This window comes from Billgrantia ethanolica, from assembly GCF_021404305.1.
GTDB classification, from domain to species: domain Bacteria; phylum Pseudomonadota; class Gammaproteobacteria; order Pseudomonadales; family Halomonadaceae; genus Halomonas; species Halomonas ethanolica.
In genome coordinates this window covers 110,763-222,818 of sequence record NZ_JABFTX010000002.1, presented here as the reverse complement: position 1 = coordinate 222,818, position 112,056 = coordinate 110,763, and the positions used below count along the sequence as shown (strand labels likewise).

Here is a 112,056-nt window from a genome sequence, read left to right as displayed (position 1 = left end):
TGCGCCTGGGCCGGGCGCTGCCGGAAATGCTCGAACGTCTGCTGGCCGAGCATGAACTGGAGCCTCTGGCCCGAGGTCATGCCGAACGGCTGCTCGACCTCTCCCGTCGTCAGCGCGAGTTCGGCCGCGCCGTGCGTCTGATGCTCGACGACTCGGTCATCGACGACATCGTCTCGCGCCCCGACGTGCCAGAGCTGATCCGCACCTCGCCCCTGACCCGCCGAGAGTGGCAGATTCTCGGCCTGATCCATGCCGGGCTCTCCAACGAACAGATCGCCGAGCAGCTCTCGGTCGCCCCCACCACGGTCAAGACCCACATCCGCAGCCTCTACCAGAAACAGAACATCCGCCGCCGCGAAGAGGCCATCGCCCTGGCCGGCGAGCTGCTGTCGCGTATCCAGGGGGAGTAGGCCGAGCGAGCGGACTCCGCCCCCCGCCTACGCCTCCCCTCTACCGGGGCGTAGAGGATTCCCTGCACTGCCCATGGCGTCACCATCGACCCTACGTTTCTCCGTATGGCAAGACGACAAGGACAAGGCATGAACACACAGCACATCTTCGGCAGACAGGGACAGGACTGGTGGCGCGGTGCGGTGATCTACCAGATCTACCCGCGCAGCTTCATGGACAGCAACGGCGACGGCATCGGCGACCTGCCGGGCATCATCGACAAGCTAGACTACATCGCATCGCTCAACGTCGATGCGATCTGGATCTCGCCCTTCTTCACCTCGCCGATGAAGGACTTCGGCTACGACGTGGCCGACTACCGTGGCGTCGACCCCATCTTCGGCACGTTGGATGATTTCGACCGCCTGGTGGAGGCGGCTCACGCCCGCGGGCTCAAGGTCACCATCGACCAGGTGCTGTCGCACACCTCCGACCTTCACCCCTGGTTCGCCGAGAGCCGCACCAACCGCGACAACCCCAAGGCCGACTGGTACGTGTGGGCCGATGCCAAGGCCGACGGCTCGCCGCCCACCAACTGGCAGTCGGTGTTCGGCGGCAGCGCCTGGCAGTGGGACACCCGGCGCTGCCAGTACTATCTGCACAACTTCCTGGTCAGCCAGCCGGACCTCAACTTCCGCAACCCGCAGGTCGTCGATGCCATTCTCGACGAGGTGCGCTTCTGGCTCGACCGCGGCGTCGACGGCTTCCGCCTCGATGCGATCAACTTCTGCACCCATGGCGAACTCGTCGACAATCCGCCCCGCAGCAGCTCGGCGGAAGGCTTTCTGGGCGTGCGCCCCGACAACCCCTACGGCTACCAACTGCACCTGCACGACAAGACCCAGCCGGAGAACCTGGCCTTCCTCGAGAAGCTGCGTGCCCTGCTCGACGAGTATCCCGGCTCCACCAGCGTCGGCGAGGTCGGCGACGACGATTCGCTCAACGTGATGGCCGCCTACACCCAAGGTGGCAAGCGCCTGCACATGGCTTACTCCTTCGATCTACTGGGCGAGCGCCACGATCCTGAATTCCTGCATCACACGCTGACCGCGATGGAAGCGAAGATCGGCGACGGCTGGCCGTGCTGGGCACTGGGTAACCACGACGTACCGCGCCTGGCGACGCGTTGGAAGGCCCAGGACGACCCGACCAGACTGCGTCTCTACCTCGCCTTCCTGCTGACCCAGCGCGGCAGCGTCTGCCTCTACCAGGGCGAGGAGCTGGGCCTGCCCGAGGCCGAGCTGACCCTGGAGCAGCTCGTCGACCCGGCCGGCATCACCTTCTGGCCGGCCTACAAGGGGCGCGATGGCTGCCGTACGCCCCACCCTTGGTGCGCCGATACCCGCCACGGCGATTTCTCCCAGGGCGAGCCCTGGCTGCCGGTGCCCGAGACCCATCTGGGGCTGGCCATGGGGCACCAGGACTTAGCCCCCGATTCGCTGCTCAATGCCTACCGCGCCTTCCTTGCCTTCCGCCGTGAGCATGTGGCATTGAAGAAGGGCGAGGTGCGCTACCACCCGGTGCGCGACGAGGTGCTGTGTCTGGAGCGCCACCACCCTGCACGCGAGCCCAACGAGCGCCTGTTGGTCGCGCTGAACTTCAGCGACGCGCCGCGCACCCTGCCCGCCCCGCGGCAAGCGCGCCCGCTCGACGACGCCCCGGCGCTGGTCAACGGCGTCTGGGCCGATGGCAAGGTCCGGCTGCCGCCCTGCGGCATCGCCATCGCCTGCTGCCCGGCACAGGAGGAGATCACATGGGACGTCTGACGCTTGCCGGCATCGGCAAGGATTACGCGGGGATCGAGGTCTCCCGCGATATCGACCTGACCATCGAGGATGGTGAGTTCATCGTCTTCGTCGGCCCCTCCGGCTGCGGCAAGTCCACCCTGCTGCGCATGATCGCCGGGCTCGAGGACATCAGCCACGGCGAGATGCGCCTCGATGGCGAGCGCATCAACGAGGTCCCGCCCCAGGAGCGCGACATCGGCATGGTGTTCCAGTCCTACGCGCTCTACCCGCACATGACGGTGGCCGAGAACATGGCCTTCGGCCTCAAGCTCGCCCGCACCGACAAGACCGAGATCCGCCGTCGGGTGGAACATGCCGCCGAGATGCTGCACCTGGGCGAGCTGCTCGAACGCAAGCCCAAGGAGCTCTCCGGCGGCCAGCGCCAGCGGGTGGCCATCGGCCGCACCCTGGTCAAGGAGCCGGCGGTGTTCCTGTTCGACGAGCCGCTTTCCAACCTCGACGCCGCCCTGAGGGTCGACATGCGGGTGCAGATCGCCGAGCTGCACCGACGCCTGGGCGCCACCATGATCTACGTTACCCACGATCAGGTGGAAGCGATGACCCTGGCCGACCGCATCGTGCTGCTGGCCGGGGGTCGCATCGCCCAGGTCGGCGCTCCGCTGTCGCTCTACCACTACCCAGCCACTCTGGAGGTGGCGCGCTTCATCGGCTCGCCGCGCATCAACGTGGTGCCGGTCGAAGTGCTCGATCCGGGCCGCCAGCACACCTCGGTGCGCCTGCCCGGCGGCGAGACGCTGGCCGTGGCGGTCGACGGCGCCCGACTGCATGCCGGCGACAAGGCCACCCTCGCCGTGCGCGCCGAGGACTTCATCGCCCCGAGCGATGCCGACGCCCGCCTCTCGGCCAGGCTCATGGTGGCCGAAAGGCTCGGCTACGAAACGCTGGCTCATCTGCGGGTAGAGGGCGTCAGCGAGACCCTGACCCAGCGACTCGACGGCTTGACCCACCTGGAGGACGGCCAGCCGCTCGAACTGGGGCTCTCCGGCGAGCGCTGTCACCTGTTCGCCGCCGACGGCAAAGCCTGCTCCAGGCAGGTACGGATACCCGGCGTCACTCATTGAGCACGGGCAAGAAGTTGCCCAGCGGGCAACTTCTTGCCCGCCTCAGGCAATGGATTGCCTGAGTCCACTTAGCCTTTTGGACCTGCTCTCTGCTATTTCCTTGTTTTTACTTTAATTAGCCAAAACCTGGCACACCATCTGCTGCAACTCGGCCATGTACGCCTCCAGGAGGAAGCATGGCCTCTGAAAACGGACTTCACTTCACCCTTCAGCTCGCCGATGCCAGCTCGCCCGATACCGAAGGCCTGGCGGTCATCGAGTTCACTCACCGGGAACGGCTCTCCGCCCCCTTCGAGCTCACGGTGCGCTTCGCCAGCCGTAACGGTAGCCTCTCCGCTCGCGACATCCTCGACCGCGAGGCCACCCTGACGATCTGGCAGGACGACGAGAGGCTGCGCCAGGTGAACGGCATCGTCAGCGATTTCGCCCGTGGCGACCGCGGCCACCGCCACACCTTCTACCGGGTCGAGATCCGGCCCGCCCTGTGGCGCCTTGGCCTGCGCCAGAACTCGCGCATTTTCCAGGAGGTTTCGCCGCTCACGGTGCTCAACACCCTGTGCGACGAGCACGGGCTGACCGATCTCGCCTTCGCCGCCACCCGCGAACCCGAGCCTCGGGAGTACCTCACGCAGTATCGGGAAGATGATCTTGCCTTCGTCGAGCGCCTGGCCGCCGAAGAGGGGCTGTTCTACTTTCACGAATTCTTCGAGACCGGTGGCGAGACACCCTGCGCCGCCCACCGCCTGGTGTTCGCCGACGCGCCTCAGGTGCTGAGCCACCTGGGCGAGCGTACCTACCACGGCTGCGCCGGGGGCACGCCACCGGCGCGTCACGTGCGCAAGCTGCAGCAGCATGCCCGGGTCGCGCCGGCCTCGGCCACGCTCAAGGACTACTCGTTCAAGAAACCTGGCTATTCGCAGCTACATCAGGCCCAACTGCACGGCCACGCCGCACGCGATCTTGAGGCGCACGGCCAGCGTGGCGTCGTTGATACAGGGTACGAGCACTACGACTACCCCGGGCGCTACAAGGCCGACGCCTCCGGCCAGGCCTTCACTCGCATTCGTCTCGAAGCGCTACGCCGTGGCGCCAACACCGCCGATGCCGAGAGCGACCTGCCCGAACTCGCCCCGGGCACCCGCTTCACGCTCACCGACCACGACCTCGACGAGCTCAACCGCGACTGGCAGGTGCTCGGCGTGGTGCACCACGGCAAGCAGCCCCAGGCGCTGGAAGAGGACGGCTTCGTTCAGGGCAGCGAGCAAACCGATCAAAGTGATGGCCTGCGGGGTCGGGCAGGCTCGGAAGCCATGACCAAGTACCACAACGAACTGGTGCTGATGCCCGCCGACCAGGCCTGGCGCCCCGAGCCCAATCCCCGCCCTCGGGTCGACGGCCCCCAGATCGCCTTCGTCGTCGGGCCCGAAGGCGAAGAGATCTATTGCGACGAGTACGGCCGGGTCAAAGTGCAGTTCCCCTGGGATCGCTATGCCGAGCCCAATACCGCCGGGGCTGAAGGCGAAGCCGCGGAAAGAGCGCCGAGCGCCTGGATTCGTGTCAGCCAGGATTGGGCCGGTGGCGGCTACGGCAGCATGGCGATTCCGAGGATCGGCCATGAGGTCCTCATCAGCTACCTGGAGGGCGACCCAGATCAACCGCTGATCACCGGACGGATCTACAACGCCGTCAGCACACCGCCCTACGAACTGCCGGCGCACAAGACCCGCACCGTCATCCGCACCCAGAGTCACCAAGGCGAAGGCTTCAACGAACTGCGCCTGGAGGACGAAGCCGGTCAGGAGCAGATCTGGCTCCACGCCCAGAAAGACCTGGAGCTGCTGACCCACAACGACCGCACCGAAGAGATCGGCCACGACAGCCACCTCACCGTGCACCGCCAACGCATCAGCGAGATCCACGCCGACGACCACCTCACCGTGCGTGGCCAGCGCCACCTCAAGGTCGACGGCGACGACCACCTCATCGTTGGCGCCACGCGCCACGAAAAGACCACCCGCGCCCAGCTCGTCGAAGCCGGCCAGGAGATCCACCACCAGGCCGGCAGCAAGACAGTGATCGACGCCGGTGCCGAGATCACCCTCAAGGCCGGCGGCAGCTTCCTCAAGCTCGACCCCAGCGGCATCACCATCGTCGGCGCCCAGGTCAAGATCAACTCCGGAGGCAGCCCCGGCTCGGGGAGTGGGCAGGGGGCGGCGGCGGCGCTGCTGCCGGGTGCCGCCACGCCGGAAGCGAGCGAGGACATGACGCTCAAATCCGGCGCTATGCCGCTCATGGGTGGCTTCATGGCGGCGGCCATGGCCGTCGCCGCTGCGGGACAAGGCGAGGTCGAGCTTGAAGATAGCGACGATACGGCAGACTCGAGCCTAGACGACCTGGAGGAGGCCAGACGCCAGAAGGCGGCACGCTGGCAGTGTCGTCAAGGCCAGATCACCGCCGCCCGGACCCGGCTCGACACCATGCCTCCGGGCGGCCCCCGCGACACCCTGGCCGCCACTACCGAACGCTTCGCGCGCAACAACGTCGCCGTGGAACACGCCCGGCTGGCCCAGCATGTCTACGACCCCAGCCAGCCCGTGCCGGTGGGCTGGGGGGATAGCAGCCTGGATGCTGACTACCTAGCGGCAATGGATTTAAAGCCAAGCCAATTGAAGCCCTCAAATAGTGGTTTTAGAGCAGGTTTTTATGTCCCGGACCAAGAAGTTTTTGGTGATAAACTTGGTCCAACGCTCGCATTTAAAGGCACCCAAAATAGAGAAGATTGGCTGAACAACCTTGCGCAAGGTTTTAATCAACCTTCAGATTATTATCAAAGAGCCGTTCATATTGGCAACAGCCTTAAAGACTCCGGTGCTCACGTGCACTTGGTGGGACATTCGCTAGGTGGAGGATTAGTTTCTGCCGCCTCACGGGCAAGCGGGCTGCCTGCGACCACACTTAACTCCGCAGGCCTGCATCCCAATACTGTGGAACGCTATGGCGGCACGCTGCATCAGCCCAGGCCCGAGAATATCCAGGCGTTTCGCGTCGTGGGGGAAATACTCACGCTGCTGCAGGAGCGGCGGCTGAGTTCCACGCTCGCCGCGGCCGGGGTGGGCGCGGCACTGGGCGGTGGCACCGGCGCTCTTGCCGGAGCCGCCGGCAGCGCCCTGCTGGCCACGCTGATGCCGGATGCGGTGGGCACACCCTATCGGCTGCCCGGCCGGGGCATCAATCCGATCGAGCGTCACAGCATGGTGCAAGTCATCGAGGGGCTGGAGGCCCAGAAGTCGATGGATCAGGGTATCCTGGCCAAAGCCACGGGACATCACTGCACGTAGGGAGACATCATGCAGACCAAGCCACAGCGCCCTTTTCACTCGCGCTATCACTCACTGCTGTTGCTGGTACTGTTCTTCCTAGCCAGCGGCTGCCAGCCAACTCAGGGATTGACCATGTCACGTACTCACACTGCCGACGAGTTCTTCAGCGGCCCGCATCTCGAATTGGCCCGAGCCATCGAACGCAACGATATGGCAGCGCTGCGCCGTGGGGCCGAGGGCATCGACCTTACCGCCCGGGGCGAGCAGCAGATGACCCTGATGTGGTTCGCCCTGCTTCAGCAGAATCCGGATGCCGTACGCACCTTGGTCGAGCTGGGCGTACATCCCGGTGATAGTGCTATCGAAGCAGCCGAAGCACGTACGCCCCTCGGTGCAGCGTTAATGAGCAGGGACACAAAAATTCTAGAAGCAATGCTGGATGGTGGCCTATCGCCTAATGATGGAAGCGATACACCACTACTGGAGCAAGCTGTTATTAGCAGTACTCTCGAGCATGTAAGGCTGCTAGTAGAGCGAGGCGCAGACATAAATGCAGCCCCTGGCCCTGTGGGAAGAACTGCATTGGATATAAGCACTTCCGGTACAAAACCTGAAATTTCGATTTATTTGTTGGAGCAAGGTGCTGAGGCAGACATTCGCACCTCAACGGGCGTCACAACTGCTTGGCGCGTTCATAATCGCATCGAAGATACCCCACCAAGCCCTCTGCGAGACGACTTCATTCGCTTGCGCGATATGATGATCGAGCGCGGCGTCGAATTTCCCCCGCCCTCGCCCGTCGAGGTGCGCGAGCAGATGCGCGCCGAGGGGCTGACACCCCGCGTGCCGCCCGGTCACGACCGCTAGGAATCGGCGGCGAAGCATCGCCCGCCGGCAGAGCCGAGCGGGCGTTCGAGCCCTGGCGCAATGCCGCGGCTAGCCCTTCACTCCCCCCGCCGTCAGCCCGCCGATGATCCAGCGCTGGCAGATCAGGAAGGCCACGGTGATGGGCAGGCCTGAGAGCACCGCCGCCGCGGCGAAGTTGCCCCAGCGCTGGTTGTGGTCGGCCAGGTACTGCTGGGCGCCTACCGCCAACGTCAGCTTGTGCTCGTCGACGAGCAAAACGGATGCCATGGGGTACTCCATGATGCTCATGACGAAGGCGAGGATGAACACCACCATCAGGATCGGCAGCGACAGCGGTAGCAGGATGTAGCGAAACGCCTGCCAGGTGCTGGCGCCGTCGACCATGGCGGCCTCCTCCAGCGAGCCGTCGATCGACTCGAAGTAGCCCTTGATGGTCCAGATGTGCAGCGCCACCGCCCCCAGCGAGGCGACGATCAGTGCGCCGTGGGTGTTGATGCCGAGCCAGCCGACGAACTGCCCCAGGCGGTCGAACAGGGCGTACAGCGCCACCAGCGAGAGCACCGCCGGGAACATCTGGAAGATCAGCATGCTCTTGAGGATCGGTCCCTTGCCGGCGAAACGCATGCGGGCGAAGGCGTAGGCGCTGGTAGTGGAGAGCAGCACGATCAGCAGCGACGACACCAGCGCCACCTTGACCGAGTTCCACAGCCACAGCAGCACCGGAAACGGTGGCTGCACCACCGTGCCGTCGGCACGCTCCCAGGGAATACCCAGGGCCAACGACCAGTGCTCCAGGGAGAAGCGCTCCGGAATCAGGCTGCCGGTGGCGAAGTTGCCCTCGCGAAAGGAGATCGAGATCACCAGCAGCAGCGGGAACAGGATCAGCACCAGAAAGCCGATCAGGGCGAGATGGGCCGCCAGCTTGCGCCAGCGAAGGGAACGCGGTTGTACCATGGCCATGAGAGTTCTCCTGTGACCTTGCGAATCAGACCCTGACCTTGGCCAGGCGCAGGTTGAGCAGCGCCAGCCCCGCCACCAGCAGGAAGATCAGCGTGGCGATGGCGGCGGCCAGACCGAAGTTCTGCCCGGCGTCCTGGAAGGCGATGCGGTAGGTGTAGCTCACCAGCAGATCGGTGGTGCCCGCCGGGGTACTGGCGCCAAGGATGTCGGGGTTGCCGCCGGTAAGCAGCGCGATCAGCACGAAATTGTTGAAGTTGAAGGCGAAGCAGGCGATCAGCAGCGGTGTGAGGGGCTTGATGATCAGCGGCAGAGTGATCTGGAACAGGTTGGTGAGCGGGCCGCCGCCATCCACCGCCGAGGCCTCGTAGAGGTCCCTGGGGATCGACTGGATCAGCCCCATGCACAGCAGCAACATGTAGGGGTAGCCGAGCCAGGTGTTGACGATCAGCAGCATGCTGCGGGCGAGCCAGGGATCGGTGAACCAGTTGGGACGCACGCCGAACAGGGCGTCGAGGATCAGGTTTATCTCGCCGAAGTGCTGGTTGAACATGCCCTTGAAGATCAGGATCGAGATGAACGCCGGCACCGCGTAGGGCAGGATCAGCAGGGTGCGGTAGAGCGCCTTGCCACGCAGTTGGTCCCACTGCAGCAGCGAGGCGAGCACGAAGCCGACGATCAGGGTGAACAGCACGGTGAGCCCGGCGAAGGCGAAGGTCCAGACGAAGATCTGGATGAAGGGGCCGCGGATATCGGGGTCGAGGAAGATCCGTGCGTAGTTGTCCAGGCCCACCGCCACCGGCCAGCCCGGGGTGATGCGCTCCCCAACCTCGGTGACGAAGAAGCCCGTCTCTCCATCGGCGGTCAACAGGAGATCGTCGCGCCGGTCGTACAGGCTGCCGTCGTCGCGGGCTTCATAGCGGTCGAGCATGGGCGCATAGTGGCGCAGCCCGGCCATGCGCAGTTCCAACCCTTCCGGCGTCGCCAGTACCAGATTCTGCAACGCCGTGCGATAGGCGATCACCTCGCGCATGGCCAACGGCACGCCCACCGGCTCTCCCTCGGCGGGCTGAATGGCGACATGGCGACGCTCGCTGTCCTGCAGCGACATCGGCCCGGTGACGAAGCGCGAGACGCCCTCGAGCGCCTCTTCGAGCTCGGCTTCCGCTTCACCAGTCGTGGACGGAGCCCCCTCCCGCTCCAGATAGAGCCGCACGCCTTCGTCACTCGAGTAGAGCTGGAAGCCGAAGGTGGCGCTCTCCTCCTGATAGGTACGCGACAGCAGTTGAGCGCGCACCCGCTCCTCGCTGAGCAGGTTGCTGGAGCTGTAGTTGCTGAAGCTGATGCCGACGGTGTAGAGCAGCGGAAAGATGACGAACAGCGCCATGCTGGCCACGGCGGGAAAGATGTAGCGGTGACTCATCAGCGTGCGGCGGGTGAAGACCACCCCCAGCGCGGCGCCGAGCACCAGGAACAGCAGGGCAAAGATCGGCTGGCCGTTGAGATGGAAGGCCAGCACCAGCCACAGCAAGGCCAAGACCAGCGCTGCCACCAGGCCGCGCAGTGCCCAGCGAGTGTAGCGCTCGGCGGGATAGCGGGAGCGATGACGCGGCAGCCCCCGGGAAGCATTGGTGGTGTACATGGGTAGCGTCCTGGGCCGGGCCGGCGGCGCCTGCCGCCGGCCGAGGCATCGAGCGGGTTCGTTACTGGCGCATGCGGCGGGCCGCGGCATCCAGGGCTTCGCGAGGCGACTGGCGACCGCTGCCGATGTTCTGCAGCGCCGGCTCCATGGCGGCCCAGAAGGCACCCATCTCGGGAATGTTGGGCATCGGCATGCCGAGCTCGGCGTTCTCGAGAGTGGCGGCGATGTTGGGGTCGCGCTCCAGCTCCTGTTGATAGGCAATGTGCGCCACCGCCCCCAGCGTGCCGTCGCTGTTGAAGGTGCGCATGCCCTCCTCACTGAGCAGGTAGTTCTCGAGGAATTCCACGGCCAGGAAGTCGTTGGGCGAGGCGGTGTTGATCATCGCCGCCATCACGCCGAACATCGGCTTGGCGCGCTCCTCGCCCACCTTGGGCAGCAGCGCCACGCCATAGTCGATGCCGCTCTGCTCCAGGTTGCTCCAGGCCCAGGGGCCGCTGATCATGGCGGCCACCTCGCCGCGATTGAAGCGTGTGTCCATGATGCTGTAGTCGGTGCCGCGCGGCAGTACGCCGCTCTCGATCAGCTCCACCAGCAGCTCGGCGCCCTGCAGGGCTCCTTCGTTGTTGACGCCGATGTCGTCGACGTCGAAGCCCTCCTCGGTCTGGCGGAAGGGGTAGCCGCCGTTGGCGGCGAGCAGGGTCCAGCCGTAGTAGGGCTCGCCGTAGTCGAACAGGATCGCCTTCCTGCCCTGCTCGGCCAGCTCGGCATCGAGTTGCGCAAGCTCGGCGAAGCTCTCTGGCGGCGTTTCGACCAGCGCCTTGTTGTAGATCAGCCCCAGCGCCTCCACCGAGATCGGGTAGCCATAGTGCTCGCCGCTCCACAGGGTGGCGTCCCAGGTGAAGTCGAAGTAGCGCTCGCGGAAGTCGCTGGAGGGCGAAACGGGTGCCAGCAGGCCGCTCTGCGCCCATTCGCCGATGCGGTCGTGGGCCCAGATCACGATGTCCGGACCCTGGCCGCTGCCGGCGGCCTGCTGGAAGCGGTCGGTGAGGTTGTCGGGGTTGACGATTCGCACCTCGATGCCGGTGTCGTCGGCGAACTGGCGCGCCACCTCGCGGATGCCGTCGTAGCCCTTGTTGTCGCCCATCCAGATCGTCAGCCGATCGCCGTCGAAGGCATGGGTGGAGAAAGCCAGGCCGCTGCCGAGCGCGACCAGCACGGGAAGAAGCACTCCATGGCGTGTCCGATGCATGAGTTGAAACCTCCGGGTTGTTGTTATCGGCGCCGGTGCCCTTGCGGCACGGCGATAGCGAACACATGCAGCCTCGCCAATCGCGGCGGCGGCGTCCTCCTCCCCGGGGGGCGTAGCGGTGGCGTATGGGTGGGGCGTAGCGGGAAGCGCAGCGGGCGTATCGCGAAGGTCAGCGCGGGCGGCATGGGGAATGCCGCCCGCTGAAAGGCATTCGATGTTGCCTATTCGGCCTCGAAGCCGTGCTGGGCCAGCCAGTCGCGCAGGAAGGCGATCTCCTCTTCCTGGGCCTCGATGATCTCGCGAGCGAGGTCGCGAATCGCCTCGTCCTCGCCGTGCATCAGCACGACATTGGCCATGTCGATGGCCCCCTGGTGATGCGGGATCATGCCGCGGGCGAAATCGGCATCGGGGTTGCCGGTGAACTCGACTGCCATGTCCTCGTGCATGCGCCGATTGACCTCGCGGTAGGCCTGCACGGCCTCGTTGTCGGCGTGCTCGTCGGGCTCATGAACGTGGGCGTGGTCCTCCTCGGTTGCCTCCTCCTCGTCGCCATTGGCCTCGTCGCCATTGGCCTCGTCACCGTTGGCCTCGTCGTCATCGGTGGCCTCGTTCTCGTCGTCGATCTCAGCGTCCTGCTGCGGCTCGGCCTGCTCGATCTGCTCCTGGGCCTGAGCCTCCTCTTCCGCCGCCAGGGCCGGTGCGGCCAGCAGGGCACTGCCGGCCAGAACGACGGCCAGCGCCGACCAGGTACGTATCGTGAGGATGTGCGACATGCTGCTCTCCTTTACCATGTGAGTCGTACGACTACGATAGAACCAAGCGCCGCGCAGTGCGTTGCAGCGGCGCATCGGGAAACAATTCATTACCGAGACTACCATGGACTGGAACCCCGCCCTGATCTGGCTGGCCATTGCCCTGCTGCTGGGCCTGGCCGAACTCTCCTCCGGCGGCCTGGTGCTGCTGTCGCTGGGGGTGGCCGCCGCCCTGACCTCGGCGCTGGCGGCACTCGGCCTTACGCTGCCCTGGCAATTGCTTGCCATGGGCGTGTTCTCGGGCATTCTCATCCCGCTCGCGGTCAAGGTGATCCGCCCGTGGTTCTCGCCCGCCGGGGTGGCCTACGGCACCACCGGCACGGGCGTGGAGAAAGGCCACACCTATACCACCCTGAAACGCGACTTCGACGGCGCCAGCGGCGTCAAGATCAACGGCGACTTCTATCGCCTGCGCGTGGCCGAAACCGGCGAAACCGTGCTGCCAGAAGGCTCGCTGGTGATCTTCCATCACTTTGACGGTACTACGGCCGTCGTCAGCCACGTTCAGACATAGCGCCATCGTATTACCTTTGCGGAGCCCCTTTCGGCCCCGTCTCTACGCAACTGCAAGGAGTGAAAGTGAATATGGATCTTCCCATCAACCCGGGGCTGTTGATCGCCCTCATCGTCGTCATCATCGGCATCCTGATCATCGCCAAGGGGTTGGTGATCGTGCGCCAGTCGGAAGTCATGGTGATCGAGCGCCTCGGCTCGTTCAATCGCCTGCTGGAGAGCGGTATCAACATCATCATTCCGTTCATCGAGCAGCCTCGTGCCATCACCATGATCCGCTACCAGAAGCGTGGCGAGGAGTACTTTCCCATCACCACCAACGAGGCAAGGATCGACCGCCGGGAGACGGTGATGGACTTCCCCGGCCAGCCGGTGGTGACCACCGACAACGTCACGGTGCGCATCAATGGGGCGCTCTATTATCAGATCATCGACCCACGCCGTGCCGTCTATGAGATAGAGAACATGAGCCAGGCGGTGGAAGTGCTGGCCAAGACCACCCTGCGCTCGGTGGTGGGCAAGATGGAGCTCGACAAGCTGTTCGAGTCCCGCGCAGAGGTCAACAACGAAATCCAGGCCGCCATGGAGGAGCCCGCGTCAAAGTGGGGGGTGAAGATCTCACGGGTCGAGGTGCAGGACATCGCCATGCCTGAAGAGGTCGAAACCGCCATGCGCCTGCAGATGGCCGCCGAACGCAAGCGCCGCGCCACCGTGACCGAAGCCGAGGGCGAGAAGGCCGCCGCCATCGCCAAGGCCCAGGGTCAGCGCGAATCGGCGATCCTCAATGCCCAGGGCGACAAGGAGTCGGCCATTCTGCGCGCCCAGGGCGAGCAGGAGTCGATCAAGCTGGTGCTGAGCGCCATCGGCGACAGCGACGAGCACAAGCGCACCGTGGTGGGCTATCTGCTCGGCCAGAGCTACATCAAGGCGCTGCCGACCATGGCCCAGGACGGCGAGCGGGTGTTCGTGCCCTACGAATCCTCCGCCCTGCTCGGTTCCATGGGCATGTTCCGTGAAATGGCCGGCTCGCCGGAAGACACCGTGGCGAAGCACCTGCGTGACAGCGAGCGCCAGAGCGGCTTTCGTAGCGGCATCGTCGGCGGAGCGGCCAGTAGCTAGAGGCCAAGCCGGGACATCGGCTGTCAGGCCGATGTCCCGGCACCTTTCCACGACAGTGACGGTCCACGACAGCGACTGGCGATCGGGCAGGAAGCATCGTGGACCGATATGCGTTAAAATACGGACATCGGCAAATTCGAGGCAGCCCCCATGACCAAGGTATCCCTCAAGACCAAGCAGGACTATTTTGCCAAGGTCAAGCAGCATAACTATGCGGCTAGCCTGCGCCTGGAAGGGTTCAGCGCTCCCGATGTGCCGTATGCGCTGCCCAGCAAGTCCGCCACGCTGGAAAAATATCGCCAGCGTTGAGCATGGCCACCAGCCGCTGTCATGGACAAGTACGGCGTCGGCCAGGATCCCTACTGTTACGACGGTACCAACGTTTTCAGGAATCTCCTCGAGATTCGTGACGATGCAATCCTGCAGGAAGCCGAACGCGAGCTGACGACCATCGCTGCCGACGGGATTCCTTTCTCTCTCCCGCCCTACGATTTTGACTATCTCAAGTCGCTGCACAGGCAACTCTTCCGTGACCTTTATCCTTGGGCCGGCGAGATCCGTGCCATCGACATTTCCAAAGGCGATACGCGCTTTTGTCCTTGCGACCGCATCGAGCCGGAAGCCAAAAAACTGTTCGCCCAGTTAGTACGCGCCGACTGGTACACAGGCCTTGAACGTGACGAATTGATAGTGGCCGCCGCCGAGTTCTACGGCGATCTCAATGTCCTGCACCCCTTTCGAGATGGCAACGGCAGGGCGCAGCGTATTCTCTTCGAGCACCTGATCATCAATTGCGGCTATGAGATTTCATGGGCCGGGCTGGATCGGGACGAGTGGATTCGAGCCAACATCGCGGCTTACTACTGCGATTACGACCTCATGGTCGCGGTTTTCAGGCAGTGTATCGGGGCACCGCTTGCCGAATGAAGAAGCCGGTTCATTCGTTTGCAGGTAGCGCACCAAACCTCGCCAGCTGCATTTCCTGCAGCCGGCTGAGGGTGCGCCGGAAGGCGAAGGCCAGGTAGCCATCGGCATAGAGTTCGTCCATGGCGACCTCGGCTTCGATGTGGAGCGGCACGCGGCGGTCGTAGCACTCGTCGACCAGGGCGATGAAGCGGCGCACGCCATCGTCGCGTCGCGACAGCGGCGGCAACTCCCGCTCCCCGGTTTCGATGCGCTCGGCGCCATCCTCGGTGCCACGGGCGATACGCCCCGCTGCGGCGACGTCGCTCAGCCGCGGCACTTCGCTAAGCAGGACGTGATCGAACTCGTCGGCCAGGGCGATGAAGTCGAGCGCGGCCAGCGGCTGCTCGCACAGCTCGGCGTAGCGACACCACACCACTCGCTGACTGCGCCGTTCCACTGCGATGCGGCGGCGGCCCAGCTCGATGGGCTCGCGGCTCGTCGGCTGCCCCTCGCTCAGGCGCGCGAAAACGCTGGTAAGGGCGCTCGGCCGGCCGGGCTCCGCCACCCAATAGCGCTGGCACGCCCGACCGGGGTGCGAGCGGTGATCGAAGCCGCCGTCCAGCTCCACCACCTCTAGGCAACGTTCGATGGCGGCAATGGCCGGCAACAAGCGCTCGCGGTTGAAGCCTTCTGCGTAGAGCTGGCTCGGCGCCTGATTCGAGGTACACACCAGCACCACACCGTGCTCGAAGATCGCCTGCAACAGGCGACCGAGCAGCATGGCGTCGGCGATGTCGCTGACGAACAGTTCGTCGAGGCAGAGCACGCGCACTTCGGACGCCAGCTCCCGCGCCAGCGCGGAGAGAGGGTCGGCGGTGCCGCTGAGCTGGAACTGGCGCTGATGCACCCAGCGCATGAAGTGGTGAAAATGCTGGCGCCGGGAAGGCACCCGCAGGTGGCGGTGGAAGCCGTCCATCAGCCAGGTCTTGCCGCGCCCCACCGGCCCCCATAGATAGACGCCGGGCACGCTCTTTGGCTGCCCTCCTTCCTCACCATGCAACGCCTGGAAGCAGGCATCGAGCCGTGCCGCCGCACTCTGCTGGGCCGTATCCGGGGCGAAGCCGTGGCGCTCCACCGCCTCGCGATAGAGCGCCAGCGGCGAGGCGGCGGTCATGCCTCGAGATGGCGCAGCATGATGGTGACCGCCTCGCCCCGGTAGCTCAGCTCCTCGAGGTCCTGCCAGCCGAGGCGGCGATAGAGCCCCTGCTGATCAGGAGTATAGAGGTAGAACAGGCTGAAACCGCTGTCCACGGCTTCCTCTTCTACACGGCGAATCAGGCGGGCGGCGATGCCCTGACCGCGCCACTCCGGCAGCACGAACACCGAGGCCAGCCAAGGCGAGAGTTCGCGGCGGCTGTCCATGTCCTCGGCCATTAGCGCCGCCGTGCCCACCGGCCGATTGCCATGCATGGCGACGAACACCGAGGGCACGCCACCCTCTCCGCACTCCCGACGAAAGGCCTCGCGCCAGGTCTCGGCGGTACTGCCCGGGTGAAGGTGGCCCCACTCGGCGAAGGTCCAGCTCGCTACCGTATCAACGTGGTCCGAGTCGGGGATCAAACGGACGAGGGTGATGTCGCGCATGACGATTTCCTTATCCATTGCAAAAGCGCAGGCCTTGGCTAACCCAGTTGAAAGGGCTAACCCAACTGAAAGGGATAGACAGATCCAATTTGCAGGATGCGGGTCAACTCGTCCAGCGCAGTGAGGGTCTCGTCGGCCAGCTGCGGGTCGGCCAGGTCATCCGGCGCCAGGCGGTCGCGGTAGTGACGCTCGACCCAAGCGGTGAGTTCGCCGTACAGCGCCTCGCTGAGCAGCACGCGGCCGGTCAGCGCGGCGCGCTCTTCGGCGGAGAGCACCACCCGCAGGCGCAGGCAGGCAGGGCCGCCGCCGTTGCGCATGCTCTGCTTGACGTCCTTGACGATCACCTCGCCGATGGGGTTGTGGCCGGCCAGCAGCAGGTCCTGGATGGTGCGCCACACCGCCTCGCGCTCCTGACACTCGCCGGGCACCACCAGGGTCATGCTGCCGTCGGGGTTGCTCAGCAGCTGCGAATTGAACAGATACGACGCCACGGCATCCTCCATGCTCACCGCCTCGCTGGGCACGCGCACCGGTATCAGCGGTGTGGCCATCTTGGCGCGCAGCTCGTCGAGCGTGGCCTGCTCGTCGAGGAACGCCATCTCGTGGTAGAGCAGTACCGGCCCGTTGCCCACCGCGATCACGTCGTTGTGGAACACGCCGGCATCGATGGCCTCGGGGTGCTGCTGGGCGAATACCGTCTGCGCCGCAGCCAGACCATGCTGACGCGCCACCGCCTGGCTCGCTTCCAGGGTCTGGCGCGCGGGGAAGCGCTTGGGCTCGCGACTTTCACTAGACCCGCCGGCAAAGGACTGGCGACCGTAGACGTAGAGATGCACACCGGCCTCGCCATGTTCGCCGCACAACCGCGTATGGTTGGCCGCCCCCTCGTCGGAGAAGGCCGGTGTGGCTGGCAGCGCCGGGTGATGGGCGAAGTGCGCCTCGTGGCGGAAGATCGCCGCCAGCACGCGACCGGTGGTCTCCGGCTCCAGATAGCGATGGAAACTCGACTGCAGGTTGGCCGGGGTGAAGTGCACACGGCCGTCCGCGGCGTCGCGGCTCGGGGTGACCGTGGCGGCGTTGGCCGTCCACATGCTCGAGGCCGAACACACCGCGCGCAGCACTTGGGGCGCTTCTTCGGCCGCCCGCGATAGCACCTCGCGATTGCTGCCGGTGAAGCCGAGCGAGCGCAGCGCGCCAAGGTCGGGGCGCTGCTGGGGCGGCAGCACGCCCTGAGCGTAGCCGGCGTCCATCAGCGCCTTCATCTTTGCCAGACCCTGCAGTGCCGCCTCGCGGGGGTTGGAGACCAGCCCGCCGTGGCGCATCGAAGCCACGTTACCGTGGGCCAGCCCCGAGTAGTTGTGGGTGGGGCCCACCAGGCCGTCGAAGTTGACTTCCCGGTAGTCGGCGTTCGTCGTTTGGCTCATAACACCACTCCGGGCGGCAGGTTGTCGGGCAGGGTCAGGGTTTCGGCTTCCATGGAGGCCACCGGATAGGCGCAGTAGTCGGCGGCGTAATAGGCACTGGGGCGATGGTTGCCGCTGATGCCCACGCCGCCGAAGGGTGCGTCGCCGGAGGCACCGGTGGTCTGGCGGTTCCAGTTGACGATGCCGGCGCGGATACGCAACAGGAAGTCGTCCCAGTCGGCGCGCTCGCCGCCGATCAGGCCGGCGGCCAGGCCGTAGCGGGTATCGTTGGCCAGTCGCAGGGCCTCGTCCCAGTCGCGATAGCGGTAGACCTTGAGCAGCGGACCGAAGTGCTCCTCGTCGGGCACCTCGAGCCCGGTGACGTCGATCAGCGCCGGCGACAGCAAGCTGGTGCCCTCCTCCAGGCACTCCATGCGCGCCAGCACCACGCCACCCAGTGTTTCCAAGTCGTCCTGGGCCTTGAGCAGCCCCTGTGCCGCCTCCTGGCTGACCAGGCCACCGTAGAACGGCGCCGGCTCATCGAACTGTCCCGCCACCCGCAGGCGGGCGATGGCGTCGACCAGGGCGTCGAGCAGGTGATCGCCGACCTGACCCTCGGGCACGATCAGGCGCCGCGCACAGGTGCAGCGCTGGCCGCCGGAGAGGAACGCCGACTGCAGGATGGTCAGCACCGTGGCGTCCTGGTCGTGGACGTCCTTGACCACCAGCGGGTTGTTGCCGCCGAGCTCCAGCGCCAGGATCTTCTCCATCTGGTCGGCGAACTGGCGGTTGAGCAGGCCGCCGACCCGGGCGCTGCCGGTGAACAGCAGGCCGTCGATGCCCGGGTGCGAGGAGAGCGCCTGCCCCACCGGTGCGGCCCCCTGCACCAGGTTGATCACCCCGGCGGGCAGGCCCGCCTCCTGCCAGCACTGCAGGGTGAGATCGGCAGTCAGCGGGGTCTGCTCGCTGGGCTTGAACACCACGGTATTGCCGGCCAGCAGCGCCGGCACCATGTGCCCGTTGGGCAGATGGCCGGGGAAGTTGTAGGGGCCGAACACGGCCATCACGCCATGCGGCCGATGGCGCAGCACGGCGGTGGTGTCACCGACGTCGCGGCTGCGCTCGCCGGTGCGCTCCTGATAGGCACGCGCGGAGATCGCCACCTTGCCGATCATGGCGCCTACCTCGGTACGCGCCTCCCACAGCGGCTTGCCGGTCTCGCCGGCAATGGCCCGAGCCAGATCCTCGCGGTGGCTTTCCAGGGTCTCGCGGAAGCGCTCCACCACGCTCAGGCGCTCGGCGAAGCCGAGCCGCGCCCAGCCCGGAAAGGCGCCGCGTGCGGCTTCCACCGCTGCCGCCACCTGGCTGTCGCTGGCCGCCGCGCCCTGCCACAGGGGCTCGCCGGAGACCGGATCGCGCTTGGTGAAGCTCATGGCATCGCCCGGCTGCCAGCGCCCGCCGATCATCAGCTGTTGCATTGCGTTCATGATGTCTCCTCGGTATCCAAAACGCGCAGGGAGTCGCCAGCCGCCACGCCCAGCCGCTGCGCCTCCGTCTCGCTAAGGGTGAGGGTGCCCTCCTCGTCGGGGCCGCAGGCCACCCAGGCGGCGCGGAAGTCGGCCATGGTCGTGCTGGCCGCCAGCCAGCGTGGCCGGGCGGAGGGCGTGTCGCTGCCGCCGCGGATCTCCACCCGGCAGCAGTGCGACTTGCGCACCGCGCGTACGTCGTCGATGTAGGCCTCCACCGTCGGCCCACCGTCGAAGATGTCGATGTAGCCTTCCCAGCGCAGCCCCTCCTTCTTGAGCATGGCCAGCGCCGGACGCGTGTCGCGGTGCACCTGGCCGATGCAGGCCCGCGCCTCGTCGGAGAGAAACGGCGTGTAGATCGGGAACTTGGGCATCAGCTCGCCGATGAAGCTCTTCTGCCCCAGCCCGGTGAGGCGGTCGGCTTCGTCGAAATCGAGGGGGAAGAAATGGCTGCCCAGGCACTCCCAGAACGGGCTCTTGCCGCGCTCGTCGAATACCCCGCGCATCTCGGCCAGCACCTTGTCGGGGAACTGGTCGCGGAACTCGGCCATGAACAGCCAGCGCATCATCGACAGCAGCGCGCCGTTGCGCTGGTGCGCGCGCTCCTTGCCGCGAAAGCCCGGGCGCAGGAATAGCGAAGCCACCTCGGCGTCGCCGGTGTGGTCGGAGCTGAGGAACAGGGTGTCGATGGTACGGTGCAGGTCGAGCTGCACTGAAGAGTGGGCCAGCGTGCCCAGACGGTAGTGATAAAACGGCACCTCGCGGCCCACCTGGCCCTCGATGGCACAGCAGCCCGCCAGCTCGCCGCTCTCCTCGTCTTCCAGCACGAAGAAGTAGTTGCGCCGGTCGGCCGGGGTGCGCTGCTCGAAGGCGGCCACTGCGGCGGCGATCTTGGCCGCCAGAAACTCGCGGTTGTCGGGCAGCGAAGTGAAGCCGATCCCGGTCTCGCGGGCAATCTTCTGCAGTTCGTCCAGGTCGCCCTCGGCAATCGGTCGAATACGCATCAAAGCTCTCCCTCGTCGAAGCCCGCATCCTCTTCGCCGTTGGACGGCAGCGTCAGCGGCGCGGCCAGCACCGCCCGCCCCTCCTCCACACCGAGCAGCTCGGCGTGCTCCGGCGAGAGCATCAGCTGACCGGTGGGCGACAGCGCATAGCGCGCCACCACGCAGCGGAAGTCGGCCAGGCGCTGGTTGGCGACCATCGCCGGCTCGGCGTCCGGAAGAGCGTGGGCCGGGCGCACCCGCACCGGGTGCCAGGCGGCGCGGCGGAAGGTGTGCAGGCGGTCGCGCTCTCCCTTGATCACCGGGCCGGCGTCGAACAGATCGACGTGGCGCGAGCGCATGAAGCCCTCGGCCAGCATCTCTGCCATGGCCGCCTCGTGGGCAGGGTGCTCACGCCCGATGGCAGCCCGCGCCTGGGGCGTGAGCAGCGCCAGGTAGAGCGGGAACTGCGGCATCACCTCAGCGATGAAGCTCTTCGAGCGCACGCCGGCGAGATAATTGATGTCGTGGTAGTCGCGCACGAAGAAGTGGCGCCCCACGCTGTTCCAGAACGGCGATTCGCCCTGTTCGTCGAGATAGCCCGGAAAGGCCATCGCCAGCACCTCGGCGAAACGCTCCGGATACTGGGCGATAAACATCAGCCGCGCGCGGCGCAACAGGCTCTCGGCGCTGGTGGCGCGATAGCGCGGATCCAGCGACAGCGCGCACAGCTGAGTGGTCTCGGACACCTCGTGGGAAAGCGACAGGGTCTGCACCTCGCGGCGCACGTTGAGCTGCTGCGAGGCGTGGATCAAGGTTTCCTGGCGATAGGTGTAGTAGGCCTCCCGCGCGCCGGCCTCGGCACGCAGGGTGGCGGTACCTACGACCTCATCGCGTTCGAGATCCTCGAGCACGAAGGTGTAGTGTTCGTCGCCGGGAAAATCCACCTCGCGCCCGAACGACTGCCGCGAGCGGGCGATGCGCTCCTCGAGGCGGTCGCGATGGGCTGGCAGGTTGGTCAGGCTCGGCGTGGCCAAGCCCGCCAGCCGCTCCAGGGCCGGCAGGTCGGCCGGCCGAACGGGGCGTACGACCATCATGGCGGGATCTCCTGGTCGATTGGCGGTGTCGCGCATGGCTCGGCCAGCCTTCACCCGGCCGTCACCAGCCGCTCGATGGCACGCTCCAACCGCGCCATGCCCTCGGCGATGTCGGCCTCGGGAATCACCAACGACGGCGCCATGCGCAGCACGTTGGGCCCGGCGATCAGCGCCATCAGCCCCTCTTCGATGGCCAGCGGCAGGATGTCCTTGGCCCGGTCCTTGTACTCGGGTGTCATCTCCGCGCCGATCAACAGCCCCATGCCGCGGATCTCCTTGAATACCCTATGCTTGCGGTTGATCGCCTCGAGATGCTCACGGAACAGGTCATGACGCTGCTTGACGCCGCCGAGCACTTCCGGCGTGTCGATGTGCTCCACCGCGGCCAGGGCCACGGCCGAGGCCAGGGCGTTGCCGCCGTAGGTGGAACCGTGGGTGCCGATGGCCAGCGCCGGGGCGACCCGGTCGGTGGTGAGCATGGCGCCGATGGGGAAGCCGCCGCCCAGGGCCTTGGCACTGGTGAGGATGTCCGGCTCGATGCCGTACTCCATGTAGGCGTAGAGCGAGCCGGTACGGCCCACGCCGGTCTGCACTTCGTCGAAGATCAACAGCGCATCGTGGGCGTCGCACAGGTCGCGCAGGCCCTGCAGGAACTCCTGAGTGGCCGGCATGATGCCGCCCTCGCCCTGCATCGGCTCGACCATCACTGCGCAGGTGTCGTCGTTGATCAGATCGCGCACGCTGTCGAGATTGTTGAACTCGCCGTGGACGATGCCGCCCGGCACCGGACCGAAGCCCTGGGAGTACTTGGGCTGACCGCCGACGCTGACGGTGAAGAAGGTGCGTCCGTGGAACGACTGGTAGAACGAGACGATGCGATGCTTGTGCTCGCCGAAGTTGTCATGCGCCCAGCGCCGCGCCAGCTTCAGCGCCGCCTCGTTGGCCTCGCCGCCGGAGGAGCAGAAGTAGGCCTTGTCGGCGAAGGTACGCTCCACCAGGGTCTTGGCCAGCTTGAGCGAGGGCTCGTTGGTGTAGACGTTGGAGAGGTGCCAAAGCTTGTTACCCTGCTCGGTGAGGGCCTTGACCAGCACCGGATGGCAGTGACCCAGGGAGTTCACGGCGATGCCGCCGGCAAAATCGATGTACTCGCGCCCTTCCTGGTCCCACAGGCGGCTGCCCTCGCCGCGCACCGGGATGACCTTCTGGGGGGAGTAGTTGGGTACCATGTACTGGTCGAAGTCGGCGCGGGTCGGGGTATGGCTCATCTCGGTCTCCATTCCTGCAAAAAGAGTGATAGCAACGCAGCGATGTCATCCGAGTATAAGGAGCGACGCGCCGGCCGGCTTTCAGCAATGGGACCCCGACTTGTAGATAAAGACTTAAAGACGCTCCTCACGGGGCGTCACACCGAAATGGTTGCGATAGGCGGTGGAGAAATGAGCGGGCGAGGAGAAGCCCGTCTTCATGGCGATCTCGCCGGCGGGAAGGTCGCTCTCGCGCAGCAGGCGCCGCGCCTCCTTCAGGCGCAGATCGAGGTAGTAGCGGCCGGGCACCGCTTGCAGGTACTTCTTGAACAGCCGCTCGAGCTGACGCCGCGAAATGCCCAGGTGCTCGGCCAGCTCGTGGGTGGTGAGCGGCTCTTCGATGTTGGCCTCCATCAGCATCACGGCATCCACCAGCGGCGCCGGCGCGTGCCCCAGCCGGGCACGCAGCGGCACCTGCTGCGGCTCGTCGGCCATGCGTACGCGCTCAAGCACGAAGTACTCGGAGACTCGCTCGGCCAGCTCGCTGCCGTGGTGGGTGGCGATCAAGGTCATCATCATGTCCATCGCCGCCGTGCCGCCGCCGCAGGTGAGGCGATCGCGGTCGATCTCGAACAGCTGCTGGGTCAGCCGCACGCGGGGATAGTCGCGGGTGAAGGCGGCGAAGCGCTGCCAGGGCAGCGTGGCGCGGTAACCGTCCAGCACGCCGGCGCGAGCCAGCAGTTCGGTGCCGCCGCCTACCCCCACCAGCACCACCCCGCTGCGCCCCAACAAACGCAGCCGACCCGGCAACGCACTGTCATGCATGGCCGGCAATGGGCTTGGCGCGCAGACGATCAGCATATCCAGCTCGGTCGAAGCGAGTTCAAAAGGAGTACAGGCCGCCTGACTGAGGTCGGCCATGCTGGCGACCTCGCCACCGCCCGGGGAGAATGCCTGCAGGCGATAGAGGCGCTGGCCGGCCAGCTGGTTGACCACCACCAGCGGCTCCAGCGCGCAGGCTTGCGCGAGCAGCGAGAACCCCGGCAGCGTCAGCACGCCGACCCAGCGGGCGGCGTTCATGCCGAAGGTAGAGGTGGGGGTGTCGGGCATTGCGCAGCGCCGTGTGCCGAAACGAAGGAGAAATGGTACTCCATCGGCGGCGTTGGCAATACCGAACGGTTAACGCACGTTGACGAAGGCCACCGCGGCAGCGCCGCGGGGCCTTCGGTTCACATCGGCAACCGGGTCAGAGCCAGAACGCCGACAACAGCCGATAGATCAGGAACAGCGCCGTGGCCACGGCCACGCCCAGCAACAGCCAGTGCCAGCCCTTGGCCGGCTGCTTGGCTTCGGGCTGTTCTTCATCAGGCTCGAGATGCTCGAAGTCCTCGGGCATCCTCACTTCCTTGAGATGCTCGTACTCTTCCTGCGCTGTCTTGCTCTCCCGAGTGTCCATGGGCACCTCCTTTTACGCTGGGTTCACCCGCAGGTTTGCGCTCCTTTGCAGCGGGCCTATAAGGAAACGACATCGAACTGAACGTCCGGGTTCACGTCGGCGTCGTAATCGACATCATCGCGCTCGAACCCGAACAGCTTCAGGAAGTCGTGCTTGTAACCAGCATAGTCGGTGATCTGGAACAAGTTCTCGGTAGTCACCTGAGGCCACAGGTCCTTGCACGCCTGCTGCACGTCGTCGCGCAGCTCCCAGTCGTCCAGTCGCAGGCGACCGGCCTCGTCGGTGGCGAGCTCACCACCCTGCCCTTGAGATGAATAGAGTCGCTCGCCGAACAGGCGGTTGAGCTGCTCGATGGTGCCCTCGTGCAGGCCCTTCTCCTTCATCACCTTGTAGACCATGGCGATGTAGAGCGGCATGACCGGAATCGCGGCGCTGGCCTGGGTCACTACCGACTTGAGTACCGCCACGTTGGCGCCACCGCCGGTGGCCTTGAGCCTGGCGTCGATCTCACCGGCGGCGCGGTCGAGATCCTCCTTGGCCTTGCCCAGGGCGCCGTGCCAGTAGATCGGCCAGGTGATCTCGGTGCCGATGTAGCTGAACGCCACACTGCGGGCACCGGGGGCCAACACGCCGGCCTTGTCCAGGGCATCGATCCACAGCTCCCAGTCTTCACCGCCCATCACCGCCTTGGTGTCCTCGATCTCCTGCTCGGTGGCAGGCTCGACCTCGGCCTCGATGATGGTGTCCTTGTTGGTATCGATGGCGGTGGCGCGGTAGGTCTCACCGATCGGCTTGAGGCTGGAGCGCTTCAGCTCGCCCGAGTCGGGCAGCTTGCGCACCGGCGAGGCCAGCGAATAGACCACCAGATCGATCTGGCCCAGGTCCTGCTTGATCAGCTCGATGGCCTTCTCGCGCGCCTCATGGGAGAAGGCATCGCCGTTGATCGACTTGCTGTAGAGCCCTTCAGCCTTGGCGAACTTGTCGAAGGCCGCGGCGTTGTACCAGCCGGCGGTACCGGGTTTCTTCTCGCTGCCGGGCTTCTCGAAGAACACGCCCAGGGTGTCGGCGCCGTAGCCGAATGCCGCGGTGATGCGCGCCGCCAGGCCATAGCCGCTGGAGGCCCCCACCACCAGCACCTTCTTCGGCCCGTTGGCCTTGTCGAACTGGCGCGAGCGGGTGGCCTCGATCTGCTCGAGCACGTTCTTCTCGCAGCCGACCGGATGGGTGGTGGTACAGATGAAACCGCGAACCTTGGGTTTGATGATCACGACAGACCTCGTTATTGGTGTTACGACGCCACTCGGGACGCCGATTCGATACGAATGGACAGTGGCGACATTCTAGCGGCCACGCATGCGTCTGTCCGCACTTGAGCGCCGAGGAGTCCTGGGGCACGATGCAACCCGGTGCCATGACATGGCAGGAGGTAGAGATGAACGCACAAGCACTGGTGGATGAGCGCGGGGAGCTATGGCTGGCGCTGGCTCCGCTGTGGCTGGATCGCGAGCCCAGCGAACGCGAGTTCGCCCGTATGGTGGCGGTGATAGAGCGCCACGAGCTGACGCTGCACGAGCTGGAATGGATCTTTCGCCTGGAGCTGGCACCGGTGATGTCGCGCAACCAGATGTCGATTGCCGGGCGCTGGCGCGATTTCGACGACTATCAGCTGATGCAGCAGCTGGTTGCCCACAACCTCAAGCTCAAGGGGTGGCGACGCAAGAGCTGGGCGCTGTTCTCGGGGCTGACCACCATGATGACTCGCCACCGCTGGAACGAGCTGATTGCCCGGGTGATGATGGAACGCGGCGAAGCACCGCACTCCTGAAGTAGAGGCACATGAGTTAGAGGCGGAAGTCCTCATCCAGCGCCTGCTCCAGCGCGCGTTCGAGCTCCGGCCCGCTGTCGCGGGGCGAAAAACGCCGCAACACCCTGCCGTCCCGCGCCACCAGGAACTTGGTGAAGTTCCACTTGACCATGCCGGTCCCCATCACGCCGGGCGCCTGACGCTTGAGCTCGACGAACAGTGGATGCGCGTCGCGCCCGTTGACCTTAACCTTCTCCATCACCGGAAAGGTCACCCCATACTGGCTGGAACTGAAGGCGCAGAAGTCCAGCGCCGTTTCCGGCGACTGGCGCGCGAACTGATTGCAGGGAAAGGCCAGAACGGTAAAGCCACGCTCGCGGTGACTGCGATAGAGGCGCTCCAGCTCGCCGAGCTGGGGCGTGTAACCGCAGCGGCTGGCCACGTTCACGATCAGCAGCACCTGCCCTTGCAGGGCACGCAGGTTGAAGGGCTCGCCGCGGAAGGTACGGCACTCGTGTTCGTGGATGGCCATGTCTGCCTGCCTCGCTGTCACCTTTCCCACGCCACGTTTTACACGTAGCACCTCTCAGCGTATCGCGGCAACCTTTCGATGGGGTTTGCCCAGCGAGGCTTCGTTCGCGCGCCGGCCACAAGCCTACCGGGAAGCGGCAGTCAGGTCACGCCTGCGGCGCGTTGACCGACCCGGAGCGACTGACCATGCTGCAAGGACGAGGAACGACGGCGCCGAAGGAGAACCTGCATGCGCGACAACGCCCCTCGCAGCCGACTGGCTACCCATGAGGTGGTCAACCAACCCGACACGCCCGGCGACAGCGACCTGCTGGCCAGCGATCTGCCGCTGCGTGAGGCGCTGGAGCGCGAAGCCCCCGCCTGGGTCAGCGAGCGTCTGGCAGCGCTGGGACGCGAAGCGGGCAGCCTGCGCGTACAAATACTGGGTGAGCAGGCCAACCGCCACCCACCGGAGCTGGTTCTGTTCGACCGCCACGGCCGGCGGCTGGACGAAGTGCGCTATCACCCCGCCTACCACGAGCTGATGCACCTGGCCATCGACAACGGCTGGCACGCCGTGGCCTGGCAGGAAGAGAGCCGCGGCGGGCATCAGGCCCATATCGCCGCGCTCTACCTGCTGACCCAGGCCGAGCCCGGCTTCTGCTGTCCGGTGACCATGACCCACGCCGCCATGCCGGTGCTGCGCCGCAGCCCCGACATCGAAGCGGCATGGGCGCCGGGGCTGCTGGCCAACGCCTACGACCCGCGTCCGCTTCCCGCTGGCCAAAAGCGCGGGCTCACCTTCGGCATGGCCATGACCGAGAAACAGGGCGGCAGCGACGTGCGCCGCAATACCACCCGCGCCGAGCGCGACGGCGAGGGCTGGCGGCTCACCGGCCACAAGTGGTTCTGCAGCGCGCCGATGTCCGATGCCTTCCTCACCCTGGCCCAGACCGACGCAGGACTGACCTGCTTCCTGGTGCCGCGCTTCACGCCGGACGGCGAGCGCAACGCCATCGAGCTCCAGCGCCTCAAGGAGAAGTGCGGCAACCGCGCCAACGCCTCCGCCGAGATCGAGTATCGCAGCGCCTGGGCAAGCCTGGTCGGCGAACCCGGACGTGGGGTGGCCACCATCATCGACATGGTGCAGCAGACCCGGCTCGATGCCGCCACCGCCCCGGTCGGCATGATGCGCCAGGCCTTGGCCGAGGCGTGGCGCCACGTGCGCGATCGCCACGCCTTCGGCCGCCTGCTGGCCGAACAGCCGCTGATGCAGGTAGTGATTGCCGACCTGGCATTGGAGGTGGAAGCCGGCGTGGCGCTGGTCATGCGCGCCGCTCGCGCCTTCGACGGTAACGCTCGCGGCGACGCACACGAAACGGCCCTGGCCCGAGTGCTGCCCACCCTGGCCAAGTACTGGCACAACAAGCGCGGGCCCGGCTTCATGGCCGAGGCCATGGAGTGCCTGGGCGGCATCGGCTATGTCGAGGAGGCGCCGCTGGCCAGGCTCTATCGCGAGGCGCCGGTGAATTCGATCTGGGAAGGCTCGGGCAACGTGATCTGCCTGGATCTGCTGCGGGTGCTGGCGCGCCACCCCGAATCGGTCGCCGCCCTGCGGGTGGAGCTGCGCGCCGCCCAGGGCCTGCAACAGGACCTCGATCTGGCTCTGGCAGCGCTCGAGCACGACCTGACGCTACCCGGCGAGACGCTGGAGCCTCGCGCCCGCTGGCTGACTCAGCGTCTGGCGCAGAGCCTGCAAGCTGCGTTACTTCTGCGTCATGCACCGGCCGAGGTGGCCAAAACCTTCTGTCGCTCGCGCCTCGGCGTGGAAGCCAGCCCCGCCTATGGCGTACTGCCGCCCGATTCGCCGCTGGCGGCGATTCTGGCGCGAATCGGCGACTGATCGGACGCCAGCCGCGGAATTTCCTCGGCCGGTACCGGCCGAGCCAGGCCGAAACCCTGCACGTGGGTGCAGCCGAAGCGGGCCAGAGTTGGCAGGCAGTCGAGCTCCTCGACCCCTTCCGCCACCACGCGGATACCGAGGCGCCGCCCGAGCAGGGCGATGGCCTCGACGATGGCCGCATCCTGACTGTCCTGCTGCACGTGCCGGACGAAACTGCGGTCGATCTTCAGCTCGCTGATGGGCAACATCTGTAAGCGAGAGAGCGAGGAGAAACCGACGCCGAAGTCGTCCACCGCCACCTCCATACCGCTGAGGTGCAGCCGCGCGGCGACCTCCGAGCCCAGCAGCTCATCGTCCATAGCCGCCGTCTCGGTGATCTCGAGTACCACCAACGGCGAATCTTCCGGAGTCAACTGACGCGTCAGCGCCGGCAGTTGGGCCTCCATCAGATCGTCGGCGGTGACGTTGACCGAAATCGACAGCAGCACGCCCTGCTCACGCCAGCGCCGAGCGTCGAGCAAGGCCCGCTCGAGTACGTGACAGGTGAGCCGGCGGCTCTGGCCGGCCGTGAGCATGGGCAGAAAGCTGGCTGGGCCGATCAGCCCGATCTCGGGATGCGCCCAGCGCACCAGCGCCTCGACCCCGCTGAGGCGACCGGTCGCCAGCTCGAACTGCGGCTGATAGTGCACGGTGAGCTCGTGGCGCTGCAGCGCCGACTCCAGCTCATCGGCGGAAAAGAAGGGACTGTCGTCGGGCACGATGGTCGGCTTGCAGCCGGGGCGCAGCCGATCCAGGCGCTGCCGGAGTTCGGCCAGGCGCATCGGCTTGTCCAGCGAGCCGAGCATCTGCAGCCCCAGGGTCTGGCCGACCCGCTCGGCAATGCGCGAGATCTTGCGTTCGACACCGCCCAGCAGCAGCACCCAGCCGGCGAATTGCTGCCGCGCCAGCAGGCGCAGCAGCTCGATGCCGTCCGGATCGCCGAACTCGAGCCCCATGATCACCAACTGTGGGGCACACTCGTCGAGCTCGGCCAGCAGCGCATCGGCGCGCCGATAGCAACGACTCTCGAGGCCCAGGACATGCAACTGGAGGGAGAGGACCGCGACCACATCCGGGTCCTCGTCGAGCACCATGGCCAGCGCCCGCTCTTCTTCCACCTCGGAGAAAACGTTCATCAGGGGGAACTCGTTCTCGAATTATTCTGAGACTACCATCATCCCTGATGAACAGCCGGTTCACTTCTCAACGCAATCCAGCCAACCGAGCGCACCCGCTCAGCCGAGGGGGCCCGCCACCACTCGCAGCGCGAGCGCCAGCAGCATGACGCCGGTGATGCGATGGATCCAGTGCGCCCGAGCCTGCAGCCAGGGCAGCACGCGTGAATGGGTCAACGACACCGCCACCAGCACGTACCAACCGCCATCGATGATCATCGCCGTGAGCACGATGACCGCCTTGGCGGTCACGGACATGTCCGGCGTGACGAACTGGCTGAGCAGGGCAACGAAGAACAGGATCAACTTGGGATTGCCCAGCGCGACCAGCATGCCTTCGCGCGCCGCCTGCCGGCGGGTGGTCGCCACGCCGGCGGCTTCAAGCGCCGCCGCCCTGCCGGCGCGCAGCGCCTTGATGCCGAGCCAGGCCAGATAGGCCGCGCCGGCCCAGGTGATGGCCTGGAACAGGGTGGGAAAGCGCACGATCAGCGCACCCAGCCCCAGCACCGTGAGCAGGGCATAGAAGCCCACGCCCATGGCATGGGACAGCGCCGCCACGATACCTGGCGCCCGCCCGCCACCGAGGGTGTGGCGCAGCACCAACGCCAGGCTCGGACCCGGCGACATCGCCCCCATGGCGCACACGGCTACCAGCGACATCCATAAGGAAAGCGGCACTCCCCTGCTCCTCTGCGACTATACGTTAGCGACGCTGATGCCACCTCAACGGTGGAACTGCCCCTCGCGCTCGGGTTGCCACAGAATCGCGTCGATGCGCAGCTGCGCCTTGCCGCCACCGGGCAGCGGCCAATCGATCTCGTCGCCGATACGCAAACCGATGAGCCCGGCACCAATGGGCGCCATCACCGAGATGCCGTCTTCTGTGGTGGCCAGCGCATGAGGATAGACCAGCGTGCGTATCATCTGACGGTTACGTGTCAGATCGGTGAACTGCACCTGGCTGTTCATACTGACCACATCTTCCGGAATGTCTTCCGGGTCGATCACCTCGCCGCGCTCGAGCTCCTCTTCGAGGCAGTCGGCCACGAAGCGGTCCTTGTCGTCGGCCTGATCGATCAGGCGCTGCAGCCGCTCTGCGTCCAGGCGGTTGATGATGATGGGGGGACGAGATGACATACAACCTCCTTGGCACCGGCAGCGCCGTTCATGACGATAGTGGCTGCCGGCCATGCAACGAAAACAGCCCTTCGCCCGATGGGAGAAGGACTGTGACTCTAACTATGGTAAGCCTAAGCCCGATGAAAGTCAGGCCCGGACGAGACCTACGCGAGGGCTCAACCGCCCGGTCGGCGCCCCGACGTGGCCAGGACCGCGACACCCACCGCGGCCAGCGCAATGCCCACGAACGCCGCCGGGTTCCGCACCTGCCAACCGTACAGCGCCATTGCCAGCCCGAGTGCCAACAGCACCCAGGCAAAAGTCTTCACACCCATTCCGCAGTCCTCAGCTCCGAGTATAGGCCTCAGCATGCAGCGGATAGGGAGGTACATCAAGGAAAGTGCAAATATCGGGATTTAGCTGCTGGCCTGCTGCTCGCTGGCTCAGATGACTCTTCTCCAAACTCAAATCGAAAGGCCCAAAACGCAAAACAGCCGCCCATAAGCGACTGTTTCAATGACCATTCTTTCGATGGTACCGGCGGTCGGACTCGAACCGACAAGGGCTTGCACCCGGCGGATTTTGAATCCGCTGCGTCTACCAATTCCGCCACGCCGGCAGCGCCGAGCATTATACGTGGCCGGTGCGGCAGGTCAATCGCCAGGCCTGACGTGAGGGCCATTTTTCGGTATCCTTGCCGGCTATTTGCGGCTGCCCGGCAGCCGCTCGTTTCGATCATTTGCGGACCTACCTGCATGCAGCGCGCCGACTTCCATTACGAACTCCCCGAGGAGCTGATCGCCCGCTACCCCTCCGAGCGGCGCAGCGACTGTCGCCTGCTGTGCGTGGACGGCCAGAGCGGCGGGCTGGCCCACCGCCGCTTCACCGACCTGCTGGAGCTGCTCGAGCCCGGCGACCTGCTGGTGTTCAACGACACCCGCGTGATCCCGGCGCGGCTGCACGGCCACAAGGCCAGCGGCGGCAAGGTGGAGATGCTGCTCGAGCGACCGCTCGACGCCCACCGCGGGCTGGCCCACATCCGCTCCAGCAAGTCGCCCAAGCCCGGCACCGAGCTGATCTTTGAGGGCGACGTGCGCGCCGTGGTCGAGGGCCGCCGCGAGGCGCTGTTCGAACTGCGCTTTCTCGGTGAGACGCCGCTGATCGAACTGCTGGAGCGCCACGGCCACATGCCGCTGCCGCCCTACATCGACCGCGCCGACGAGCTCGCCGACCGCGACCGCTACCAGACCGTCTACGCCCGTCGCGACGGCGCCGTGGCCGCCCCCACCGCCGGGCTGCACTTCGACGAACCGCTGCTGGAACGCCTGGCGGCAAAGGGAGTCGAAAGTGCCTTCGTCACCCTGCACGTAGGCGCCGGCACCTTTCAGCCGGTGCGCGCCGATGACATCCGCGAGCACAAGATGCACAGCGAGTGGATCGAGGTGAACGAAGCGGCCTGCGCCAAGGTACGCGCCGCCCAGGCCGCCGGACGCCGGGTGATCGCGGTGGGCACCACCAGCGTGCGCTGCCTGGAGAGCGCCTGCGCCAAGAGCGCCGATGGCGTCATCGCACCCTACAGCGGCGAGACCGACATCTATATCTATCCCGGCTACGAGTGGCGCTGCGTGGACAACCTGATCACCAACTTCCACCTGCCCGAGTCGACCCTGCTGATGCTGGTCTCCTCGTTCGCCGGCTACGAGACGATCATGGCGGCCTATCGCGAAGCCGTGGCCGAGCGCTATGCCTTCTTCAGCTATGGCGACGCCATGCTGTTGAGCCGCAAGCGCTCCTGAGCCGAATCGTTCCGAACCCAAAGAATGGCTGATCCGCAGGGCGTCCACGGTTTCAGCGCCTTGCAGTAGAGAAGAGAACTCCATGCGCAACGAATGCTTCATGTCCTTCGAGCGGCTGGCCAGCGACGGCCGGGCGCGTCGCGGGCGCCTCACCTTCCCCCGCGGTACCGTGGAGACGCCGGCCTTCATGCCGGTGGGCACCTACGGCACGGTCAAGGGCATGACGCCCAAATCGGTCGAAGAGATCGGCGCCGAGATCATCCTCGGCAACACCTTCCACCTGTGGCTGCGCCCGGGCACCGAGGTGATCGAGGCCCACGGCGACCTGCACGACTTCGCCCAGTGGCACAAGCCGATTCTCACCGACTCCGGCGGCTTTCAGGTCTTCTCGCTGGGCGAGATGCGCAAGATAACCGAGGAGGGCGTGCACTTCCGCTCGCCGGTGGATGGCGCCAAGGTCTTCATGGGCCCCGAGGAGTCGATGGCGGTGCAGCGCTCGCTGGGCTCCGACGTGGTGATGATCTTCGACGAGTGCACCCCCTACCCGGCCACCGAGAAGGAAGCCGAGGTTTCCATGGAGCGCTCGCTGCGCTGGGCCAAGCGCTCACGCGATGCCCATGGCAGCTCGCCCTCGGCGCTGTTCGGCATCATCCAGGGCGGCATGTACCCGGAGCTGCGCCGGCGTTCGTTGGAGGGGTTGATGGAGATCGGCTTCGACGGTCTGGCCATCGGTGGTCTCTCCGTGGGCGAGCCCAAGGAAGAGATGATCGGGGTGCTGAACTATTTGCCCGAGTGGATGCCTGAGGATTACCCGCGCTACCTGATGGGCGTGGGTAAGCCAGAGGACCTGGTGGAGGGCGTACGCCGAGGGGTCGACATGTTCGACTGCGTGATGCCCACTCGCAACGCGCGCAACGGCCACCTGTTCACCGCAGAGGGCACGATCAAGATCCGCAACGCCAAGCACCGCCATGACACTCGTCCGTTGGAAGACGACTGCGACTGCTATACCTGCCAGAACTTCTCCCGCAGCTACCTGCATCACCTGGACCGCTGCGGCGAAATGCTCGGCTCGATGCTCAATACCATCCACAACTTGCGCTATTATCAGCGCCTGATGGCCGGTTTGCGCGGTGCCATCGAAGCGGGTACATTGGCTGACTTCGTGGCAGGCTACTATGCGCAGCGGGGGCTGCCGGTACCTGACGCACCGGATTGAACGATCGGTCGCTGGCACCAGCTCGACGACGCCAGCGGCCGGCAGCAATACTTTCTCACTCGCGACTTAACTTACCTCAGGAGATACGCTTCTCATGCTGGATTTCTTCATCTCTCCGGCCATGGCTCAGGATGCCGGCGGCGCAGGCGGCGGCATGGCCCAGATCATCATGCTGGTCGGTTTCGTGCTGATCTTCTACTTCCTGCTGTGGCGCCCCCAGGCCAAGCGGGCCAAGCAGCATCGCGAGCTGGTCGGTGGCCTGTCCAAGGGCGACGAGGTGGTGATCGGTGGCGGTCTGGTAGGACGCATCACCAAGGTGAGCGACGAGTTCATCACCCTGGAAGTGGCCGAGAACACCGAAGTCAACGTACAGAAAAATGCCGTGGCCAACGTGCTGCCCAAGGGCACCATCAAGTCCATCTGACGTCGACGCTCCTCGCCCTTGCCGTCGGCTCTTCCCGAGCCGGGTAACGGCGGGGGTCGCCTGGCGGCCGGGTGTTCCCTTCTCGACCGGAAGCGGACATGCGGCCGCGCTGCCGTCCCGTAGCCTTCTATACGCAACCTAGGCAGGGCTCCCATGCTCAACCGTTATCCCTTGTGGAAGTATCTGCTGATACTCATCGTGCTCATTGGCGGCGTCGTCTACTCGCTGCCTAATCTGTACCCCGAAGATCCGGCCGTGCAGATCAGCAGCGTTCAGGGCGACACCACCCTGGATGAGGCACAGCTCGAGCGCGTCCAGCAGACCCTTCGCGATGCCGGCATCGGCATCAAGGCCGTGGAGCGCGACGACACCAGCGTGCTGATCCGCCTCGACGATGCCGACCACCAGCTGCGCACCCGCGACCTGTTGACCGATCAGCTCGGCGACGACTTCGTGGTGGCGTTGAATCTGGCCGAATCCACCCCCGGCTGGCTGCAGAACCTTGCCGCTTCGCCCATGACCCTCGGCCTCGACCTGCGCGGCGGCGTGCACTTCCTGCTCGAGGTCGACATGGACGCCGCCGTGACCCAACGCCTCGAGGTCAACGCCAGCGCCATGCGCGAGCAGCTGCGCAGCGAACGTATCCGCTACCGCGGCACCGACATCGACGGCCGCACGCTGACCATCACCTTCACCAACGACGAAGATCGCGATACGGCACGCCGGCTGATCAGCCGCGAGTTCCGCGATTTCGACTTCGCCAGCGAGCAGGACGGCCGCGCTTCGCTGCTGGTGATGACGCTGACCGATCAGGCGGTGAACGAGATCCAGGACTATGCCATCAACCAGAACCTCACCACCCTGCGCAACCGGGTGGACGAGCTGGGTGTGGCGGAGCCGCTGGTACAGCGCCAGGGCCCGGACCGGATCGTGGTCGAGCTGCCCGGCGTGCAGGACACCGTGGCCGCCAAGCGCGTGGTGGGCGCCACCGCCAACCTGGAGTTCCGCCTCGAGGCGCGCCCGGACACGCCGGACGCCGAGACCGAGACCTTCGCCTTCCGCAACAACCCGAACCGCACCGCCGACCTGATGCGTGACGTGATCATCACCGGCGACAGCGTCTCCAGTGCCAACCGTAGTTTCGACGAGAACGGTCGCCCCCAGGTCAACATCAACCTCGACGGCACCGGCGGCACGCTGATGAATCGCGCCACCCGTACCAACATCGGGCGCAACATGGCGGTGCTGTTCATCGAGCACAAGACGCGTGACCGGGTGGTGATGGAGGATGGCGAAGAGGTCACCGTGCGCGAGCCCTATACCGAGCGCGGCCTGATCAGCCTGGCCACCATCCAGAGCGCGCTGGGCAACAGCTTCCGCATCACCGGGCTCGACTCGCCCACCGAGGCGGCCGAGCTGGCCCTGCTGCTGCGCTCCGGCTCGCTGGCGGCACCGATCTACTTCGTTCAGGAACGGACCATTGGTCCGAGCCTGGGTGCGGAGAACATCGCCCGCGGCGTGATGTCGGTGCAGATCGGCCTGCTACTGGTCGTGCTGTTCATGCTGATCCGCTACAAGGTGTTCGGCATCTTCGCCAACGTGGCACTGGCACTGAACCTGACCCTGCTGATCGCCGCCATGTCGTTGCTCGGGGCCACCCTGACCCTGCCGGGCATCGCCGGTATCGTGCTGACGCTGGGCATGGCGGTGGATGCCAACGTGCTGATTTTCGAGCGAATACGCGAAGAGCTGCGCAACGGGCTGTCGATACAGCAGGCGATCCATGCCGGCTACGAGCGCGCCTTCAGCTCGATCGTCGACGCCAACATCACCACCCTGCTGGTGGCGGTCATTCTGTTCTCGATCGGCACCGGCCCGGTCAAGGGCTTCGCCGTGACCCTGTCGCTGGGGATCATCACCTCGCTGTTCACCGCTCTGCTGGTGACCCGTGCGATGGTGAACCTCACTTACGGCGGTAAACCGGTCAAGAAGCTCTGGATCTAAGGCTCACCAACTTGAGGTGGTTATGAAAACCCTCGTCAATCGACAGTTCGACTTCATGGGCAAGCGCCGGATCGCCTTTGCGATCTCCGGTCTGCTGATACTGGCGTCGATCGTCTCGCTGCTGTTCCAGCAGCTCAACCTGGGGCTGGACTTCACCGGCGGCACGCTGATAGAGGTGCGCTACGCGGTGGCACCCTCGCTGGACGCTATCCGTCAAGTGCTCGAACAGGCCGGCTTCCGCGATGTTTCGGTGCAGACCTTCGGCGCCTCCACCGAGGTGCTGATCCGTCTGCAGCAGGCCTTCGAGCCCGATGTCGGCGAGCAGGTCGTCGCCCTGCTGCGCGCCGATGGCGACACCGTCGAGCTGGTACGCGCCGAGTTCGTCGGCGCTCAGGTGGGCGAGCAGCTACGCGACCAGAGCGGCCTGGGGCTGCTATTGGCCATGGCCGTAGTAATGGTCTACGTGGCCTTCCGCTTCCAGTACAAGTTCGCCATCGGCGCCGTGCTGGCCCTGTTCCACGACGTCATCATCGTGGTCGGCATCTTCTCACTGTTCCAGTTCGACTTCGACCTCACGGTGATGGCAGCCCTGCTGGCGGTGATCGGCTACTCGCTCAACGACACCATCGTCGTCTACGACCGTATCCGCGAGACGATCCGCACCTCGCGCATCGACGACATGCCGGCGATCTTCAACGAAGCGATCAACCTCACCCTGTCACGTACGCTGGCGACGTCTGGCACCACCTTGCTGGTGCTGATGGCGCTGCTGCTGCTGGGCGGCGACATGATCCACCACTTCTCCATCGCCCTGATCCTCGGCGTGGTCGTGGGTACCTTCTCCTCCATCTACGTGGCGGCCGCCCTGCTGCTCGCCGTGAAGCTGGAGCGCAAGGACCTGATTCCGCCGAAGAAGGAGGAGCATGAGACGGAGGAGGAACTGCCCTAGCCACAAAGGATAACGACCCGGACGACCCTACCCCCACAGCCTGGCTGCGGGGGCATTTTTCATCCGGTTTGAAGCTACTGCGAGAGGAGTGCAGTGATCTTCTCTGCCGCTCTCGATCAATAAAACCTTATGCCAACGCTTTTAATTTTATCGCCCTCTACCTCCCTGACGACCCAGTGCATGCCGTGCCAGCTAACGTCATCACCCACCACGGGATGGCCTCCCACCCGCTGGGAGATGAAGTCCCCCAGGGTCATCTCTCCTTCACCGGGCGTGATCGCAAGGCCATAGGCTTTGGCAATTTCCTCCATCCGAGCGTCGGCTTCGACCGTGAAGGGGCCGAAGAACTCCTGAGTTTTCTTGAGACGCTCCTCCCCGCTGAAGAGCTTGTTGAGGGCGGGAAGGTCATGTTCCCTGCCGATCACACAGACCACGTCTCCCAGCTGCAGCCGCGTGCTGCCCTTGGGGTGCAGCATGCTGCTGTCACGAAACAGAGCCGAAATGAGCGCTCCCGAGGGGAAGCGCAGCATGCGAATGGGCACGTCGTCCAGTGTCTCGTTCTCGACCCGATAGACGAACATCTCGTAGTCGTTCTCGGGCAGCACACCCAGCAGACCTCGCTGGTCAGGTTCCACGCTCGGCGGCACCTCCACCTTCATCCAGCGCGCCATCAGGGGAATGGTGCCCCCCTGGATGAGCAGCGACATCAGCACCACGGCAAAGGCAGCGTTGAAGTAGAGCGAGGCGTTCTCGACCCCGCCGATCACGGGGAAGATCGCTAGCACGATGGGCACTGCCCCGCGCAGCCCTACCCAGGAGATGAAGCCGATCTCGTGCCAGCGGAACTTGAAGAACGGCTTGACGGTGAGCACCACGGCCAGGGGCCGGGCCACGAAGATCAGTACCAGCCCCAGCAGCGCAGCCGGCAGCGCGAGCTCCAACAGCTCGCTGGGGTTGACCAGCAGCCCCAGCATCAGGAAAAGGCCGATCTGGCTCAGCCAGGCCAGGCCGTCGTTGACGGGTAGGATATAGGTCAGGTGCTTGCCCGGCTGGTTGCCGATCATCAGGCCTGCCAGGTAGATCGCCAGAAAGCCGCTGCCACCCAGCACGCTGGTGACGCCAAACACGCAAAGGCCCAGCGCCAGGGCGAGCAGGGCGTAGAGCCCCGGCTCGATGTCGACCCAGCGCATCAGGCGGGCAATCAGCCAGCCACCCCCGGCGCCGATGATGATCCCCAGCCCAAACTGCTGGACAAAGAAAAGCGCGGTCTCGACAATGCCGCCGATATCCCCGACCAGCAGCTCGATCAGCATAATGGTCAGGAAGATCGCCATGGGATCATTGGTCCCCGACTCGATCTCCAGGGTCGCCCCTACCCGCTCGTTGAGATTGACCCCCTTGCCGCTGAGCATCGAGAATACCGCCGCCGCATCCGTAGAGCCCACGATGGCGCCGATCAGCAGCCCTTCGATCAGGCTAAGATCGAAGATCCACATGGCGATCAGCCCGGTGATGCCGCTGGTCAGGAAGACCCCGACGGTGGCCAGGGCCATCGCCGGCTTGAAGGCGGCACGGAAAGTAGTCAACCGCGTGCGTAGGCCGCCGTCGAGCAGAATCATCGCCAGCGCCAGGTGAGCGATCATGAACGCCAGGGGATAGTCGTCGAAGCGAATGCCCAGGACGCCCTGCTCGCCGGCCAGCATGCCGAGCCCCAGGAAGAGCACCAGCAGCGGCAGGCCGAACTGGCGGGAAAGCCGGCTGGCGAGAATGCTGAGGGCGAGAAGAAACCCGGAGAGAAGAAACAGGGTATTGATAGCGTCCATCTCTCAGCCTTAGGAAGTTGTGTGGATCGTGCTAGCTTTTTCCAGCGACTCGGCCCGGCTGTGCCGTTGGGCCCCCCGCGGCCAGGCATAGACCAGCGCCTTGAGCAGACTCGCCAGCGGAATGGCGAAGAAGATCCCCCAGAAGCCCCAGATCCCGCCGAAGAAGAGCACCGAGACGATAATCGAGACCGGATGGATATTATTGGTTTCCGAGAAGAGGATCGGAGCCAGCACATTGCCGTCCAGCGCCTGGATGATGCCATAGGCGATCAGCACGTAGAGGAACTCATTGCTTATGCCGAAGTGGAAGCCCGCCACCGCCGCCACTGGCAGGGTCGCCACCGCCGCGCCGATGTAGGGCACCAATACCGAAAAGCCGACCAGCACCGCCAGCAGCGCCGAATAGGGCAGCCCGAAGTAGGCGAAGGTGAGAAAGGAAACGGTGCCGACGATGATGATCTCGATGAACTTGCCGCGCACGTAGTTGGCGATCTGGTCGTCCATCTCGTTCCAGATGCGGGTCATCAGGGCACGTTTCTGGGGCAGCAGCGAGAGGGTGAAGTGAACTAGCCGCTCGCGGTCCTTGAGCAGAAAGAAGACCAGGATCGGCACCAGCACCAGATAGATGATCAACGACAGCACGTTGCCGAGGGACGCCAGCGACAGGGTCAGGGCGCGCTGGCCTAACTGGGTCATCTCCCGCCCGGCCACACCGATCCAGCTCTGGATTTGATCGGGCGTGACCAGGTGCGGATAGCGCCCCTGGAGATCGTCGAGCAGCTGCTGGCCGCTGGCGAACATGCGCGGTGTCTCCTGCACCAGCCCCACCAGCTGGTTCCAGATCAGCGGCATCAGGATGAAAGCCAGGGCCAGCAGCATGCCGATGAACCCCAGGAACACCAGGCTCACCGCCAACAGATGGGGCATGTGGCGCCGCTCCAGCCAGCCCACCGCGCCCTGCAGCAGGAAGGCGATCACCAGAGCGGTGAGGAAGGGGGCAAGCATGCGCCCGAGGAGGATCACCACGGCGAAGCCGAGCACCAGCAGCACCAGCAGGATCACCGCTTCCTCGTCGGAGAAGTAGTGGTCGATCCAGCTCTTGAAGACGGAACGCAGCGTCATGTCGTACCCCAAGGCATACCTTTAACGCAGTTATGGCAGTCAGCCCCTGTCGGCCTACTGGCGTTTAAAGAACGAGCGAGCCCACTCCATGGCCTATGAACAGGCGCAAACAGCGCCGTACCAGTCTGCCACCTGGTATCAAAGGTAGAGCCAGCTTGCCCTTGTAGCTTGTAGCTTGTAGTGAGTGGCCACCGGATTTCACACACGCAATATCAAAACACTTATTATTCAACAAGATCAATAACTCTAGCATGTCGACTCCACGGAGACCCGCGCAATAAAAAACCCCGAAGGTCGGATTTAGTGTCCAACCTTCGGGGTGCCGTTCAGAGCTCCCTGAGGGGGAGTGGGGGGCCGTGCCGTTACTCTTTCTACCGAGACCTAGAAATGCGGCTTGAGCTGCTGCACCAGGGCCTTGTACAGGCGCGGACCGGCGGCCATCAGCTGGCCTTCCGCCTCGACGCTGGGCTGGCCGTCGGGAGTGCCCATCAGCGCACCGGCCTCCTTGAGCAGCAGGGTGCCGACCAGGCGGTCCTGCTCCTCCAGGCCGAGCACGAAGGCGGCATCGACGCGGCCTGCGGCCAGCTCGGCCATGTCGAGCAGGCCGCTGCCAGTGGCCAAGTGCGCCTCGACCTGGGGGCCGAGCTGCTGAATCAGGGTCAGGTAAGCGGGTAAATGGCGTGAGCGCTGCCAGCTCTCGGGCAGACTCATGGCCACCCGAGTGCCGAGAATGGCGCTGGACTTGGGCACACGTATGCGCTTGCCGTTGTGCTGGGCACCACGACCACGACTGGCCAGGTACTCGTCGTCACTATAGGGGCAGATCACCACCGCATGCTCCGGGCGGCCCTTCACCAGGCACACCACCGACAGGGCAAAGCCGCTGCCGGCCACGCCCAGGCTGGAGTAGCCATGGAAGGGCTCGATGCGCCATTCGATGTCCCGTCCTTCGCCTTCGCCGGCGCGGTGGGGGGTGAAACGACCGCTGACCCCGTGCTGGGGATAGCCGCGGTTGAGCTGACGAACGATCAGCGTCTCGGCGTTGCGGGCCGTGTCCTCGAGCAGGCGCTCGAGATTGTGTTCCTCGTGAGCGTTCTCGATGCGCTCACGAATGCGCAAGAACTGTTCAGCGGCGCTGCGCGTGGCGCGCAGGGCGAATTGGACCATCGGATGCATGATCGGGCCTTGGAGCGTCGGTGATGTTAAAGAACAGGCTAGTTCGAACGTTGATCCCGAGTCGAACGGGGAGCTCGGTCGAACGCGTGGCGCGCATCCTAGCAGAATCGCCCGGCATGCGCCATTGCCACCGGCAGGCGTGGTAGACTCGGCGGTTCGCAGTTTCTCTCGTACGGCAAAGGCAGCCCCGCATGCTAGAGCGCATTCGTATCGTGCTGATCGGCACCAGTCATCCCGGTAATATCGGTGCCACCGCCCGCGCCATGCACAACATGGGGCTTGGCGACCTGGCCCTTGTCTCACCGCGCTGCGAGCCGCTGACCAGCGAGAGCATCTCGCGCGCCTCGGGAGCCGACCATATCGTGCATGCTGCCAGGGTGGTCGAGACCCTGGAGGAAGCCGTCGCCGACTGCACCCTGGCGGTGGGCGCCAGCGCCCGCTCGCGCACCCTGCCGTGGCCGATGATCACCCCGCGCGCGCTGGGCGAGCGGCTGCCGACCGAACTCGCCGGCCCCGAGTCGCGGGTGGCGCTGGTCTTCGGCCGCGAGGACAGCGGGCTCTCCAACGCCGAGCTGCAGCGCTGCCATGCCCACGTACACATCCCCACCAACCCGGACTTCAGCTCGCTCAACCTGGCTGCCGCCGTGCAGGTGCTGGCCTACGAGTGCCGCCTGGCCTGGCTCGCCGCCGCTGGAGCCGAGGCGGAGCAGGAAGAGGAGCCGCACCAGCCGCTGGCCAGCCACCAGGAACTGGAGCACTACTTCGCTCACTTGGAGCGTACCCTGATCGCCATCGGCTTTCACGACCCGGCACTGCCACGCCAGCTGATGGCTCGACTGAGGCGCTTCACCCTGCGCGCGCGCCCCGAGCGCATGGAGCTGAACATCCTGCGCGGTATGCTCACGGCCACCGAGAAGTGTGCCGCCGGGCGCCCGAGTGCCGACGAGGGGGCCGCGTCACCCCCGGATGAGAAAGGCAACGACGACAAAGCGTAGCCTGGCGCCTGCACCGCCACTGAAAATCCTTGAACGCTGCCCGGCGCGCCCCCATATGATGAGTCTGTTACCGATTCCCGCCGCCAGGCCGCTTCACCGCCACCAAGGACCGCTGCATGTTTCAACGACTGCGCGAGGACATCAACAGCGTTTTTGACCGCGATCCGGCGGCACGCAACTTCCTGGAAGTGCTCACCAACTATCCGGGACTGCATGCGCTGCTGCTTCACCGCCTGGCCCATTGGCTGTGGCACAAGCGCCTCAAGTGGCTGGCCCGCACCCTGTCGACCTTCTCGCGCTGGCTCACCGGCATCGAGATCCACCCCGGCGCGAAGATCGGCCGGCGCTTCTTCATCGACCACGGCATGGGCGTGGTTATCGGCGAGACCGCCGAGGTGGGCGACGACGTCACCCTCTATCAGGGCGTCACTCTGGGCGGCACCAGCTGGCACAAGGGCAAGCGTCATCCAACCCTTGAAGACGGCGTCATCGTCGGTGCCGGCGCCAAGATTCTCGGCCCCTTCAGCGTCGGTACCGGTGCCAAGATCGGCTCCAACGCGGTGGTGACCAAGGAGGTACCGGCCGGCGCCACGGTGGTGGGCATCCCCGGCAAGATCGTCAAGCGTGCCGATCCGGATGCCGCCGAGGTGCTGGAGGTCGACCCGGAGCGCCGCGAAGCGATGCGCCGTAAGTTCGGCTTCGACGCCTACGGCGTGAGCGAAGACATGCCCGACCCGGTGGCGCGCTCGATCCAGGCCATGCTCGACCACATGCATGCCGTGGACGAACGCATCGAGCGCATGTGCAGCACGCTGCGCAAGCTCGACGCCAGCTACCGCGAGGGCAAGCTGCCGGAGCTGCGCGACGAGGACTTCGCCGACATCCTTTCCGATGTCGACGCCTGCTGCGGCCCCACCGCCGGTTCCAGAGCCGAGCATGATGGAGATCAAGGCAGCGGCGAGCCCCCCCGCGGCAATGGTTGACCTTGGTAGTCGGGCTTTACCATAATGGCCTTTCATCCTTGCTCGCCGCTGGCGGCGGGCCGTTTCGCCCCGCCCGACCCAAGGGCCGAGGTACGCTATCCGATGCGTCTGAAGAGCCTGCCATGCGTTTGACTACCAAGGGACGCTACGCCGTCACCGCCATGCTCGACCTGGCCCTGAACGCAGACAAGGGCGCCGCCATCTCGCTGGCCGATATCGCACGGCGCCAGGAGATCTCCCTGCCCTATCTGGAGCAGCTCTTCGCGCGCCTGCGACGTGCCGGGCTGGTCAACAGCGTGCGCGGCCCCGGCGGCGGCTACCTGCTGGCGATTCCCGCCGCCCAGATCTCGGTGGCACGGGTCATCGACGCCGTCGACGAGTCGGTCGACGCCACTCGCTGCCAGGGGCTGTCGGACTGCCAGCAGGGCGACACCTGCCTGACCCACCATCTATGGTGCGAACTCTCCGGCCAGATCCGCGGCTTTCTCGACGGCATCAACCTCGGTCAACTGGTCGAGCACGGTGACGTGCGCCGCATCGCGGCTCGCCAGAGCGCCCGTCACGACGCCAACACCATCCTGACCTCCTCGCCCTGATCGCCCTGATCACCCGGCCAGAGGAACAGACCGGAGAATACCGCCAGACAATGAGCGCACTCGTGTATCTCGACTATGCCGCCACCACCCCGGTCGACCCTCGCGTCGCCGAGGTCATGCAGCGCCACCTGACCCTGGACGGCATCTTCGCCAACCCCGCTTCGCGCAGCCATATGCTGGGCTGGCAGGCGGAACAGGCGGTGGAGAATGCCCGCCGTCAGGTCGCCGACCTGATCGCTGCCGACCCGCGCGAGATCGTCTGGACCAGCGGCGCCACCGAGGCCGACAACCTGGCGCTGATCGGCTTCATGCGTGCCAATCGCGAACGCGGCCGTCATCTGGTGACATCGGTCATCGAGCACAAGGCAGTGGTGGACACCGCCGCGGCGCTGGAACGGGAGGGCTTCGAGGTCACCTGGCTGACGCCGGGGCACGATGGCCGCATCCAACCCGAGCAGCTGCGCGCGGCAATGCGCCCCGACACCGTGCTGGTCTCGCTGATGGCGGTCAACAACGAACTGGGCTGCATTCATGACCTCGCAGCGCTGGCCGAAGTGGCCCATGCCGGCGGCGCGACGTTTCATGTCGATGCCGCTCAGGGCGTGGGCCGCATCGACCTCGATGTCGGCCGGCTGGGCATCGATCTGATGTCCCTCTCCGGCCACAAGGCCTACGGCCCCAAGGGCATCGGCGCGCTCTACGTGCGGCGCAGCCCCGATCTCCGCATCGAACCGCTGATCCATGGCGGCGGCCACGAGCGCGGCATGCGCTCCGGCACCCTGGCCACCCATCAGATCGTCGGCATGGGCGAAGCCTTCCAACTGGCCGCCGCCGAGGGCGAAGCCGACCAGGCGCGCATCCTGGCCCTGCGGAACCGACTGCTCGCAGGACTGTCCGAGCTGGACGGCATCCATTGCAACACCGCCATCGACGTGGCTGTGCCCAACATTCTCAACTTGGCGTTCGAGGGCGTGGACGGTGAGTCGCTGCTGATGGCCCTGCGCAGCATTGCGCTGTCGACCGGTTCGGCATGCAACTCCGCCAGCGTCGAGCCATCCTATGTATTGAAGGGCATCGGCGTGCCACGCGCGCTGGCACTGGCCTCGCTGCGTTTCAGCTTCGGCCGCTTCACCGACGAGGCCGACATCGAGGCCGCGCTCGAGGCCCTGCGTCACGCCCTACCGGGCCTGAGACGCTGATCGCCACTCAGCCACTTTGTTGCAGGAGTACCAACATGGCGCATCTTTCGATCACCTCCTCTGCCGCCGAACAGATCCAGCGGGCACTGGCGGAGCGTGGGCACGGCCTGGGCCTGCGGGTCTCGGTCAAGCCCAGCGGCTGCTCCGGCTACAGCTACGTGCTCGACTTCGCCGACCAGGCGGCCAATGACGATGCAGTGTTCGAGGAGCACGGCGTGACCGTCTTCGTCACCCCCGAGGCATTGCCGATGCTCGACGGCAGCGAGGTAGACTATGTCTCGGAGGGGCTCAACCGCTTCTTCCGCTTCAACAACCCGAACGTGAAGGATCAGTGTGGGTGCGGTGAGAGCTTCACCGTCTGACCCCTTGGTGGGTCGACGATTGTTCAACGCCTGCCGGCAGCGGTATACTCTGCGCCCATCGATGGCGCCGCCTGGGCGATGACCGGGCGACACCGAACGCATTGGATCTCTATTGGCGCCGCGCCGTACCGACACCACTCCGGTGGGCGGGTACGGCGTGGCGCCGCACCATTGGATCTTCAACTCCATCACTCAGCAACGAAGAGGCCACCATGGCAACCGAACGTACCCTGTCCATCATCAAGCCCGACGCCGTCGCCAAGAATGCCATCGGCGACATCATCTCCCGCTTCGAGAAGGCCGGTCTCAAGGTCGTTGCCGCCAAGATGCTGCAGCTGTCCGAAGAGAAGGCCGGCGGCTTCTACGCCGAGCACAAGGAGCGTCCCTTCTTCAAGGATCTGGTGGGCTTCATGACCTCCGGTCCGGTGGTAGTGCAGGTGCTGGAAGGTGAAGATGCCATCGCCAAGAACCGCGAGCTGATGGGCGCCACCAATCCCAAGGAAGCCGCACCGGGCACCATCCGCGCCGACTTCGCCGAGACCATCGACGCCAATGCCGTACACGGCTCCGACTCACCGGCCTCCGCCGAGCGTGAAGTGGCCTACTTCTTCAGCGCCGACGAGATCTGCCCCCGCTAAGCCACCCAGGCCAGGCACTATTCGCGGGGGCACTCACGCCCCCGCTCTCGCCCTGCCCCGATCTACGTGATGCCATGACCGCCACCACCGCCCAACGTACCAATCTGCTCGGCCTGACTCGCGAGGAAATGGAAGCCTTCTTCCTCTCCATCGGCGAGAAGAAGTTCCGCGCCGCCCAGGTGATGAAGTGGATTCATCACGACGGCTGCGACGACTTCGAGGCCATGACCAATCTGTCCAAGGCGCTGCGTCAGCGGCTCGCCGAGGTGGCCGAGATTCGCGGCCCCGGCGTGGTCTATGAAGGTACTTCCAGCGACGGAACCCGCAAGTGGGTGCTGGAGGTGGAGGACGGCAGCTACGTGGAAACGGTGCTGATCCCGGCCGACAACGGCAAGCGCCGCACCCTGTGCGTGTCGTCCCAGGTGGGCTGCTCGCTCGACTGTAGCTTCTGCTCCACCGGCAAGCAGGGCTTCCAGCGCAACCTCACCGCCGCCGAGATCATCGGTCAGGTGTGGGTCGCCCAGCGCAGCGTGGGGCCGCGCAAGGATACCGCCAATCGCCCGGTCACCAACGTGGTGATGATGGGCATGGGCGAGCCGCTGATGAATTACGACAACGTCGTGCCGGCCATGAAGCTGATGCTCGACGACAACGGTTACGGACTCTCCAAGCGCCGCGTGACGCTGTCGACCTCGGGCGTGGTACCGATGCTCGACCGGCTCGGCGACGAACTCGACGTGAGCCTGGCCATCTCGCTGCATGCCGCCACCGACGAGCTGCGCAACGAGCTGGTGCCGCTCAACCGCAAGTACAACATTCGCACGCTGCTCGACGCTTGCCACCGCTACCTGGCCAAGTGCGACGACACCCGCATGGTCACCATCGAATACACCGTGATCAAGGACGTCAACGACCAGCAGGAGCACGCCCAGCAGCTGGCCGAACTGCTGCGCGAGCTGCCGTGCAAGATCAACTTGATTCCGTTCAACCCGTTTCCCCATTCGGGCTACGAAAAACCGTCGCGAAATCAGGTGATGCGCTTCCAGCAGTGGCTCTACGAGCTGGGCTACACGGCACCGATCCGCACCACCCGCGGCGACGACATCGATGCCGCCTGTGGACAGCTGGTGGGACGCGTCAAGGATCGCACCCGGCGTCATGAGCGCTACATCCGCTCGATCCAGATCGACGCCGATTGAAGCAATGGGCCGCCTTGACTTCAACTCGTCACGGCGCTTTGATGAACAGGCTTTTTCGTCCCTGGCCAGCGCCGCTCGGGTGCCAGGCAAGCGAAACACCCACAGCCCGACAGGCCCGACCATGAGGATGCCATGACGCGCTTCCCCAACCTGCCAAGCCGATGCCTCCCGCTGGTTGCGATGGCGGTCGTCTCGTTGTGGCTAACCGGCTGCGCCAGCCAACCCGAGCAGCAGACCGAAGCGGATCCGACAGCGGCTTTCACACAGCTGGGCATGGCCTATCTCGAGCGCGACAACCTGCCGCGCGCCATGTCCGCGCTCAACCGCGCATTGGAACGCTCGCCCAACGACCCCGAGGCACTGCAGGCCATGGCCATCGTCTATCAGCGCCAGGGCGAGCGGGCGCAAGCCGACGAAACGTTCCAGCGGGCCATCGCCGCGGCACCGAGCAACAGCCGCGCCCGCAACAACTATGCTGTCTTTCTTTATGAACAGGGTCAGGTGCGGCGCGCCTGCGAGCAGCTCGAGGCGGCTTCGCGGGATACCCGCTATGCCAACCGAGCCCAGTTGTTCACCAACCTGGGCCAGTGCCAGTGGGAGCTGGGCGAAATCGACCAGGCACGCCACAGCCTGGAGCGCGCCCGCAGCCTCGAACCGCGCAATCCCTGGAGTTACTTCACCCTGGCTGAACTGGAGCTGGATCAGGGCAACCCCGACCGCGCCAGGCAACAGCTGGAGATTTTCGTGGGGCTTGCCGGCATGACGCCGGAGGCCCAGGCGCTGGCCCGGCAGATCGCCGCCAATGCACCGGACATGACCGTCACCCCCGGCTCTGACAACCAGCGTGACGCACATTGATCAACGATTCCAAGACGAAGGATGCTCAGCCATGAGCGATAACCAAGATATCGATGCCGTCGGCCTCGGAACCCAGGCCTCTCCCGGGGAGATGCTGCGCCGAGAGCGCGAAACGCAAGGCCTGTCGCGGGAAGAGGTCGCCACGGCACTCAACCTTCGCCCTGCCGTGGTGAGCGGCATGGAAGAGGACAACTACGAGCAGGTGCCGGTGGCCGCCTATCGCCGCGGCTATTTGCGCGCCTATGCCCGCTTGCTGGGCATCGACGACCGCCCCGTGCTGCAGGCCTATACGGACCGCTTCGGCTCCCAGGAGAGCGAGCAGCGGGTCACCCCAGTACAGGTCACCAAGCCGCCATCGCGCATCGGCGCCTGGCTGTTCAAGCTCGTTACGCTGTTGGTGATTGCCGGTCTGATCGGTCTGACCCTGGTGTGGTGGCAGAGCCGCGACGGCAACCAACCGCCCGCCGTCGACGATGGCGAACCGGTATCGGTCGAGACCCTCGACGGCACCACCACCATCGAGGAAGAGCCGCGCCCCGAGGTCGAGGAAGCGCTGCCGCCGGTGCCGCTCGAAGGCGTCGACCCGATGAACGAAGAGGTCGCACGACCCTTCGGCGAAGTCGACCCCAGCGGCGCCCAGGCCCTGCTGGCCCAGACCGGCGAAGCGACGGCCGACGAGGAAGAGGCCATCGTCGAGGAGGCTACCGCCCAGGATATCGTCGTCGAGGAGGAGCCCGAAGCGACCGACGTGGCGGCGCCTGCCGACCGCACCGTGCTGCAGCTGACCTTCAACGAGCAGTCCTGGACCGAGATCTTCGACGCCACCAACAGCCGTGTTTTCGTCGGCCTTCAGGAACCCGGCACCACCGCGACCGTCGAAGGAGAGCCACCGTTCCGCCTGACCATCGGCAATGCCACCGGCGTCGAACTGAGCTGGGCCGGCGAGCGCATCGACCTGCGCGCTCGCGCCGGCGCCAACAACGTCGCCCGTTTCACCTTGGGAGAGTGACATGCATTCCCCATCGCCCATCGTGCGTCGCAAGTCGCGCCAGATCCATGTCGGCAAGGTGCCGGTCGGGGGCGACGCCCCCATCTCGGTGCAGAGCATGACCAACACCGACACCCTGGACGTGGCCGCCACCGTGGCCCAGATTCAACGCCTCGAGGATGCCGGCGCCGATATCGTACGCGTCTCGGTACCGTGCATGGACGCGGCCGAAGCCTTCGGCCGCATCAAGCAACAAGTCAACGTGCCGCTGGTCGCCGACATCCACTTCGACTACAAGATCGCCCTGCGCGTGGCCGAGCTTGGCGTCGACTGCCTGCGCATCAATCCCGGCAACATCGGCAAGGAAGAGCGCGTGCGTGCCGTGGTGGCCGCCGCCCGCGACAACGGCATCCCGATTCGCATCGGGGTCAACGCCGGCTCGCTGGAGAAGGAGCTGCAGCGCAAGTACGGCGAGCCCACGCCGGAGGCGCTGGTGGAATCGGCCATGCGCCACATCGACCACCTCGACCGCCTCGACTTCCAGGAGTACAAGGTCAGCGTCAAGGCCAGCGACGTGTTCATGGCCGTGGCCGCCTATCGCCAACTGGCCAAGCTGATCGAACAGCCGCTGCACCTGGGCATCACCGAGGCCGGCGGCCTGCGCTCGGGCACGGTCAAGTCGTCGATCGGCCTCGGCATGCTGCTGATGGACGGCATCGGCGATACCATTCGCGTCTCCCTGGCCGCCGACCCGGTGGAGGAGATCAAGGTCGGTTACGACATGCTCAAGAGCCTGCGCCTGCGCAGCAAGGGCATCAACTTCATCGCCTGCCCCAGCTGCTCGCGCCAGAACTTCGATGTCATCGGCACCATGAACGCCCTCGAAGAGCGCCTGGAAGACATCATGACGCCGCTCGACGTCTCGGTGATCGGCTGTGTGGTGAACGGCCCCGGCGAAGCCAAGGAGAGCGACATCGGGCTGACCGGCGGCACGCCCAACAATCTGATCTACATCGACGGCAAGCCCGCCACCAAACTGACCAACGACCATCTGGTCGACGACCTGGAGCGCCTGATTCGCGAGAAGGTGCGCGAGAAGGAACAGGCCGAAAAGGATCTGATCGCCCGCGGGGCCTGATCCGCCGTTGACCATCAAGGAGCCATCGTTGAGCAAGTCCGACAGCAGCAAGAAGAAGATCCAGGCCATCCGCGGCATGAACGACCTATTGCCGGACCGGTCCGCCCTGTGGCAGTACTTCGAAGGCAAGGTACAGGCGCTGACGCAGCGCTACGGCTACGCCGAGATCCGCACTCCCATCGTCGAGCAGACAGCACTGTTCGCCCGCTCCATCGGCGAGGACACCGATATCGTCGAGAAGGAGATGTACACCTTCGAAGATCGTAACGGCGACAGCCTGACCCTGCGTCCCGAAGGCACGGCCAGCTGCGTGCGCGCCGCCATGGAGCACGGTCTGCTGCACAACCAGACCCAGCGGCTGTGGTACCAGGGCCCGATGTTCCGTCACGAGCGCCCGCAGAAGGGCCGCTATCGCCAGTTCCATCAGGTCGGCGTGGAAGCCTTCGGCCTGGAAGGGCCGGACATCGATGCCGAGGTGATCCTGCTCTCCGCCCGCCTGTGGCGGGAGCTGGGCCTCATCGATCACGTCACCCTGGAGCTCAACTCACTGGGCTCCAGCGAGGCGCGCGCCGCCTATCGCGACAAGCTGGTGGCCTATTTCGAGCAGCACCGCGACCAGCTCGACGAGGATTCCCTGCGCCGCCTGACCAGCAACCCGCTGCGCATCCTCGACTCCAAGAACCCGGACATGGCGCCGATGCTGGCCGATGCGCCCAAGCTGATGGATCATCTCGACGACGCCTCGCGGGAGCACTTCGAGGGCCTCACTGCCCTGCTCCAGGCTGCCGGCATCGCCTACGTGATCAATCCACGCCTGGTACGCGGCCTCGACTACTATGGCCGCACCGTGTTCGAGTGGACCACCACCGCGCTCGGCAGCCAGGGCACCGTGTGTGCCGGCGGCCGCTACGACGGGCTGGTCGAGCAGCTCGGCGGCAAGCCGACCCCCGCGGTAGGCTTCGCCATGGGTATCGAACGGCTGGTGCTGCTGCTCGAGACCCTGGAGCTGGTGCCCGACTCCGCCCTCGGCGAACTGGACCTCTACGTGCTGCCCATGGATGATGTCGCCACCACCCAGGCCATGTTGCTTGCGGAAAGAATCAGAAGCGAGCTGCCCGAGCTTCGCCTGCAGCTGCACTGCGGCGGAGGCAGCTTCAAGAGCCGGATCAAGAAGGCCGACAGGAGCGGTGCCCGCCTGGCCCTGCTGCTGGGTGAAGACGAACTGGATGCAGGCCGCGCCACGCTGAAATTCCTGCGCGAGGAGCGCGAGCAGATGAGCCTGGATCAGGGCGCTCTGATCGACACCCTCGCCAGCATGACGGCGAGCGACGAGCGCGCCTGATCGAACCGCATATTGCAGTGAAAGGAGACCGCCCGTGGCGGAGCTGAGAACCGAAGAAGAGCAGCTGGAAGCCATCAAGCGCTGGTGGAAGGAGAACGGCACGGCGCTGATCGCCGGTGTCGCCATCGCCATTGCCGGCGTGGTCGGCTGGAACGCCTGGCAGAACTACCAGGAGAACCAGTCGGCATCGGCCTCCATGCGTTACCAGCACCTGGTCAACCTGACCGACAGCGGCGAGATCGACGAAGCCCGCAGCCTGGTCACCGAGATCACCGACAACCACGGTCGCACCCTGTATGCTGACCTGGCGCGCCTGATCGACGCCCGCCTGGCCGTGGAGACGGGTGACCTCGACGCCGCCCGTGGGGTGCTCGAAGGCGTGATCGAATCCAGCAACCGTGACTACGTGCAGGGCCTGGCGCGGCTGCGCCTGGCCAGACTGCAGGTGGCCGCCGGCGATGCCGAGGCCGCCCTGGACACGCTGGCACGGGACATCCCGGCAGCCCTCGCTGCCCAGCAGGCCGACGTGCGCGGCGATGCCCTGCACAACCTGGGACGCACCGACGAGGCCCGTCAGGCCTGGCAGGAAGCGCTTGCCGTCGCCGAACAACGCAATCAGCCGATCTATGGCGTCCAGCTCAAGCTCGACGACCTGGGTGCCGAAGAGGCCACGCTATGAAGACGACTCTCGCTCGCAAGACCACGCTCGCCTTGGTCGCCACGCTGACCCTCGGCCTGCTCGCCGGCTGCGCCAACCGCGCGGAACCACGCTACACCCCCAAGGAGCTGCAACGCTTCGAGGCCCGCGCCGAGCTACGCAGCGACTGGCGCCAGCGCGTGGGACAAGGCCTCGGCCGCGCCGTCTACCCCATTTCGCCCACCCTCGACGGCGGGGTGATCTATGCCGCCGACGAACGCGGCCGACTCATGGCCGTAGCGGCCGACAGCGGTGAGCGACGCTGGCAGACCGACCTCGAGGTCGGCGTATCCAGCGGCCTGACGGCGGCGGCCGGGCAGATCTATCTGGGCACCCGCAACGGCGAAGTGCTCGCGGTGAGTCAGGCTGACGGCGAGGTCATCTGGCGCTCGCGTGTCGCCAGCGAAGTACTGGCCGCGCCCCAGCCCAACCAGCAGCTGCTGGTGGTGCAGAGCGTGGACGGCACCGTCACCGCGCTGGATCGGCGTACCGGCCAGGAGCGCTGGGTGTACAACACTACCGAACCGGCCCTTACCCTGCGCGGCACCGGCACCCCGTCGGTGATCGACCCGGTCACCTTCGTCGGCTTTGCCAGCGGCCGCCTGGCCACGCTGGACAACCGCAGCGGGCAGCCGCTGTGGGAGCGTCGTATCGCTGTACCCCGCGGACGCAGCGAGATCGACCGCATGGTCGATCTCGGCGGCCAGCCCGTGCTGACCCCCGACGGCCGACTGTTCGTGTCCAGCTACAATGGACGCCTGACCGCTCTCGACGCGACCAGCGGCGAAACGCTATGGGAGCGCGATCACTCCAGCTATCAGACTCCCGTGCTGGTGGGCGACCGCCTGTTCACCGTCAGCGAGGCCAGCCATGTGACGGCCTTCGACGCCCGCACCGGCGAGGAGGTATGGCGCAACCGCGACCTCGAGGGCCGCTGGCTGACCTCCCCTGCCTTTGCCGACGGCAACCTGGTGGTGGGCGACTTCGAGGGCTACGTCCATCTGCTCGACATTCAGAACGGTCGCTTCACCGCGCGTACCCGGGTCGACAGCTCCGGTATCAGCGTGCGTCCCATTACCGACTTCCGGCGCCTCTACGTGCTGACCAATAACGGCCGCCTGGAGGCCCTGGAAATTACCCGATGACCCCTGTGATCGCTCTGGTTGGCCGCCCCAATGTGGGCAAGTCGACGCTGTTCAACCGCCTGACCCGCAGCCGGGATGCCCTGGTGGCCGACTTCCCGGGGCTAACCCGCGACCGCAAGTACGGTAACGGCATGCTGGGCGACAAGGCCTATACGGTGATCGACACCGGCGGCATCAGCGGCGACGAGGAGGGTATCGATGCGGCCATGGCCGAGCAGTCGCTGGCCGCCATCGACGAAGCCGACATCGTGCTGTTCCTGGTCGATGCCCGCGCCGGCCTGAATGTCGCCGACGAAGCGATTGCCAACCACCTGCGGGTCAACCAGAAAAAGACCTGGCTGGTGGTGAACAAGACCGACGGCCTGGAAGAGCACTCGGCCATGGCCGATTTCTGGCAGCTGGGCCTGGGCGACCCCCGTCCCATCGCCGCCGCCCACGGCCGCAACGTCACCAGCCTGATCGAGGAAGTGCTGGCGCCCTTCCCCGAGCGCGACCTGAGCATCCCGGCAGATACCGGCACCAAGGGCATCCGCATCGGCGTGATCGGCCGGCCCAACGTGGGCAAGTCGACCCTGGTCAACCGCCTGCTCGGCGAAGAGCGTGTGGTGGTGTTCGATGAGGCCGGCACCACCCGCGACGCCATCGAGATCCCCTTCGAGCGGCGCGGCAAGCCCTACGTGCTGATCGATACCGCCGGCGTGCGGCGACGCAAGAACGTCAGCGAGATCGCCGAGAAATTCTCGATCATCAAGACGCTGGAGGCGATCAAGGAGTGCCATGTCGCGATCATGGTGCTCGACGCCCGCTCGGGCCTGGTGGAGCAGGATCTGCATCTGCTCGACTACGTGCTCACCACCGGGCGTGCCCTGGTGCTGGCGGTCAACAAGTGGGACGGCCTCGAGCACGAGGCCAAGGAGAAGATGCGCGCCGACATCAAGCGTCGGCTGGGCTTCGCCGACTACGCCGATCTGCACTTCATCTCGGCGTTGCACGGCACCGCCGTGGGCGACCTCTACCCGTCCATCGAGCGCGCCTTTGCCTCGGCCAACAGCCACTGGTCGACCAACCGTCTCACCACCCTGCTGCAGGATGCCGTCAGCCAGCATCCGCCGCCGCTGGTGCATGGGCGACGGATCAAGCTGCGCATGGCCCACCAGGGTGGCAGCAACCCGCCGATCATCGTGGTTCACGGCAACCAGACCGAAGCGCTGCCCGAGTCCTACAAACGCTTCCTGACCAATACGTTCCGCAAGGTGCTCAAGGTTCGCGGCACCCCGATTCGCTTCGAGTTTCGCTCTGGCAACAACCCCTTCGACCCGCTGGCCGGTGCCAGCGACCGGGAGAAAGCCAAGCAGCGCGAGCTGGGACGCACTCGGGCCGCACGCAACAAACGCCGCTGATACCTGTCAAAACGCCCGATCGCCAGATCGGGCGTCACCCTGGCCATCCCCGCTACCACCCCTTAGCTTGAGTCGTTCATCCAACAGGAGGAACCGATGTTCCTGAGTCGAGTGTCGTCGTTCTTGCTGCCGCGTCGCCGTTGGCGCCTGCTGGCACCGTTGAGCCTGTCCCTGCTGCTTGCCGGCTGCCTGGCCCTGCCCCAGACCGGCCTGTTCGCTTTCCGCCTGGCGGTGACCTCGCTGGGTGTGGAAGACGTGCGCATCGGCCCCTATTCGATCCAGGCCGGCCTCGACACCAGCGACATCGCCTCGCTGATCGCCTCCAGCCTCGGTGCGGGCAGCCTGCCGGTGCAGGCCACCCTGGCCATGGGACTGGCGCTGCCCGTCGGCATGCCGGCAGTGGAGATGTCGGGGTTCCGCTGGACCCTGGACGTGCCCGGCGCCGAGCCGGTCAGCGGCAACTATCAGCAGGACGTGACGCTGACCTCGGGTGACGACACCCGCCTGCGTCTGCCGGTGGAATTCGACGTGCTGGCCACCGACCAACGTCGCCTGGCCCCGATGGTGGAGCTGGCCACGCAGCTGGCAAGCCGGGGCGAGCTGCCGGCAGGCAGTGAGCTCGCCATTACCCCGGGCAGCCTGCGCGGCCTGGGCGTAACCCTGCCCGCCGGGCTCTTTACGCCAACTCTGCGCTTCGCCGTGGGACAGGATGGAGAGCTGACGCCGCAGCGCTGATCACTCGCCCCGCCGACGCCCTGCTTCATGCAGCCGACGGCGCCCGACCCACTGACAGGCGAACTGCCAGGCCCCTCTGCCGCTGCGCCCACCGCGCAGCGTGGCGTAGCGGATCGCCTCGGCGCGAGCCTCGGCGTCCCAGTCCTTGGCGCTGCCAAGGTGCGTGACCCAGTGGCAGCAGGCCTCCAGATAAGTGTCCTGGCTGAAGGGGTAGAAGCCCAGCCACAGGCCGAAGCGGTCGGAGAGCGAGATCTTCTCCTCCACCGCATCACCGTGGTGAAGCTCCTCCCCCACCAGCCTCGAGCCTTCGTTGTCAGCCATGGACTCCGGCAGCAGGTGACGGCGGTTCGACGTGGCGTAGAGCAGCACGTTTTCGGGCGGGCCGGTGAGGGCACCGTCGAGCACGCTCTTTAGCGCCTTGTAGGCGTCGTCGTGGCCCTCGAAGGAGAGGTCGTCGCAATAAACCACGAAGCGCTGCGGCTGATGGCGCAGTTGCTCGACCAGCATGGGCAGGCCAGCCAGATCGTGGCGGTCGACCTGCACCAGACGCAGCCCCTCCGGGGCCAGACTGTTGAGCAGCGCACGAATCAGCGACGACTTGCCGCTGCCGCGCGAGCCCCACAGCAGCGCATGGTTGGCCGGCAAGCCCTGCAGAAAGGCGCGGGTGTTGTCGACCAGCGCCAGCTTCTGGCGCTCGATGCCCAACAGGTCGTCGAGGGCGAGGCTGTCTCGTGGCGGTACCGGCAACAAGCGGCCACCCAGCACATGGCGTTGCCACAGTGCGGCCACGTCCCGCGTCCAGTCGACCTCCTGCGGGGCGGGCGGCAGCCAGTGCTCCACGTGATCCAGCAGGCGGCCAAGGCGTCTGCTCAGCTCGGCATCCATCGGCATCTCCTTGGAAGTTCCATGCTTCGTGGTTGACGTTGCGTCGTTACGGGGTATCTTGTGGCGAACCGTCACCGACGTCCAGGGTCTCAAGGGATCTGAAGAACGAGGAATCGAACATGCGCTGGATTCGTTATGTTGCTGTGGCCACCCTGGCCCTGACCCTTACTGCCTGTACCACCTCGCCCACCGGCCGCCAGCAGCTCACGCTGATGTCGGATTCGCAGCTCAACCAGATGGGCCGTGAGGCCTTCGATCAGTACCAGCAGGACCTGCCCCCCGCCGGTCAGGCCGAGCAGCGCTATGCCCAGTGCATCGCCAATGCGCTGATCGTCGTGCTGCCGGAGCGCGAACGCGACCAGGACTGGCAGATTCGCGTGTTCGAATCGGAACAGGCCAACGCCTTCGCCCTGCCCGGCGGCTACATGGGCATCAACACCGGCCTGCTGCGGGTAGCCCGCAATCAGGACCAGGTCGCTGCCGTGGTGGGCCACGAGATCGGCCACGTGCTGGCCCGTCACGCCAACGAGCGCGTCTCGACCCAGACCTCCACCCAGCTGGCGCTGTCGGTACTGGGATCCGCAGCAGGTATGCAGGGTCCTGGCGGCGAGCAGCTGATGGGCGCCCTGGGCCTCGGCGCCCAGTATGGCATCATGCTGCCCTTTTCGCGGCGCCATGAAACCGAAGCCGACATCATCGGCGTACAGCTGATGGCGGACGCCGGCTTCGACCCGCGTGCCAGCCTCGACCTGTGGGACAACATGGGCGCCGAGGGCGGCGCCCGTCCGCCGGCCTGGATGTCCACTCACCCCAGCCACGGCCAGCGCACTCAGGTGCTGCAGCAGGAGATGGAAGGCGCCATCGCCCGCTATGAACAGGCGCGCCAGGCGGGAAGGCAGCCCAACTGCCAGCGCCCCTAGGGCAACACCGATGCATTGCTGCGCTCGACAAGACTGGTAGACGACTGGAAAACGAATGCTGAGACTAGGACTGCTGCTGTTGACCCTGCCCATCCTCGTGTTGATGGGCCTCTACTTCTGGGAACTCAGCAGCGTGCGTGAATGCACCCTGATCCAGGGCGGCTACTGGGACTACCTCGATGGCGTGTGCCGCTCCACCCCGCAGCCCTTCGTGCCCTGGGTGGAACGTCAGCCCTGGCTGGTCAACGGCGGCATGCTGCTGTCGGTGGCCGGCGTGGTGCTGTGCATGGCGGGGCTCTACGTCAAGCGACGCTGACTCACGACCGCGCAGGGCATGGCCCTGCGCGGTACTCACCTGCCGAGTCTCTACTCATAGAGATAGCACGCCACCGAATGCTGATCGGCGACCTGCCGTCGCTGAGGCGAAGCCTGCGCCTGGAAGCGCACGCTAAGGGCTCCCTCTCCGCCACGCTCGATGCGACCGGCTTCGGCCAGCGCCGGATGCTTGGCCCGCATCACCTCGATCAGCTCGCGCTCCGCGGCCTCGACACTCCCCCCACGCACTTGCAGGTGCACGTCTAGCCCTGCCACCTCGGCGCTACCCAGATGCTCGATTTCGCGCCCGGCGATGCGCCACTCGCTCAGGGCGGTCATGACGTCGCGCCCCTCCCAGCCGCAGTGGGCCATGGCCCTGGGGCAGCGGGTGTGGAAGTGGCAGCCGTTGGGCGGCTCCACCGCGCTGGGGATCTCTCCGGCACTCTCCAAGGGCGGCTTGACCACGCTGGGGTCCGGCTCGGGACTCGCCTCCAGCAATAGCTGGGTATAGGGGTGCTTGCGCTCGCGCACCACCTGCTCGGTAGGCCCCACCTCGACGATCTCGCCCAGGTACATGATCGCCGTGCGATCCGCCACGTAACGGATGGTCGGCAGGTCATGGCTGACGTAGACGAAGGAGATGCCCAGCTCGTTGCGAAAGCGATGCATCAGATTGAGCACGCCGGCGCGGATCGAGACGTCGAGCATGGAGACCGGCTCGTCGGCGACGATGAAGCGCGGCTCGAGCACGATGGCCCGGGCGATGGCGACCCGTTGGCGCTGGCCGCCGGAGAGCTCGTGGGGAAAGCGCTCGGCATACACCTCGGCCGGCTTGAGCCCGGCCCGCTCCAGCGCCTCCACCACCTTCTGGCGCAGCGCCTCACCCTCGGCCAGGCGATGGATGATCAGCGGTTCGGCGACGATGTCGAAGATGGTGAAGCGCGGATTGAGGGTCTGGTAGGGGTCCTGGAAGATCATCTGCGCCCGGCGCCGGAACGTCTTCAGTTCGCGGCCGGTGAGCTGGGCGATATCGGCGCCCTCGAAGCGAATCTCCCCCTCGGTGACGTCGAGCAGGCGCACCAGCATCTCGCCGGTGGTGGTCTTGCCCGAGCCCGACTCACCGGCCAGGCCCAGGATCTCGCCCTCGCGCAGGTCGAAGGAGATGCCGTCGACGGCATGCACCTTGCGGTCCTTGTTACGCCCGCGCAGGCCGTCGAGGAAGCCCTGCTCCACCGGGAAGTGCTTCTTGAGCTCCTCTACTTCCAGCAGCAGCGGTGAATCGGCATCTTGGTGCTCGATGGAGCCGGCGCCCTGTACCGGCTCGTTCAAGCGCTCCCCCACTATCGCCCAGGTCTCGTTGAGCGCCGCCTTCATGCGGAAGGCTTCGGCCTGGTCCGGATAGTGGCAGGCCGCCTGGCGCTCCTCGCCCACCGAATGCAGCGGTGGCGTTTCGCGCACGCAGCGCTCGGTGGCGAAGGGGCAACGCTCGGCGAAACGACAGCCCGCTGGCGGATTGAGCAGGTCCGGCGGGCTGCCGGGAATCGAGATCAGCTCGCGCTGAGCGCCCTCGAGGGTCGGGAAGGCGTTGGTCAGGCCCATGGTGTAGGGATGGAAGGGCGTGCCGAACACCTCCCGCACCGGCCCGGTCTCCATGATGTGGCCGCCATACATCACCGCCACCCGGTCGCAGGTCTGCACCACCACGGAGATGTCATGGGTGATGAACAGCAGCCCCATGCCGCGTTCACGGCGCAGCTTGGAGAGCCGCGCCAGGATCTGCGCCTGGGTCACCACGTCGAGTGCAGTGGTCGGCTCGTCGGCGATGATCAGCTTCGGGTCCAGCGCCAGGGCCATGGCGATCACCGCGCGCTGCTTCATGCCGCCGCTCATCTCGTGGGGATAGGCGGAGAGCCGGCCCGGGTCGATGCCTACCGCACGAAACAGCTCCTCGGCGTGGGACCAGGCGGCTTTGCGGTCGATCTTGATATGGGCGCTCATCGCCTCGAGGATCTGGCCGCCCACGGTGTAGACCGGGTCCAGCGCGTTCATTGCCGACTGTGAGATCCAGGCGATCTCCTTCCAGCGCACCTTGCGCATGCTCTCGCCGTCGAGCCCCACCAGGTTACGCCCGTCGAAGTCGATGCGCCCGCGCGGCACCTCGCCGTTGGGCGGCAGCAGCCGCAGCATCGCCTTGGCCGCGGTGGTCTTTCCGCAGCCAGATTCGCCCACCAGCCCCAGCGCCTCGCCGGGACGCAGGTCGAAGTGGATACCGTCGACGGCCTGAACCGGGCCCGCACCGGTGCGGTAGTGAATGGCCAGGTCCTCGACCTTCAGCAGTCGTTGATCGGTCATCGGCGTGCCCTCAGACGTGGGTTGGCGACCAGCTCCAGCGAGCGGGAGATGAAGAACACGGAGAGTACCGTGATCATGATGAACAGCCCCGGCGGCAGGTTCCACCACCAGGCGTCGCGCCAGGCGCCGGAGAGCCGCGCGTTGTGCAGAATGCCACCCCAGGAGATCGACTGGGGCGGCCCCAGGCCGAGGAAGGAGAGCGTGGCCTCGGCGATGATCGACACCCCGACGATGATGGCAAGCTCGAGGAACACCAGCGGCATCACGTTGGGGAAGATGTGCAGATACATGATGCGCAGGTCCGAGGCACCGGCCACCCGTGCCGCCTTGACGAAGGGCCGCTCGCGCAGGCTGAGCACCTGGGAGCGAATCAGCCGCGCCACGGTACGCCAGGTGAGCAGCGACACGGCAAGGATGACGATCAGCAGGCTCGGCTCGAACAGCAGCACCAGGATCAGCGCGAAGGGCTCGAAGGGGATGCCGTACATCACGTCGACGGTACGCATCAGCACGGTCTCGGTGCGGCCGCGGAAGTAGCCGGCGATTAGCCCCACGTTGGCACCGATCAGCACCACCAGGGCGGCACCGATGAAGCCCACCAGCAGAGCGATGCGCGAGCCGTGCACGTTCTGGCTGTAGAGGTCACGACCGAGGTGATCGGTGCCGAACCAGTGCTCGCTGGAAGGCGGTGCCAGGCGATTGACGAAGCGGTCCGAGCCCAAGGCGAAGTAGCCTTCCCCGGTGACCATCAAGGTCCGCAGGTGACGCTCCTCCTCGCTGGGCACCAGTTGCCACTCGTCCGCCTCGCGCTCGAACACGATACCGCTGCGGCCCACGGCGAAGGCTTGGCCCTCGTCGGTGACCCAGCCGGCGCGCATGGCGCGGGAGTCCGGCGAGTCCTGGCTCTGCCAGCGCTCGCCCACGGCGCTGCGCGCCAGCAGCGTGCCGCGTTCGCCGACGATCAGGCCGTGGCCGCTCTCGGCCAGGTGGATGTGGTTGAGGTCGCGGTTGGTGGGCAGACGTTCAAGCGACAGGCTGTCGTCGTCCGGGTCGAGACGCAGGGTCAGGCCGCGTTCGCCCACCATCCAGGCGCTGCCGTCCGCATCCAGCGCCACCGAGTTGAGTCTCATGCCGCGTCCCAGCGGGCTTTCCAGCGCCTCGAACTCGCCGCTGGCAACATTCAGGCGCAGGATCGTCTCGTCGACGCCCACCAGCAGCGCCGTGCTATCGTCGAGCCAGGCCACACCGGTCAAGGCCACTGACACCGGTGCCTCGATAGCCAGCCACTCGCTGCCCGCGGCGGCATCGTCGAGCAGGGCGATGTTGCCACCCACGCCCACCGCCAGCGCGGCACCGTCGGGGCCGATGGCGACGTCGATCAGCGTAGCGGCCAATGGCGTCTCGAGTTCGGCCCATTCGCCATCGCGATAGCGCCAGGTGGCGCCGTCGCGCCCTACGGCCAGCCCCACGCCGTCGCGATAGTCCGCCGCGTTGAGGGTGCGCTCGCCGAGCGCGGGCAGCTGCACCCAGCGCGTGCGCTCGCCGTCGACACTGCGCCCCAGCAGCGAGCCCTCTTCGCGCTCGTTTATCGCCAGCGGTTCATGTGTGGAGAGGAACGGCGCGAACAGCGCCATGCAGATGATCGACAACAGCACCACGACGCCCACCAGGGAGAGGCGATCGCCGATCATCGCGCGCAGCGGTTCCTGCGCGCTCTTGAGTATGCGGGATCCGATCATTTGAAGCTCACCCTCGGGTCAAGCAAGGTGTAGAGAATGTCCACCAGCAGGTTGAGCGTGACCACGAAGGCGGCCATCACCAGGAAGCTGGCCTGAGCCAGGGGGAAGTCCGAGGTGCGCACCGAATTGAGTATCTCGCGCCCCAGCCCCGGCCAGGAGAACACCACCTCCACCACCACCTGTCCGCCGGCGGCCAGGCCCACGGTCACCGCCAGTTGGGTCACCACCGGCAGAAGTGCGTTGCGCGCAGCGTGGGCGTAGAGGATGCGACGCTCCGGCAGCCCCTTGGCGCGGGCCATCTCGATGAAGTCCTCGCCGTACACCTCGAGCATGGTGTTGCGCATGATCAGCAGCGGCGAGCCCAGGTAATAGAGTGCGACCACCAGCGCCGGCAGGATCAGGTGGTGCAGGAAGTCGAGGGTGAATATCTTGTCGAAGAAGCCCGTGGCCTCGTAGGGCAAGGTACGCATGCCGCTGGTGGGCAGCCAGCCCAGGGCGATGCCGAATACCAGAATGGCGATCATGCCGGTCCAGAACATCGGCGCCGAACGGAACATCAGACCGACGAAGATGCCGGTGGTGTCGGTACGGCTGCCGCGACGCCAGGAGAGCCAGGCCCCCAGCGGCACGCCCACGGCGTAGGCCAGCAGGATCGCCGGCAGCATCAGCACCATGGTGTTGCCGAGCCGTTCCCAGATGATGTCGGCCACTGGTGCGCGGTAGTGGAAGGAGTAGCCGAAATCGCCTTGCAGGATGTTGGCCAGGTAGATGAAGTACTGCTCCCAGATCGGCCGGTCGAGACCGAAGCTGGCGCGAATGCGCTCACGCTCCTCGGGGCTCAGGCCCTCTGTGATCAGAGCGGCGGTGGGGTCGGGCAGCCCCAGGCGGAACAGGAAGAACAGCATGGTGGCGATGATGAACAGCGCCATCAGGCCGTGCAGCACACGGCGTATCAGGTAGCTTCTGCGTGACGACATGGAAGACTCGCTCTTGACGACTGGCACTCCCTCTCACCGCCTTGTGAGCGGTGAGAGGGAAACCTACGCGGCTCGGAAAAGGCTTACCTGACCAGGCGGCCTTCGTCGTCCCAGGAGTAGCCGGCTTCCTCGAGCTCGGCCCGGGCAGCCTCCATATCGAAGTCGAAACGCTCGACGAAGGGGTCGTGCCAGAAGGTGTTGACCGGCGCGATCACGCTGGAGCCCACCTCGCCACGACCGTCGAGCAGCACGTTGACCATGCGATCGCGGTCGGTGGCCATGGTCAGGGCACGGCGCACGGCACGGTCGTCGAACGGCTCGCGACGCAGGTTGTAGGTCATGTGGAAGTAGCCGAAGTCGGGCACGTTGACCACGGTGAGGTGATCCTCGCTCTCGGCCAGGCCGATCTGGCCGGGCTCCATGCGCCAGGCGGTGACGTCGATCTGACCGGTCTGCAGACCGGTATAGACGCCCTCCATGTCGGCATAGATGATGAACTCGACGCCGTCCACGGCGATCTCGTCGGCGTGGAAGTGATCCTCGAACTTGCTCAGCGCCATGAATTCACCGCGGTCGAAGCGCTCGTGCACGAAGGGCCCGGAGCCGACGGTGGGAATCTGCGAGGGCGACAGCGTGGAAGCGTCTTCGATTTCCTCCCACAGATGCTTGGGCAGGATCGGGATCTGCGACAGCGAGATGCTGGCGAAGGAGGCCGAAGGCTCACTCAGGTGAAAGTGCACGGTGTATTCGTCGACCTGCTCGGCCCGCTCCAGCGCGGCCAGGTAGGAGTTGAAGTAGCTGTAGTCCTGGTCGAGATAGTAGTTCCAGGTGAAGGCGACGTCATCGGCAGTGACCGGCTCGCCGTCATGGAAGGTCATGCCCTGGCGCAGGGTGACGGCCACGGTGTTGTCGTCGACCTGAGCCACCGACTCGGCGGCCCAGGGTAGCGGCTCCACGTCGGCGGAGAGACGTACCAGGCGGTCGTAGTAGAGGCGCATCCACTTCCAGCCCCATACCGAGGTGGACGCCAGCGGATTGAGGTTGTCCGGCTCCTGCGGGCCGCCGATGCGCAGGGTGGCGCGATCGCCCACCGGGCGCGCCTCCATCGGTCCCCACTCGCTGTAGAGCCCCTCGCCGGCCATGGGATTGATGCCTTCGAAGGCGTCGTGATTGAAGGCCACTACCTCGTCGCGATGGAACAGCACCACCAACGGCGCGTCGGGCTTGTAGAACTCCTGCATCTCCTGAACGATGCGCTGGCGCTCGTCCAGATCGAAGGCCTGGGACTGCTGGTCGAAGAGCGCATCGAACTCCGGGTTCTCGTAGCCTCCCGGGTTGTTGCCGCCGAGGTTGGACTGGCGTGAATCGAGAGTGCTGAGGAAGAACTGCGGATCGAGACGGTCGGTGCGCCCACTCCAACCGAGAATGGTCGCGTCGAAGTCCTGCTGATCGTAGAAGCGTTCCAGCGCGGTGCTGAACTCGGTGGGCTGGACGTTGACCTCGAAGCCCAGTTCGCGCCAGCGCTCGGCGATGATGAAAGCGGCTTCGTAGCGGATGGGATCGTAGGACTCGGTGGTGGTCATCAGATCGATGGAAGCGACACGCTCCTGAGCCAGGACCTGGCCTGTCAGCGTCATCAATCCCAGACTCACCGCTGCGGTAATTAGCTTGCCGGGCACTCCGGCCCTGATCTTGTTATTCACTAATTTTTCCTCGGATTGTAGTTGTTATTCGCGCCGAAAACGCGGTCCGGCACGAATATCTCCAATCCAACCTAGGGAGCAGCGTTGAAGGTGTCAACCCTGTGCTTCAACGCTTGTCCTGCAGCCACTGCCTGAGCATTTCACGCACCGGCCCCGTCTCCGGACGCTTGTTACGCCACAGGAAAAACGACTCCGCGGCCTGCTCCACCAGCATGCCCAGCCCGTCGATACCCCGCGCCCCACGGGTCTCGGCCCAGCGCAGGAAGACGGTGAGCTCGGCGCCATACATCATGTCGTAGGCGCTGGCTCCAGGAGCAAAAAGCGCATCGGGCAACGGCGGCAGCTCGCCGGAAAGACTGGCACTGGTACCGTTGACCACCAGGTCAAACGGCCCCACGACCGCGTCGAAACCGCCGCCATGGATCTCGCCCAGATCGGCGAAATCCGCCGCCAGCGCCGCGGCCTTGGCCGCCGTGCGATTGGCCACCAGCACACGTGCCGGTCGCATCGCCAGCAGCGGCTCCAGCACCCCACGCACCGCACCACCCGCGCCGAGCACCAGGATGCGGGCCCCTTCCAGCGCCACGCCATGGTGCTGAAGGTCGCGCACCAGGCCGATGCCGTCAGTGGTGTCCCCATAAGTGAGGCCGTTCTTGCCCAGCACCAGCGTATTGACCGCCCCGGCCCGCTGAGCGCGACGGCTCAGGGTATCGCAGAGCCGAAAGGCCTCTTCCTTGAACGGCACGGTGACGTTGGCGCCGCGTCCGCCCTGGGCCACGAAGCGCTGCCAGGCGCCGGCGAAGTCGTTCAGCGGCGCCTCGATGGCGGTGTAGTCGATATCCTCGCCAGTCTGCGCGGCAAAGGCGGCATGGATCTGTGGCGACTTCGAATGCGAGATGGGGTTACCGAAGACGCAGTAGCGGTCAGTCATGAAGAAATTCCTCATACATGGGGAAGCGTCTGAATAGCTATCGAGCGACATGAAGCGCAAGGCGCCCGGAGCGCAGCAACCGGAGCCTATGGGTTATAGGTGAGGATTGCGAGCACCGCGTAACGCAGCGATTCGGTCGCGCAGATGCTTAGTCAGCGCTTTCACTCAGCCAGTCGCGGGGACGTAGATAATCCCGATACAACACCTCTTCGGCGCTGCCCGGCTCGGGCGTCCAGCCATACTCCCAGCGCGCCAGCGGTGGCATCGACATCAGGATCGATTCGGTACGCCCACCGCTCTGCAGCCCGAACAGGGTGCCGCGGTCCCACACCAGGTTGAACTCCACGTAGCGGCCGCGACGGTAGAGCTGGAACTCGCGTTCGCGCTGGCTCCAGGGGGTGTCGCGCCGGCGCCGGACGATGGGCAGGTAGGCGTCGAGGAAGGCATCCCCCACCGCGCGCTGGAAGGCGAAGCAGTCGTCGAAGTCCCACTCGTTGAAGTCGTCGAAGAACAGCCCGCCCACGCCGCGGGTCTCCTCGCGGTGCTTTAGATAGAAGTACTCGTCGCACCAGGCCTTGAAGCGCGGGTAGATCTCGGCGCCGAAGGGGGCGCAGGCGTCGCGGGCCACCCGGTGCCAGTGCACCACATCCTCGTGCACCGGATAGTAGGGGGTGAGATCGAAGCCGCCGCCGAACCACCACACCGGCGCCTCGCCCTCCTTCTCGGCAATGAAGAAGCGCACGTTGCCGTGACTGGTCGGCACGTGGGGGTTCTCGGGGTGCAGCACCCAGGAGACGCCCACCGCATGGAAGCCGCGACCGGCAAGCTGAGGCCTGGCCGCGGTGGCCGAGGGCGGCAGCCGGTCGCCGTAAACGTGGGAGAAATTGACCCCGCCCTTCTCGAACACGCGACCGCTCTCCATCACCCGGGAACGCCCACCACCACCGGCTTCGCGCTGCCAGCTCTCCTCGCGGAAGCCGGCGCCACCGTCCTCGGCGGCCAGCCCGTCGCACAGCCGGTCCTGCAGGTCGAGCAGGTAGTTCTTCACCGGTTCGAGATTGGCTCGCACCTTGTCTCTCCTCGTCGCTGACTGGTCTATGCCTAGGCCCGCAGCACCCGACCGCTGCGCAGATCGCGAATGGTGCTGGGCCGGTCGAGCCCACCCAGCTCGCCTTCGACGATGGCATCCAGCTCGTCGCCGAAGATCTCGCGCACCTCGGCGGCACTCATGGCCGAGGGTTCGCTGGCCTTGTTGGCCGAGGTCGAGACGATCGGCCCGCCGAAGGCCTGACACAGCGCGACGACGCCCTGATGATCGCTGACGCGCAGCGCCACGCACTCATGGGCACCGCGCACCAGCGCATGGGTACGGCCGTTGTGCGGCACCAGCCAGGTATTGGGCCCCGGCCAACTGGCGACTAGTGGCGCATGCAGCTCCGGCGGCAGCCCTTCGAGCCAGGGGGCGAACTGCGCGATGGAAGCGGCGATAAGAATCAGCCCCTTGGCCGGGTCGCGCTCCTTGAGCCGCAGCAGGTGCGCCACGGCCTCGTCGTTGTCGGGGTCACAGCCCAGCCCCCACACACCTTCGGTGGGGTAGGCAATCACGCCGCCATCACGCAGCGCGGCAACGGCGGCATCCAGGGTATCGGCCACGATCATGGGGTCTCCTGCGGGCAATGCAACCGCCGCAGCCAGGTGACCGCAGCGATCAAGACGGTCGATATGCTAGCACGCTCAGGCGGTCTCCGGCAGGCGCACCCAGCCGCCCGGGGCCTGGGCGGCACGGCCTTCGAGCTCGAGCTCCAGCAGACGGCGCTGACAATCGGGCACGCTCAGGCCGGTCAGGTTCACCAGGGCGTCGAGGGGAGACGGCGAGTCGCTCAGCCAGCGCAACAGCGGATCGGCCACGCTGCCCGTCTCGATGCCAGACGCGCGTGATGCAACCACGGGAGCCACCACGGCCGCCCAGTGGCTGAGCTCCTCGAGGATGTCGTCGATATGACGTACCAGCACCGCGCCTTGACGAATCAGCTGCAGGCAGCCGCGGGCCTGGGGATTGTTGATCGAGCCAGGCAGCGCGAAGACTTCTCGATTCTGCTCCATGGCCAGCCGGGCGCTGACCAGCGAACCGCTCTTCTCGGCGGCCTCCACCACCAGTACGCCCAGTGACATGCCGGTGACGATACGGTTGCGGCGGGGAAAGAAGCCGGAGCGGGCCGGTGTGCCGGGAGAGTATTCGGAGAGCACCAGTCCGCCGTGTTCGAGCAGCTGATGATAGAGCCGTCCATGACGCGGCGGATAGATGACATCGACACCGCAACCTAGCACCGCCACGCTGCGTCCGCCGGCTTCGATGGCGGCCTGCTGGGCCGCCCCGTCGATGCCCAGCGCCAGCCCGCTGACCACACACCAGTCGCGGCTGGCCAGCTCGCGCCCGAAGAGTGCGGCATTGGTGAGCCCGTCTCGGGTAGGCCGGCGAGTACCGACGATGGCAAGTCCGGGGGGCTCCAGTGCGGCCAGATCGCCGACTCCCCAGAGCAACGGCGGCGGGTCGCCGATCTGCTCCAGAAGCGCCGGCCAGGCCGGGTGCCCCGGATGCAGCAGATGCCGCCCGGGTGCGGCCGCAAGCCAGGCCAGATCGGCCTCCAGCGCCTCGGTCAGCGGGCTGCGCCCCGGGTGGTCGAGCCAGAGCCGCAGCATGGTGGCCGCCTGATGCGGCAGCCGGGCCAGCCAGCCGGCGGGCCAGTCGGGGGCGGCCGTGGCGATCTCGGCCAGCCGCGCCGACCCCACGCCCGGCAGCTTCGTCAGTATCAGCCACTCCTGTTGGCCAAGCACGCGCTCTCCAGCTTTCACCGCTGCGCCACCCCCACCCCGCGCCGGGGGTTGTGCACGTGATCGCCGACTTCCAGGGTACGTGTCGCCTGCAGCACCAGGCCGTAGCTCACCTTCTCGTAGGGCCGGAAGATCATGATCAGGCCGGCGTCGGTGCCGGGCAGGCGCAGCGACTCGCCAGTGCGCGGGTCGATGACGCGCTCGCCCTGCTGCTCGACCTGCAGCACGTGCCCGATCTCAAGCCCGTCGCGGCGCCCTCGGTCCAGCGTCACTACCTGCAGCCGACCGATGAAGCGCACGCCACCGGGCACCGCCAGAATGGTGCCTTGCACGTCGTGGTCGGGAGCACGCGGCACGAACTCGCTGACCAGCTCACGCTCTTCCAGCGGCAGCACGATGTCGTCGTTGCGCACCTCCTGGCTGGCGGAGACGACCTGCATGATCGCAATGTCGTCTTCACTGCGCTCGGCCCGCGCCCGGCCGATGCTGACCAGCTCCAGGCCCAGCAGTTCGCCGCTGGCGGCATCCTGGTAGCGGTCGCCCACGCGATAGATGCCGTAGCGCAACCCGCGCTGCAGCTCGCCGCGAGCATAGATCCGATCGCCCGCGCCGCTGATGATGCGCCGGTCGTTGCCGGCCACCACGTAGGCCAGTTCGTTCAAGGCTTCGGGGTCGTCGACGACCCGATGATCGCGCAGGAAATGCCGCACCGCATCGAGGGGGATCGGCTCGATCGCCTCGCGCACGGGCACGCGGCGCACCTCAGGGGAGAGCCGCACCTCGCCCTGGCCGCGTTCCAGCCCCAGGCAAGGGCGCCCGTTGCAGTCGTAGAGATAGACCACGTCGCCGGGATAGATCAGATGCGGGTTACGAATCTGCGGATTGACCTGCCATACCTCCGGCCACTGCCAGGGATGGCGCAGGAAACGTCCCGAGATGTCCCACAGGGTATCGCCACGCACCACCGTATAGCGATCCGGCGCATCGCTGCGCAGGCCCTGCTCCCAGCCAAGTCCCTGGGCTTGAGCCAGCGCCGTGCCGAGCAGCAGCGCCATGCCGCCGCTCAAGCTCAGTCCTCGCCGAATCAGCTTTTTCTTCATCAGAATTTTCTTCAGCAGCCCGCCTGGCTTCCGCTTCGTACTCTTCTTCTGCATCCCGTCCACTCCCCCCGCCCTTCACCCCGGCTGCCCTGCGCCAAGCATCCACACCCGGAACTGCGGTGTCATGCTATAGTCCAACACTATTGAAACGATATGCGGCCGGCGGTTTCACCCCGGCGCGCCACCCCCTAGAATAGGGGCAATCCCCGAATGACAGCATAACGGTGGTTCCAACGCCATGGCCAAATTGACTATCCTCGAATTTCCCGACGAGCGGCTGCGCACCAGGGCGGCGCCGGTCGAAGCGGTCGATGACGAGGTACGCCGACTGGTCGATGACATGCTCGAAACCATGTACGACGCCTCCGGCATCGGCCTTGCCGCCACCCAGGTGGACGTACATCGCCGCGTGATCGTGATGGACGTCAGCGAAGAGCGGTCTCATCCTCTGGTACTGATCAACCCCGAATACACGCCCATCGGTGAAGAGCGCGAGCTGATGTCAGAGGGCTGTCTGTCGATCCCCGAGTACTACGCCGAGGTACCGCGCGCGCTGAAGGTCCTTCTCAAGGCGCTGGACCGCGATGGCAAGCCCTACGAGCTCGAGGCGGACGGCCTGCTGGCCCACTGCATTCAGCATGAGTACGACCACCTCGAAGGCGTGCTTTTCGTCGACTATCTTTCGCCGCTCAAGCGCGACCGCGTGCTCAAGAAGATGCAGAAGCGCCACAAGCAGATGCAGTCTGCCTGATCCGCAACGACGATGAACGAGGGCCGGCGCCGATGCGCCGGCCTTCGTCGTTTATGGCCGCCTCCGTTATGATGAGGGCAACCGTTCACTGGCAAGGCTCGACTCATGTCCCGACCTCTGCGCATCATCTTCGCCGGCACCCCCGACTTCGCTGCCGCCAGCCTGGCGGCCCTGCTGCAAAGTCAGCATCAGGTGATCGCCGTCTACACCCAGCCCGACCGCCCGGCCGGCCGCGGCCGCAAGCTCACCGCCAGTCCGGTCAAGTCGCTCGCCATTGAGCACGGGCTGCCGGTACTGCAGCCCGAGACGCTCAAGAGCGCCGAGGTGCAGGGCGAGCTGGCCGCCTTCGAGGCCGACCTCATGGTGGTGGTGGCCTACGGCCTGATCCTGCCCCAGGCAGTGCTCGACACCCCCCGCCTGGGCTGCCTCAACGTGCACGCCTCGCTGCTGCCACGCTGGCGCGGGGCGGCACCGATCCAGCGCGCCATCGAGGCCGGCGACAGCGAGAGCGGCGTGACCATCATGCAGATGGATGCCGGGCTCGATACCGGCGACATGCTGCTGGTGAAGCGCACCCCCATCACCGCGACCACCACCGGCGGCGAACTGCACGACACGCTTGCCCAGCTGGGCGGCGAGGCGATCGTCGAGGCGCTGGATGTCCTGGCAGGCAAAGGGCTCGCCGCCACGCCACAGCCCGAGGAGGGCGTCACCTATGCCGCCAAGCTCTCCAAGGCCGAGGCCGAGCTGGACTTCAGCCGCCCCGCCGCCGAGCTTGCCGCCAAGGTACGCGCCTTCAACCCCTGGCCGGTCACCTGGTGCCACCTGGGCAGCGAGCGCCTGCGCCTGTTGATGGCCGAGGTCGGCATCGCACGCGATGACGACCCCGCCAGCGTGTCGGGCACCCTGCTGGCGCCCGATTCGGATGCACTGCGTATTGCCTGCGGCCAGCAGGGTAGCGAGGTACTGCGGGTCACTCAGGCGCAGTTGCCGGGCGGCAAGCCGCTGGCGGCCCGCGACCTGCTCAACGCCCGCCACGAGCGACTCCATCCCGGACACGTTCTCGGGCAAGCCAACGAGGAGAGCGTCTGATGCACCGTTCCACGCCATCCACCCGCGCCGGCAAGTCGGTGCAGGACGGCGGCCAGGCGGTTCGCGCCAGCGCCGCTCGCGCCCTGGTGCCCGTGATCACCGCCAAGGGCTCGCTCAGCGACCTCGACGACCATCAGGTGGTGACTCGCGACCGCGCGCTGTTCAAGGCGATGTGCTACGGCGTATGCCGCACCCTGCCGCGGCTCGAGGCGCTGGCGGCACTGCTCTTGAAGACCCCGTTCAAGGCCCGCGACGCCGACGTTCAGGCGCTGCTGCTGCTGGGCATCTATCAATTGCTCTACCTGCGCATTCCGGCCCACGCCGCCGTGGGCGAGACCGCCGGCGCCGCACGCCAGCTGGGCAAGGAGTGGGCGACCAAGGTGCTCAACGGCTGCCTGCGCCGACTCACCCGCGAATCCGCCGCGCTGCAGGCCGAGGTCGACCAGGACCCGGCGGTGGCGCTGTTGCATCCGCGCTGGCTGCTCAAGGCCCTGCGCCAGGCCTGGCCCGACGACTGGCGCGCCATTGCCGAGGCCAACAATCAGCCCGGCCCCATGGCTCTGCGTATCAATCGCCGTCGCGGTGACCGCGAAGCCTACCTGGCCAGGCTGGTCGAAAGCGGCATCGAAGCGCGGCTGTGCACCCATTCTCCCGACGGTCTGGTACTGGAGAAGCCTTGCGACGTCCAGGCGCTACCCGGCTTCGTCGAGGGCGACGTCAGCGTGCAGGACGAAGCGGCCCAGCTCGCCGCCGAACTGCTGGGGCCGGCACTGGCGCCGCGCCCCGGCGGCCGCGTGCTGGACGCCTGCTGCGCGCCGGGCGGCAAGACGGCACACCTGCTGGAACTGTTCGACATCGAGCTGCTGGCGCTGGACAGCGACGCCGTACGCCTGGCCCGGGTCGAGGATACCCTGGAGCGCCTCGGCCTTTCGGCCACGCTGGTGCACGCCGATGCCACCGGGCGCGACTGGTGGGACGGCACGCCCTTCGACGCCATCCTGCTCGATGCCCCCTGCTCCGGCACCGGCGTGATCCGTCGCCATCCCGACATCAAGCGCCTGCGGCGCGCCACCGACATAGCCAAACTGGCCGAGCTGCAGGCACGCCTGCTCGACAATCTGTGGCCCCTGCTACGCTCCGGCGGCTCGCTGCTCTACGCCACCTGCTCGGTGCTGCGCGAGGAGAACGACGAACAGATCCAGGCCTTCCTCGAGCGCACTCCGGATGCCGTCGTCACCACTCCCGGGGAGGTGAGCTGGGGCCGGGCGGTGGGCGCCGGGCGCCAGCTGCTGCCCGAGCCCGACAGTCACGACGGCTTCTTTTATGCCAGACTGAGGAAGCAGGGCTGACGCGCCCTGCCACCGATCACTTGAGCAAGGAGCACCCATGAGCGATCACGTCTACAAGCACATCGAGCTGACCGGTTCCTCGGAGAAGGGCATCGAGGACGCCATCCAACGCGCCCTGGAAAAGGCATCCCAGAGCCTGCACGGCATGCGCTGGTTCGAAGTGGTGGATACCCGCGGCCATATCGAGAACGGCCGGGTCGGCCACTGGCAGGTCACCATCAAGGTGGGCTTCACCCTCGACTGACGGTGGCCTCACCACACGCACCTGTTACATCCCCTGCGGCTGGTTTATGCTAGCCGCGGATGCTGCGGCGCCATATCGGCGTCGCAGAGTCGTTTGATGGGCCTGACAGCATATGAAGATCATCATCCTGGGGGCCGGCCAGGTCGGCGGCACGCTGGCCGAACACCTGGCCCGCGAGGAGAACGACATCACCGTGGTGGACACCGACGGCGAACGGCTGCGCGAGCTGCACACCCGGCTCGACATCCGCACCGTGGTGGGCCCCGGCTCCTACCCCGTGGTGCTGCGCCAGGCCGGCTGCGAAGACGCCGACATGTTGATCGCGGTGACCAGCCAGGACGAGGTCAACATGATCGCCTGCCAGGTCGCCCATACCCTGTTTCGCACCCCCACCAAGATCGCCCGGGTGCGTGCCACCGCCTATCTCACCCGCAAGGGGCTGTTCGCCCACGAGGCGGTACCCATCGACGTGCTGATCAGCCCCGAGCAGGTGGTCACCGACCACATCCGCCGGTTGATCGAGCATCCCGGTGCACTGCAGGTGCTCGAGTTCGCCGGCGGCCTGGTGCAGCTGGTGGCGGTCAAGGCCTACTACGGCGGCCCGCTGGTGGGTCAGGACCTCGGCTTCCTGCGCCGCCACATGCCCAGCGTCGACACCCGGGTGGCGGCCATCTACCGCCGCAACCGGCCGATCATCCCGCGTGGCGACACCGTGATCGAGGCCGACGACGAGGTCTTCTTCATCGCCGCCCGGCGCGACATCCGCGCGGTGATGAGCGAGCTGCGCCGGGTCGACCGCGACTTCCGCCGGGTGGTGATCGCCGGCGGCGGCAACATCGGCGAGCGTCTCGCCGAACACCTCGAGCACAGCCACCAGGTCAAGATCATCGAGCATGGCCTGGAGCGCTGCACGGTGCTCTCCGAACGCCTCAACCGCACCGTGGTGCTGCACGGCAGCGCCACCAACAAGCGCCTGCTGGAAGAGGAGAACATCGAGGAGTGCGACATCTTCTGCGCGCTGACCAACGACGACGAGGTCAACATCATGTCGTCGATGCTGGCCAAGCGCATGGGCGCCAAGAAGGTCCTCACGCTGATCAACAACGCCGCCTACGTCGACCTGGTGCAGGGCGGTGAGATCGATATCGCCATCTCGCCGCAGCAGGCCACCATCGGCAGCCTGCTGACCCACGTGCGCCGCGGCGACATCGTCAACGTGCACTCGCTGCGTCGCGGCGCCGCCGAGGCCATCGAGGCCATCGCCCACGGCGACACCCAGTCGTCGAAGGTAGTGGGCCGCGCCATCGGCGAGATCGACCTGCCCCGCGGCACCACCATCGGTGCCATCGTGCGCGGCAAGGAGGTGCTGATCGCCCACGACGATGTGGTGGTGGAGTCCGGCGACCACCTGATCCTGTTCGTGATCGACAAGCGCCGCATCCGCGACGTCGAGCGGCTGTTCCAGGTCGGGCTGACGTTCTTCTGATGGCTGGCCCGATGACACCCCGCGACGCAGGGAACGCCGCCCGATGAGCCTGCGAGTCATTCTCCGCATCCTCGGCCTGCTGCTGATGATGTTCAGCCTGACCATGATGCCGCCGATCCTGATCTCGCTGCTGTTCGGCGACGGCCAGTGGGACGCCTTCATCATCGCCATTCTGATCACGGTGGTGACCGGCCTGGTGATGTACCTGCCCAACCGCCGCGCACGCAAGGAGCTGCGCATTCGCGACGGCTTCCTGATCGCGGCGCTGTTCTGGAGCGTACTGGGGCTGTTCGGCTCGCTGCCGCTGATGCTCACCGGCGACGCTGCTCTCGCCCCCACCGACGCCGTGTTCGAATCCTTCTCGGGGCTGACCACCACCGGCGCCACGGTGATCACCGGCATCGAGTTCCTGCCCGAGTCGGTGCTCTACTACCGCCAGCAGCTGCAGTGGCTGGGCGGCATGGGGATCGTGGTTCTCGCGGTGGCGATCCTGCCGACGCTGGGGGTCGGCGGCATGGCGCTCTACCGCACCGAGATCCCGGGGCCGCTGAAGGACTCCAAGCTGACCCCGCGCATCACCGAAACCGCCAAGGCGCTTTGGTACATCTACGCCGCGCTGACGCTGACCTGCTTCCTGGCTTATCTGACCGCCGGCATGAACTGGTTCGATGCCCTGGGTCACAGCTTCTCCACCGTGGCCATCGGCGGTTTCTCCACCTACGACGCCAGCATCGGTCACTTCGACAGCGCCGTGATCGAACTGATCTGCGCCTTCTTCCTGATCGTCTCGGCGATGAGCTTCAGCCTGCATTTCCTGGCTTGGCGGGGCAGGCAGCTCAGCCACTATCTGCACGATCCCGAGGCACGCTTCCTGCTGCTGTTCCTGTCCGGGCTGATCGTCATCGCCGTGGTGTCGCTGTGGCTGACCGGCACCTACGACACCGAGCGCGGCCTGCGTCACGGCCTGTTCCAGTCGGTCGCCATCGCCACCACCGCCGGTTTCAGTGTCGCCGACTTCTCGGCCTGGCCGGGAGCGCTACCCTTTCTGCTGTTCATGGCCGCCTTCGTCGGCGGCTGCTCCGGCTCCACCGGCGGCGGCATGAAGGTGATCCGTATCATCCTGATCCTGAAGCAGGGCATGCGCGAGGTGATGCGCCTGATCCACCCCAGCGCGGTGATCGCGGTGAAGGTGGGCAAGGTAAGCGTGCCGGACGGCATCGCCCAGGCGGTGTGGGGTTTCTTCTCGGCCTACCTGATGCTGTTCTTCCTGATGCTGGTGGGGGTGATGGCCACCGGCGTCGACCAGGTTACCGCCTGGTCCTCGGTGGCCTCGGCACTCAACAACCTGGGACCGGCGCTGGGCGAGGCTTCCGACAACTACGGCGAGCTACCGTTACTGGCCAAGTGGATCCTGGTAGTGGCGATGCTGCTCGGCCGCTTGGAGATCTTCACCGTGCTGGTGCTCTTCACGCCCGCCTTCTGGCGCAGGTAAACCCGGCGCCGGGTTTGGTTCGGGGCTCGGCTTCGTGGATAATCGAGGCTTCACTCCCTGCAACCCGAGCGTTCATGACCGACTCCCAGGATTCCGTGACCGACCCCCGCCAGGAAGGCGCCTTCAGCGGTCCCCATCGCGTCGTCGAGGTGGGGGGCACCCGCTATACCCTGCTGGGGACTGCGCACGTCTCCGCCGAGAGCGCCGAAGACGTGCGGCGCATGATTCGCTCCGGCGAGTTCGACGCCGTGGCCATCGAACTGTGCGACGCCCGCCACCATAACCTCAGCAATCCGGATGCGCTGGCCCAACAGGACCTGTTCGAGATCTTCCGTCAGGGCAAGGCGGGCATGGTGGCTGCCAATCTGGCGCTGGGCGCCTTCCAGCAGCGCGTGGCCGAGCAGTCCGGCATCGAGCCGGGCGCCGAGATGCGCGCCGCCCTGGATGAGGCCCGCGCTCTCGACCTGCCGCTGCTGCTGGTCGACCGCGACGTGGGCGTGACGCTCAAGCGCATCTATCACAACGTCCCCTGGTGGCAGCGCATGTCGCTGCTCACGGGCCTGCTCGGCAGCGTGATGTCGCGTCAGGAGGTCAAGCCGGAAGAGATCGAGAGGCTCAAGGAAGGCGACGTACTGGAGTCCACCTTCAGCGAGTTCGCCACCGAATCGGAAGCGCTCTACACACCGCTGATCACCGAGCGCGACCGCTACATGGTGCTGCGCCTGGCCGAGCAGGCCCCGCCCGGACGCTACCGCAACGTGCTGGTGGTGATCGGCGCCGGGCACATGAAGGGCATGGTCGAACATCTCGAGGCCCCGCTGCCCGAGGCACCGCAGGCGGAACGCGAAAGCCTGGAAGTCACCCCACCGCCGTCGAAGATCTGGCGCGCCCTGCCCTGGCTGATCACGGCGCTGGTGCTGACCGGCTTCGCCATCGGCTTCTCGCGCAACACCGAGCTCGGCTGGCAACTGGTCGGTGAATGGTTCCTGATCAACGGCGTGCTCTCGGGGCTCGCCACACTGATCGCCCTGGCCCACCCGGTCACGGTGGTGGCCACCATGTTCGCCGCCCCGCTGACCTCGCTCAACCCCACCATTGGCGCCGGCTTCGTCGCCGCCGGGGTCGAGCTGTGGCTGCGCAAGCCCAAGGTGCAGGACTTCTCGACCCTGCGCCACGACGTCACCGAGCTCAAGGGCTGGTGGCGCAACCGCGTTTCGCGCACCCTGCTGGTGTTCCTCTTCGCCACGCTGGGCTCCGCTGCCGGCACCTGGGTGGCGGGCTTCCGCATCGCCGGCGCGCTGATGGGCGGGCCGGCCTAGCCGGCGTCGCCTTCGCCGGGCTTTCGCTCCCGCCCTCTCTCAGTCCCCTCTTCGCCCGAGCCGGCTTCGTCGGCACGGGCGAAAGCCTCGATGACCTGAGCCACCACCTTGCGCTGCTCCACCGGCAGCGCCAGGTAGCGCTGCAGCACACGACGCTCTTCGGCGCCGACCGACGCCTCCCAGGCGCCGCGGGGCTCGCTCACCTGATAGCCGCCACGCTCGCCGAAGCGCAGCGTCTGCGGTTCGACCCCCAGCCACTCGGCCAGCACCTGCAGCTTTTCCTGCTGAGGCAGGGTTTCGCCGCACAGCCAACGCCGCACGCCTTGTAGCGTGACGGGCTTGCCCCAGTAGCGCAGATTGAACTCTCGTTCGAGCACGGCTGGGCGCGGTTCGTAGCCGGCGGCGCGCATGGCAGCGGCCAGACGCTCGGCAAAGGCGGTCTTTTCATTCATCGGGGGAATGTGCCGCGCTCATCGGGTCCGCAGTTGAACCAATGGTTGATGCACTTCAACAACAAATGGTTTACTTTCTTCATGTCAGAGGCCCTCGTACGCCTGCCAACCATCCCGGATGGACTGGCGCACCGCAGGGAGGACGGCAGCCATCCGCTGCCGGCGATACCACAGGGAACCTTCATGCCGGACTCGCTTGATAGGGAACTCGATGCGAGCATCTGCCCATCCGCACCCGTCGTCGGGGAGGCGGTTCAACCGCATGGTTGTCTCATCGCTTTCGACAGCGATTGGCAGCGCGTGCACCTGGTGAGTGCCAACCTCTCGCGCTTCTTCGGCTCGTCGCCCAGCGAAGCGCTCGGCCGACGGCCGGAACAGGTGCTGGGGGCCGATACCGCGACGGTCCTGGCACGAACCTTGGCCAAGGGAGCCCCCGGCATGGCGATCCCTTCGGGCCAAGCGGATGTGGCCTCGCGGCATCTCTATGTCTCCACACGTCTGGCCGGACGGTATGTCGTCCTGGAAGTGGAGCCCCTGGCGGCAGATAGCCACGAGCTACCGGGGCTCGGTCATGCCTGGAGCACCCGCCTCGCCCGCGCCGGCAGCCTTCATGAGCTGCATGCCCACTTGCTGCGGGCACTCCAGACCCTGACCGGCTTCGAATCCTGCACGCTGCATAGTCATGAGTATGGCGGAGGTAGCGCGCAGCAGGGCCGGGAAGGCATGCGTCTGGAGCCTTTTCCCAGCGCCGTGGAGCATCGCATCGACACCCCCTTGATGCTGGTCGACAATCAGGCGCAACCGGTCGAGCTGCTGGCGTCACCGACACCGCTGCCCGTTGCGCTGCCCTGCTCGCTGCGCCTGCCGCCGCCGAAGCTGGCAGGCTGGCTGCAAGGCCGGCAAGCGCGTGCGGCACTCATCCTCGCTCTGCATGGAGTGTCACCGGGCCAGAGTCTGGTGGTCTGCCGCGACCGGCGCCCCCGTCATCTCGCTCCGCCCCTGCGCCACCTGCTGCTGCAGCTGATCCAACTGGCCGCGCTACGTGGAGCGCTGCTGCATGAGAAGCGCGAAACCAAGTACCGATACCGGCTGCTGCACGAGCGCAATACCAGGCTCCAGTGGCTGGCCTATACCGACCCGTTGACCCAGGTGGCGAACCGTCATCGCATCGAGCAGGTGCTCGAGGCCGAGCTGACCCTGGCCAGTCGCGGCGACAGCTCCCTGGCCCTGCTGCTGTTCGATGTCGACCACTTCAAATCGATCAACGACACCTATGGGCATGAAGTGGGCGACCGCGTGCTGCACCAGGTGGCACGGGAGGCCCAGACGCAGCTGCGCAACGGCGACCACTTGGGCCGCTGGGGCGGCGAGGAGTTCATTGTCGTGGTGCCCGGCTGCGACCTGGCCCAGGCACAGGAACTGGCCTGGCGCCTGTGCCAGACACTTGCTCGGTCCGTCATCGAGCCGGTTGGCCAGGTCACGGCCAGCTTCGGCGTCGCCGTCAGCCAGCCGGGCGATACCTCGCGCAAGCTGGTTCAGCGCGCCGACCGCGCCATGTATCGCGCCAAACGGGCGGGGCGTGCCTGTGTCAGGACCCAGCAGCTCGAAGAATGATGCGCCTCACTCACCCCGGCACGCCAGCAGCCGCCGCATGGCCGGAGTCGGCTGTTCGAGTTTCTCGTAGCGCCGGCTGGCGTCGTAGCTGACATTGAAAGCGTCGAAATAGTCGTCCAGCACCTGGGCTGCGCGCTCATCGCCACTCTGCCGCAACAGCTCGGCGGCCACCTCGGCGGTGCACAGGTGAGCCTGGGAAGCGGGCTTGCGCAAACGGTAGCGCGTCAGCCGCGTCGTCGCCAGGGGCAGCACCGGCAGGCGATCGAGATAGGGGCTCTTGCGGAAGATCCGTCGCGCCTGACGCCAGGTGCCGTCCAGCAGGATGAAAACCGGCGTTTTGCCGCCGGCCTTGACCTCGCCGACTGCCTCCATGTCCACCACGCGATCGGCGTAGTCCGGCTGGTCGTCGGGGAAGATCACGAAGGGCGCGAAGCGCGGATCGTCGAGCAGCGTCAGCAGGCGCTCGTTCGGCGCCGTGCGATACCAGGTGAAGACCTCGGTATCCGGCAGTACGTCGCCGATCAGACGCCCGGTATTGGTCGGCTTGAGATGCTCCAGCGGATGCGTGATCAGCCAGACCCGCGCCTCGCTCTCGGCGCTGACCCGGTAAGGACAGAGACAGTTGAGCACCGGCAGGTTGCAGCCGGGGCAGCGCTCGGTGAAGCTGCCGCGCGCCTTGAACTCACGCCGCGGCGGGCGGGGATGACCGGTTGCGGGGTCATGCGCCAGCCCGATGTCGGGGGCTTGAGCAAGCCCGGTATCGGGGTCGGCAAGAGTGGCCTGGCCAGTCTCATCCAGCATCATCACGTATCCAGGGGCAGCGGGTGCGGCATTCTAGCATCACTGCGCTCACCCCAGCAGGGTTTCCGGCACCCATAATCGCCCCTCGCGCCGCCAGTGACGTACCAGTTCCGGCACCCCCTTGCCGGCGGGCTGGCTGATGCGAAACACACCCGGTGGCGCCAGCGCCGCGGCCTCGGGGTCGACCAGCACGCTGGGCGCGTCGAGCGGCGCATGTTCGAGCAGCGAGGCCGCCGGCATCACCGCCAGCGAGGTGCCCACCACCAGCAACATGTCCGCCTCGGCGACGATCTCGCAGGCCTCGCCGAAGTGCGGCACGCTCTCGCCGAACCACACCACGTCGGGGCGCAGCTGGCTACCCTTGTCGCAGATGTCGCCCAGCTCGATCCCGCCGCGAGGCAGCGGATACTGCATGCGCGCATCCACCGTGGAGCGCGCCTTGAGGATCTCGCCGTGCAGGTGCAGCACGTTGCGCGAACCGGCGCGCTCGTGCAGGTCGTCGATGTTCTGGGTGATGATGCTGACGCGAAAGCCCTGGCGCTCCAGCTCCGCCAGCGCCTTGTGCGCGGCGTTGGGACGCGCCCGACGCACCTGCTCGCGGCGCAGGTTGTAGAAGTTCAGCACGCGTGCCGGATCTCGCCGCCAGGCCTGGGGCGTGGCGACCTCCTCGATGGGGTGTTCGGCCCACAGGCCATCGCCGGCGCGAAAGGTCTGGATGCCGCTCTCGGCACTGATGCCCGAGCCGGTGAAGACCACCAGGTGGGGCCGCCTTGGGTCTGACATGTCTCTCCTCGGTTCAAGGGGCCGCCGGAGCACGTTCAATAAACCAGACCGTTCTCCTCGCTGGCGCTGAAGCGCTGCTTGTTGCGATAGGGATAGACGTCGATCACCCGCCCATCGAGGATCGCCTGCTGCAGGCTCTTCCAGTAGTCGGCATCGAACAGCTCGGGGTGGAGCTGGTAGAAGAGCTTGCGCAGCTTGAGGTCGGCAAACAGGAACGGTCCGAACTCCTCGGGGAAAATATCATTCGGCCCCACCGAGTACCAAGGTTCGCTGGAGAGCTCCTGCTCCGGATACATCGGCTCGGGAATGTGGCGGAAGTGGCATTCGGTGAGATAGCACACCTCGTCGTAGTCGTAGAAGATCACCCGGCCATGGCGGGTCACGCCGAAGTTCTTCAGCAGCATGTCGCCGGGGAAGATATTGGCCGCCGCCATCTGCTTGATGGCGTTGCCGTAGTCCTTGAGCACCGCGTGGGTCTCCGCTTCGCTGCACTGCTCCAGATAGAGGTTGAGCGGCGTCATCATGCGCTCGGTGTAGCAGTGCTTGATGATCACCTTGTCGCCCCTGAGCTGCACGGTGGAAGGCGCCACCTCGAGCAGATGCTCGAGGCACTCCGGGGAAAAGTGATCCTTGCGCGCGATGAAGTTGGAGAACTCCTGGGTGTCGGCCATGCGCCCGACCCGGTCGTGGCGCTTTACCAGCCGGTACTTCTCGCGCACGGTGTCGCGGCTCATCTCCTTGGAGGGGTCGAAGCGGTCCTTGATGATCTTGAACACGGTGCGAAACGAAGGCAGCACGAATACCGCCATGACCATGCCGCGCACGCCCGGTGCGATGATGAACTTGTCCTCGCGCCGGGCCACCTGGCGGTTCAGGGCGCGGAAGAACTCTGTCTTGCCGTGCTTGAAGAAGCCGATGGCGGAATAGAGCTCGCCCGCCGGCTTGTCGGGCATCAGCTGCTGCAGGTAGTCGACGAACTCCCCCGGTACCCGCACCTTCACCTGAAAGTAGGCGCGGGTGAAGGAGAAGATGATCGAGACTTCGTCCGACTCGATCAGCACGGTATCGAGATGCAGCCCTTCCCCCTGCTCGTGCAGGATCGGCAGCACCAGCGGCACCTGGGCGCCGTCGCCGTGAATCCGCCCCACCAGATAGGCGCCCTTGTTGCGATAGAACACACTCTTGAGCAGCTCGATCTCGGCGTCCGGCGCGTCGAGAAGGACCTGGGGCAGATGTCCGCTCAGGAACTCGCCTCCCAGGCGCACGTCACGCTCCAGGTCCTCGAAGGGGGTCTCGAACGGTGCATCGGCGAGCGCCCAACGGATTGCCGCCGCCCAGTCGCCGTTCACCCGCAGGCGACGACACGGCTCCAGCCCCGAGTGGTGGGCCGCCGCATCCCGCGAGCTGTAGACGAACATCCAGTCGTTGCGGATGTGGCGGTGATGGAAGATCGAGCAGAACAGCGAATTGAAGTAGGTCTCGGCCAGCTCGTAGTCGAGCCGCTCGCTGATCATCTCGGCGTAGTGGGTGCGCGCCTCGCGCCAGCACTCGCAGTGGGTCAGGTCGTCCTCGTCCAGCGCGCGCTTCAGCCGCCCCAGGGTCTCGCCGACCTTCTCCTCGTAGAGGTTGATACGCTCGGCCGAGGCCTGCTGAGCCTCACGCCAGGCGGCATCGCGAAAGCGCCGACTGGCATCGGCGGTGATCTCCTTGAAGCGGGTACGGTACTCGTCGAAGCCGTGCAGGATGGTCGCGGCGAGGCGATAGGCGGGGGAATGCTTCATGGCAGACTCCGGGCGACGTTACTCGACAGCTTCGCCAATTCTCGTCCGGGATGCGAGCCGACCATGGTCACACTTTCATCACCGTGCTGTCGTCCGGTCGTCATCCTTGGTTGCCATCCTCGCTGTCATGCTCACGGCTACGAGGATGCCATGCGAATCTGTCTTGTCAGCGAGACCTGGGCACCGGAGATCAACGGCGTCGCCCACACCCTGATGCAGCTGAGCCGCGAGCTGCGGGAGCGCGGCATGGCGCTGCAGCTCATCCGCCCGCAGCCGGCAAACGGTAGCGCTTCAGAGCCCACCCCGGGGATGCAGGCCGAGCTGCAGGTGCGTGGCATGGCGATCCCCGGCTACCGCGCCGTGCGTATCGGCCTACCGGCCGGCCGCCGTATGCGGTGCCTGTGGCAGGCACAGCGCCCCGACGTGGTGTACCTGGCCACGCAAGGGCCGCTGGGCTGGTCGGCGCGGCGTGCGGCCAAACGCCTGGGCATCCCGCTGGTGGCCGGCTGGCATACGAACTTCGACCATTATTGCGGCGATTACGGCGTGCCCTGGCTAGCTCCGCTGCTGATGCGAGGGCTGCGCCACTTCCACAACGGCTGCCAGGCCACCCTGGTACCCACCCGACAGCAGGCTAATGACTTGGCCGGCCATGGCTTCGAGCGTCTGGAAGTGATGGGGCGCGGCATCGACCAGGAGCGCTTCTCACCAGGGCTACGCTGCGCCGAGCTGCGTCGCAGTTGGGGGGTCGACGAGCACAGCCCGGTGGCGCTACATGTCGGTCGGCTGGCGGCCGAGAAGAATCTCACCCTGCTGCGCGAGACGCTGCACGTCATGCGCAGCGCCCGCCCCGACATGGCGCAGGTAATCGTCGGCGACGGCCCGGCACGGCGCTCCCTGGAGAAGGCGTTGCCGGAGGCGCATTTCACCGGCTTCATCTCACCCGAAGCCCTGGCTCGTCACTACGCCAGCGCCGACATGTTCCTGTTCCCCTCGCTCTCCGAGACCTGGGGCAACGTGGTACCGGAAGCCATGGCCAGCGGCCTGGCCGTGGTGGCCTATCGCCACGCTGCCGCCGCCGAGCTGATCGACAGCGGCGTTAATGGCGTGACGGTGACCGCCGGCGACGCCGAGGCGTTTCGCGACGCTGCTGTGGCGCTGTGCCAGCAACCCGCCCGCTACGCTCAGATGGGCCGTGCTGCGCAATTGCGCAGCCAGACCTGCCGCTGGCCCGCCATTGCCGACAAGTTCTTGTCCGTCTTACAACAGGCCCGGGAGATAGACCATGAGACCACGCGCCCCTGCCGTATTTGATCGCCTCGACCTGTTGGAGTGGCGGCTGTGCCAGCGCTTCGCCAACCTCAGCCTGTACACGCCTTGGCTGGCCACCCTGCGCCTGGCCAGCCGCCTGGGCGACTGGCCACTGTGGGTGGCATTGATCGCCGCCCAGCCGTGGCTCCAGCCCGAGGCGGGGCTCGCCTTCTTCCTGCAGTACGCCGTGACCGGGCTCGTCGCCATCCTGATCTATCGCCTGATCAAGACGCGCCTCTGCCGGGAGCGCCCCTTCATCACCTTCGTCAACCTGATCCAGTGCGGCGAACCGGCCCGCGACCGCTACAGCTTTCCCAGCGGGCACACCATGCACGCGGTGATGTTCTGCGTGATGACGGCGGCCCATGCGCCCTGGCTGCTGCCATTGCTGGTACCGCTGGCGGCACTGATCGCCCTCTCGCGGGTCGGCCTGGGCCTGCACTACTTCAGCGATGTCGCCGCCGGCGCTGCCATTGGCTATGCCTTCGGCCTGACGAGTCTCTATCTGGCGGGTTGAGCCGCATTCATGAGGACGTCACCCAACCGTAACGCGATGGACCGCAAGTCGTAATGCCAAGACAGCAGGATGGCAGCCGTAACAGTTCGCTACCTTTCCGCAAAACAGGTGATCGACAATGCTGTCCCAACGTTTCTCCCCTCTGCTGCTGCGTACCGCCGTTGCCGGCGTCCTGACCACCATGGCGTTTCAGGCCAGCGCCGACCTCTCCTCGCGCTACACCGATGCCGATGGCGACATGGTCGCCGATATCCCCAGCGATGAGTCCCGCTGGGTCGACCCCAGCACGCTGGTGTTCGCCTACACCCCGGTGGAAGACCCGGCTGTCTATGCCGACGTCTGGGCCGACTTCCTCGACCACCTGGGTGAAGCGACCGGCAAGCGGGTGCAGTTCTTCCCGGTGCAGTCCAATGCCGCCCAGCAGGAGGCACTGCGTGCCGGCCGTCTACACGTGGCCGGCTTCAACACCGGCGGCGTGCCGGTGGCGGTGAACTGCGGCGGCTTCCGTCCCTTCGCCATCATGGCCGCCGAGGACGGTAGCTACGGCTACGAGATGGAGATCATCACCCACCCGGACAGCGGCATCGAAAGCATGCAGGACCTGGCCGGTCGTCAGTTGGCGTTCACCTCGCCCACCTCAAACTCTGGTTTCCGGGCCCCCTCGGCACTGCTGCGCAGCGAGTACGGCATGGAGGCCGACGAAGACTTCGAAACCGCCTTCTCCGGCTCGCATGACAACTCCATCCTCGGCGTGATCAACCGTGACTACGACGCCGCCGCCATTGCCAACTCGGTCGCCCACCGCATGCTGGCTCGCGGTGTGATCAACGAAGGCGACTACGAGGTCATCTACACCTCCGAGACCTTCCCCACCACCGCCTACGGCATTGCCCACAACCTGAAACCGGAACTCCAGGAGCAGATCCAGGAGGCCTTCTTCAGCTACGACTGGTCCGGCACGCCGCTGGAAGCCGAGTTCGCCAACTCCGGGGAAGCTCAGTTCATTCCCATCACCTATGAAGAGCACTGGTCGGTGATCCGCACAATCGCCGACGCCAATGGCGTCACCTACGACTGCGACTGATGCGGGAGCGGCTGCGCACCGCAGCCTGACACCACAAGAGCGGCCGGGGAAACGCCCCGGCTGCTCCGTGCATGAAAGAAGGGAGCTGCACCATGCTGACTCTATCCCAGGTCACCAAGCGCTACCCCACAGGGGACCGCGCTCTGACCGACATCGACCTGACCCTGCCACGCGGCCAGGTCATGGCGCTGATCGGCCCCTCCGGAGCCGGCAAGAGCACGCTGATTCGCTGCGTCAATCGTCTGGTGGAACCCACCAGCGGCAGCATCCGCCTGGAGGACACCGAGCTGACCCGACTCTCCGGCGCGGCGCTGCGCCGGGCACGCCGCTCCATGGCCATGATCTTCCAGGAGTACGCTCTGGTGGATCGCCTCACGGTGATGGAGAACGTACTCTCGGGACGGCTCGGCTACGTCGGCTTCTGGCGCAGCTTCACGCGTCGCTACCCACAGGAAGACATTGCCGAAGCCTTCCGCCTGCTCGACCGGGTCGGCCTGCCGCACGCCATGGACAAGCGTGCCGACGCACTCTCCGGTGGCCAGCGCCAGCGGGTGGGTATCGCCCGGGCCCTGATCCAGAGCCCGCGCCTGCTGCTGGTGGACGAGCCCACTGCGAGCCTCGACCCCAAGACCTCGCGTCAGATCATGCGCCTGATCCGCGAGCTGTGTGCCGAGCGCAATCTGGCCGCCATCATCAACATTCACGATGTGGCTCTCGCCCAGCAGTTCGCCGATCGCATCGTTGGCCTGCGTGCCGGCGAGATCGTCTTCGACGGTAAGCCCAATGAGCTGGACGCGGAGACCCTCACGACCATCTATGGCGAGGAGGAGTGGGATACCCGAGTTCAGGACGACATCGGCGAGAGCACACCGCCGCGTGAGGTACCGGCTTCCCGACTCACGCTGGCCAGTGGTGGCGCCTCATGAGCCGCCAGGCAAAGGCCCAGGCAGGCCAGTGGCGACGGCTGCCGCTGATCGAGAACCCCAAGTTGCGTTGGGGATTGGTCGTGGGCCTTGCCGTCTATCTGGTACTGGCACTGGCCTCGGTGGAGGTCAACTGGACTCGGGTCGCCGAGGGCGCCGGTCGCGGGCTGAACTTCCTGGCCGCTTTCACCCAGCCTGATTTCGTCAGCCGCCGCGGCGACATCATCAATGGCATTCTCGAAAGCCTGACCATGACCGTCACCTCGACGGTGATCGGCGTGGCCCTATCGATCCCGGTGGGACTTGGCGCTGCGCGCAACATCGCACCCTGGCCCATCTACTACCTGTGCCGCGGCATCATCACCGTGTCGCGTACCTTCCAGGAGATCATCATCGCCATTCTGTTCGTGGTGATGTTCGGCTTCGGCCCCCTGGCCGGCATGATCACGCTGGCCTTCGCCACCATCGGTTTCATGGCCAAGCTGCTGGCCGAGGATATCGAGGATCTGGACTGGCGTCAGGTCGAGGCGGTTCGCGCCACCGGGGCCAACTGGTGGCAGACCATGAACCACGCCGTACAACCCCAGGTGATGCCGCGCCTGATCGGGCTCTCGATGTACCGCCTGGACATCAACTTTCGCGAATCGGCGGTGATCGGCATCGTCGGGGCGGGCGGCATCGGCGCCACCCTCAATACCTCGATCAGCCGCTACGAGTACGACACCTCGGCGGCAATACTCTTGATCATCATCGCCATCGTGCTGTTGTGTGAGTACAGCTCGAGCTACATCCGCCGCTGGACCCAATGATGCGATGGCGGTGTGCGCGCCGCCCATTGTCTTTGTCTGAAAGGATTGACACATGCCCGTCTCAACGACTCCGCAGGGCACGCCCATCTGGCACCTGCGCACCACCCGCGCCCAGTGGCTGGGCTATCTTGGCTGGCTGGCCGGCGCCTGCCTATTCTTGCTGTGCTGGAAGGTGATCTCCGACAATACCATGTGGGTCTTCGTCGAGGACGCCGGCCGCCAGGGCAGCGATCTCATCAGCCGCATGCTGCCGCCACAGTGGAGCTACGCCCACCGGCTGTGGAAGCCGATGTGGGATACCCTAAACATCGCCACTCTGGGTACGCTGCTGGGCATCGCCATGGCCTTCCCGGTGGCCTTCCTGGCGGCCCGTAACACCTCACCGCACCCGCTGGTGCGCAGCGCCGCCTTGCTGATCATCGTCTCGTCGCGCTCCATCAACTCGCTGATCTGGGCCATGCTGCTGGTGACCATTCTCGGTCCTGGGGTGCTGGCCGGCATCATCGCCATCGCCCTGCGCTCCATCGGTTTCATCGGCAAGCTGCTTTACGAGGCCATCGAGGAGATCCACCCCACCCCGGTCGAGGCGATCAGCGCCACCGGCGCCGGACGCATGCAGGTGATGAGCTACGGCGTGCTGCCTCAGGTCATGCCTGCCTTTGCCGGCATCAGCGTCTATCGTTGGGACATCAACATCCGGGAATCCACGGTGCTGGGCCTGGTGGGCGCCGGCGGCATCGGGCTACAGCTCAACGCCGCCATCAACAGCCTGGCCTGGAATCAGGTCAGCGTCATCTTCGTGATGATCTTCGTCACCGTACTCGCCTCGGAGTGGATCTCCGCCCGGGTGCGCCACGCCATCATCTGACCGCCGCGACAGGAAACCGACCATGCGCTTTACCAATGCCGAGGTGATCACTCTCGACCTGATTCGTCACGGTGAGCCGGTGGGCGGCCGCATGCTGCGCGGCACCACCGACCATCCCTTGAGCGAACGGGGCTGGCAGCAGATGCAGACTGCCATCAACGACCTGCTGATCGATGGAAATCCGCCGTGGGACGCCATCGTTACCTCACCGCTCTCCCGCTGTCGTGAGTTCTCCCTATGGCTGGGTGAGCAATACGACCTGCCGGTGACGATAGAGCCGGCTCTCGCCGAGATGGACCTTGGAGACTGGGAGGGCAAGACCCACGCCGAAGTGCGCGCCCTTGAAAAGGAGACGGATCGCCAGGCCGCCCTGTGGGCCGACCCCAGCCAGACGTCGCCACCTGGTGGAGAAAGCGTCGAGGCTTTCGACAAGCGAGTGGGCGTGGCCTGGCAGGGGCTGCTGGAAACGCCAACTGGCAGCCACTTGCTGGTGGTATGCCATCTGTTCGTGACCAATGCCGTACTGCGCCAGGTACTCGAGCAGCCGCTCTCGCGCATCCTGGCCTTCGACCTACCCTATGCCGCTAGCTGCCGTATTCGCCATGAGCGCCATGCGCTGGGCGAGACCAGCCTGGTGGAGTGGATCGGGCGGTAACGCCCTTCAGCCATCGACGTCCACCGCCCTGCTGCTGCGCGCACAGCGCAGCAGGCAGAACACCGCCAGCGCGCCTGTCGCCGTCGGCAGCAGGAACCCGACGGCGTAGCTATCGCTCTGCCACACGATCAGGCTGAACAGTGCCGGCCCCACCAGCACCCCCATATAGGTCAGCACTAGCACGGCGGCGGTAGCCTCACCTACTTCCCCCGGCTCGCAGCGCCGCGCCACCTCGGCCAGGTAGACGCCGTTCCAGCCCACGGCCGTGGCGCCGGCGACCACCATGAGAGCGATGGTCAGCCAGATGGGAAGCGAGCCGCTCAGTAGCGCCAGCAGCAGGAACACCAGGGTGATGCCGGCTGCCAGGCCGAAAAGCACCGGCAGACTGGCCCTCAAGCGATCCGCCAGGGCGCCCCAGAGCAGGCGCCCGGTTACCCCCGCCACGTGCACCATAGATATGACGGCACCTGCTGCCACCAGAGTCAGCAACAGCTCCTCCACCATGTAAGCCACCGCAAAGCTGAGCAGCGAAAGCTGTGCCGCCGACAGGCAGAAGCCGGCGGCACCCAGCCATAGCATGGCCCGGGAGCGGTGAAGCACGGTCAGGCTTCCGCCGCCCTGCATGCGCACGCTGGCATCCCGCGTCGCATCCCAGAAAGCGCGTCGCAGCTGAAGCAGCAGCAAGGTGAAAAGGCAGGCGGTGCCGACCGCCAGGAAGGCCGCCTGCCAGTTCCAGATGGCTGCCAGCGGCGGTGCCATCAGGCCGGCCAGCACACCGCCCAAGGGCACGCCGGTCTGCTTGATGGAGTAGACCAGATTTCGCCGCTCGGCGGTGGTAAAGCGGGTCAACAGCTCCGCCGCCGCGGGACTGGTCAGGCCATAGGCCAGGCCCAGCAGCAGCGTCGTGGCCAGCAGCGCTAACGGCGTGCCGAGCAGCGCCATCAGGCAGCCCGCCATCACCAGCGCCATCGCCAGTTGGCTGGCCCGGCAGCCGCCCAGGCGCCGCGCCACCACCGCCGACTGCAGCGAGGCCAGCATCGCCACGCCATACAGCAGGCTGACCTGAAGGCCGACCAGATTAGTGGCTACCCCAAAGGCCGCCGCGATCTGGGGTGCCAAGGTAGGCACCAGCAGCATGCCGCCACTGCATAACACCTGCACCCAGGTCGTCGCCGCCAATACCCACCAACCTTCCCTGGGGCCGGGTGGCGATGTAGCGGCGGAAGATAAGGCAGGCATGGCAGGCTCCGATGATGACAGGCAAAACCGTTAGCCTACACACAAATTTTCGACTTTAGCCAACGTTATTGACGAAGACTGCCTTCGTCGTGCCAACCGCTCGACGCCTGACTACCAGGGCAGCGCCTCGCCGTTGCTGTGCCAGAACCCCCCGCTGTTCTCCAGGGTCAACGCCTCGATGCGCGCGGCGATACCGGCTGCCGCTTCCTCGGGGGTTATCAGCCCGCCGAAATTGACCATGCGGGTCTGCACGTACCCCGGATGCAGCTGGGCCACCGCAATGCCGCGGGGCTTGAGATCCATGGCCAACGACTTGCCGAAGGCGTTGAGCGCCGCCTTGGAAGCCCGGTAGCCGTAGCGGCCGCCGGAGTCGTTATCGGCGATCGACCCCATGCGACTGGTGATGTTGGCTACCTTGCTGCCCGCCCCGAGATTGTCGAGCAGCGCCTCGGTCACCCGCAGCGGAGCGTAGGCGTTGACCTCCATCTGTTCGCGAATGGTGTCGAAATCGAGCGAGCCCAGCGACTCATCGCGCAGCAGGCCGGCGTTGTTGATCAGCAAGTCCAGACGCTGCCCCGCCAGCGCCTCGGCCAGCCGTGCGACGTCCTTGGTGCGGGTCACGTCGACCCCATCGATGACCTGATCGGCCAGCTCGTCGAGCTCCTGCGAGGTGCTGCGGCAGACACCGTACACGCGCCAGCCCGCCTTCTTGTAATGGCGCGCCAGCGCCAGGCCGATGCCGCGATTGGCACCGGTAATCAGAACCGTGGAAGACATCCCGACTCCCCTTCGTTGCGTGTTGTGATGACGCCACCAGTGTGGTCGCCGCCTGGCGAAGTGCAAGCGCCGATTCAGCACATATCCCTCAACGCAGACCCGGCATATAATGGTTACGCAATGTAACCCCTCGCGGGCCCTCTTACCGATGCTTGCCATCGAACAAGGACGCTTTCATGGCCAATCGCGCCTCCACCACTACCCTTGCCGCCCTAGGCGGCGCCGCCATCGGTTTGATCGTTGGCTGGCAAGTACCGAGCAACTCGACCGCTCCCGTCCCGACTGTCGATCAGGCCGTAGCGGACGACACCGTCTCAACACCGGCCTTGCAACTTGGCGAACGACTGCGCAGCGAACTCACCTCGTCCAGCGAGCTCAACGGCAAGGATGGCAGCCGCTTCGAGCGTTTCCATCTACCGGTCGAAGAGGGAACCCTGATCGAGATCGAGCTCGGCGGCCCTCTGCACGGCACGCTTTCGCTCTACGATCCCGAGCTGCAGCTGCTCGCCACCAGCGCGAGCCCCATGTATTACGACGTCTCGGCGGCAACCTCTCTGCGTCGCCGGATCGACGAGGGCGGCGACTACGTGGTGGTAGTCAGCGGTCAGGACATGCACAGCTACGGCCCCTTCACCCTCACCACCCGGGAGATGGAGCTGACGACCAGCGATACGCTGGCCATGCCCTCCAGCGCCGACGGCTGGCTGCAGGACGGTGGCGACACCTTTAGCGTGACCATCGAGGAGAGCGGCCTCTATCAGTTCGAGATGCGCTCCAGCGACGTAGACGCCTACCTGGTGCTCGAAGGCCCCAATGGCTATCGCCGTGAGGACGACGACAGCGCCGGAAACCTGGACGCCCGCATCGCCGATTTCCTCGAACCCGGGGAGTATCGTCTCACCGCGCGCAGCGCCTACGGCCAGGACAGCGGCCTCTATACTCTGGAGCTGGCTCCCCATGAGCTGGCCAGCGATGAGACGCTGCGCAACAGCGGTGAGCTGGCAATCGACGAGCCGCTGTTCGGCTGGTTCAGCGGCAATGGCCTGGAGTATCAGCTCACTCTCGAGGCGCCGGCGATGGTGACGCTGGATATGCTCTCGGCCGACTTCGATGCTTTTCTGGAGCTGCATGGCGATGGCGTCTTTGCCAGCGATGACGATGGTGGCGAAGGGCTGAACGCGCGGCTGATCCGCTCGCTGGAAGCCGGCGAGTACACCGTGCTGGCTCGCAGCCACAGCGGCCAGGGCAGCGGCCTGTTCGAGCTGCGTGCGGCCGCCATCGCCCTCGACGAACTCGCCAGTGAAGGGCAACTGGAGAGCGGACGCGCGCTGCAGGCGTGGCTGGAGCCGGGTGCACGCAACGTCTATGAGATCGTGATCGAGGAGGCCGGCGACTATCGTCTGGACCTGCATTCCGACGATTTCGACGCCTATCTCGAACTCGAGGGCGAAGGGCTCTTTCTGAGCGACGATGACGGTGGCGATGGGATGAACTCGCGCATCGCCACTCACCTGGAGGCGGGCACCTACCGCGCCACTGCCCGGGCCTACGGCAACAGCGAGAGCGGAAGCTTCACGCTCTCGCTCAGCGCCGAATAACGCAACAGCCGGCCGACCGGCCTCGCTCGCTCCGCGAGGCCGGTACACGCCCGCCGTCAGTGCCGGCAGCGCCGCTCGATGAACAGACTGTTGCCAGCTTGTCGCTTGGCTTGTTGCTTGAGTTCCGAAAGATCTTCGGATATTGCCAGGACGTCACAGCCGCGACCATCACTTACCGGCCTTGCCGCCAGCGACAGACTGACGAAGGGATAGAACGTCACGCGGCCCTGCCGACTCTCGACCCGTACCCCGCCGGCTCGGCGATCCTCCGCATCGTAGAAGTCCGGCGCCATGGCGCCGAATGCTGTCAGAATACGGTGACAGCGCGCCTCCCAACCGGCATCGTCCAGTAGCAGCATGAAGTCATCACCGCCGATGTGACCGATGAACCCCGTCTTGCCGACCTGCTCATCGAGCAGCTGAGCCAGCGCCAGAATCACCCGGTCGCCCCGCGCATAGCCGTAGGCGTCGTTATAGGCCTTGAAGTTGTCGAGATCGCAGTAGACGGCAGTGAAGACCTTGCCATGCTCCAGCCATTCGCTCAGCGTCTCGTTGATCATCAGGTTCCCGGGTAGACCGGTGAGCGGATTGGCATGGCGCGCCTGACGCACCTGAATGGCAGTGATCTCGCGCAACAGGTCAACGATATTACCCATGCCGCGATAGCGGCCCTCGCCGTCGACGATGACGAAATCCTCCTGGGGCACATCCGCACTGTCGGTGAGCTGCTGGCTGAGCAGGGTCAGCGGCGTTTCATCGACGGCCACGGCGAAGCGTGAATCGCACATGTCCCGCACCAGACGCTTGGCGAACAGGGCATGACTGTAGGGGTTGGTGAACAGGGTAAGAAACTCGCTGCGCCGCACCACACCGACCGGCCTGTCGTTTTCCACCACCGCCACACAGCGCAGGCCCGGCTCGCCACGAAACCGTCCGCTCAACTCCAGTACAGGCATCTGCGGTTCGATCGGTGCCAGCGACTTCATGATGGTGTGAGCGCTGCGTACCAGTCCGTGACGGGCCGAGGCTCCGACCGGCAGTGAGCGGCCGATATCTCGCGACGGGGTCTGGCTGGGACGGGCAAAGTAGTAGCCTTGCAGCAGCGACAGGCTGCGATCCAGCTCCCACAGCGAGCGGTACTCCTCGGCGGTTTCCACGCCTTCCGCTATCAGCTGGCAGCCGAGGCTGCGCGATACATCGAGAATCGAGCGCAGGAACTGCCGCTTGTCGGGGTCCTGATCGATGCCGGAGATGAAGTGGCGGTCGAGCTTGACGAAGTCGGGGCGCAGCTCGGCCCAGTGGCGCAGACTCGAATGGCCGGCCCCTAGGTCGTCCAGCGCAACCTGAAAACCCATGTCGCGATAGTGCTCCACCGCTTGGCGCATCAGCACGTAATCGGTGATCGGCAGATGTTCGGTGAGTTCGATGACGACACGATTGGGAGCCAGCCCATGGTCGCGCAGATAGCCCAGGGTCAACCCCTCGCTAAAGTCTCGCTCGACGATGGTCAACGGCATCACGTTGAGGAACAGCCTACCGGGCAAGCCTAGCCGCACGAAGGCGGCAATCGCCAGCCGGCGGCACAGCAGATCGAGCTCTACCAGCAGGCCCGACTGAATGGCCACCTCGAACAGGACCAACGGAGAGTGCAGCCTGGAGCCTTCGGGGCCGCGAATCAGCGCCTCGTAGCCGTGCACGCACTGCCTGGCGACATCGACAATGGGTTGGAAGCATGGCGTGAGCCGCTCGCCCTCTATGATCGCTCTGAGCTCGCTCTCCTCGATGTCGGAGGTCGTCATGGTCAGCCCTGAAATGGTGTCAGGGCGAGATTGCAACGTTTAGATGACAGCACCATGACAGCGGTGCGTGGCGCTTCGCCTTCTCGAGCCTCCACTGTCACCATGGCGTCACTCGGACGACGCAGGATGGTGAGGCATCCTGCCATGCAGAGCCGAACCATGAACATATTGATGCTTTCCGACGTCTACTTTCCCCGCATCAACGGTGTCGCCACCTCGATTGCCAGCTTCCGCGATGCGCTACAAAGGCTCGGCCATTCCGTCACCCTGGTCTGCCCCGGCTATCCCGTGGGGCAAGTGGATGAACCGGACGTACTGAGGATCTCCTCGCGCGGCGTTCCTGGCTCCCCCGAAGATCGCATGATGCACTATCGCGAGGTGATGAGACTGGCGCCGCGGCTCGCCGCAGAGCACTTCGATCTGGTACACATTCACACACCCTTCGTCGCCCACTATGCCGGCGTGGCGCTGGCAAGGCGGCTGGGCATTCCGGCCCTGGCCACCTACCACACGCTGTTCGAGGAGTATCTCCCCCTCTATGTTCGCGGCGTACCCAGCCGTTGGCTGCGCTTCCTCGCCCGGCGCCTCTCGGTGTGGCAGTGCCGCCAGCTGGCAGCGCTGGTGGCACCGTCGCATGCCATGCACGACACACTCCTGCGCTATGGCGTCAAAACGCCCGTGGCAGTCATCCCCACCGGATTGGCGCTGGAGCGCTTCCGTCATTCCGTCGAGGACGATGACTTCCGCGACCGCTACCATCTGCCGAAAAACGCCCGGCTGCTGTTGTTCGTCGGACGCCTCGCCTTCGAGAAAAACATCGCCTTTCTGATCGACCTGCTGCCCCGGGTGCTGGCCGAGCATCCCGATACGCGCCTGATCATTACTGGCGAAGGACCGGCCCGAGCGGCCTTGGCACGCCGGGCTCGGCAGATCGGCATGGAGTACGCCGTGCACTTTCTTGGCTACCTGGGGCGCAACGGCCCGCTGCAGACCGCCTACCGTGCGGCAGATGCCTTCATCTTCGCCTCACGCACCGAAACCCAGGGGTTGGTGCTGCTGGAGGCCATGGCGCTGGGTACCCCAGTCGTCTCCACCGCCATGATGGGCACCCGCGACGTGCTGGTGGACGGTGCGGGTTGCCTGATTGCCGACGAGGATCTCGACGACTTCGCCGCCAAGGTGAACCGACTGCTCGACGATGACGCGCTGCGCGGCGAACTGGCGCAGCGTGCCATGACCCATGCGGGCGGCTGGCACGAGGACGCCAAGGCCGCCGAACTGGCCGGGCTTTATGCTCGAATAGCAGGGATGCAAATAGCAGGGAGCGGTAACGCCAGAGCGGTGCCACTCACCACGCTGACGGCATCCAGTACCCAACAGACGGTATCGTCTGCGATAGAGGCATCAATCTGCAAAGCCATAGAAAAAGAGGCAGACGCCGAAGTCATGCTGAAGGAAGTCCGATAGCTTCGGCAAACTTCACATCTTGCCCGTCCTGGGGGCGTCACCACTCTGTCACCATACGTCGTTAGCGTCGGGGAGACCTAGCGCTTCGACAGGAGAAGCCCTATGCCACGGCGCCAGCGCGAACCGCTCAGTGACGAGGAGATCGATTTCCTGGTCCAACTGGCAAATGGCAATGCCCTGGCCCACCACCGCCGCCGTGAGCGCGAGCGGCGGCGCCGGACTGGAGCCCCACCCCCGGACCGAACCGCCGTATGACCGCTGTTCGGAACGGCAGCTGCTATGCTTTGGCTAGGCTCTTTCGATGGAATGAGACGCTGGTGGAAACTGATCCAATCAACACGGAAGTGAATGCCAAGCGGCGGCTGCGACTGCGCCCCGCGACACCCGAGGATCGTCCCTTGCTCGAGCGCTGGGACACCGAGCCCCATGTCGTTGCGGCCAACCCCAACGACAAATGGGAGTGGCAGACCGAGCTGGCCCATCCGGCCGAAGGCTGCCAACAGTTCATCGCCGAGCGCGAAGGACGCGCCATCGGCTTCATCCAGATACTCGATCCCGCCCGTGACGAGAGCGGCTACTGGGGCGAGGTGGGCGACGGCTTGCGTGCCATCGATATCTGGATTGGCGAGCCCGAGGAGCTGGGCAAGGGCTACGGCACCACCATGATGCAGTTGGCCCTGGCGCACTGCTTCGCCGACCCCCGGGTTTCCGCCGTGCTGATCGATCCGCTCGCCGACAATCGTCGGGCCCAGCGCTTCTACGAGCGGCTGGGCTTTCGCTTCGTCGAAAAGCGCCGCCTGGGCAACGACCTCTGCTGTATCTACCGTCTGGAACGCAGCGACTGGTTGGCCTGAGGTCGTCGGTACGCCGCGACGCAGCCCTCGAGACGCTTAGCCCTTGGCCACCAGGAAAGCGCCTGCCGCCACCATCAGCGCCCCCGCGGAGCGGTTAGCCCCCTTCATGGCACGCTCGCTCTGCAGCCACCGGCGCGCGCTGGCGGCCCCCACGGCGACCAGCATCAGTCCCAGCATGAGCCCGACGAACGTCAGCAACACAGTCAACAGCATGTCGCCGGAGGCCAGCGCCACCAGGTCGACGAAGGTCGGCAAGAAGGCGATGTAGAACAGGATCACCTTAGGGTTGGAAGCGGAGATGAGAAAGCCCTGCAGAAACCCCTTCACGAGGTCGACGCGCCGGGAACCTGCCGACAGGTCGGCCTCACCGACGGGCGAGGTCCACAGTTTCCAGGCCAAGTAGAAGAGATAGGCGGCACCGACATAGCGAATCATGGTGAACGCCTCGCCCCAGTGCTCGGCCAGCACCGCCAGCCCGTGAAAGGCCAGCATGAGGTAGAGCAGGTCGCTGACCGTCATGCCCAGCGCCAGTGGCCAGCAGGCCCGCGCCCCGGAGGACATGCCGCGGGCCAGGATGGCGAAGATTCCGGGGCCGGGGGTAACGGCGAAGACGAAGATGGCGAGGAAGTAGAGCAAGGCGCTCTCGGGGGACATGGGGGCCTCACGGTCAGGGCGAAAATTCGATCATGCCCGAGTGCAATGCCTCATGACCAGCCCCCATCGCCGGGCGCCAGGCACATCTCATCAGCTCATTCCATCAGAGCCGGTCCATCAGATCCGGCCTGCCAACCATAGCGCCAGCAGCACCACGATCAGCAACAACAGTCCGCTGGCCACGCTGCCGGCCCACTTGGCGATGACGTGCAGCATGCTCCTCTCCTAAACGATGTCGAAACGATCGGAATAGATCCGCGTGGTCGCCGCCCCCTGGGCGAGCAGGGCTTTCTCCACGGCATTCATCAGCGGTTCGGGGCCGCAGATGAAATACTCGCGGCGGCCGTCGTCCGGGGGCAGGCGGCGCCTCACCAACGCTTCGTCGATCTTGCCGCGCTCCCCTTTCCATTCGGGTTCGGGATCGCTGATGACATGAATTACGTCGAGATCGAGAACCTGCTCCAGTTCGGCCAGTTCGTCGCGAAAGGTGGCGTCCTCCCAGGTCTTGTTGGCATAGAGCAGCCACAGCGGCCGAGTGTCGCCCTGGTCACGCAGCGAGCGCAGGATGCTCATGATCGGCGTGACGCCGATGCCTCCGGCAATGAGTACCGCACCGGAAACATTGTCCGGTTCGGGTATGAAGGCGCCATAGGGGCCTTCGACGAAGGCGTGCGTGCCCGGCGGTACCTCGGGGAGCGTATTGGTGAAGTCACCCAGGCGCTTGGCCGTGAACGCGAAGCGCTTGCCATCTTCACTGGACGAGGCCACCGAGAACGGATGCTGCTGCAGCGAGAACGGCGTCTCGCCCAAGGTGATCCAGAAGAACTGTCCGGGAGCGAAGTCGAGACGGTGATCGCCTTCGGCTTCAAGGGTCAGGGTTGCCGCATCGCCACGCTCCTGCTGATTGTCCACCACCTTCCAGGGCTGATTGCGCAGACGCCAAGGCCTCAGCAGCCGCGTCTCGACCACCAGCAGCAGCGCAAGCCCCACCACCACGCCTAGCAGCAGCGTCGTGAAGATGCCTTCCGTGTAGTGCTGCACCATGACCGCATGGCCCAGGCCACCGGCGACGACGAAAAGCGACAGCCCGCCGTGCAGAGCCCGCCACCACTCGTAGGAGAGCCCGAAGCGCGTACGCCACAGCGAGCTTGCCACCAGCATCAGCGTGGCCAGCACCAGCAGTATGAGGGTGATCGCGCGCAGGGTATCCTCGCGGGGATCGAGATACTCGATCCAGCCGGGGCGGGTGGCGATCATCACCAGCGGATGAGCCAGCACCAGCAGCAGCGCGAAGATGCCGGTCTGGCGATGGAACTGCAGAATGTTGTCGTGACCGACCGATTCGGCGAACCAGCGATGCCGCCCCGAGATCACCGCCTGACAGGCAAGAACGCCAAGCGCCAGCAGCCCCAGCAGGGCACCGAGTTCGGCACCGAACTCCCGCGTTTCGTCAGGCTGGCGGATAACGGCGATGCCGAGGGGCAACAGAGCCAACAAAAGATAGCCACCACACCAAAGCAGTGCGCTTCGGGCCAATCGACTCACAACGACCTCCTTGTCCAAGTCTCCTGCTCAAGATAGTGCTTCGGCATGTAACAGTTTGAAGCTTTATGTTCTTGCGCCTTTGGCTCACATACCACCCGATGCTGCTACGCTGAATCAGGCAACGACAGGCCACATCATCAGGAGGAAACCGATGTCTGGGCAAACGGATCATGCCAACCTGTTCGACGACGCACGCTCGCGCCTCGAGGAAGTGTGCCAAGCCATCGACATCCAGGGCGATGCCAGGGAGCGACTGATGCAGCCCAGCCTCTCGCTGCAGGTCAGCGTGCCGGTGCGCATGGACGATGGCAGCCTCAAGGTCTTTCCCGGCTGGCGGGTGCAGTACAACACGACGCTGGGGCCGGCCAAGGGCGGCATTCGCTTTCATCCCGACGTCAATCAGGAGGAAGTGACCACCCTCAGCTTCTGGATGGCGGTGAAGTGCGCCGTGGTCGACCTGCCCTACGGCGGCGGCAAGGGCGGCGTGAAGGTGGACCCCAAGCAGCTGTCGAAGCTGGAGCTGGAACGACTGGCCCGGGGCTACGTTCGCGCCATCGCCGACATCATGGGACCCGACCGCGACATTCCCGCACCGGACGTAAACACCAACGCCACGGTGATGGGCTGGATGGCCGACGAGTTCGATCATTTGGCCCGCGGCAAGGTGCCCGCCGCGATTACCGGCAAGCCTCCCGAGCTGGGCGGGTCGCTGGGTCGTGTGGCCGCCACCGGACGTGGCGCCCTGCACGTGCTCGACCTGTGGGCAGCGCGCGAGAAGCGCAAGCCAGAGGAGACAACAGTGGCTATCCAGGGCTTCGGTAATGCTGCCTATCACTTTGCCCGGCTAGCCCACGATCAGGGCTATCGCATCGTTGCGGTGTCCGACTCAAAGGGCGCCATCTACAGCGAGGAAGGCCTCGATCCTGACGCCATCATGGAGCAGAAGCAGCGTAATATGCGGCTGCACGAGATGGTTTACTGCGACGATTCTGTGTGCATCGCCGAGGACGTTGAGAAGCTCGATCGCGACGAGCTGCTCACCCTGGAGGTAGACGTCCTGGCGCTGGCGGCACTGGAGAATCAGGTGCATGAAGACAACGTCGATCAGGTCAAGGCCGGCGCGCTGCTCGAGATCGCCAACGGGCCGGTCAGTAGCCGTGCCGACGAACGGCTCGAGGAGCGCGGCGTGCCGGTACTGCCCGACGTGCTGGCCAACACTGGCGGCGTCATCGTCAGCTACTACGAGTGGGTGCAGAATCGTAGCGGCGAGCGCTGGCCGGAGGAGGAGATCAATCGGCGGCTGGCCGAGCACCTCGAACGCCAGAGCGAACTGGTCTTCGAGCGCGCCGAACAGGAGGAGATCTCCTATCGCCGGGCGGCGTATCGCCAAGGCATCGAGCGCATCGCCCACGCCATCGAGCTGCGCGGCAACTGTCAGGACAGCGAGTGAGCGAGGCAGCCAGCCGCAACTCGGGGTGACAAGGGCATTGGCCAAGGCGACAATAGCGGCCTTTCGTTGCCGAACCGGGCCGTCATGACGAACCCTCTGAGCCTTCTCTACCGGGACGAGCACCTGGTCGCGGTGCACAAGCCGGCGGGCCTGCTGGTGCACCGCTCCAAGCTGGCGGGCGGCGAGCGCGAGTTCCTGCTGCAACGCCTGCGCGATCAGCTCGGCCAGCGCGTCTATCCGGTACATCGACTGGATCGCCCCACCTCGGGTGTCATGGTGTTCGCTCTGAATTCGGACATCGCTGCACGCCTGGGCGAGATCTTCACCGAACGCCGGGCCGCCAAGCGCTATCTGGCGGTGGTGCGCGGCGTCGGCCCCGCACAAGAGTGGCTCGATTACGCCCTGCGCGAGGAGGATGGCAGCCGGCCCAAGGCGGAGATGCCGGCGCTCGAAGCCCTCACCGAAGTGAAGCGGCTCGACAGCGTCGAACTGCCGGTACAGGTGGACCGCTATCCCAGCAGCCGCTATTCCCTGATGGTGGTACGCCCGCTGACCGGCCGTCGCCACCAGATTCGCCGCCACCTGTCACGGCGCGGCTATCCGATCATCGGCGACGCCAAGCACGGCAAGGGCAATCATAACCGCTTCTTCGCCGAGCGCCTGGGCTGCCCGCGGCTGTTGCTGGCCGCCGTGGGCCTGAGCTTCGAGCATCCTGTCACGGGGCGCTGTCTGACCTTGAGCTGTAGCCTGGATGCCGCCATGACGACCCTGTTCCAGCATTTCGGCTGGGCCGGTCATCTGCCCAGCGACCGGGCAGATTGCGCCGAAGCCCCACTCTCCCTAGCCTGACACCACCGCCACCAACCGGAGTTTCAAGACGCCGACATGACCGCCCCATTGCCACCGCAGGAAGCCGCCCCGGCCCAGGACGACTACGATTTCCGCTTCGGTGGAATTCGGCGACTCTACGGCGCCCGTGCGCTTGATCACTTCCGCCAGGCCCACGTCGTGGTGGTCGGTGTGGGCGGCGTCGGCAGTTGGACGGTAGAGGCGCTGGCGCGCTCGGGCATCGGCCGGCTGACCCTGATCGATCTCGACGACGTCTGTGTCTCCAACGTCAACCGCCAGCTGCCCGCTCTGGATGGCAACATCGGCCGACCCAAGGTGGACGTGCTGGCCGAACGCTGCCGGGCGATCCAGCCGGGCATCCAGGTCGTTGCCGACACCGCCTTCGTCACCCCGACCAACCTGGCCCAGCGCATTCCCGAGGATGCCGACTACGTGGTCGACGCCATCGACAGCGTGGTGGCCAAGGCCGCGCTGATCGCCTGGTGCAAGCGGCGCAAGCTGCCCATCGTCGTGGCCGGTGCCGCCGGCGGGCAGCAAGACCCCACCCGCATCAAGGTGGCGGACCTGGCGCGCACCGAGCACGACCCGCTGCTGGCCAAGGTGCGCGCCCGGCTGCGCCGGGATTACGGCTTCTCACGCAACCCCAAGCGTCGCTTCTCGGTGGAATGCGTCTATTCTGACGAACAGCTGATCTATCCCGGCGCCGATGGCGAGGTCTGTCTGCAGAAGCCCGGCGCCGGGGAATCGACCCGCCTCGACTGCGCCTCCGGCGTGGGTGCGGCCACCTTCGTCACCGGCGGCTTCGGCTTCGTGGCCGCCTCACGGGTGCTGGCCCGCCTGGCAAAGCGCGCTGCCGAAAGCGGCGACCGATAACGATAACGACCCTGAACTGGAGCCCTGCGCGATGACCCACCCCCTCCCCGTCCCCGGCATCTACAGCCACTACAAGGGCAACCGCTACGAGGTGATCGGCGTCGCTCATCACAGCGAAACCGAAGAGCCCCTGGTAGTGTATCGCGCGCTGTACGGCGACTACGGCCTGTGGGTCCGTCCGCTCGCCATGTTCACCGAGACCGTCGAGGTGCGCGGCGAACCGGTGCCGCGCTTCGACCTGGAGAAGGCGTTCTAGCGCTGGCCTCGATGCGCCCATCCGGTCATCCGCTTCTCCAGTAACGCAAACAGCTCGTACATGACCATGGCCATGGCGCTGATCACGATCAGGCCGGCAAACACCAGCGCCATGCGCATCTGCGAGCCGGCGCTCATCATCAGGTAGCCGATGCCCTGGTTCGACGCCACCGTCTCGGAGACCACGGTGCCGACGAAGGCCAGAGTGATGGCGATCTTCAGCGAGGCGAAGAAATAGGGCAACGAGCGCGGCAGTCCCACCTTGAGCAGCACGTCGATGCGTCTTGCGCCGAGTACCCGCAGCACGTCCTCCATTTCCGGCTCCAGGGTGGCGAGCCCGGTGGCCACGTTGACCACGATGGGAAAGAAGCAGATCAGAAAGGCGGTGAGGATCGCCGGCACCGAGCCGATGCCGAACCACACCACCAGGATCGGCACGAAGGCCACCTTGGGAATGGCATTGAAGCCCACCAGCAGCGGATAGCAGGCGTGGTAGAGAAAGCGCGAGGAGCCGATGACGAAGCCCAGCGCCAGCCCCACCGCCACACCCAGGGCGAACCCCGCCAGGGTGGTCCACAGGGTCTGCCAGGAGTGCATGCCGATGGGCCCGGCAAAGGTCACCAAGGCCTGGGCGGTGGCCGAGGCGCTGGGAAAGATGAACTCCGGCACCTGCAGCAGGCGCACGCTGACCTCCCAGATCGCCACCAGCGCCAGCACCGCGACCCAGGGCGCCAGCCGCTCGCGCAGCTTGTCGTTCTTGTTCATGCTCGCTCCTCAGGCACTGCGGATGTCGCCGATCAGGTTGCGCAGCTGCTGCACCAGATCGATGAAGGGCTTCTCGTAGGTGACCGCCAGCTCGCGGGGGCGCGGCAGATCGATCTCGCGGCGTTCGATGATGCGCCCCGGGCGCCGGCTCATGACGTAGACGGTGTCGGCCAGGAACGCCGCCTCGCGCAGGTCGTGGGTCACCAGCACCACGGTGAAGCGCTGGGCCTCCCACAGATCGCGCAGCACGCACCACAGCTCCTCGCGGGTGAAGGCGTCCAGCGCGCCGAAGGGCTCGTCGAGCATCAGCAGGCGTGGACGGTGGATCAGCGCGCGGCAGATCGAGGCGCGCTGCTGCATGCCACCGGAGAGCTGCCAGGGGTACTGGTCCTCGTAGCCCTCGAGCCCCACCGTGCGCAGCAGGTCGCGGGCCCAGCCGACGAATTCCGCGCGTCGCTTGCGAAACTGCGAGCGGTAAGGTTTGACGATCTCCAGCGGCAGCAGCACATTGTCCAGCGTGGTGCGCCAGGGCAGCAGATTGGCGCTCTGGAACGCCATGCCGCAGTTCTTCAGCGGCCCGCCCACCGCGGCGCCGTCCACCTGCACGCTGCCGGCGGTGGGCGCATGCAGCCCGGTACACAGCTTCATGAAGGTCGACTTGCCGCAGCCGGAGGGGCCGACGAAGGCAACGAACTCGCCCTCCCGGATGGAGAGCGAGATGTCCTCGATGGCATTGCCGGAGTCGTCGTAAGCCAGGCTGACCCGGTCGAAGTCGACGAAGGGCGTGGAGTCTGCCAAAGCCGTCACTCCGCGCGTTCGGGGAAGATCATGCGCTCCTCCTGCGGCGGCAGGAAGCGCGAGGTGAAGACCCGCTCGGGCTCGGGCACCGAAGGCAGATCGTAGGCATCCGCCACCAGTTGGATGGCCTCGCGCAGGCGCTGCTCGTCCACGTCGCCGGCGCCGTTGGCGCGTGCCTCTTCGGTGTCGATGACGCTGTCGATGGCGAGCTTGAGCCGGCGCGTCTCCATCTCCACGTCGATCAGCGCGTCGCGGTTACGCACGTACTCGATGGCCCCCTCGGGATCGGCCAGGGTCTCCGCCAGGGCGCGATTGAAGGCGCGCAGGAAGCCCTCCACCGCCTCGGGGTTGGCCTCGGAGAACGCTTCGCTGGCAATGATGGCGTTACCGTAGAGCGGCACGCCGTAGTCCGGGAACGGCATGATGGTGAGCTGCTCCTCGCTCATGCCACGGCCTTCCAGATTGAGCAGGCTGGTGAAGTAGAAGCCGGTGATGGCATCCACGTCGCCACGCACCAGCAGCGTCTCGCGCAGAGCGGGGTCGACGTTCTGCCATTCGACGGCCCCGGCCTCGAGGTCGTTGGCGGCGGCGAAGATGCCCCAGGCCCGGTAGCCGGTGTCGAAGGCCGGGGCGGCGAGCGCCTTGCCGGCCAGGTCCGCCGGCGACTCGATGCCGCGATCCTTGCGCGCCAGCACCGAGGCCGGCGTGCCGTCGTAGACCACGTAGACCCCCTGGATGCCCGGGCCGTCTGGGTTCTCGGCGAGAAATTCCACCAGCGCATTGAGATCGCCGAAGCCCATCTCGTAAGCCCCCGAGGCGACCCGGTTGATGGCCCCGGCAGAGCCGCTGCCGGAGTCGATCTGCACGTTGAGCCCCTCTTCGGCGAAATAGCCGCGCTCCACCGCCATCAAAAAGGGCGCCGAAGGTCCCTCGAAGCGCCAGTCGAGCTGGAAGCGAATACGGGTTTCATCCGCCTGCGCCACGGCGGTGCCGAGCAGGGACAGGCCCAGTGCACCGGCCAACAGGCCGGCGGTAAGTTGACGACTCATGAATGCCACCCTCGCGATGCGTTTTTGGTTGTGCTTGTTCTATGCAATCGGCCTGCCAAAGCTATCCATTTCACTTCGGCTTTGGGGTCAGCGAGCCATGACGGGGCATGGTCCGCTGCACTTGGCATCTGAAAGGTGCAAAGCCAGCGCCAAAGCGGGCCGCTTGCACCAGCTTAGTTCATCAGTGACGAACAGCACACGCCAGGTAACTCAGCGTAAACGAACAAAAACTGGAGGGTGCATGCGGGTGCACCAATAGAAAACGGCACCGATGAGGGTCGGTGCCGCTGGTTGGAGGCTTGCGGAGTCGCCGTTACTCGTCGCCGGCTTCCTGCATCTGCTTCAGCAGGTAGTTCTCGATGCCGACCTTGTCGATCAGGCCGAGCTCTGTCTCGATATGGTCGATATGCTCTTCTTCGTCGGCCAGGATCTCGCGGAACAGGTCTCGAGAGACGTAGTCCTTGACCTGCTCGCAGTAAGCGATGGCATCGATATAGTCGTTGCGGCCTTCATGCTCGATCTTGAGATCGCTTTCGAGCATCTCGCGCACGTTCTCGCCGATATGCAGCTTGCCGAGGTCCTGCAGATTGGGCACGCCTTCGAGGAACAGGATGCGCTCGATCAGCTTGTCGGCATGCTTCATTTCGTCGATGGATTCGTCGTACTCCCATTTGGCCAGCGCCTTGAGGCCCCAGTCCTTGTACATCTTGGCATGCAGGAAGTACTGGTTGATCGCCACCAGCTCGTTGCCGAGAGCCTTGTTCAGGTGCTCGATGACCTTGGCATCGCCTTTCATTGCCTTTCTCCCTTCTCCGATCGGTCGTGGGGCCTTGCCTTGTCGTCACGTGACGCTCATCCATTCATGATAGGCAGTATCCGACCAACCACGCAAAAAATCCAACCAGTGCAGCAGGTTGGATCAATGACAACAAGAATGAGAAGGATTGACGTCACTCGCAGGACGGCTGCCTGCGATTGAAGAAGAGAGAGCCGTTATACGGCGTAAGCCAGGTCGTTGGCGGAAGCCATGACTTCAGCGGTGATGGCGTCGCGGGTAATGGTCTTGCCTACACAGGCACACTTGCCGCACTGGGTGCCGCAGCCCGTTTCGCGCTGAACCTCGCGCCAGCTGCGCGCGCCGTCCGCCACGGTCTCGCGGATCTTGTGGTCTGATACGCCCTTGCAGAGACATACGTACATCGACATCACCTCGCTGTGCTTACAAGGATTAATGTAAATGATTCGCATAGACTATCGCAAGGGCAAATCGAACATTTTTTGATCGGCGTCACATCATCGTCGCGCCGCCTTGGGCAGTACCACCACCTGGGTCCCGGAGACGATGTCCGGCCAGCTGCGGCGCTGGCGATCGAACAGCACCCACAGATAGCCCAGGCCGAAAGCCGCCAGGGAGAGCCAGGCCACCACATAGCGCAACAGGCTCTGCATCAGTGTGATCGAGCGGCCATCGAGGGTCTGCACGCGCAGGCGCCAGGCCTGCATGCCGAGCGTCATGCCGCCGCGCATCCAGGAGAAAGCGAAGAAGACGAAGGCGCCGATCAGCAGCAGCAGTTGCAGCGTCAGGCGCTGGGGCTCCCCTGCTCCGACATCCTCCGGGCCCAGGCCCAGCGCGTAGCGAACGAATGCCACGTGCACCACGGCGAGGGCGATCCAGATCGCCGCCACCAGAAAGGCATCGTAGAGCATGGCGCCCAGGCGCCGGCCGAGGCCGGCCGCCCATACATCGTCGAGCTGATCGAAACGTCGTTGCATTGCGGTCTCTTCTTTAGCGTTTTTCTGGGCTCTACCATCCCAGGCAGTCGCAGACAGCGCCCCTCAGCCGGAACGGCGCAGCAGGTACAGCCCCAGCCCGGCACTAAACAGAATCGGCGTCAGCACCGCCCATACCGGAGAAAAGCCGAACACCGTCGAGGCCGGTGCCAGCAGGTCCTGCAGGTACTTGAACGTCAACCCGACGATGACCCCATAGAATACCCGCGTACCGGCCGCCACGGTGCGCAGCGGACCGAACACGAACGAGGCCGCTACCAGCACCAGCGAGCCCATCATCAGCGGCATCAGCATCTTCTGCCAGAAGTAGAGCAACGGCTGGGTCGCCTGCAGACCCTGATCCCGCAGGAAGCGGGAGTAGGCCCATAGCTCGCTGGGCGCCTGGCTGTTGATCGGCAGCAGCAGTCGATTGAGCTGGGCCGGCGTCAGGTTGGTCTGCCAAGGATGCTGAGCGTGATGCTCCGCCTCGGTGCGGTCGTCGAAGAAGCGCGTGATGCCCACTTCCTCGAGCTGCCAGCTGCCGTCGCGCCAAACCGCACGTTCGGCCACCACGGCCTCGCGCAGTTCGCGCCCCTCGAAGCGATAGCGGGTCAGGTCGAGCACGGTGTCGTCGGCACGTATGGCGCCGAAGCGGTAGACGCTGTCGCCCTCACGCTGCCAGCCGCCGCGCTGGACCAGTACCGCCCCTTCGCCCTGCATCTGTTCCAGACGCCAGGCGCTGGCGAACTGCTCGGTACGCGGACTGACGTACTCGGCGGTCAGCAGCACCACGACCACCACCAGAATGATGGGCTTCATCACCCCCCACAGAATGCGCGCCAGGGAGCGTCCTGCGGCCCGCATCACCGTCAGCTCATTGCTCGACGCCATGCTGCCCAGGCCGATCAGCGCACCGATCAGCACCGCCACCGGGGCGTATTGATAGAAGCGCCATGGCACCCGCATCAGCAGATAGAGCAGCACCTGGAAGGCGCCGTAGTTGCCCTCCACGTCGTCCAGGTCGTTGATGTAGGAGATCACCAGGTCGAGGCCCAGCAGCACGACCTGGACGACGAGGATCGCCCCCAGCACGTTGCGGGCGATATAGCGATCGAGACGATCCGTCAGCATCAACGCATCCCCCTGCGCTGGTGGTGCATCATCAGGCCCAGGCCAAGCGCCAGGAACACGAGGTGAATCGGCCACATGCCGATCGCCGCCGGCAGAGAGCCGCGGCCGATGGCATCCAGCGCTGCCAGCAGCAGGCTCAGATAGCAGACATGCAGGAATATCGCCGGCAGCAGCTTGGCAAAGCGTCCCTGGCGCGGATTGACCCTCGAGAGCGGCATCGCCATCAGCGTCAGGATGAAGACCATCAGCGGCAATGACATGCGCCACTGCAACTGGGCCTGCGCGCGGCTGGAGTCGTCGCGCAGCAGCGCAGCCGTGGTGGCGTACTCCGACGACTCCAGCTCGCGCCGCTCACCGCCGAGCGAGAGGCGTACAGCATAGGTCTCGAACTCCAGTCGCTCGGCCTCGAAGCGCCCGGGGTCGACGCTGTAGCGCTCGCCATCGGCCAGTACCAGGAAGCGGCTACCGGTATCGGGGTCGACGGTCTGGTAGCCGCTGCCGGCTCGGGTCACCGCGGTTTCCGGCGTGCCGTCGCGGCGGCGCTGCCGCTCGCTGATAAACACCTCGATCATGCGGCTGCCATCGTCGCTGAATGACTCGGTGTAGGCGGTTCGGCCGCCACCGAAGTCCTGGAAACGCCCCGGCGCCAGGGCGGAGAAGTCGAGACGGCTACGCTGCTCCTCCAGCATTACGGCGTTATGCAGGGCCCCGGCGGGAGTCAGCCACAGGCTGCACAGCCCGACCAATATCGCCACCAGGGTGGCCGGCACCAGGCTGATCTGGAACAGCCGAATGGGGCTGGTACCGCAGGCCACCAGCACGGTGATCTCGCTGTTGAGATAGAGCTGCCCATAGGCCAGCAGAATGCCGAGAAAGAAGGCCAGCGGTAGAATGAGCTCGAGAAAGCCCGGCAGGTGGTACAGCATCAGATTGCCGAGGATGGCGGCAGGAATGTCGCCTTCCGCCGCATCGGTGAAGTAGCGGATGAACCGGCTGCCCATGATGACCAGCAACAGCACGCCGGCAACGGCGGCCATGGTGAGCAGGATCTCGCGGGTCAGGTATCGAAAAATGATCATGCAGCGGTCTTCCATGCAATGGCGCCATGCCTTGAGTACACTGGGGTGATTCGGCAGGCCCCGGAGCCGTGCCGGCATTATCCAGAATCCCCCATCGCTTGTCTTGTGGAGTCACCATGGAATTCCCCGTTCAGACGGCCAATCCCGCCAAGGCCGAATCGGCCTGCCTCGTGGTCCCGGTTTTCAAGGATGGCGCTCTGCTGCCTGCCGCCGCCAAGCTCGACGACGCCAGCGAGCGGCTGATCGGCCAGTTGATCGAGCGCGGCGACTTCGATGCCAAGCTGGGCAACGTGCAACTGCTCCCCTTCGCCCCCGGCCTCAGCGCCGACCGTCTGATGCTGGTGGGACTGGGTGAGCGCGGCAAATGCCAGGAGCGGGCCTTCATCAAGGCGCTTGACGCTGCCTTCACCGCCGTCGCCGCCCTGCCGGTGGAGGACATCGCCGTAGCCTTCACCGACGTCCCCGTGCCTGAGCGTAGCATTGCCTGGAAGGCGCGCATGACCGCCGAGGCGGCGCAGCGCGCGGTCTACCGCTTCGACGAGTTCAAATCGGAGAAGGCCCCGCGTCCCCGGCTCGACAAGGTCGCCCTGCTGCTCAGTGACAGCGAGGCTGCCAACGAAGCCCGCGAAGGCGCCCGCATCGGCAATGCCGTGGGCCAGGGCGTGGCCTACACTCGCACCCTGGGCAACCTGCCGGGCAACGTCTGCACGCCGAGCTACCTGGCCGACCAGGCCGAGCAGCTCGGGCGCGAATCGGGCGGCGTCCTAGAGGTCGAGATCCTCGACGAGGCGGCGCTGGAGGAGCTCGGTGCTCACAGCCTGCTCTCGGTGGGTCGCGGCAGCGAACAGCCCTCGCGTCTGATCGTGATGAAGTACCAGGGTGCCGACAGCGCCGACGAGGCCCCCCACGTGCTGGTCGGCAAGGGCATCACCTTCGATACGGGCGGCATCTCGCTCAAGCCTGGCGAGGCCATGGACGAGATGAAGTTCGACATGTGCGGCGCGGCCAGCGTGTTCGGCACCGCCAAGGCGATACTCGGCATTCGCCCCAAGCTCAACCTGGTATTCATCGTCGCCGCCGCCGAGAACATGCCCGACGGCCGCGCCACCAAGCCAGGCGACATCATCAAGACGCTCAAGGGTCTCACCGTGGAAGTGCTCAACACCGACGCCGAAGGGCGCCTGGTGCTGTGCGACGCCCTGACCTACGCCGAGCGCTTCGAGCCTGCCAGCGTGGTCGACATCGCCACCCTCACCGGCGCGGCGATCATCGCCCTGGGCCACCACGCCACCGGCCTGCTCTCCAATGACGACGATCTGGCGCTGGACCTGCTCGATGCCGGCGAAGCGGCCTGGGACCGCGCCTGGCACCTGCCGCTGTGGGACGAGTACAAGGAGCAGCTCGACTCCAACTTCGCCGACATGGCCAACATCGGCGGTCGCCCGGCCGGTACCATCACTGCGGCCTGCTTCCTCTCGCGCTTCGCCGACCAGTTCCCCTGGGCGCACCTGGACATTGCCGGCACCGCCTGGACCTCGGGCAAGCAGAAAGGCGCCAGCGGCCGTCCGGTGGGGCTGCTGACCCAATACCTGCTCGACCGTGAGGAAGAGGCGCGCCAGGTCGAGAACGAGAGCTGACGCCGCCAAGGTTGCCATCCCGGGCGTCAACCGTTACATCTGTCGCATCAGGCGCTCCGGACGCATCCCACCGGAGCGCCGAAAAGCTCAATAAATCGCCGGAATCCCGGCATAGCGGAGACCCATTTGCCGTGCCCAACGCCACTTTCGACATGCTGCCCACCGCCACGCCCACGGCAGCCAACATTCGTGCCGACATTCTCGCCAACCCCGGTTTCGGCCTGCACTTCAGCGACCACATGGCCCATGTTCGCTGGACGGCCGACGCCGGCTGGCACGGTCACGAAGTGCGCCCCTACGGTCCGCTGACACTCGACCCGGCGGCCGCCGTGCTGCACTACGGCCAGGAGATCTTCGAGGGCATCAAGGCCTACCGCCACCCGGACGGCTCGGTATGGTCGTTCCGCCCGGAGAAGAACGCCGAGCGCTTTCGCCGCAGCGCGCGCCGCCTGGCGCTGCCGGAGCTCGACGACGAAACCTTCGTCGAGTCGCTGCGCGCACTGATGCAGCTCGACCAGGGCTGGGTGCCCACGCCCAAGAACGCGGGCGACGAATCGAGCCTCTACCTGCGCCCGTTCATGATCGCCAGCGAGAAATTCCTCGGCGTACGCCCGGCCAGGGAAGTCGACTACTACGTGATCGCCTCCCCCGCCGGCGCCTACTTCAAGGGCGGCATCGCCCCGGTGTCGATCTGGCTCTCCTCGCACTACAAGCGCGCTGCCCCCGGCGGCACCGGCTTCGCCAAGTGCGGCGGCAACTACGCGGCCTCGCTGGCGGCCCAGAAGGAAGCCGAGAAGTACGGCTGCAGCCAGGTCGCCTTCCTCGACGCCGCCGAGAACAAGTGGATCGAGGAGCTGGGCGGCATGAACCTGTTCTTCGTCTACAAGGACGGCCGCCTGGTCACCCCGCGCCTGACCGACACCATTCTCGAGGGCGTGACTCGCGACTCGGTGCTGACCCTCGGTCGCGACGAGGGCCTGACCCCGGAAGAGCGCGCCATCAGCATCGACGAGTGGCGCGACGGCGTGGCCTCCGGTGAGATCGCCGAAGTCTTCGCCTGCGGTACCGCCGCGGTGATTACCCCTGTGGGCCAGCTGGTCACCGAGGACGGCACCGTGCAGATGCCCGACGCCGGCAACGAGATCGCCAAGCGCCTGCGCGGCAAGCTGCTCGATCTGCAGTACGGCCGGGCCGAAGACAAGCATGGCTGGTTGACCAAGCTGGTCTGACAAAAGGATTCCCTGCTGCATTCACGACGGGAATCCATTCTTCGCTAGTAACGCCATTAGAAGAGGGGCGTCGGGGACAGGGTGAAGAGGAGGTCTTTTGCCATGGATGGCAAAAGTAGCGCCCAGGGATGGGTTCACAGCGCCTCCTCGTAACCCTGTCGCCGACAAAGCCCCTCTGCCACCGAGGTCAGAGAGTCCACATGACCCAGGTCGACTTCTACATTTTGCCTGATACAACCCTCGAGGCACGGCTCGACTTCGCCTGCCGGCTGGCCGAGACCATCGCCGGCAAGGGCTACCGGCTGCACCTGCACGCCGAGGACGAGGCCATGGCCAGTGATCTCGACGAGCGGCTGTGGACCTTCCGCCCCGAGGCCTACCTGCCCCACGCCCTGCTCGGCAGCGAGATGGCCGAGAGCGTGGCGGTGACCATCGGCTGGGAACAGCCGCCCGAGCCGAGCGCCGAAGCGCCCATGGCGCTGCTCAACCTCGACCCGGGCATCCCCGAGTGGTTCTCGCGCTTCGAGCGGGTCGCCGAGATCATCAACCAGCACCAGCAGGTGCTCGTCGCCAAGCGCGAGTGCTGGCAGACCTACAAGCAGCGCGGCTATCCCGTCAAAGCGCATCAGCTACGCGGCTAATACCGCCAAGCCAGGGGCGCCGGGGGCAGGCCGAAGAGGAGGTCTTTTGCCATGGATGGCAAAAGTAGCGCCCAGGGATGGGTTCACAGCGCCTCCTCGTAGGCCTGCCCCCGGATCAGC

Annotated in this window: 108 protein-coding genes, 1 tRNA gene and 1 pseudogene (1 of these 110 cut by a window edge); 60 read left to right on the top strand and 50 right to left on the bottom strand. The window is 65.9% G+C overall.

Going from position 1 to position 112,056, the window contains the following annotated elements; all coding sequences use genetic code 11:
- From malT to HOP53_RS09875, 6 genes and pseudogenes are all read left to right on the top strand, one after another.
- On the top strand, nt 1-410 hold the end of the coding sequence (gene malT, locus HOP53_RS09895) for an HTH-type transcriptional regulator MalT (RefSeq protein WP_234269873.1). 2,296 nt of this gene lie to the left of the window's left edge; the window shows 410 of its 2,706 coding nt (coding positions 2,297-2,706); its start codon lies off the left edge, out of view; it ends in the stop codon at nt 408-410.
- A gap of 129 nt (nt 411-539) precedes the next feature.
- Nucleotides 540-2,216: an alpha-amylase family glycosyl hydrolase gene (locus tag HOP53_RS09890; RefSeq protein WP_234269872.1), complete on the top strand. Its 1,677-nt coding sequence runs from the start codon at nt 540-542 to the stop codon at nt 2,214-2,216.
- Nucleotides 2,204-3,319, top strand: coding sequence for a sn-glycerol-3-phosphate ABC transporter ATP-binding protein UgpC (gene ugpC / locus HOP53_RS09885; protein ID WP_234269871.1), 1,116 nt, complete (start codon nt 2,204-2,206; stop codon nt 3,317-3,319). The genes HOP53_RS09890 and ugpC overlap by 13 nt, the downstream gene beginning before the upstream one ends.
- 176 nt (nt 3,320-3,495) lie before the next feature.
- A pseudogene (locus tag HOP53_RS09880) lies at nt 3,496-5,577 on the top strand (type VI secretion system Vgr family protein); the annotation flags it as partial.
- Between the two features lie 3 nt (nt 5,578-5,580).
- Nucleotides 5,581-6,657, top strand: coding sequence for a Tle-like phospholipase domain-containing protein (locus HOP53_RS21770; RefSeq protein WP_479688669.1), 1,077 nt, complete (start codon nt 5,581-5,583; stop codon nt 6,655-6,657).
- A gap of 9 nt (nt 6,658-6,666) precedes the next feature.
- On the top strand, nt 6,667-7,506 hold the full coding sequence (locus tag HOP53_RS09875; RefSeq protein WP_234269870.1) for an ankyrin repeat domain-containing protein: 840 nt from the start codon (nt 6,667-6,669) through the stop codon (nt 7,504-7,506).
- Nucleotides 7,507-7,575: 69 nt separating this feature from the next.
- Here HOP53_RS09875 and malG read toward each other — a convergent pair whose 3' ends face one another.
- The 4 genes from malG to copM all read right to left on the bottom strand — a co-directional run bounded on the left by malG (nt 7,576) and on the right by copM (nt 12,127).
- Nucleotides 7,576-8,466 (bottom strand): maltose ABC transporter permease MalG, encoded by an 891-nt coding sequence (malG, locus tag HOP53_RS09870; protein ID WP_234269869.1) that lies wholly within the window; start codon nt 8,464-8,466, stop codon nt 7,576-7,578.
- Nucleotides 8,467-8,491: 25 nt separating this feature from the next.
- Nucleotides 8,492-10,105: a maltose ABC transporter permease MalF gene (malF, locus tag HOP53_RS09865; RefSeq protein WP_234269868.1), complete on the bottom strand. Its 1,614-nt coding sequence runs from the start codon at nt 10,103-10,105 to the stop codon at nt 8,492-8,494.
- A gap of 61 nt (nt 10,106-10,166) precedes the next feature.
- On the bottom strand, nt 10,167-11,354 hold the full coding sequence (gene malE / locus HOP53_RS09860) for a maltose/maltodextrin ABC transporter substrate-binding protein MalE (RefSeq protein WP_234269867.1): 1,188 nt from the start codon (nt 11,352-11,354) through the stop codon (nt 10,167-10,169).
- 221 nt (nt 11,355-11,575) lie between these two features.
- Nucleotides 11,576-12,127 carry a CopM family metallochaperone gene (gene copM / locus HOP53_RS09855; RefSeq protein ID WP_234269866.1) on the bottom strand — a complete coding sequence of 184 codons (552 nt, stop codon included), beginning with the start codon at nt 12,125-12,127 and terminating at the stop codon, nt 11,576-11,578.
- 103 nt (nt 12,128-12,230) lie between these two features.
- Between copM and HOP53_RS09850 the strand changes: the two genes are divergently transcribed.
- The 4 genes from HOP53_RS09850 to HOP53_RS09835 all read left to right on the top strand — a co-directional run bounded on the left by HOP53_RS09850 (nt 12,231) and on the right by HOP53_RS09835 (nt 14,725).
- Complete coding sequence (locus HOP53_RS09850; RefSeq protein ID WP_234269865.1) at nt 12,231-12,680, top strand: nodulation efficiency, NfeD-like protein; 450 nt, start codon at nt 12,231-12,233, stop codon at nt 12,678-12,680.
- Nucleotides 12,681-12,751: 71 nt separating this feature from the next.
- Entirely contained in the window at nt 12,752-13,798 is a 1,047-nt protein-coding gene (locus HOP53_RS09845) for an SPFH domain-containing protein (protein WP_234270423.1), read from the top strand.
- Nucleotides 13,799-13,948: 150 nt separating this feature from the next.
- Entirely contained in the window at nt 13,949-14,107 is a 159-nt protein-coding gene (locus HOP53_RS09840; RefSeq protein WP_234269864.1) for a YhfG family protein, read from the top strand.
- 21 nt (nt 14,108-14,128) lie between these two features.
- Entirely contained in the window at nt 14,129-14,725 is a 597-nt protein-coding gene (locus HOP53_RS09835; protein ID WP_234269863.1) for a putative adenosine monophosphate-protein transferase Fic, read from the top strand.
- A 10-nt stretch (nt 14,726-14,735) separates the two neighbouring features.
- On the opposite strand, the gene zapE is transcribed toward HOP53_RS09835, so the two are convergent.
- The 10 genes from zapE to fabV form a co-directional block, all read right to left on the bottom strand.
- The gene (gene zapE / locus HOP53_RS09830) at nt 14,736-15,878 is read right to left on the bottom strand and encodes a cell division protein ZapE (protein WP_234269862.1); all 1,143 of its coding nucleotides are present in this window, start codon (nt 15,876-15,878) and stop codon (nt 14,736-14,738) included.
- Nucleotides 15,875-16,348, bottom strand: coding sequence for a GNAT family N-acetyltransferase (locus HOP53_RS09825; RefSeq protein WP_234269861.1), 474 nt, complete (start codon nt 16,346-16,348; stop codon nt 15,875-15,877). Before HOP53_RS09825 ends, zapE begins: the two co-directional genes overlap by 4 nt.
- A gap of 56 nt (nt 16,349-16,404) precedes the next feature.
- Nucleotides 16,405-17,772, bottom strand: a complete 1,368-nt coding sequence (gene astB, locus HOP53_RS09820; protein ID WP_234269860.1) for an N-succinylarginine dihydrolase — start codon at nt 17,770-17,772, stop codon at nt 16,405-16,407.
- Nucleotides 17,769-19,238: a succinylglutamate-semialdehyde dehydrogenase gene (gene astD, locus HOP53_RS09815; protein WP_234269859.1), complete on the bottom strand. Its 1,470-nt coding sequence runs from the start codon at nt 19,236-19,238 to the stop codon at nt 17,769-17,771. Before astD ends, astB begins: the two co-directional genes overlap by 4 nt.
- Complete coding sequence (astA, locus tag HOP53_RS09810) at nt 19,235-20,281, bottom strand: arginine N-succinyltransferase (RefSeq protein WP_234269858.1); 1,047 nt, start codon at nt 20,279-20,281, stop codon at nt 19,235-19,237. The genes astD and astA overlap by 4 nt, the downstream gene beginning before the upstream one ends.
- Nucleotides 20,281-21,354: an arginine N-succinyltransferase gene (locus tag HOP53_RS09805; RefSeq protein ID WP_234269857.1), complete on the bottom strand. Its 1,074-nt coding sequence runs from the start codon at nt 21,352-21,354 to the stop codon at nt 20,281-20,283. The genes astA and HOP53_RS09805 overlap by 1 nt, the downstream gene beginning before the upstream one ends.
- A gap of 50 nt (nt 21,355-21,404) precedes the next feature.
- On the bottom strand, nt 21,405-22,619 hold the full coding sequence (locus HOP53_RS09800) for an aspartate aminotransferase family protein (RefSeq protein WP_234269856.1): 1,215 nt from the start codon (nt 22,617-22,619) through the stop codon (nt 21,405-21,407).
- 114 nt (nt 22,620-22,733) lie between these two features.
- The gene (locus tag HOP53_RS09795) at nt 22,734-23,708 is read right to left on the bottom strand and encodes a GlxA family transcriptional regulator (RefSeq protein ID WP_234269855.1); all 975 of its coding nucleotides are present in this window, start codon (nt 23,706-23,708) and stop codon (nt 22,734-22,736) included.
- A 136-nt stretch (nt 23,709-23,844) separates the two neighbouring features.
- The gene (locus tag HOP53_RS09790; RefSeq protein ID WP_234269854.1) at nt 23,845-24,054 is read right to left on the bottom strand and encodes a hypothetical protein; all 210 of its coding nucleotides are present in this window, start codon (nt 24,052-24,054) and stop codon (nt 23,845-23,847) included.
- A 56-nt stretch (nt 24,055-24,110) separates the two neighbouring features.
- The gene (gene fabV, locus HOP53_RS09785) at nt 24,111-25,322 is read right to left on the bottom strand and encodes an enoyl-ACP reductase FabV (RefSeq protein ID WP_234269853.1); all 1,212 of its coding nucleotides are present in this window, start codon (nt 25,320-25,322) and stop codon (nt 24,111-24,113) included.
- 164 nt (nt 25,323-25,486) lie between these two features.
- On the opposite strand from fabV, the gene HOP53_RS09780 reads away from it, so the two are divergent.
- Nucleotides 25,487-25,879, top strand: a complete 393-nt coding sequence (locus HOP53_RS09780) for a DUF7079 family protein (RefSeq protein WP_086508147.1) — start codon at nt 25,487-25,489, stop codon at nt 25,877-25,879.
- A gap of 16 nt (nt 25,880-25,895) precedes the next feature.
- Here HOP53_RS09780 and HOP53_RS09775 read toward each other — a convergent pair whose 3' ends face one another.
- A complete protein-coding gene (locus HOP53_RS09775; RefSeq protein WP_234269852.1) occupies nt 25,896-26,390 on the bottom strand; it encodes a glutathione peroxidase in 495 nt (164 codons plus the stop codon).
- Between the two features lie 228 nt (nt 26,391-26,618).
- Between HOP53_RS09775 and HOP53_RS09770 the strand changes: the two genes are divergently transcribed.
- On the top strand, nt 26,619-28,271 hold the full coding sequence (locus HOP53_RS09770) for an isovaleryl-CoA dehydrogenase (RefSeq protein ID WP_234269851.1): 1,653 nt from the start codon (nt 26,619-26,621) through the stop codon (nt 28,269-28,271).
- Here HOP53_RS09770 and HOP53_RS09765 read toward each other — a convergent pair.
- From HOP53_RS09765 to HOP53_RS09745, 5 genes are all read right to left on the bottom strand, one after another.
- Nucleotides 28,211-29,446 (bottom strand): EAL domain-containing response regulator, encoded by a 1,236-nt coding sequence (locus HOP53_RS09765; RefSeq protein WP_234269850.1) that lies wholly within the window; start codon nt 29,444-29,446, stop codon nt 28,211-28,213. The two genes, HOP53_RS09770 and HOP53_RS09765, sit on opposite strands and share 61 nt — an antisense overlap.
- A gap of 99 nt (nt 29,447-29,545) precedes the next feature.
- On the bottom strand, nt 29,546-30,163 hold the full coding sequence (locus HOP53_RS09760) for a LysE family translocator (protein WP_026037896.1): 618 nt from the start codon (nt 30,161-30,163) through the stop codon (nt 29,546-29,548).
- A gap of 45 nt (nt 30,164-30,208) precedes the next feature.
- Complete coding sequence (gene rnk / locus HOP53_RS09755) at nt 30,209-30,622, bottom strand: nucleoside diphosphate kinase regulator (protein ID WP_234269849.1); 414 nt, start codon at nt 30,620-30,622, stop codon at nt 30,209-30,211.
- A gap of 158 nt (nt 30,623-30,780) precedes the next feature.
- Complete coding sequence (locus tag HOP53_RS09750) at nt 30,781-30,939, bottom strand: hypothetical protein (protein WP_234269848.1); 159 nt, start codon at nt 30,937-30,939, stop codon at nt 30,781-30,783.
- A gap of 197 nt (nt 30,940-31,136) precedes the next feature.
- Nucleotides 31,137-31,223, bottom strand: a tRNA-Leu gene (locus HOP53_RS09745).
- A 136-nt stretch (nt 31,224-31,359) separates the two neighbouring features.
- On the opposite strand from HOP53_RS09745, the gene queA reads away from it, so the two are divergent.
- The 5 genes from queA (at nt 31,360) to secF (ending at nt 36,996) form a co-directional block, all read left to right on the top strand.
- Complete coding sequence (queA, locus tag HOP53_RS09740) at nt 31,360-32,400, top strand: tRNA preQ1(34) S-adenosylmethionine ribosyltransferase-isomerase QueA (RefSeq protein WP_234269847.1); 1,041 nt, start codon at nt 31,360-31,362, stop codon at nt 32,398-32,400.
- A 100-nt stretch (nt 32,401-32,500) separates the two neighbouring features.
- On the top strand, nt 32,501-33,619 hold the full coding sequence (gene tgt / locus HOP53_RS09735) for a tRNA guanosine(34) transglycosylase Tgt (RefSeq protein ID WP_234270421.1): 1,119 nt from the start codon (nt 32,501-32,503) through the stop codon (nt 33,617-33,619).
- A gap of 94 nt (nt 33,620-33,713) precedes the next feature.
- A complete protein-coding gene (gene yajC, locus HOP53_RS09730) occupies nt 33,714-34,043 on the top strand; it encodes a preprotein translocase subunit YajC (protein WP_234269846.1) in 330 nt (109 codons plus the stop codon).
- Nucleotides 34,044-34,196: 153 nt separating this feature from the next.
- Nucleotides 34,197-36,047: a protein translocase subunit SecD gene (secD, locus tag HOP53_RS09725; protein ID WP_234269845.1), complete on the top strand. Its 1,851-nt coding sequence runs from the start codon at nt 34,197-34,199 to the stop codon at nt 36,045-36,047.
- Nucleotides 36,048-36,069: 22 nt separating this feature from the next.
- Complete coding sequence (gene secF, locus HOP53_RS09720; RefSeq protein WP_234269844.1) at nt 36,070-36,996, top strand: protein translocase subunit SecF; 927 nt, start codon at nt 36,070-36,072, stop codon at nt 36,994-36,996.
- Between the two features lie 116 nt (nt 36,997-37,112).
- Here secF and HOP53_RS09715 read toward each other — a convergent pair whose 3' ends face one another.
- The 3 genes from HOP53_RS09715 to HOP53_RS09705 form a co-directional block, all read right to left on the bottom strand.
- Nucleotides 37,113-38,819: a potassium/proton antiporter gene (locus HOP53_RS09715; protein ID WP_234269843.1), complete on the bottom strand. Its 1,707-nt coding sequence runs from the start codon at nt 38,817-38,819 to the stop codon at nt 37,113-37,115.
- A 9-nt stretch (nt 38,820-38,828) separates the two neighbouring features.
- A complete protein-coding gene (locus HOP53_RS09710; protein WP_234269842.1) occupies nt 38,829-39,941 on the bottom strand; it encodes an AI-2E family transporter in 1,113 nt (370 codons plus the stop codon).
- 381 nt (nt 39,942-40,322) lie between these two features.
- A complete protein-coding gene (locus tag HOP53_RS09705; RefSeq protein WP_234269841.1) occupies nt 40,323-41,117 on the bottom strand; it encodes an inositol monophosphatase family protein in 795 nt (264 codons plus the stop codon).
- Nucleotides 41,118-41,308: 191 nt separating this feature from the next.
- Between HOP53_RS09705 and trmJ the strand changes: the two genes are divergently transcribed.
- The 15 genes from trmJ to HOP53_RS09630 all read left to right on the top strand — a co-directional run bounded on the left by trmJ (nt 41,309) and on the right by HOP53_RS09630 (nt 55,392).
- Nucleotides 41,309-42,112 carry a tRNA (cytosine(32)/uridine(32)-2'-O)-methyltransferase TrmJ gene (gene trmJ, locus HOP53_RS09700; RefSeq protein ID WP_234269840.1) on the top strand — a complete coding sequence of 268 codons (804 nt, stop codon included), beginning with the start codon at nt 41,309-41,311 and terminating at the stop codon, nt 42,110-42,112.
- A gap of 116 nt (nt 42,113-42,228) precedes the next feature.
- Nucleotides 42,229-43,095, top strand: coding sequence for a serine O-acetyltransferase (cysE, locus tag HOP53_RS09695; RefSeq protein WP_234269839.1), 867 nt, complete (start codon nt 42,229-42,231; stop codon nt 43,093-43,095).
- Nucleotides 43,096-43,217: 122 nt separating this feature from the next.
- Nucleotides 43,218-43,691: an Rrf2 family transcriptional regulator gene (locus tag HOP53_RS09690; protein ID WP_234269838.1), complete on the top strand. Its 474-nt coding sequence runs from the start codon at nt 43,218-43,220 to the stop codon at nt 43,689-43,691.
- A 50-nt stretch (nt 43,692-43,741) separates the two neighbouring features.
- Nucleotides 43,742-44,890 carry an aminotransferase class V-fold PLP-dependent enzyme gene (locus tag HOP53_RS09685; RefSeq protein WP_234269837.1) on the top strand — a complete coding sequence of 383 codons (1,149 nt, stop codon included), beginning with the start codon at nt 43,742-43,744 and terminating at the stop codon, nt 44,888-44,890.
- Between the two features lie 35 nt (nt 44,891-44,925).
- Nucleotides 44,926-45,252, top strand: coding sequence for a HesB/IscA family protein (locus HOP53_RS09680; protein ID WP_234269836.1), 327 nt, complete (start codon nt 44,926-44,928; stop codon nt 45,250-45,252).
- A gap of 212 nt (nt 45,253-45,464) precedes the next feature.
- Complete coding sequence (gene ndk / locus HOP53_RS09675; RefSeq protein WP_234269835.1) at nt 45,465-45,890, top strand: nucleoside-diphosphate kinase; 426 nt, start codon at nt 45,465-45,467, stop codon at nt 45,888-45,890.
- A gap of 74 nt (nt 45,891-45,964) precedes the next feature.
- Nucleotides 45,965-47,089, top strand: a complete 1,125-nt coding sequence (rlmN, locus tag HOP53_RS09670) for a dual-specificity RNA methyltransferase RlmN (protein WP_234269834.1) — start codon at nt 45,965-45,967, stop codon at nt 47,087-47,089.
- A gap of 132 nt (nt 47,090-47,221) precedes the next feature.
- Entirely contained in the window at nt 47,222-47,947 is a 726-nt protein-coding gene (pilW, locus tag HOP53_RS09665; RefSeq protein ID WP_234269833.1) for a type IV pilus biogenesis/stability protein PilW, read from the top strand.
- 31 nt (nt 47,948-47,978) lie between these two features.
- The gene (locus HOP53_RS09660) at nt 47,979-48,956 is read left to right on the top strand and encodes a RodZ domain-containing protein (RefSeq protein ID WP_234269832.1); all 978 of its coding nucleotides are present in this window, start codon (nt 47,979-47,981) and stop codon (nt 48,954-48,956) included.
- Between the two features lies 1 nt (nt 48,957).
- Nucleotides 48,958-50,073, top strand: a complete 1,116-nt coding sequence (ispG, locus tag HOP53_RS09655) for a flavodoxin-dependent (E)-4-hydroxy-3-methylbut-2-enyl-diphosphate synthase (protein WP_086508126.1) — start codon at nt 48,958-48,960, stop codon at nt 50,071-50,073.
- A gap of 28 nt (nt 50,074-50,101) precedes the next feature.
- Nucleotides 50,102-51,415 carry a histidine--tRNA ligase gene (gene hisS / locus HOP53_RS09650; protein ID WP_267955319.1) on the top strand — a complete coding sequence of 438 codons (1,314 nt, stop codon included), beginning with the start codon at nt 50,102-50,104 and terminating at the stop codon, nt 51,413-51,415.
- A gap of 34 nt (nt 51,416-51,449) precedes the next feature.
- Nucleotides 51,450-52,094, top strand: coding sequence for a YfgM family protein (locus tag HOP53_RS09645; RefSeq protein ID WP_234269831.1), 645 nt, complete (start codon nt 51,450-51,452; stop codon nt 52,092-52,094).
- A complete protein-coding gene (gene bamB, locus HOP53_RS09640; RefSeq protein ID WP_234269830.1) occupies nt 52,091-53,257 on the top strand; it encodes an outer membrane protein assembly factor BamB in 1,167 nt (388 codons plus the stop codon). Before HOP53_RS09645 ends, bamB begins: the two co-directional genes overlap by 4 nt.
- Nucleotides 53,254-54,657, top strand: a complete 1,404-nt coding sequence (gene der / locus HOP53_RS09635; protein WP_010626635.1) for a ribosome biogenesis GTPase Der — start codon at nt 53,254-53,256, stop codon at nt 54,655-54,657. The genes bamB and der overlap by 4 nt, the downstream gene beginning before the upstream one ends.
- A 96-nt stretch (nt 54,658-54,753) precedes the next feature.
- Complete coding sequence (locus HOP53_RS09630) at nt 54,754-55,392, top strand: hypothetical protein (RefSeq protein ID WP_234269829.1); 639 nt, start codon at nt 54,754-54,756, stop codon at nt 55,390-55,392.
- Here the strand turns inward: HOP53_RS09630 and HOP53_RS09625 are convergent, their stop codons facing one another.
- On the bottom strand, nt 55,393-56,277 hold the full coding sequence (locus HOP53_RS09625) for an ATP-binding protein (protein ID WP_234269828.1): 885 nt from the start codon (nt 56,275-56,277) through the stop codon (nt 55,393-55,395). It lies immediately after the preceding gene.
- Between the two features lie 119 nt (nt 56,278-56,396).
- On the opposite strand from HOP53_RS09625, the gene HOP53_RS09620 reads away from it, so the two are divergent.
- Together HOP53_RS09620 and HOP53_RS09615 are read left to right on the top strand one after the other, a co-directional pair.
- Entirely contained in the window at nt 56,397-57,197 is an 801-nt protein-coding gene (locus tag HOP53_RS09620) for a M48 family metallopeptidase (RefSeq protein ID WP_234269827.1), read from the top strand.
- 55 nt (nt 57,198-57,252) lie between these two features.
- A complete protein-coding gene (locus tag HOP53_RS09615) occupies nt 57,253-57,513 on the top strand; it encodes a hypothetical protein (protein WP_010626631.1) in 261 nt (86 codons plus the stop codon).
- A gap of 50 nt (nt 57,514-57,563) precedes the next feature.
- Here the strand turns inward: HOP53_RS09615 and HOP53_RS09610 are convergent, their stop codons facing one another.
- The 9 genes from HOP53_RS09610 to HOP53_RS09570 form a co-directional block, all read right to left on the bottom strand.
- The gene (locus tag HOP53_RS09610; RefSeq protein WP_234269826.1) at nt 57,564-59,864 is read right to left on the bottom strand and encodes a dipeptide ABC transporter ATP-binding protein; all 2,301 of its coding nucleotides are present in this window, start codon (nt 59,862-59,864) and stop codon (nt 57,564-57,566) included.
- A complete protein-coding gene (locus tag HOP53_RS09605) occupies nt 59,861-61,603 on the bottom strand; it encodes an ABC transporter permease subunit (protein ID WP_234269825.1) in 1,743 nt (580 codons plus the stop codon). The genes HOP53_RS09610 and HOP53_RS09605 overlap by 4 nt, the downstream gene beginning before the upstream one ends.
- Nucleotides 61,600-62,580, bottom strand: a complete 981-nt coding sequence (locus HOP53_RS09600) for an ABC transporter permease (RefSeq protein ID WP_234269824.1) — start codon at nt 62,578-62,580, stop codon at nt 61,600-61,602. Before HOP53_RS09600 ends, HOP53_RS09605 begins: the two co-directional genes overlap by 4 nt.
- 83 nt (nt 62,581-62,663) lie before the next feature.
- On the bottom strand, nt 62,664-64,283 hold the full coding sequence (locus HOP53_RS09595; RefSeq protein ID WP_234269823.1) for an ABC transporter substrate-binding protein: 1,620 nt from the start codon (nt 64,281-64,283) through the stop codon (nt 62,664-62,666).
- Between the two features lie 106 nt (nt 64,284-64,389).
- A complete protein-coding gene (aroE, locus tag HOP53_RS09590) occupies nt 64,390-65,214 on the bottom strand; it encodes a shikimate dehydrogenase (protein ID WP_234269822.1) in 825 nt (274 codons plus the stop codon).
- Between the two features lie 148 nt (nt 65,215-65,362).
- A complete protein-coding gene (gene hemF, locus HOP53_RS09585) occupies nt 65,363-66,283 on the bottom strand; it encodes an oxygen-dependent coproporphyrinogen oxidase (protein WP_234269821.1) in 921 nt (306 codons plus the stop codon).
- A gap of 32 nt (nt 66,284-66,315) precedes the next feature.
- On the bottom strand, nt 66,316-66,873 hold the full coding sequence (gene tsaC / locus HOP53_RS09580; RefSeq protein ID WP_234269820.1) for an L-threonylcarbamoyladenylate synthase type 1 TsaC: 558 nt from the start codon (nt 66,871-66,873) through the stop codon (nt 66,316-66,318).
- Nucleotides 66,874-66,948: 75 nt separating this feature from the next.
- A complete protein-coding gene (dprA, locus tag HOP53_RS09575; protein ID WP_234269819.1) occupies nt 66,949-68,049 on the bottom strand; it encodes a DNA-processing protein DprA in 1,101 nt (366 codons plus the stop codon).
- A 14-nt stretch (nt 68,050-68,063) separates the two neighbouring features.
- Entirely contained in the window at nt 68,064-69,146 is a 1,083-nt protein-coding gene (locus HOP53_RS09570) for a LysM peptidoglycan-binding domain-containing protein (RefSeq protein WP_234269818.1), read from the bottom strand.
- Between the two features lie 238 nt (nt 69,147-69,384).
- On the opposite strand from HOP53_RS09570, the gene def reads away from it, so the two are divergent.
- The 7 genes from def (at nt 69,385) to HOP53_RS09535 (ending at nt 76,879) form a co-directional block, all read left to right on the top strand.
- Nucleotides 69,385-69,897 carry a peptide deformylase gene (gene def / locus HOP53_RS09565; protein WP_234269817.1) on the top strand — a complete coding sequence of 171 codons (513 nt, stop codon included), beginning with the start codon at nt 69,385-69,387 and terminating at the stop codon, nt 69,895-69,897.
- Between the two features lie 105 nt (nt 69,898-70,002).
- The gene (gene fmt, locus HOP53_RS09560) at nt 70,003-70,989 is read left to right on the top strand and encodes a methionyl-tRNA formyltransferase (RefSeq protein WP_234269816.1); all 987 of its coding nucleotides are present in this window, start codon (nt 70,003-70,005) and stop codon (nt 70,987-70,989) included.
- Nucleotides 70,989-72,338 (top strand): 16S rRNA (cytosine(967)-C(5))-methyltransferase RsmB, encoded by a 1,350-nt coding sequence (gene rsmB, locus HOP53_RS09555; RefSeq protein WP_086508107.1) that lies wholly within the window; start codon nt 70,989-70,991, stop codon nt 72,336-72,338. The genes fmt and rsmB overlap by 1 nt, the downstream gene beginning before the upstream one ends.
- A gap of 37 nt (nt 72,339-72,375) precedes the next feature.
- Nucleotides 72,376-72,582 (top strand): dodecin, encoded by a 207-nt coding sequence (locus HOP53_RS09550; protein ID WP_086508106.1) that lies wholly within the window; start codon nt 72,376-72,378, stop codon nt 72,580-72,582.
- Between the two features lie 112 nt (nt 72,583-72,694).
- Nucleotides 72,695-74,068 carry a Trk system potassium transporter TrkA gene (trkA, locus tag HOP53_RS09545; protein ID WP_010626617.1) on the top strand — a complete coding sequence of 458 codons (1,374 nt, stop codon included), beginning with the start codon at nt 72,695-72,697 and terminating at the stop codon, nt 74,066-74,068.
- A 43-nt stretch (nt 74,069-74,111) separates the two neighbouring features.
- Entirely contained in the window at nt 74,112-75,560 is a 1,449-nt protein-coding gene (locus HOP53_RS09540) for a TrkH family potassium uptake protein (protein WP_234269815.1), read from the top strand.
- 74 nt (nt 75,561-75,634) lie between these two features.
- Nucleotides 75,635-76,879: a TraB/GumN family protein gene (locus HOP53_RS09535; RefSeq protein WP_086508100.1), complete on the top strand. Its 1,245-nt coding sequence runs from the start codon at nt 75,635-75,637 to the stop codon at nt 76,877-76,879.
- Here HOP53_RS09535 and HOP53_RS09530 read toward each other — a convergent pair.
- Nucleotides 76,876-77,331 carry a transcriptional regulator gene (locus HOP53_RS09530; protein WP_234240748.1) on the bottom strand — a complete coding sequence of 152 codons (456 nt, stop codon included), beginning with the start codon at nt 77,329-77,331 and terminating at the stop codon, nt 76,876-76,878. The two genes, HOP53_RS09535 and HOP53_RS09530, sit on opposite strands and share 4 nt — an antisense overlap.
- Before the next feature lie 81 nt (nt 77,332-77,412).
- On the opposite strand from HOP53_RS09530, the gene HOP53_RS09525 reads away from it, so the two are divergent.
- Nucleotides 77,413-78,945 (top strand): sensor domain-containing diguanylate cyclase, encoded by a 1,533-nt coding sequence (locus HOP53_RS09525; RefSeq protein ID WP_234269814.1) that lies wholly within the window; start codon nt 77,413-77,415, stop codon nt 78,943-78,945.
- Between the two features lie 6 nt (nt 78,946-78,951).
- Here HOP53_RS09525 and HOP53_RS09520 read toward each other — a convergent pair whose 3' ends face one another.
- Genes HOP53_RS09520 through aceK form a run of 3 tightly spaced genes read right to left on the bottom strand, consistent with a single transcriptional unit; the run spans nt 78,952 to nt 82,310 of the window.
- Nucleotides 78,952-79,746 (bottom strand): tRNA-uridine aminocarboxypropyltransferase, encoded by a 795-nt coding sequence (locus tag HOP53_RS09520; RefSeq protein WP_234269813.1) that lies wholly within the window; start codon nt 79,744-79,746, stop codon nt 78,952-78,954.
- Nucleotides 79,747-79,794: 48 nt separating this feature from the next.
- Nucleotides 79,795-80,529 carry an SIR2 family NAD-dependent protein deacylase gene (locus HOP53_RS09515; RefSeq protein WP_234269812.1) on the bottom strand — a complete coding sequence of 245 codons (735 nt, stop codon included), beginning with the start codon at nt 80,527-80,529 and terminating at the stop codon, nt 79,795-79,797.
- 35 nt (nt 80,530-80,564) lie between these two features.
- A complete protein-coding gene (aceK, locus tag HOP53_RS09510; RefSeq protein ID WP_234269811.1) occupies nt 80,565-82,310 on the bottom strand; it encodes a bifunctional isocitrate dehydrogenase kinase/phosphatase in 1,746 nt (581 codons plus the stop codon).
- 150 nt (nt 82,311-82,460) lie between these two features.
- Between aceK and HOP53_RS09505 the strand changes: the two genes are divergently transcribed.
- From HOP53_RS09505 to HOP53_RS09475, 7 genes are all read left to right on the top strand, one after another.
- Nucleotides 82,461-83,624, top strand: coding sequence for a glycosyltransferase family 4 protein (locus HOP53_RS09505; RefSeq protein ID WP_234269810.1), 1,164 nt, complete (start codon nt 82,461-82,463; stop codon nt 83,622-83,624).
- Nucleotides 83,596-84,138, top strand: a complete 543-nt coding sequence (locus HOP53_RS09500; protein WP_010626601.1) for a phosphatase PAP2 family protein — start codon at nt 83,596-83,598, stop codon at nt 84,136-84,138. The genes HOP53_RS09505 and HOP53_RS09500 overlap by 29 nt, the downstream gene beginning before the upstream one ends.
- Before the next feature lie 118 nt (nt 84,139-84,256).
- The gene (gene phnD, locus HOP53_RS09495; RefSeq protein WP_010626600.1) at nt 84,257-85,222 is read left to right on the top strand and encodes a phosphate/phosphite/phosphonate ABC transporter substrate-binding protein; all 966 of its coding nucleotides are present in this window, start codon (nt 84,257-84,259) and stop codon (nt 85,220-85,222) included.
- Nucleotides 85,223-85,314: 92 nt separating this feature from the next.
- Nucleotides 85,315-86,148: a phosphonate ABC transporter ATP-binding protein gene (gene phnC, locus HOP53_RS09490; protein ID WP_010626599.1), complete on the top strand. Its 834-nt coding sequence runs from the start codon at nt 85,315-85,317 to the stop codon at nt 86,146-86,148.
- Nucleotides 86,145-86,954: a phosphonate ABC transporter, permease protein PhnE gene (phnE, locus tag HOP53_RS09485; protein WP_010626598.1), complete on the top strand. Its 810-nt coding sequence runs from the start codon at nt 86,145-86,147 to the stop codon at nt 86,952-86,954. Before phnC ends, phnE (HOP53_RS09485) begins: the two co-directional genes overlap by 4 nt.
- Before the next feature lie 52 nt (nt 86,955-87,006).
- The gene (gene phnE, locus HOP53_RS09480; protein ID WP_010626597.1) at nt 87,007-87,822 is read left to right on the top strand and encodes a phosphonate ABC transporter, permease protein PhnE; all 816 of its coding nucleotides are present in this window, start codon (nt 87,007-87,009) and stop codon (nt 87,820-87,822) included.
- Nucleotides 87,823-87,844: 22 nt separating this feature from the next.
- On the top strand, nt 87,845-88,477 hold the full coding sequence (locus HOP53_RS09475) for a histidine phosphatase family protein (RefSeq protein WP_234255361.1): 633 nt from the start codon (nt 87,845-87,847) through the stop codon (nt 88,475-88,477).
- Between the two features lie 6 nt (nt 88,478-88,483).
- On the opposite strand, the gene HOP53_RS09470 is transcribed toward HOP53_RS09475, so the two are convergent.
- Both HOP53_RS09470 and HOP53_RS09465 read right to left on the bottom strand, forming a co-directional pair.
- Nucleotides 88,484-89,716 carry an MFS transporter gene (locus HOP53_RS09470; RefSeq protein ID WP_234269809.1) on the bottom strand — a complete coding sequence of 411 codons (1,233 nt, stop codon included), beginning with the start codon at nt 89,714-89,716 and terminating at the stop codon, nt 88,484-88,486.
- Nucleotides 89,717-89,827: 111 nt separating this feature from the next.
- Nucleotides 89,828-90,493: an SDR family oxidoreductase gene (locus HOP53_RS09465; RefSeq protein ID WP_234269808.1), complete on the bottom strand. Its 666-nt coding sequence runs from the start codon at nt 90,491-90,493 to the stop codon at nt 89,828-89,830.
- 176 nt (nt 90,494-90,669) lie between these two features.
- Here HOP53_RS09465 and HOP53_RS09460 point away from each other — a divergent pair, with 176 nt between their 5' ends.
- On the top strand, nt 90,670-92,091 hold the full coding sequence (locus HOP53_RS09460; RefSeq protein ID WP_010626593.1) for a hypothetical protein: 1,422 nt from the start codon (nt 90,670-90,672) through the stop codon (nt 92,089-92,091).
- A 56-nt stretch (nt 92,092-92,147) separates the two neighbouring features.
- Here HOP53_RS09460 and HOP53_RS09455 read toward each other — a convergent pair whose 3' ends face one another.
- A complete protein-coding gene (locus HOP53_RS09455; RefSeq protein ID WP_234255365.1) occupies nt 92,148-93,890 on the bottom strand; it encodes a bifunctional diguanylate cyclase/phosphodiesterase in 1,743 nt (580 codons plus the stop codon).
- Between the two features lie 159 nt (nt 93,891-94,049).
- Here HOP53_RS09455 and HOP53_RS09450 point away from each other — a divergent pair, with 159 nt between their 5' ends.
- The 3 genes from HOP53_RS09450 (at nt 94,050) to HOP53_RS09440 (ending at nt 96,211) form a co-directional block, all read left to right on the top strand.
- Complete coding sequence (locus tag HOP53_RS09450) at nt 94,050-95,357, top strand: glycosyltransferase (protein WP_234269807.1); 1,308 nt, start codon at nt 94,050-94,052, stop codon at nt 95,355-95,357.
- 102 nt (nt 95,358-95,459) lie between these two features.
- On the top strand, nt 95,460-95,612 hold the full coding sequence (locus tag HOP53_RS09445; RefSeq protein WP_234269806.1) for a hypothetical protein: 153 nt from the start codon (nt 95,460-95,462) through the stop codon (nt 95,610-95,612).
- 62 nt (nt 95,613-95,674) lie between these two features.
- Complete coding sequence (locus tag HOP53_RS09440) at nt 95,675-96,211, top strand: GNAT family N-acetyltransferase (protein WP_234255371.1); 537 nt, start codon at nt 95,675-95,677, stop codon at nt 96,209-96,211.
- A 36-nt stretch (nt 96,212-96,247) separates the two neighbouring features.
- Here the strand turns inward: HOP53_RS09440 and HOP53_RS09435 are convergent, their stop codons facing one another.
- Together HOP53_RS09435 and HOP53_RS09430 are read right to left on the bottom strand one after the other, a co-directional pair.
- A complete protein-coding gene (locus HOP53_RS09435; protein WP_234269805.1) occupies nt 96,248-96,865 on the bottom strand; it encodes a LysE family translocator in 618 nt (205 codons plus the stop codon).
- A gap of 225 nt (nt 96,866-97,090) precedes the next feature.
- Complete coding sequence (locus tag HOP53_RS09430) at nt 97,091-98,410, bottom strand: ferredoxin reductase family protein (RefSeq protein WP_234269804.1); 1,320 nt, start codon at nt 98,408-98,410, stop codon at nt 97,091-97,093.
- 151 nt (nt 98,411-98,561) lie between these two features.
- Between HOP53_RS09430 and HOP53_RS09425 the strand changes: the two genes are divergently transcribed.
- The 4 genes from HOP53_RS09425 (at nt 98,562) to HOP53_RS09410 (ending at nt 101,838) form a co-directional block, all read left to right on the top strand.
- Entirely contained in the window at nt 98,562-99,860 is a 1,299-nt protein-coding gene (locus HOP53_RS09425; protein WP_086508080.1) for a Glu/Leu/Phe/Val family dehydrogenase, read from the top strand.
- Between the two features lie 84 nt (nt 99,861-99,944).
- A complete protein-coding gene (locus HOP53_RS09420; protein ID WP_234269803.1) occupies nt 99,945-100,709 on the top strand; it encodes a pseudouridine synthase in 765 nt (254 codons plus the stop codon).
- Nucleotides 100,710-100,745: 36 nt separating this feature from the next.
- Nucleotides 100,746-101,582: a tRNA cyclic N6-threonylcarbamoyladenosine(37) synthase TcdA gene (gene tcdA, locus HOP53_RS09415; protein ID WP_234240730.1), complete on the top strand. Its 837-nt coding sequence runs from the start codon at nt 100,746-100,748 to the stop codon at nt 101,580-101,582.
- 31 nt (nt 101,583-101,613) lie between these two features.
- A complete protein-coding gene (locus tag HOP53_RS09410) occupies nt 101,614-101,838 on the top strand; it encodes a DUF1653 domain-containing protein (RefSeq protein WP_234240729.1) in 225 nt (74 codons plus the stop codon).
- Here HOP53_RS09410 and HOP53_RS09405 read toward each other — a convergent pair.
- From HOP53_RS09405 to lptF, 8 genes are all read right to left on the bottom strand, one after another.
- Entirely contained in the window at nt 101,835-102,602 is a 768-nt protein-coding gene (locus tag HOP53_RS09405) for an ABC transporter permease (protein WP_234269802.1), read from the bottom strand. The two genes, HOP53_RS09410 and HOP53_RS09405, sit on opposite strands and share 4 nt — an antisense overlap.
- 9 nt (nt 102,603-102,611) lie before the next feature.
- On the bottom strand, nt 102,612-103,409 hold the full coding sequence (locus tag HOP53_RS09400; RefSeq protein ID WP_234269801.1) for an ABC transporter ATP-binding protein: 798 nt from the start codon (nt 103,407-103,409) through the stop codon (nt 102,612-102,614).
- On the bottom strand, nt 103,406-104,449 hold the full coding sequence (locus HOP53_RS09395; RefSeq protein ID WP_234269800.1) for an ABC transporter substrate-binding protein: 1,044 nt from the start codon (nt 104,447-104,449) through the stop codon (nt 103,406-103,408). The genes HOP53_RS09400 and HOP53_RS09395 overlap by 4 nt, the downstream gene beginning before the upstream one ends.
- 313 nt (nt 104,450-104,762) lie before the next feature.
- Complete coding sequence (bfr, locus tag HOP53_RS09390; protein ID WP_234269799.1) at nt 104,763-105,245, bottom strand: bacterioferritin; 483 nt, start codon at nt 105,243-105,245, stop codon at nt 104,763-104,765.
- 197 nt (nt 105,246-105,442) lie between these two features.
- On the bottom strand, nt 105,443-105,649 hold the full coding sequence (locus tag HOP53_RS09385; protein WP_234269798.1) for a (2Fe-2S)-binding protein: 207 nt from the start codon (nt 105,647-105,649) through the stop codon (nt 105,443-105,445).
- Nucleotides 105,650-105,742: 93 nt separating this feature from the next.
- Nucleotides 105,743-106,222, bottom strand: coding sequence for an RDD family protein (locus HOP53_RS09380; RefSeq protein ID WP_234269797.1), 480 nt, complete (start codon nt 106,220-106,222; stop codon nt 105,743-105,745).
- 63 nt (nt 106,223-106,285) lie between these two features.
- On the bottom strand, nt 106,286-107,350 hold the full coding sequence (lptG, locus tag HOP53_RS09375; protein ID WP_234269796.1) for an LPS export ABC transporter permease LptG: 1,065 nt from the start codon (nt 107,348-107,350) through the stop codon (nt 106,286-106,288).
- Complete coding sequence (gene lptF / locus HOP53_RS09370) at nt 107,350-108,429, bottom strand: LPS export ABC transporter permease LptF (RefSeq protein WP_234269795.1); 1,080 nt, start codon at nt 108,427-108,429, stop codon at nt 107,350-107,352. The genes lptG and lptF overlap by 1 nt, the downstream gene beginning before the upstream one ends.
- Before the next feature lie 116 nt (nt 108,430-108,545).
- Here lptF and HOP53_RS09365 point away from each other — a divergent pair, with 116 nt between their 5' ends.
- The 3 genes from HOP53_RS09365 to HOP53_RS09355 all read left to right on the top strand — a co-directional run bounded on the left by HOP53_RS09365 (nt 108,546) and on the right by HOP53_RS09355 (nt 111,936).
- Nucleotides 108,546-110,066 carry a leucyl aminopeptidase gene (locus HOP53_RS09365; protein WP_234269794.1) on the top strand — a complete coding sequence of 507 codons (1,521 nt, stop codon included), beginning with the start codon at nt 108,546-108,548 and terminating at the stop codon, nt 110,064-110,066.
- Between the two features lie 152 nt (nt 110,067-110,218).
- On the top strand, nt 110,219-111,295 hold the full coding sequence (locus HOP53_RS09360) for a branched-chain amino acid aminotransferase (RefSeq protein WP_234270419.1): 1,077 nt from the start codon (nt 110,219-110,221) through the stop codon (nt 111,293-111,295).
- Nucleotides 111,296-111,495: 200 nt separating this feature from the next.
- The gene (locus HOP53_RS09355) at nt 111,496-111,936 is read left to right on the top strand and encodes a DNA polymerase III subunit chi (RefSeq protein WP_010626559.1); all 441 of its coding nucleotides are present in this window, start codon (nt 111,496-111,498) and stop codon (nt 111,934-111,936) included.
- The last annotated feature ends 120 nt before the right edge of the window (nt 111,937-112,056 follow it).

What these genes read in the sequence shown, in the direction of transcription:
- HOP53_RS09890 (WP_234269872.1), top strand. Translation starts at nt 540, where the DNA reads ATGAACACACAGCACATCTTCGGCAGACAGGGACAGGACTGGTGGCGC.
- ugpC (WP_234269871.1), top strand. Translation starts at nt 2,204, where the DNA reads ATGGGACGTCTGACGCTTGCCGGCATCGGCAAGGATTACGCGGGGATC.
- HOP53_RS21770 (WP_479688669.1), top strand. Translation starts at nt 5,581, where the DNA reads ATGACGCTCAAATCCGGCGCTATGCCGCTCATGGGTGGCTTCATGGCG.
- HOP53_RS09875 (WP_234269870.1), top strand. Translation starts at nt 6,667, where the DNA reads ATGCAGACCAAGCCACAGCGCCCTTTTCACTCGCGCTATCACTCACTG.
- malG (WP_234269869.1), bottom strand. Translation starts at nt 8,466, where the DNA reads ATGGCCATGGTACAACCGCGTTCCCTTCGCTGGCGCAAGCTGGCGGCC.
- malF (WP_234269868.1), bottom strand. Translation starts at nt 10,105, where the DNA reads ATGTACACCACCAATGCTTCCCGGGGGCTGCCGCGTCATCGCTCCCGC.
- malE (WP_234269867.1), bottom strand. Translation starts at nt 11,354, where the DNA reads ATGCATCGGACACGCCATGGAGTGCTTCTTCCCGTGCTGGTCGCGCTC.
- copM (WP_234269866.1), bottom strand. Translation starts at nt 12,127, where the DNA reads ATGTCGCACATCCTCACGATACGTACCTGGTCGGCGCTGGCCGTCGTT.
- HOP53_RS09850 (WP_234269865.1), top strand. Translation starts at nt 12,231, where the DNA reads ATGGACTGGAACCCCGCCCTGATCTGGCTGGCCATTGCCCTGCTGCTG.
- HOP53_RS09845 (WP_234270423.1), top strand. Translation starts at nt 12,752, where the DNA reads ATGGATCTTCCCATCAACCCGGGGCTGTTGATCGCCCTCATCGTCGTC.
- HOP53_RS09840 (WP_234269864.1), top strand. Translation starts at nt 13,949, where the DNA reads ATGACCAAGGTATCCCTCAAGACCAAGCAGGACTATTTTGCCAAGGTC.
- HOP53_RS09835 (WP_234269863.1), top strand. Translation starts at nt 14,129, where the DNA reads ATGGACAAGTACGGCGTCGGCCAGGATCCCTACTGTTACGACGGTACC.
- zapE (WP_234269862.1), bottom strand. Translation starts at nt 15,878, where the DNA reads ATGACCGCCGCCTCGCCGCTGGCGCTCTATCGCGAGGCGGTGGAGCGC.
- HOP53_RS09825 (WP_234269861.1), bottom strand. Translation starts at nt 16,348, where the DNA reads ATGCGCGACATCACCCTCGTCCGTTTGATCCCCGACTCGGACCACGTT.
- astB (WP_234269860.1), bottom strand. Translation starts at nt 17,772, where the DNA reads ATGAGCCAAACGACGAACGCCGACTACCGGGAAGTCAACTTCGACGGC.
- astD (WP_234269859.1), bottom strand. Translation starts at nt 19,238, where the DNA reads ATGAACGCAATGCAACAGCTGATGATCGGCGGGCGCTGGCAGCCGGGC.
- astA (WP_234269858.1), bottom strand. Translation starts at nt 20,281, where the DNA reads ATGCGTATTCGACCGATTGCCGAGGGCGACCTGGACGAACTGCAGAAG.
- HOP53_RS09805 (WP_234269857.1), bottom strand. Translation starts at nt 21,354, where the DNA reads ATGATGGTCGTACGCCCCGTTCGGCCGGCCGACCTGCCGGCCCTGGAG.
- HOP53_RS09800 (WP_234269856.1), bottom strand. Translation starts at nt 22,619, where the DNA reads ATGAGCCATACCCCGACCCGCGCCGACTTCGACCAGTACATGGTACCC.
- HOP53_RS09795 (WP_234269855.1), bottom strand. Translation starts at nt 23,708, where the DNA reads ATGCCCGACACCCCCACCTCTACCTTCGGCATGAACGCCGCCCGCTGG.
- HOP53_RS09790 (WP_234269854.1), bottom strand. Translation starts at nt 24,054, where the DNA reads ATGGACACTCGGGAGAGCAAGACAGCGCAGGAAGAGTACGAGCATCTC.
- HOP53_RS09780 (WP_086508147.1), top strand. Translation starts at nt 25,487, where the DNA reads ATGAACGCACAAGCACTGGTGGATGAGCGCGGGGAGCTATGGCTGGCG.
- HOP53_RS09775 (WP_234269852.1), bottom strand. Translation starts at nt 26,390, where the DNA reads ATGGCCATCCACGAACACGAGTGCCGTACCTTCCGCGGCGAGCCCTTC.
- HOP53_RS09770 (WP_234269851.1), top strand. Translation starts at nt 26,619, where the DNA reads ATGCGCGACAACGCCCCTCGCAGCCGACTGGCTACCCATGAGGTGGTC.
- HOP53_RS09765 (WP_234269850.1), bottom strand. Translation starts at nt 29,446, where the DNA reads ATGAACGTTTTCTCCGAGGTGGAAGAAGAGCGGGCGCTGGCCATGGTG.
- rnk (WP_234269849.1), bottom strand. Translation starts at nt 30,622, where the DNA reads ATGTCATCTCGTCCCCCCATCATCATCAACCGCCTGGACGCAGAGCGG.
- HOP53_RS09750 (WP_234269848.1), bottom strand. Translation starts at nt 30,939, where the DNA reads ATGGGTGTGAAGACTTTTGCCTGGGTGCTGTTGGCACTCGGGCTGGCA.
- queA (WP_234269847.1), top strand. Translation starts at nt 31,360, where the DNA reads ATGCAGCGCGCCGACTTCCATTACGAACTCCCCGAGGAGCTGATCGCC.
- tgt (WP_234270421.1), top strand. Translation starts at nt 32,501, where the DNA reads ATGTCCTTCGAGCGGCTGGCCAGCGACGGCCGGGCGCGTCGCGGGCGC.
- yajC (WP_234269846.1), top strand. Translation starts at nt 33,714, where the DNA reads ATGCTGGATTTCTTCATCTCTCCGGCCATGGCTCAGGATGCCGGCGGC.
- secD (WP_234269845.1), top strand. Translation starts at nt 34,197, where the DNA reads ATGCTCAACCGTTATCCCTTGTGGAAGTATCTGCTGATACTCATCGTG.
- secF (WP_234269844.1), top strand. Translation starts at nt 36,070, where the DNA reads ATGAAAACCCTCGTCAATCGACAGTTCGACTTCATGGGCAAGCGCCGG.
- HOP53_RS09715 (WP_234269843.1), bottom strand. Translation starts at nt 38,819, where the DNA reads ATGGACGCTATCAATACCCTGTTTCTTCTCTCCGGGTTTCTTCTCGCC.
- HOP53_RS09710 (WP_234269842.1), bottom strand. Translation starts at nt 39,941, where the DNA reads ATGACGCTGCGTTCCGTCTTCAAGAGCTGGATCGACCACTACTTCTCC.
- HOP53_RS09705 (WP_234269841.1), bottom strand. Translation starts at nt 41,117, where the DNA reads ATGCATCCGATGGTCCAATTCGCCCTGCGCGCCACGCGCAGCGCCGCT.
- trmJ (WP_234269840.1), top strand. Translation starts at nt 41,309, where the DNA reads ATGCTAGAGCGCATTCGTATCGTGCTGATCGGCACCAGTCATCCCGGT.
- cysE (WP_234269839.1), top strand. Translation starts at nt 42,229, where the DNA reads ATGTTTCAACGACTGCGCGAGGACATCAACAGCGTTTTTGACCGCGAT.
- HOP53_RS09690 (WP_234269838.1), top strand. Translation starts at nt 43,218, where the DNA reads ATGCGTTTGACTACCAAGGGACGCTACGCCGTCACCGCCATGCTCGAC.
- HOP53_RS09685 (WP_234269837.1), top strand. Translation starts at nt 43,742, where the DNA reads ATGAGCGCACTCGTGTATCTCGACTATGCCGCCACCACCCCGGTCGAC.
- HOP53_RS09680 (WP_234269836.1), top strand. Translation starts at nt 44,926, where the DNA reads ATGGCGCATCTTTCGATCACCTCCTCTGCCGCCGAACAGATCCAGCGG.
- ndk (WP_234269835.1), top strand. Translation starts at nt 45,465, where the DNA reads ATGGCAACCGAACGTACCCTGTCCATCATCAAGCCCGACGCCGTCGCC.
- rlmN (WP_234269834.1), top strand. Translation starts at nt 45,965, where the DNA reads ATGACCGCCACCACCGCCCAACGTACCAATCTGCTCGGCCTGACTCGC.
- pilW (WP_234269833.1), top strand. Translation starts at nt 47,222, where the DNA reads ATGACGCGCTTCCCCAACCTGCCAAGCCGATGCCTCCCGCTGGTTGCG.
- HOP53_RS09660 (WP_234269832.1), top strand. Translation starts at nt 47,979, where the DNA reads ATGAGCGATAACCAAGATATCGATGCCGTCGGCCTCGGAACCCAGGCC.
- ispG (WP_086508126.1), top strand. Translation starts at nt 48,958, where the DNA reads ATGCATTCCCCATCGCCCATCGTGCGTCGCAAGTCGCGCCAGATCCAT.
- bamB (WP_234269830.1), top strand. Translation starts at nt 52,091, where the DNA reads ATGAAGACGACTCTCGCTCGCAAGACCACGCTCGCCTTGGTCGCCACG.
- der (WP_010626635.1), top strand. Translation starts at nt 53,254, where the DNA reads ATGACCCCTGTGATCGCTCTGGTTGGCCGCCCCAATGTGGGCAAGTCG.
- HOP53_RS09630 (WP_234269829.1), top strand. Translation starts at nt 54,754, where the DNA reads ATGTTCCTGAGTCGAGTGTCGTCGTTCTTGCTGCCGCGTCGCCGTTGG.
- HOP53_RS09625 (WP_234269828.1), bottom strand. Translation starts at nt 56,277, where the DNA reads ATGGATGCCGAGCTGAGCAGACGCCTTGGCCGCCTGCTGGATCACGTG.
- HOP53_RS09620 (WP_234269827.1), top strand. Translation starts at nt 56,397, where the DNA reads ATGCGCTGGATTCGTTATGTTGCTGTGGCCACCCTGGCCCTGACCCTT.
- HOP53_RS09615 (WP_010626631.1), top strand. Translation starts at nt 57,253, where the DNA reads ATGCTGAGACTAGGACTGCTGCTGTTGACCCTGCCCATCCTCGTGTTG.
- HOP53_RS09610 (WP_234269826.1), bottom strand. Translation starts at nt 59,864, where the DNA reads ATGACCGATCAACGACTGCTGAAGGTCGAGGACCTGGCCATTCACTAC.
- HOP53_RS09605 (WP_234269825.1), bottom strand. Translation starts at nt 61,603, where the DNA reads ATGATCGGATCCCGCATACTCAAGAGCGCGCAGGAACCGCTGCGCGCG.
- HOP53_RS09600 (WP_234269824.1), bottom strand. Translation starts at nt 62,580, where the DNA reads ATGTCGTCACGCAGAAGCTACCTGATACGCCGTGTGCTGCACGGCCTG.
- aroE (WP_234269822.1), bottom strand. Translation starts at nt 65,214, where the DNA reads ATGACTGACCGCTACTGCGTCTTCGGTAACCCCATCTCGCATTCGAAG.
- tsaC (WP_234269820.1), bottom strand. Translation starts at nt 66,873, where the DNA reads ATGATCGTGGCCGATACCCTGGATGCCGCCGTTGCCGCGCTGCGTGAT.
- HOP53_RS09570 (WP_234269818.1), bottom strand. Translation starts at nt 69,146, where the DNA reads ATGAAGAAAAAGCTGATTCGGCGAGGACTGAGCTTGAGCGGCGGCATG.
- def (WP_234269817.1), top strand. Translation starts at nt 69,385, where the DNA reads ATGGCCAAATTGACTATCCTCGAATTTCCCGACGAGCGGCTGCGCACC.
- fmt (WP_234269816.1), top strand. Translation starts at nt 70,003, where the DNA reads ATGTCCCGACCTCTGCGCATCATCTTCGCCGGCACCCCCGACTTCGCT.
- rsmB (WP_086508107.1), top strand. Translation starts at nt 70,989, where the DNA reads ATGCACCGTTCCACGCCATCCACCCGCGCCGGCAAGTCGGTGCAGGAC.
- HOP53_RS09550 (WP_086508106.1), top strand. Translation starts at nt 72,376, where the DNA reads ATGAGCGATCACGTCTACAAGCACATCGAGCTGACCGGTTCCTCGGAG.
- trkA (WP_010626617.1), top strand. Translation starts at nt 72,695, where the DNA reads ATGAAGATCATCATCCTGGGGGCCGGCCAGGTCGGCGGCACGCTGGCC.
- HOP53_RS09540 (WP_234269815.1), top strand. Translation starts at nt 74,112, where the DNA reads ATGAGCCTGCGAGTCATTCTCCGCATCCTCGGCCTGCTGCTGATGATG.
- HOP53_RS09535 (WP_086508100.1), top strand. Translation starts at nt 75,635, where the DNA reads ATGACCGACTCCCAGGATTCCGTGACCGACCCCCGCCAGGAAGGCGCC.
- HOP53_RS09530 (WP_234240748.1), bottom strand. Translation starts at nt 77,331, where the DNA reads ATGAATGAAAAGACCGCCTTTGCCGAGCGTCTGGCCGCTGCCATGCGC.
- HOP53_RS09525 (WP_234269814.1), top strand. Translation starts at nt 77,413, where the DNA reads ATGTCAGAGGCCCTCGTACGCCTGCCAACCATCCCGGATGGACTGGCG.
- HOP53_RS09520 (WP_234269813.1), bottom strand. Translation starts at nt 79,746, where the DNA reads ATGCTGGATGAGACTGGCCAGGCCACTCTTGCCGACCCCGATACCGGG.
- HOP53_RS09515 (WP_234269812.1), bottom strand. Translation starts at nt 80,529, where the DNA reads ATGTCAGACCCAAGGCGGCCCCACCTGGTGGTCTTCACCGGCTCGGGC.
- aceK (WP_234269811.1), bottom strand. Translation starts at nt 82,310, where the DNA reads ATGAAGCATTCCCCCGCCTATCGCCTCGCCGCGACCATCCTGCACGGC.
- HOP53_RS09505 (WP_234269810.1), top strand. Translation starts at nt 82,461, where the DNA reads ATGCGAATCTGTCTTGTCAGCGAGACCTGGGCACCGGAGATCAACGGC.
- HOP53_RS09500 (WP_010626601.1), top strand. Translation starts at nt 83,596, where the DNA reads ATGAGACCACGCGCCCCTGCCGTATTTGATCGCCTCGACCTGTTGGAG.
- phnD (WP_010626600.1), top strand. Translation starts at nt 84,257, where the DNA reads ATGCTGTCCCAACGTTTCTCCCCTCTGCTGCTGCGTACCGCCGTTGCC.
- phnC (WP_010626599.1), top strand. Translation starts at nt 85,315, where the DNA reads ATGCTGACTCTATCCCAGGTCACCAAGCGCTACCCCACAGGGGACCGC.
- phnE (WP_010626598.1), top strand. Translation starts at nt 86,145, where the DNA reads ATGAGCCGCCAGGCAAAGGCCCAGGCAGGCCAGTGGCGACGGCTGCCG.
- phnE (WP_010626597.1), top strand. Translation starts at nt 87,007, where the DNA reads ATGCCCGTCTCAACGACTCCGCAGGGCACGCCCATCTGGCACCTGCGC.
- HOP53_RS09475 (WP_234255361.1), top strand. Translation starts at nt 87,845, where the DNA reads ATGCGCTTTACCAATGCCGAGGTGATCACTCTCGACCTGATTCGTCAC.
- HOP53_RS09470 (WP_234269809.1), bottom strand. Translation starts at nt 89,716, where the DNA reads ATGCCTGCCTTATCTTCCGCCGCTACATCGCCACCCGGCCCCAGGGAA.
- HOP53_RS09465 (WP_234269808.1), bottom strand. Translation starts at nt 90,493, where the DNA reads ATGTCTTCCACGGTTCTGATTACCGGTGCCAATCGCGGCATCGGCCTG.
- HOP53_RS09460 (WP_010626593.1), top strand. Translation starts at nt 90,670, where the DNA reads ATGGCCAATCGCGCCTCCACCACTACCCTTGCCGCCCTAGGCGGCGCC.
- HOP53_RS09455 (WP_234255365.1), bottom strand. Translation starts at nt 93,890, where the DNA reads ATGACGACCTCCGACATCGAGGAGAGCGAGCTCAGAGCGATCATAGAG.
- HOP53_RS09450 (WP_234269807.1), top strand. Translation starts at nt 94,050, where the DNA reads ATGAACATATTGATGCTTTCCGACGTCTACTTTCCCCGCATCAACGGT.
- HOP53_RS09445 (WP_234269806.1), top strand. Translation starts at nt 95,460, where the DNA reads ATGCCACGGCGCCAGCGCGAACCGCTCAGTGACGAGGAGATCGATTTC.
- HOP53_RS09435 (WP_234269805.1), bottom strand. Translation starts at nt 96,865, where the DNA reads ATGTCCCCCGAGAGCGCCTTGCTCTACTTCCTCGCCATCTTCGTCTTC.
- HOP53_RS09425 (WP_086508080.1), top strand. Translation starts at nt 98,562, where the DNA reads ATGTCTGGGCAAACGGATCATGCCAACCTGTTCGACGACGCACGCTCG.
- HOP53_RS09420 (WP_234269803.1), top strand. Translation starts at nt 99,945, where the DNA reads ATGACGAACCCTCTGAGCCTTCTCTACCGGGACGAGCACCTGGTCGCG.
- tcdA (WP_234240730.1), top strand. Translation starts at nt 100,746, where the DNA reads ATGACCGCCCCATTGCCACCGCAGGAAGCCGCCCCGGCCCAGGACGAC.
- HOP53_RS09410 (WP_234240729.1), top strand. Translation starts at nt 101,614, where the DNA reads ATGACCCACCCCCTCCCCGTCCCCGGCATCTACAGCCACTACAAGGGC.
- HOP53_RS09405 (WP_234269802.1), bottom strand. Translation starts at nt 102,602, where the DNA reads ATGAACAAGAACGACAAGCTGCGCGAGCGGCTGGCGCCCTGGGTCGCG.
- HOP53_RS09395 (WP_234269800.1), bottom strand. Translation starts at nt 104,449, where the DNA reads ATGAGTCGTCAACTTACCGCCGGCCTGTTGGCCGGTGCACTGGGCCTG.
- bfr (WP_234269799.1), bottom strand. Translation starts at nt 105,245, where the DNA reads ATGAAAGGCGATGCCAAGGTCATCGAGCACCTGAACAAGGCTCTCGGC.
- HOP53_RS09385 (WP_234269798.1), bottom strand. Translation starts at nt 105,649, where the DNA reads ATGTACGTATGTCTCTGCAAGGGCGTATCAGACCACAAGATCCGCGAG.
- HOP53_RS09380 (WP_234269797.1), bottom strand. Translation starts at nt 106,222, where the DNA reads ATGCAACGACGTTTCGATCAGCTCGACGATGTATGGGCGGCCGGCCTC.
- lptG (WP_234269796.1), bottom strand. Translation starts at nt 107,350, where the DNA reads ATGCTGACGGATCGTCTCGATCGCTATATCGCCCGCAACGTGCTGGGG.
- lptF (WP_234269795.1), bottom strand. Translation starts at nt 108,429, where the DNA reads ATGATCATTTTTCGATACCTGACCCGCGAGATCCTGCTCACCATGGCC.
- HOP53_RS09365 (WP_234269794.1), top strand. Translation starts at nt 108,546, where the DNA reads ATGGAATTCCCCGTTCAGACGGCCAATCCCGCCAAGGCCGAATCGGCC.
- HOP53_RS09360 (WP_234270419.1), top strand. Translation starts at nt 110,219, where the DNA reads ATGCTGCCCACCGCCACGCCCACGGCAGCCAACATTCGTGCCGACATT.
- HOP53_RS09355 (WP_010626559.1), top strand. Translation starts at nt 111,496, where the DNA reads ATGACCCAGGTCGACTTCTACATTTTGCCTGATACAACCCTCGAGGCA.